The following is a 115,343-nucleotide window of genomic DNA, read 5'->3' on the forward strand; positions in this document are numbered from 1 at the left end:
TTTCGTGCAATTGAAAATAGAATCTTCGAAATGGATATTCACGTAGGGACCGACGGTGAGATTCACATCGGCTTGTGCTGAGGACTGCGCAAACGCATTCGTCATGAGTAAAACGCTCACGACGAGCAGACTCGCTGCAAAAAATTTTCTGGGCATAGTTTTTCTCCTTCTGGGAGATGGAGGCATCGAAATTCACTCGGTTCGGATATTCACAAACACGAAATTTCATCCGACGACCTCCCCTGTAAGAACACCTCGATACATACCGGGCGGCAAATTCAACTCGTAACGCACTTTAACGGCGATGAAAAAAATGTTATTTCCGCGTTTCGGGTTCGCTACCACAGAGGGAATGCCGAAAGACGCATATTCCGCGTTTCGAATCGCTTCTTTCTGCGTAACCCCCACACCGATTCCCAAATGGTTCGTAGAAATAACCGAATTTTTCGAATCGTGAACGAGTTGGGAGATGGAGAAGCGAATTCGTGCATTTGCACGGTTCGTCGTTATCATTACTTTTTGTGGGTTCGGTGAAATGACTTCACCGGGTTGTCCTGAACAAGTGAAGTTAAGCCCATTGCGTTCGAAATTGAAAAATAAATAGGGAAGAACTGTGTAGTTGAAGAGAATTCTGTTTTCGGAAAGAACCATCTTCGAAGTCGGCTCTATAACTGTAAATTGTATTAACCCGCGATAATTGCCTTCTGCAGGAAAAGCCCCTGTGGAAATCGTGAAACGGCAAAGATATTCATTAACGCCTATTCCGCCTTGAAGGAGAAGCGTAGGCTTTCCCGTAGAGAGAACAATGGATGTAGAAGAATTCGTGGAAGGAGTGGAGAAAGTTTGCGAGGCATTTCGAGGAGTAATTTCGATTCGACAAGAAATATCGTTTTGAGGCGATACTCCTTCGAGAGGTAGCAAGGTAGCAACGATTGTCCATTGAGGAATCTGACTCGTGACGATTATTGGTACGGGTTTCGGCATTTCATAGCGAGAGAAGTCACCGCAAACCGCAAGGGTTACTTCGGGTTGAGGCACGACGAGCATCACCGGGGGTGACTGCGTCATGATGGGGACGGCGAGTCCTAACGTCGCCGTAACTCCAACGCAAGTAGTTACCCTCCTCATGTTTCTCCTTTTCGACACATCGGATGGCTCAAGCTATCCGATGTTGATTCATAGTAACGTGAGTTCAGAGGGATTACAAGACGTGATATGTTTTAGGTAGCGAGTGTGGGGTTACCTGTATGTGGTCAAAAGTGACTACTTTTTAGGACGCCATAAAAAAAATGTGATTGAAAAGTGAAGGATTTGAGCCTTTGTGGGGTTTTAATAAATGGAACTCCGAGAGGCGCTACGGATGAAGGGGAATAATCATTCACTGAGCAAGAGAGAGAAGGAAACCGTTTGCCTCGCCATTCAAGGGTATCGAGACAAGGAAATCGCTAAAATGTTGGGCATCTCCCTGACGACAGTAAGACATTACTGGCAAAGGATTTTGGCGAAAACAAAAACAGATACACGGAACCAAGCAATCTATATTCTGTGCTGCAATGGAGAATTGATGCACGAACACTCCTCGGGGGAGTAGATTAACGCTCGTCTTTGACGAGAAAGAGTCTTTTCGTGCTCATCACTCTCCTTTTGCTTGCTGCCTTCGGATACAGCGTTTGGTGGTTACTGAAGATGCGATTGACGGTGTCGCCGGAGGAGGCGCTGGAGAGGGGGAGAGCTATTTTGAATTCGAAAAGGGTTTTGTTCATCGTTGCACACCCCGACGATGCGGATTGGTGGGTTTCCGGAACTGCGCGCCTTTTCGTCTTGCGAGGGGCGGAGGTGGGGCTCGTGGTCGCATCGGATGGGGAAAAGGGGCGGAATCTCATCAACGCGAAAAACTTAGCGGAAACGAGACAAACAGAACAACGCGAAGCGGCGAAAGTTATCGGGATTTCGAAGTTATGGTTTTTGCATTTGCCGGACAGAGAGGTCGCGATGCAGCCGGGGATTTCTCGCTCCCTCGAAGAGATCATCCATGAATTCGAACCGGATTTAATCGTCACTTTCGACCCTTCGCTTCCCGATTTGCCTTATCTCCATCCCGACCACGAAGGCATAGGGCGCGTAGTTTATTCGATATGGAAAGAAAACCCAGGGGGGGCGAAACTAATTTTCTTCCACTCTCGCAGACCGAATATCGCAGTAGACATCACCGAGGTCATCGAGACGAAGGTGGAGGCTTTGCGAAAACATCGGTCACAAGGTCTCGGACGCGGGGGGGAACGGAATAAGGAATTCCATCGTGCATTCGGAAAACGAGTCGGAGTCCCCTACGCAGAACTGTTTCGGGAAATAAAATGAAATTGATATTAGAAAACCACGATAGCAGGAATGCCTTCGACCACTCTGCCGATCTTCGGATACTCCGTAAGGTCTTTTTTAGAAAATATTGCAAGACCTCCGCTCGTTTGCGGGTCTATGATCACTTCCTGCAACCATAGAGGCACTTCCGGCGAAATGACCAATGCTTCACCCAAATACTCACGATTCTTTCTCGATCCCGCAGTAATATTCTTGTTTTCGATGAGCGCTTTCAATCGCGGCAGAAGCGGTATAGATTTCGAATCGAGTTCGATGCGCACGTTCGAGGCTTGCGCGACATGGAATAAATGCCCAGCCAAGCCGAAACCCGTGATATCCGTTGCGCACAATGCCCCTTCGTGGATCGCGAATTCACTCGCTTTTTTATTCAACTGCTCCATCCAAGCAATCGCGACATCCAGCGCAGACACCTTACCCTTCTCATCGATACCGGGGGGGGTCGGAATCAATTCGGAAGCGTCTAAACTCTCGTATACGATAGGGTCGTCGAATTTGTGAGCGGTAGTAACGATACCTGTGCCTATTGGCTTCGATAAGTAAATATAATCTCCGGGTTTCGCCCCGACATTGCGCAACATATGTTTCGGGTTTACCACTCCTGTAACGCTCAGACCAAATTTCGGTTGCGTATCCTCGACGGTATGCCCCCCCACGATGACGACATCGGCTTCATCGCATTTGTCCGCTATTCCTCGAAAGACAGACGCCCACACTTCGGGAGGCGCTTGGGACGGGTCGAAGCAGGCGAGGTTCATCGCGGTTATCGGTTTTCCGCCCATCGCGTAAACGTCGGAAAACGCATTCGCAGCGGCTATCGCACCATAAGCATAGGGGTCGTCCACGATAGGGGTGAAAAAGTCCATCGTTTGTACGAGAGCCAAATCATCAGACACGCGAAAAACCCCTGCATCGTCTTTCGTTTCGAAGCCGACGAGCAGGTCGGGATGAGCGCTTCGGGGCAATTCTCGCAGAACCTCCGCGAGTTGGGTTGGACCCAGTTTGCTTGCTCAACCCGCGCATTCGACGAGTTGTGTGAGACGTATCACGATAGATAGGATACTTGAAAGAAAGCTCGTCGTGTCATCATCGTCTTGGCATGCTTTTTGCTAGACAAGTCTAACCTCGCATGCCATGAATTAGCGATGACGGATTTATTATAAATGCCCGTTGGTATTGGTGGAATAAGAACGTAGGTAAGCCGAACAATCGTTCTGCGTATATAAACGGTTTAGGCTCTTCCGAAAAATGGGCAGGAACGGGAATGGACATGAGTTGGGCGATTACGGAATATCTGGATGGCGTCCCCGAGCCGAGCACACTGACAGTTTTCGGTATTCTCGGTTTTGGCTTTTTAGTGGCTCGAAGAAAACAACGAAGCTAAATGCAAAAAAATTAAATGTAGAAATTAATAGAGTCGAGGAAACAAAACTCGAAAAAATTTCGCAACTATTGCAATTTATTGCGCTCCTTCTATGCGAAGTTTATATAGTGATTTACGATCCATATTACGCGGCTTCACTCGCAGTCGAAGCGAAAGGAACCAACTTTGCCGCGGCAATGAGTTGTTTCGCCGTACGTCCATCTTTCGGATAGCAAGATTCTCCGAAGTGAATCGTAATTCCCGCTCCTAAACGAAGCACATTCGATTGCCAGTTGTGTAAACGAGATTTCAATCTTTGACTGACTACATGAACCGTTTTTTCCAAACCAGGAAGAACGATGCCGAAACCTGTCTCACCGACACGTCCGACCGTATCGAGTCTTCGCACGCCGGAGCGGATGAATTTCGCGGCGTCCTTCAGAAAATGCGTGAGAGCGTCTGGTCCATAAAATCTTCGCAATGTATTGAGCCCATCGAAACGTATAGCGATGTAACCGACGGACAACCCTTCGCTTGCAGCGCGTGTACATTCTTCGTCCAAACGGGCAACGAGGAAATGTTCGGAATACACTCCTGTTGCATCGTCAATGACGTCTGCTGGCAACTGCTCCGCTTGTCGAAGGAGCGCTTTCGCAAGTTTTTCCTCGTTCGCCAAAGTCGCTCGAAGTTTCGTGAGAGATTGTCTCAAAATATGAGAGACATAGTTACAGGAAATTCCCAATTGTGCGGCAATTTCGGTTTGATTCATGGATTCGACGTGAAAAAGCAATAAAACTTGTTGTTCCAAACCTCGCAATTCACTAATTGCTCTTTCCAACAGTAGGCGGTCTTCGAAATTCAGCAACTCCTGGCAATCGCCTGCTAAATCCATATCTTCTGTTTCCTCTTCTTCAGAAGAAGAAGCAGAACTCAGGCTCGTCACTCGAAAAAGGTCATTGGTTGCTAAAACTTCTCTTACCGTTTCGAGCGGGATATCGGTAGATTGCGAAATTTCTTCTGGTATTGGATTTCTGCCGGACTCTTGATGGAGTCGCTCAGCAGTTTTGTTCACACGATGTCGGATTTCTTGTAACCAAGCGGGTTCTCGAATCATCTTCGAACGGTCACGAAGATAATGTTTCATCGCACCTGCAACGAGATGGGTAGCGTATGTACTGAATCGTACGCCTTTATCCGGTTCATAGAGACTCAAAGCATTCAGAAGGCCAATGAATCCGACTTGAATCAAATCTTCTTGTGCTTCGATACCGGAGAATCTTCGAGCGATTCGATGAACCATATCCGAATACAAAGTGACGATTTTGTCTCTTAATTTGGGATTTCGCGTTTGGACATACTCGCATACCACGGCTTCCGAATAATCCAAACGGTGTGTTCCTTCCGACAATTTCTTAATCTCCTTGTTTTTCATCCCTCTGTTTTATCGTAGGCCGGATTTGCCTTATCCATGGATACTCCCACGGTTTCGGCAAACCCTCGCCTATTATCTATGCACCCCGAGCTTTTCGAATTTTTATCGTTTAGGAAACCGAGTTGACCAATTTGAAGATTGGCGTCATCACGGAAATTGCTATAAATCCGACGATCACACCCATGATGATGATGAGCAACGGCTCGATCATCGAAGTAAGACCTTTGACGGTGGATTCGACTTCTTGGTCATAAAAGTCGCCGACCTTCACGAGCATTTCACTGAGACGTCCGCTTTCTTCCCCGATATCCACCATGTGCGTTACCATCGAAGGGAACAAACCACTCGCTGCAAGTGGCGCGCTCAATTTTTGACCTTCTCGAATGGAGTTTCGCGCGCTTTCAATTGCATTAATCAACACGCGGTTGTTCGAGGTTTCGCCCACGATTTCCAGCGAACGCATCATCGGCACTCCTGAAGAAATCAACGTCCCGAAGGTTCTTGCAAAACGTGCAATGGACATCTTAAGGACAATTTCCCCGACGATGGGCATTCGGAGTTTTAAATAATCCAGTTGATACCGACCCTTTTCGGTGCGTTCCCAAATCTTGAATCCGATGAACGCCCCTGCCGCAAAACCGATGATTGCCCACCAATAAGATTGGAAGAAATCTCCGATAGAAAACAAGAATTTCGTAACCGGAGGAATCTCTACATTCATGCCCTCGAAGATTTCTTTGAATTTCGGAAGGATGAACGTGAACAGTGCAAAAAGCATGATGATAGAAAACATGAGTACGAGAACGGGATACATCATCGCGCTTTTTATCTTTCCGCGCACTTCCATCTCGTATTCCAAGAAACCGGCGAGGCGGTCTAAAATCATATCGAGAATTCCGCCCAATTCCGCCGCTCGAATCATGTTCACATACAATTTGCTGAACACATGCGGATGCTTCGCCAAGGATTCGTTCAAGCTCAAACCCCCCCTGACATCGTTCGCTACTTCCGATGCCGCTACTTTGAGCGCAGGGTCTTTTGTTTGACTTGAGAGAATTTCTAAACAGCGGAGCATAGGAATACCCGCATCTACCATCGTAGCGAATTGGCGGCTGAACACCACCAAGTTTTTCAGTTTCGGTTTGCGCGCTTTCAAAAGCGACTTCGAACCGCCGATAGCACCCTTTACAGGCTTTAATTCTGTTACGTGCAGTTGCTGCTCATGAAGTTTTTGCAGAACCAATTGCTCGTTATCAGCCTCGAGCACACCTTTGAGAGTGCGCCCAGCAGAATCTATCGCACTATATGCATATTTGGGCATGAATTTTCCCCCAGAGAAACGAATTTCCTTGTGACCTAATATAAATATTCGGAATCGCAAATGCGCTTTTCCATATCGAAGCGCAAGTTTCTCGCGTTTTTGGGGACGAATGTAAAAAAGCCAGTATTTTTAAGAGCGGCTCACTCTTTGAAAAGGAGTTATTCAGGAACTCTGTCTTTTAAAGTCAGTAGGAATTTAGCAAGGGCTTGTCGTTCTGTCCGAGTCACGGGAGCGAAACGTATTCCTATCGTACAAATCCCACAACCATTTTCTGAAGGTCTGCAGTAACGAACATCGCCCGGAATCATAACCCGACCGCTCGGAGGACCAATTTCCAATATAAGTTCGTCCTCGGGTTTTGTCTCTACACGGGTTTTAATCTGTAATCCGCCTACCCCTGCATTCGTAATCAAACCTGGACCGAGGCATATTTTGCCGAGTCCGTTCGGGCGCCAAATCATCGCCATCTCGAAAAGAGGATAGCGTTCTGTAGCGCGTCGTTCTCTTTGTGGCTGCCCTATGAGTAAACTCCTGATTTGTCCTATCTTATTTACGAATCGGCAGTTTTCTATCCAAACTTTAGAGAATCTCGCAACTTTTCGCACCTCCATTCTTCCGTAGGAGCGCCGTAAGGCGCGACACCCCTTGTTACATTCTACAGGAGCGCTGTAAGGCACGACACATCTCTTACATTCTGTATGTGTGCTATGAGCGCGAGAGAAAAACGCAACATAAACAAAGAAGCACAGAATTAAATCCTCACTATCGTATTTTCAAACATCCTTCGGCCGCAAAAAAAGTTTATGCAAAATGAAAAATACCTCGACTACTAAAAGCAATCGAGGTATTTATTTTTTACTACGAAGCCAGAGGTGTCTATTTTTTAGCAACAGTCGTTGTCGTGATCCAGACGTGACCCGTTTCTACGTCGTACTCTATCTGCCAACCCAAAGTTTCCGCAAAGAACGAGAGGGGGACGAAGGTACGACCGCGCTCGATGAATGGCGAAATTTCGAAGCTGAACATTCTGCCATTCACTTTTGCAATCGGATATCCGATTTTAATGCGCACTTCGTTGCCATTTCCAGAGGCTATAACCGAATGGCTCGATGCCATCCAGTTCACTTTCCCTCCATAGGTTTCGAAAATATGTCTGAAGGGTGCTAACGGAATCCCGTTTTCGACACGGGTATTCACGTCGAAATTCACGTCTTTTTCATTTAGTGAAAGTGAAAAATTGCCCTTCATAGGAACTCGAGACCCTTTTTTCACGATGTTTTTCGATGGGCTACCCGTTTTCGTTTCTGCCGAGGGTTCAGGTTCTCGGGAAATCCGCATTCCAGCAGACTTAGAGAGGGCTGGTGAGATTTCCGGATTGGATGTTGCTCCGATTTCTTTCGGCTTTGCAGGTTGTGTCGAGATACTTCCGGGGTTCGCGATACGTATTCCAGAAGGTTGTGGCGTTAGAAGTTCTGCGCCTTTAACGCCACGCATGCCCCCGAGCGTAGGTGAAACTGCAGGAGTAGACATCGTCGGCATTACAGCTGGGGGGGCGGGATTGCCTAAGGGAGGCGCCGGTTGGTTTGCGTTCGTTCGAATGCCTTTAGCGGCTCCGAGAGTTGCATAAATCACAGGTTCGCTTAAAACTCCGTACGTATTGTTCGTTTTAGCAGGGGGGGGCACCGGAACTCTTTCCGTACGACCGCCTGGATTTTGGACGAATAATCGTATGACGGGAGATTTACGCGTGGTTTGTGTTTCGTCATAACTCCAAACTTCCACTTCGTGCCAGCCGTTTTGTTCGCGTGTCGTATCCCAATAAAAAGTGTAGGGGGGGAAGTTTCGCATATGACGAAATTCTTTATCTACGAAAAATGAAATATAGGTCTCCTTCGTTTGAAGCCCTATTTCCACTTCGATGGGAACCGTTCCCATCACGGTGTCCCCTGTTCGGGGATATCGAATCGAAACGGGAAGTTTCTCCCCTGTTTCTATCGTGATTACGGTTTTTCCCGTTGTGAGGATTTTTCCAGACGCATCGAGCAAAACCGCTTCAATCAAATTGTCTCCTTTCTGGAGCAATGAGATATCTACAGCAAAATTCGCTTCGCCTTCGGTCTTTTTCGAACTGACATTGCGAATGCCAAGAGATGCGCCGTTTAACCGAATTTCGATCTTAGCGACTTTGATTCCGGAATAACGAACAGTGAAGGCTGGGCGATCGGATGCTTTTATGATTTTTACGTCTTGCTCGACGATTCCTAATCGGCTTTTTAGTGACGCTAAATCCGTTCCTGCTGCGAAGGCTGAAGCCCCGATAAGCCACAACGACGCAGCAACGATGCTTTTCAGTTTCATATTCCTCTCCACGTGCACAGATTTCCCAATGTGAAATGGGGCGTTCGTCTTACGACCTATGTTTACGGACGGCAACTCAGCCCCTTTCGTTCGTTTTACCTGATTTCTATGATTCGAAAAAGTTTAAAAAATACAGGGATCCTGGAATCGCTTTTTTCGCTGGATGGCTGATACTGAAGTTTATTTCTAAGTATTTCGTTCTAACTTTTATTTTATGATCTGATTGGCAGGGATCCCACCTTCGGACGAGCGAACCTTCTTCAACTCCAATTCCTTCTTATTGGCGTTCCATTGGAGGAGAGCAGAGCCTAAATCGGTGGTGAAAATTCTGTCTTTTTGGTCATCCCAGAGCTTTTCAGGGGTTTTTCCCGATACGACTTGGTCAACTCGGTAAACCAAATGCCGGATCACGTTAACGTAAGCCTTCCAATGGTCCTGTTTTGCAGGGAAGAAAACGGTTAGACCTTTTCCTTGCTGTCGAACCCAATTCTTCACCTGGGAGGTTTCTATAGGTTCATCGAACCACCCTCTCAAAGGCTTGCTCTCCGCTGTCTCGGCATCGTTTTCGTACACGCGAAGCGCTTCTATTCGCATCCCCTCTTTCCCGACTGCTTTGAATTGCAAACGGATTGTTCCTCGTGAAGTCAATTCCGAGTTTAGCGGGAACTGAAGTCTTGTATTTCCTGAAGAAAGACTAACAACCGCAAGAAGTTTATTTTCTGCCCATATCTCCACGTTTTCGAGTGGTTTTTGTTCCTCGCTCAACTGAATTTCGAGAAAAGACTCGCTGTTCGGATGTAGAGGTAACCGAAGCATCGCCCCATCGTAAGCGATTCTGCCTTCTGGAGTCGCAGCGCTCCACCCCCCCAAAAGAAGTTCATCGTCTAAATCCGTTCCCAATGCGACTTTGTAAGATTTAGGGATTTCACCTATCCATAATTCATTCCACTTCAAGGGGGGGAGGTCTTTCGCGTATCCGAACAATTCGCTATAAACAGAACTGTCACCATTGACATCCCGCATGGCTCCGAAATCATACGCGAGGAGAATCCCACCTTCTAACACCCATGCTCGAATCGAGTCGAGTGTTTTGTAATTCCAAATCGGTCCTTCGAAGAGCACTGCGTAGCGATAACGATTCAGCACCCCTTGTTGGACTGCGGATTCTTCCAAAATATCGAAATCCATATAATCTCGCAATTCGACAGCGCCGCGATAAAGAAGGGGGGGGACGAGTTGAGAAGGACGCAATAAATGCGAAGAGGTCGGTTCCAAGACGGCGACATGACAAATCGGTTTGCGAACGAAGAGATCAGCGGAAAGCCGGCTCAGCATTTCTCGATGAGCCAAATAGGCTTGCGGAAAATCCACATGGGTTTGCGCTCCCAAAGCGAGGGATTCGAAAAGTCTCCTCGGCAAGTCTTCTTTTTGTTCGACGCTGGATGCTTCCGTCCAAACGGGCATCTCCGCGGCGAGAGTAGCACCTCGCAATTTTGCCAACGACAACACCCAATTTTGTGCAAATTCATAAAAACCCACATTTGTGATTTTGATTCCGTTCGCTTTCCCATCTAATGCTCGCACGAGCAAATAAGTGTCTAATCCTAAATAAGGCTGGCTATTAGGAGGACCGACGGGAACGAGAACCGGTGTGTTGACGAATATTTCGGCTGCGATTCCAGCCAGTCTGGAAGCCAAATAAGGAATGGCTTCTCGATACCACTCCATATATTGTAAGCGCGCTGAATATGGATAGTTCGTCGTTATCGGAATGGGTAATCCTTCGCTTTCGATTCCCCATTCTTTCTTTGCATTTTCGACAGAACCGTATAGATTGATCAGTCGTTTTTGCCAACTTTCTTTCGCTTTAGAATCTCCGCTCCATATTCCGGGAGCGGGGGGGTCGTCTCCGAATCGGGATTTCCACTCCATGCGCTGTGCTGAATCTTTGCGCGCGAGACCCGTGAAGAAACTGGCATCGCCGTATTCTCCGAAAACTCCGACGGTAAGCCAATTCGGAGAGCCTACACGGCGAAGCACGGCACCGTAACGATTCGCAGACCAGCGAATCCTTTCCATATCCCAGGGAGACCATGCATAGACGCGTTTTCCATCTTGCACATTCACGGTCCCTTCACCGACGCGTGACAATTCCTCGAAAGATGGAAAAGTCGTAAATACGGACAACGCCCATTCTCCTCCGAGAGAAAGAACTCGATTTCTTTGTTGCGCTAAAAGTTCTAAAGTCTTTTGGTTTTCCTTCGCATCGGGCTGACCCCATTCGTCTGTCTTCGAAGAGAACAAGCGAATACCGAGCGAAAAAAGTTCATCCAAGTTTGCATCTAAAGAGAAATGCGCCCCTAAACGGAACCGCGCCTGGTTACTGGGGGGGGCGGATTGAACCTCACCAATATATTTAGCCTCACCGATATACTGTGTAGTGAAAGCTGCCAATAGGGAAAGCGCGATACTTTGCATCGTTCCTTCGGGAAAACATTAAAAAATACCTTCTCCTGCTCCTGAGCAACCTGGCAAGCGAACATTCCTCAATTTTCAATCTCGGATAAGGCGCGTTCGATGTCTAAATTTCCAGGGGGAAGCGAATCTCGGATAATTTTCGCCAGTTGACGCGCCTCTTCTTTCCGTCCGGTTTTCTTTGCGGTTAATCCCAAGTGCAAAACAACAGGAAGAGAAGTCGGACGCATTTGCACGACGGAGCGAAGAATGCGATAAGCCTCTTCGACTCTGCCTAACTGAGTGAGTGCTACGGATAAATCGCAAAAGGCTGGGTCGCATCCTGGATAAATTTCGATGGTTTTCTTCGCCGCACGCTCGGCGTCGGAAAAACGGTTCGTGCGATTGTAAAGGGAGGCAAGCATCGCCCATGGTTTCCAATAATCATCCATCCATTCGGTGAGAGGTTCTAAATCAGCAATTGCCCCCGCAAAATCTTCGGATTCGATTTTCCCTTGCGCTCGGCGAATCGTTTCTGCACGCTTCGGATGTTCCGCTTCGTATATTCCTGCGAGTGCTTGCGCACGGATGTCGGAAGAAATTTCCATTTCCAAAAGTTTTTTCCAAACGTCTATCGCTTCATGATTCCTGTCACTTCGCTGCAGTGCTTGCGCATACTCCATCAAAGTGAGAACGTCTTCCGGGTTTTCTTCCAACGCATCTTCATAGAAATCGAGTGCGCGATGCACTTCACCTCGTGCAACGAGAAATGGCGCGAACCATCTTTTAATGAAAGGATGACCTGAAGTTTTTTCGAGTCCTTCTTCGAATGCACGCAATGCTTCGTCATTGCGATTGCTCGCCGCATGGGACATTGCATATTTAGTCCATGCATAAGGATTATCCGGAGTTTTATCTAAAATAAGCCTCCAAAGTCCCGGCACTTCGTGCCCTCTTCCCAGCTGGGAAAGCATCGCAGCAAGAATTTCCATTGTGGGTTTTTCCGGTCCTTCCCATTCGATGGCTTTTTTGAAAGAACGTTCCGCGTTCGCCATCATGCCTAAACCCATTTGCGCTTGACCTAAACGTGTATAGAGAGAGGGCTCACGCCGAGCGTCTATTTCAACTGTGTTTTCCAAAGAAGCGAGTTCTTTTTCATGGATTCGAATCGCTTTCTCGAAAGTTTCCACAGAGTCATGAAAACGAGTTCCCGCGAGATAGACTTCTCCGAGCATGTAATATCCGCGCCAGTCTTCGGGATAGACTTCGATGAGTCGTTTTAGATTCGATTCTAAAACATCGAAATCGCATGCATGAGATTCGAGGCAAAGCTTTGCAAGCAGTAAACCAGCCTCGTAGGCACCTAAAAATTCCGGGTCGTATCGCAGTGCATTGAGAAAGTGCTCGAAAGCGTCAGCAAAATCGAATTGCTCCGATCTGCTTTGCCCCACCTGCTGCAAATAATGAATCGCATCGTATCCTAAAAGAAATTCTTTGAAACTTTCTGGATTTTCCGTTCCGAATTCCAGGTTAATATGCGATAAATTTACGGATTGCGTGCTCAAGTAATCCCGTACGGTCGTGAACATCCATTGCACCATTTCTATAAAATAGTCGTTTGGAAATTCTTCTTGAAAGGAAACAGGAACTTCGAGCCTCGGTTCTGTAATTCGAAGAGTTACTTTTATTTTCTCGTTTTCCTCCTCGATTAAACCGTCTATTAAATAATCCGGCTCTAAATGTTCTAAAAGTTGTTGGAGAAAATCTGGCTCGTTGAGACGAGCGCCGAAATGGACGAATGTGCGGCGAGGGTCTTCAGCCGAACCTATGTTAGATAAAGTCGTAATGATTCCAGGTTCGATGTTTTCGGATTGTTTGAACAACTCTACGAGGAAATGAGCGACTTGACGACCTAAAGCGGGCTCTATGGAGTCGGAAACATTAAAGGGGAGAAAGGCAATTTTCGGCATAAATAATAAATATAGTATATCTTATTTGCGCAAAAGTAAGATACAAAGGACCTGCGATATAAACATGTATGTCCCTTCTGCCGAAAAAATGATGGAACTGGGCTCGAGACTCGCGCGAAAGGCTCGAAAAGGAATGATCTATCGAATCTGTGGACCGCTCGGTGTAGGGAAGACGACTTTGGTAAGAGGCTTTTTGCGAGGTTTGGGCTACCAAGGAGAGGTTCGTTCTCCGACTTTCAACATCATTCATGAATATCCGACCGACCCCCCCGTTTGTCATGTGGATTTTTACCGCTTGGAGAAGCCGGAAGAGATATTGAATTTGAGCCTGGAAGATTATTTACAAACGCATGTCGTCCTCATCGAATGGGCAGAAAAAGCACCCGAGGGTTTATTCGAAAACGGAGTAACGATTGAAATAGAATTTCATAATACGGGAAGAGAAGTGAAAATTACACCTGACCAAAATGAAAAACAAAACGAGGCTTTATGATTTAATCGTCTGTAATTTCTGAGACTGCTTCGGAGTATTTCTCTAATAATTCTTTTACTTCCGTTCTTATTGCCGGTTTTAATTCTAAAGGCTTTCCAGTCGGTCGAGCGATCTCTTTTACTGCTTCGATACCGGTTTTTTTTCGTTCTGCTACAGCCATAACCCAATCCTTCGCGGAATGGGGGTCTAAATCTATATCGAAGCCGTTAATCTTAAGAAAAGTCAAAGCGCTGATAAAAGCGGTTGCGCGATTTCCGGTTTCGAATGGTCTAAGGCGAAGAAAACCTTGTAAAAATTGCCCCGCCTGCCCGAGAACGTCCACGCTTTTTCCGTATCCGTACTGATAGTTCACCGCCTCCTCGAGTTGTAAATATTTAAAAGAACACACCTTTTTCGTAATCTCTGTGTTTATCCAAAGAACGTCTTGTACGGTCAGATAGTGAACCACGTTTTAACTCCGCACAACTCCACGAAGAGAGATTGTACCGAATCATGTCACTCGAAGCACCGCCGCTCCACGAATTTCGTCGTTTTTTAATCGCACCAAAGCGTCGTTTGCCGATTCTAAAGGAAATTCTTCTACATGAGTACGGATGGGGATTTCGACAGCAAGCCGAAAAAGTTCGTATCCATCCTGACGCGTGTTCGCGGTTACCGAAGTAAGAGTGCGTTCTTGAAAGAGATGCTCCGTGTAGTCTAAGGGAGGAATTTGCGACATGTAAATCCCCGAACATGCCAATGTTCCACCCTTGTCTAACGCCTCGAGAGCGAGAGGAACTAACTCTCCAGCGGGCGCGAAAAGAATAGCGGAATCGAATTTAACAGGAGGACGTTCGCTTGCATCCCCTACCCAAGAAGCACCCATCTCCTTCGCCAATGCGCGATGTTTTTCTCCGCGAGTTATCACGAACACCTCACACCCGAAATGCAAGGCTATTTGAATGACGATATGTGCTGAAGCGCCAAAACCGTATAAAGCCAATCTCGATCCCTTTTTCGCCCGAGAGCGAACAAACACGCGGTATCCGATGATTCCAGCACAAATTAATGGAGCCGCTTGTAAACTCGGAAGACCTTCAGGAATCGGATAAATGAAATCGGGATGCGCCGCTACCTTTTCCGCATAACCACCATCCACATGGTAACCGGTGAAAAGTGGAGAATCGCATAGGTTTTCATCCCCTCTTTTGCAATAGCGACACTCGCCGCACGATTTGTGAAGCCATGCTACACCGACTCTCTCACCCGTATCTATTCTTCTTCCAATCACTTGATGACCCGGAATCACAGGCTCTTTCACGACAGGCAATTCGCCTTCGATAACATGCAAATCCGTTCTGCAAACTCCGCAAACTTCGACATCGATCAAGATAGAATCTTCGGGGGGGCTCGGCTCGGGAACTTCCATTAATTCCAAAGGATGCTCTTCTACGTAAGCCTTCCGTTTGCAAACCATCGCCTTCATAAATTTAAAACCCTATAGTGAAAGGAAAAACTGGTGAATGCGAAGGTCGTCCGTCAACTCCGGATGAAACGTCGTGCCAAAAAGAGTTCCTTGCTGAACAGCTACAGGATGACCATTGTGAGAAGCGAGAACTTCCACGTCTTTTCCCACCTTCGATATAATCGGCGCGCGAATAAAAACGGCGTGAAATGGCTTTTGAAAGCCGCGAAATTCGATATCGGTTTCGAAAGAGTTGATTTGCGGACCGTAAGCATTTCGAATAACCCTCACATCGAAAAGTTTCAGTCCCCATTGCTCTCTCCCCTCGATCTCCTTCGCTAAAAGAATAAGACCCATGCAAGTACCCCAAATAGGCATATTCTCCTTTGCACGTTCGAGAATTGCCTTATCGAGTCCGCTTTTTTGCAAAAGAATCCCGACCGTGGTGCTTTCTCCACCGGGGATGATGAGACGTTCACAATCACGAAGGTCTTCGGGGGTGCGAACCTCTTTCGCCTCGCGACCGCAGGCACGAACGGCTTCGATATGTTTTTGAAAATCGCCTTGAAGCGCTAAAACACCTATATAAGGCACATCGAGATATTTTATTCTCGCGGACGCTTCAAACGCTTGGCAAATAGCGCGAATGCTCCGAGAAGGATGCAAATCGTGCCAGGTTCAGGGACAACGGGAGCCTTGCCCATTTCGTGTGCGGCATTGATTCCTACGGTGTATTCCGTTTGCTGGATAGTCCTCGGGAAGTTTGCCCAAGGGTCGCTGTCTTTGCTGAGTTCGTGGATTAAGCCTTGATCAGGTGCGACTTGTTCGGGTCTTTCCTTGACGAGTTCATGAGCGTCCATGTCACAGTAAATTCCACAGATGGGGATTTTATGGGCTGGTAAATATTCGGGTTAGACTTTTATTGCGCCTGGCATTTACCGGAAGAAGGAGGTTCTCCGCCACTTTGCGATAACACTATCGCAGCACTTCCCATGCACAACGAGCGGCTAAGCGCGCGGTCATGTCTTGCAAATCATGAGGGGGGGATAGTTCGTAGATTCCGAATGTTCGAACCTTTTCGAAAGATAGAATTTGCCTAAGAAGTGCAAGAATGATCCTCGACGGAACTCCAGACGGTTGCGGGGCGCTCACTCCTGGTGCTTCACTCATGGCAAAGACATCCATGTCTAAACTCAAATCCATACAATCGCAACGTGCCATCGTTATTTGCACGGATTCCAAAAATTTTTCGACTTCGAGCGAAGGAGAATCACCATAAAATATCGTTCCACCTTTCGCTTCTGCATAATCTTTATGCAACTTCGCTGTAGCGCAGGATTGAATCCCGAACCAAATCGCATTTTTTCCTTCTACTCCGTTTTCCAACGCGCGCCAAAAAGAGGTTCCGGAATGGGGAATCGAAGATGCTCGCACATCCAGATGCGCGTCGAAATTGATAAAGCCCGTCCCTCCCGTTTGCAGAAGCGCCGCAATAGGCGCGAAACCCCAATCGTGCCCCCCTCCGAAAAGGAGAACCTTTTTCGAATGCATAAGCGCAAAGGTGATTTCCGAAACGGCTCGTTTATGGTCGGCGGCTAAATCTTCCGAAATGACCAAATCCCCCAAATCCGCTATTTTCGTATCATTGCGGGGGGGCACTAAACGATAAAGCCATTTTCGTATCTCGCGCGGGGCATGAGCAGCGCCTTTCCTTCCCTTGTTCAATGTAATGCCTCGATCGTCTGGAAAACCGATTATCGCAACGTCCCAATCCCGTTTCGCAAAATCTCTCTTAGAAACGATGCGCACGATTTCCCCTAACCGCGGATCTTCGGGTTCGCCACGCGAAAAAAATAATTCACGAGGGGGGGGCTTTAACATTTCAGTCCAAATCCCCTATTTCTTTTTCTACAGCCTCAACCACCCGTTCTAATTCGAAACGCTGAATCTCGTCGCTCAACGAACGGTCCTCTTCGACTTTTTCGACCATTTCTCGAACTGCACGCCACGCTGCTTGCACTCCCAAACCCGGCTTGTCTTTTTGAATTTTGGCTCGACAGTCCAACGCTTGCGCACCTACGATGAGTTCGATTGCAATCACTTTGTATGTATTTTCGAAAACTTTTTGCGCATGAAGCGCCGCATTCATCGCCATGGAGACGTGGTCTTCTTGATTTGCGCCGGTGTTGATCGTGTCCACGCAGGATGGATGGCTCAGAACTTTGTTTTCACTCACCAATGCCGCTGAGGTGTATTGGCACATCATCAATCCACTGCGTAAACCCGCATGCTCTATGAGGAAGGGGGGGAGGCCTCGATTATAGTCCTTATTCAAAGAACGCTCAGTGCGCCTTTCACTTATCGAGGCTAATTCCGAGATTCCGATTTTAAAATAATCGAGAGCCAAACCGACGGGTTCACCGTGAAAATGTCCAGCGGAAACCACTTCGTCTCCTATCACCAAAGGGTTGTCCGTAACACTCGAAATTTCGATTTCGACGACTTCGCGCAGATGGGTGATGGAGTTTCGTGCCGCGCCGTGCACTTGGGGGGCGCAGCGAATGGAATAAGCATCTTGCACTTCGCCGCAATGCGCATGACTCGCAACGAGCTCGCTATTTTCGATTAATCGCTTTATGTTTTTTGCCGAACGCATCTGGTGGGGATGAGGCCGCAAAACGTGAACTTCGTCTCGAAAGGGTTGTGCAGAACAGAGCGTCGCTTCAATGTTCATCGCGCATGCAATATCTGCCGCTTTCGCCAAGGTTTTTGCGCTTGCCGTTAATAATGCTGCAATTGCAGTATGCACGTGAGTGCCGTTGATGAGAGAAAGTCCTAACTTGCTCGTCAACGCGAGAGGAGCGAGACCATGCTCCGCCATCAGCAAATGCGAAGATAAAAGACTTCCATCGTCGCTCCTGCAAGTTCCTTCACCCATCAATGCTAATGCGATATGTGCGAGTGGTGCTAAATCTCCGCTCGCACCCAAAGACCCTTGGCGAGGAACGTTGGGATGAATCGAACGATTGAGAAATTCGCAAATCAACTGCGCCGCTTCAGGACCAACACCGCTATGACCTCGTAAAAGACTCGCCGCCATCAACAACATCGAAGCGCGTACTTCTTTCGTTCCTAAAGGTTCGCCGACCCCTACCGCATGAGAGCGAATTAAATTTTCTTGCAAATGAATTCTTTCTTTAGGTTCGATGATTTCGGATTTCAAGGCACCGAATCCGGTGTTCACTCCATAAATGAGCGTTTCGCTCTTTTCGAGATTTTCTAAAATCGCCCGGGATTTTATAGCTCTTTCGATTGCCTTCTGAGATATTTCGACCGTTGCCCCGTTCGCAACCGCAACGATATCCTCTATGCGTAGCGAGGGCTCTTCGAGAATTACTCTTTCCATGACGTTCGAGAGTTCAGGATACCTCGAACGGTTTCTGTCGCACCCGAGTTCTCCGGGTGCGACAGCGGAAAGATATGCCCCCCCTTGAAAAAGTTACGGTCCGAATGCGTAAAGATTGCCGTCCAGACAACCTATGTAAAGTGTACCGTCGTTTGCTAAAGCGGGAGAGGAAACGTATGCAATTTCGGGCAAGGTGTATTTACCCACTTCTGCGCCATTCGTGCTGCTCAGCACCCAGAGTCGTTTTTCGACCTGGATTGCCCAACGCTTGCCTGTTCCTAAGCCCATAAATAAGTTCCCTGCACCATCCATCAAGATTGCATTCATCGCATCGCCCAAATAAAAGTTGTCCTGAATGATTTGCTTTTTCCAAACCACATTTCCAGAAGAGTTGAACTTCCAAACGTAGGTTTGGCGTGCGTAATAGACATTGCCGTTCGGGTCTACTGTCATCGAGGCATATCCATTCGCCCCATAGAGACTCGAGTTCACCCATTTCAGAGTTCCATTGGGATTGAACGCTTTCGGATAGTTGTCTATGATGTAAATCGTTCCGTCATTTCCTACTACAGGGGGGGCGAGGGGCCAGAAGTACTGATCTAAAAGCACGCTCCATTTCAAAGTGCCGTCCGTATTGAAGGCGTAAAGCTTCGATTGTCCGCCGAGAGCCCCGCTTGCATATATCGTATTTCCGTCCGGAGAAAGCGAAGGTCCTCCGGATTGCCCTGGACCGGTTATTTCTTGCTGCCATTTAACGACTCCACCTGGTGTGAAAGCGGTCAACTTTCCATCCAGAGTGATGTAAACCGTTCCGTCGGGTGCAATCACAGGCGTTTGCATAACCATGTTTTGTGTGTCGTATTTCCATAACAAGTTCCCGTTGCCATTGAGAGCGTAGAAGGCGCGAATCCCCCCTCCATAGACTACACCAGAAGGCGAAACTGCAACCGTGAAATTGGGGGTCTTGTCATGGTCTATCCAGCCGACAGGATATTTCCATTTGAGAGTGCCATCCGGTTTGACAGCCCAAATCGTATAGAAAGACTTCGGGGTCGTTTCGTCCAAAGTTGCCCCCAAATAAATCGTGCCATCAGGACCTATCACGGGCGAAGCAAGAACGGGACCCCCCACATAAAACTTCCATTTCAATTTTGGAGTGGCAGGTCCGACCACTGTCGTATATCCGTTGCGCTGCGCATTTCCGTGATACATGTTCCAATCTGCCTGCGCAACTGTGAACAGTGAGAAAATTGCGATATTCAAAAATAATTTAGAGTGTTTCATTTTTTTCTCCTATCGAATGCAATATACAAAATAGTCGAAACCGACCTTTCCGCATGCATAAAGCGTGCCGTATAGTCCGATTGCTGGCGATGTAACGAATTCGTCGCAAACTTTGACCTTCCAGACGATTTGGCCGTTCGGTTTCAATGCGGCTACTTCGCCATTCGAATTCGTTGCATAAATCCAATCGCGCGAATCGAGTGCAAGACCGTCCAATATCGTTCCGCCGATGTTCGCCGTCCATAGCGTGGCGCCATTTTCGGGATTGAAGGCTCGAATGCTTCCGCCGCTCGGCTTATAAAGTTGTCCGTTTTTTCCGAGAGCAGGTGCTTGCGTCCAACTACCCCAAGTCTGCTGCCATTTAACCGTTCCGTTCGGATTAAACGCATACGTCCCTAACGTATCTACACCGACATACACCGTTCCATCGTTTCCGAAAACCGGTGTGCTTCCCCCCCCGTAAAGCGTATAGTAAATCCAGCGAAGCGTTCCATTCGCATTAGCGTAAATCACCGCAGGAAAAGTGTGGGGTTCGTTGCTTCTCGGAGTTCCTGTGCACATGTCGTAATTCGGAGCGACTGCAGGGGTTCCTGAACCCGGTCCACCATTGAAAATTAGTGTTTTGTCAGGATTCAACCCATAAAGACCTTCAAAAAAATGAAATCCACGAATCGTTTCATCGGGGCAAACTGCAGGAGACGCATCATTCGACACCCCGGAACCACCAGAAAAATAATATTCCCAAATCTTGTTTCCAAACGGGTCGAACTTATGCAAAATTCCGTTCGAGCCCGAAATGTAGACGTTCCCTGCACTATCCAACGCAGCGGTGCTACGAACGCCTTGCCCCGCTCCCCAAGGGAAGGATGGAATTTTTACCCGCCATGCGAGTTCCCCTTCTTTCGTCAAGACGATCACATAATCCTCGCCACTCCAAGGAGCATCGTTCCAACAATCACCGAGAATCACGTTCCCATTTCTCGAAACCGCAATCCCTGGCGCCCAGTTTGCCAATGGAACTTTCCAAGAAACCTTCCCGAGAATTGGCCCTGGATAAAGACTCTGTCCCGTCCTTTGCGCATTCGCATATTTCATTGGCCAGGGATGAGGAAGCGGGCGTACAGGAGGAGCCGGATTGATTTGCGCAAATCCCGGCAAAATGACTAATGATAAGAGTACCGAAATATATGCTTTCATTTTTCTGCTCCTAAATTTGTATGCATCGTTTTTGTTTTTAATACGAATTTTTACGTCTTGCGGGCATAATCGCCCTCGTAATTTGTAAAATCAGAAAATTGTTGTTTAATTAAATCATTGCAACACGAATCTGATACATCTATCCGATGCAAAATAAATACCAATATAGAAAAATTGCCGCATCGGAAGGTGGCATAATCCCATCCGTTTGATCGAATTCCAAAACGTAACTCTTCGTTATGGCAAAGGGATAACCGCGGTATCGGAGGTGAATCTTTCCGTAGGCGGAGGGGAGTTCGTCTTTCTCGTCGGTCCAACCGGCTCGGGTAAGTCCACCCTTTTAAAACTCCTCATCCGAGAACTGAAGGCGACAGAGGGGCGCGTTATGTTGGGTGGAAGAGATTTAGCAGCCTTACCTGAAAACGCAGTTCCGGCTCTACGACGGCAAATCGGGCTCGTTCCACAAGACATCGGGCTTCTCCCGAACAAAAAAGTTTGGGAAAACCTTGCCTACGCAATGAGAGCAACCGGACATACGAGAAGAGAGATTCGCACTCGTGTGCCTGAGATGCTGGAAAGAGTCGGGGTTCTTCACCGTGCTGATGCCTTCCCATCACAACTTTCAGGCGGAGAACAGCAGCGTGTAGCAATTGCTCGCGCGCTGATCCATTCTCCCGCTCTGCTCTTAGCCGACGAACCCACTGGACATCTCGATCCCGATACGAGTTTGGAAATCATCCAGTTGCTCGAGCAAGTAAACACGCGAGGAACGACCATTCTCATGGCGAGTCATGACATGCCTACTATCGGAAGTCTCCCTCGTCGTGTCGTGCGCTTAGAATCCGGTCGGGTGGTGTCGGATTCTTTCGGACTTACAAGAAATGCTTGACCGTTTGGAATTCCTTTTCGAGGAGACGTGGGTTGCATTGCGTCGCAACGGAATGATGACGCTTTCAGCAATCAGCACCTCAGCAATCGCCCTTTTGATATTCGGAGGGTTGGCGTATTCCTACTTTTCGTTAGTGCAGTTTCTCGGTTCGATTCAAAGCGAATTCGAATTGAGAGTGTCCGTCGTTCCAGAAGCGACTTCCAAAGACATCGAACGAATGGAAAACGATTTAGAAAAAATCGATGGCGTTGCGCAAGTGCATTTTCTTTCGAAAGAGGAAGTTTGGCGTAAATTTTTGGCGAAACAAAAAGACGCAGAATTTTTTTCGGATATTCCGAATCCAATGCCGAACGAGTTCGTGATCATTCTGTCCGATTTATCAAAAACAGAATCCGTAAAAGAGCAATTGATGAATTATCCACTCGTGGATAAATCAGAAAATCCTCCGATTCGTGACGCGAAACTCGAGCGCGAGCGAGCACAAGGTTTGATTCGATTCGTGAAAATCTTCGGAGGAATTATTTGCACACTCGCATTCGTCACTGCGGGTACGTTGATTTATAATACGATACGCTTGACGATCAACTCGCGCAGGCAAGAGTTGCGCATTATGCAACTTATGGGGGCGAGCCATGCGACGATTCGACTGCCGCTGATATTCGAGGGGGGGATTCAAGGTGGGATAGGAGGACTCATCGGCGGACTTTTCCTCTGGCTTTTCGGCGGGTCTTTCGTGCATCTAAGCACTTGGACTGCCTTCTCTCGAGCAGGCGAGGAGGGGAGTTTTCCTGGCTTTTTCCTCACAGTAGCATTGACAGGACTGGGTGTGGTTTTGGGTATGATTTGCGCAACCTTATCCGTCAGACGCTACTTGGGTACGGGAACATGAGAGTCTATTTGCTGATCGTCGTCCTGCTGTGCATAGGCTCTGTCGTCCTCGGGCAAAAACCCTCGAAAAAAGACCTCCTTCAAAAGCAAAAACAACTCTCGGCAAAAGTCTCGAGCGTTCGTAAACAGTTGCGGACTATGCGCAGAAGCAGCGCTCAAGTAATGAAAGACATCCGACGCGCAGACGAACTTTTAGAGGACGTAAGAGAGCGTTTGAATGTTACGATAAAAAAATTGAAACAAGCGCGCGCAAATCAAGCGAAAGCCCAAAAAGAACTCGAAGCTGCGACGGAAAGATTAAAGAATAAAAAGCACCTCGTAGCAAAACGCCTTCGTGCCGTTTACTTGCGAGGAGAGCCAAAGCCAATCTTGGTGTTATTGAGGTCGGATTCCTTCAGCGAGATCTCGGAGCGCTCTTACATTTTAAACCGAATCGCAAGCATGGATAAAAAAATGATTACAGATTTAGACAACGCACGCAAAGAAATCGAAAGGCGAAAGCGTGAAATTGACGAAGCAGTAGAGCAAATTAATTATCTTCGCAGGAAACAAGCAATGGAACAAGCCGAGTTGAATCGGCATATGTTGCGCAAACGCACGTATCTGGAAGAACTTCGAGAACAGGCGCAACTCTTAGAGCATCAACTCGACGAACTCGAAAAAGAAAGTTTGCGAATCGAAGCGGCATTGGTTCGCTATTATTCGATGGGGGGCGGAAGAATCATCTGGCGTGGAAAATGGATGCAACCTGTTGCCGGAAGAATCGCCAGTGGCTTCGGAATGCGAAAACATCCCATCTTCGGAGGCACGAGAATGCATACCGGCGTTGACATACCGGCAAGAACGGGGACATCCATCCGCGCTGCTGGCAATGGAGTCGTTATCGGTGCTTCCTACATGGGAGGATACGGGAATACCGTCATACTCGACCATGGCGCAGGGGTCGCCACACTTTACGCTCATTGTTCGAGAATTTACGTACGCCCTGGTCAACGTGTAAGACGAGGGGATACCATTGCCGCCGTCGGCTCGACTGGCTACAGTACTGGACCGCACTTGCATTGGGAAATCCGAGTAAACGGCAAACCTACGAATCCTCTGCGTTAGCCCTTCCGTAGGTCACTTCACCGTAGGAGTGCAGTAAAGCGCGAATTCAAAAAAAACGCCATTGGACACAGGGCGCGACTTCTCAAAATGACTTTAAAAACTTTCAGAAAAGGCTGAAACTTCCCTCTCTCGGGCGGTAGACTCGCCAACAAAGCCGCATGAGCCATAAATCTCAAACGCAACCTTGGCTGTCGGGAGGTGAAGCGAAGCGCGATTACATACGAAACCTCTTCGCTGAAGTATCCCCCGTTTATGACTTCATGAACTCTGCCATGAGTCTCGGCTTGCATGGCAGATGGCGCACTTTCGCTGTAACAAAACTCAACCTACGACCCGGTCAAACCGTACTCGACCTCTGTTCGGGAACGGGCGACTTCGGAAAACCTCTTCGTAAAGTGTTAGGCAATTCCGGAAGAATCATCGCACTCGATTTTTGCGAACCGATGCTGAAACGGGCGCAGAGAAAACCTTATCGTCTCACAGTCACACTGGCGGATGCTTGCCGAATTCCTCTGCGAGAAAACACCGCAGATGGTGTCACAGTCGGGTGGGGATTGAGAAATTTAAGCGATTTAAAACAAGGGCTTTCCGAAATCCACCGCGTTTTGAAACCCGGTGCGAAAATCGTGAGTGTAGACATGGCAAATCCGCGCTCTCGTTTCGTAGGGGGGGCGGCTCGTTTCCTTTTTAGAATCCTCGTGCCTTCCATGGGAGCGGTCATCGGGAAACGAGACGCCTATCTTTATCTTCAACAAAGCACGGAAAAATATAAAACCCGCGAAGAACTCAAACAATTGATGGAGGAGACGGGATTTCGCAATGTGCGTTTTCATGATTTATTTTTCGGCTTGATTTGTGTTCACGAGGGAGAGAAATGAATTTGGTTTATTTAGAAAATGCTCGCGAATCGATAAGTCAAGAATTGATGAATGCCTTGTCGGAAGACATCCGAGCCTGCGAAGAGGAGATGCAAAATCGCCTTCGTTCTCCGATCGAAACTGTGGAAAAAGTCGGACTTCACATTTCTGCTGCGGGGGGGAAACGTCTAAGGCCGGCTTTAGTGAGTCTTTCTGCAAGAGGGGTGGGGAAACCATTCGATAGACGACGTGTGCACCGTTTAGGTGCGTGTATGGAAATGATTCACATGGCGACGCTCATCCACGACGACGTTGTGGACGAAGCCACTCTAAGAAGAGGAAAACCGACCCCCTCTGCCCTATGGGGAAACACGGCATCCGTTCTTTCAGGTGACGTCTTGCTGGCGAAGGCGATGGAAATTCTTGCGGAAGACGGCGACTTGGAAATCATCCGTACAGTGAGTCGCACTGTGGTAGAAATGGCAGAAGGTGAAGTTGCTGAAATAGAAGCAAGAGGCGACTTCGACTTGAGCAAAGAGACACATTATTCGATATTGAAACAAAAAACTGCTTCCTTCATGGGATGCTGCTGTCTTTTGGGGGGGCTAGTCGCGAGTGCAGAAAAAAGAGCCATCGACTCCCTTTCCGAATACGGAGAAAATTTGGGAATGGCATTTCAAATCATGGACGACCTCTTGGATTATCTTGGAGACGATTCGAGAACGGGCAAACCCCGCGCTACGGACTTCCGAGAAGGCTGTGCCACATTGCCTTTAATATTTTTGAGAAAACAATTAGATGCCAATGAAAGCAATAAATTGCGCGCGTTTTTCGGAAACGGAATATCCGAAAACACAATCCATGAGATCACGACGATCATGAAAGAAAACGGCGTCTTTTCTGAATGTTACGAAGAAGCGAAGTCCTTCACGGAAAAAGCGCTTTCCGCGATCCAGGACCTCCCGAAATCGGATGCGAAGGATGCACTCGAGACATTAGCCCAGTTCGTCATTGCGCGAGAAGTGTGAAAGAATATTCTCTTTATCTTTTCGATCTCGATGGTGTTTTGTATCGTGGAAAAGAAGTCATCCCTGGCGCAGTGGAGACGCTCGCGAATTTGCGAAAGAAAGGGAAAACCTTACGATTTCTTACGAATAACTCTTCCTACTCTCGAGAAGACTGCGCCGAAAAATTGCGCAAATTCGGTTTCGATGTAGATGCTCGAGAAATCTATTCTTCTGCCTACGGTACAGCGAAATTTCTCTCCGGACAGTCCGCCTGGATAATCGGCGAGCCCGGCATGAAAAAAGAACTCCTTCAGGGGGGGGTCGAAATCGTAGAGAATCGAAATGAAAAAGCTGACTGGGTCGTCGTTGGAATTTGCTGGACATTCCACTACGACCAACTCGACGAAGCGCAAGCGAGAATCCGAGAAGGCTCACGCTTTTTGGCGACGAATCTCGATGCCACTTATCCCGATGAAGGCGGGAGGATTCGACCCGGAGCAGGGGCGATAGTCGCTGCCGTCGCCACTGCCGCCGGCAAGAAACCAGATGTTGTTATTGGCAAACCTGAAACGATGCTGATCGAGATGATTCTCGAAGAAACAGGCGAAGCAAGAGAGAAGATACTCCTCATCGGAGATCGTTTAGACACAGACGTCGTTTGCGCCAAAAGGGTAGGAATAGATTCCGCTCTCGTCCTCACCGGCGTAACTTCGCAAGAACCTGCAGTCGAAGAGCCAAAGCCGACATACGTTTTACGAAGCGTGGCAGAATTGACTTAAACCATTCGCATTTCCCTTGCGTATACGAAAATAAAGATTCTTCGAAAATCAAGACCATGTCTTCGCGAAATTTGTGGCAGCGGCTTTTGGATGCGGCATTCCCTCGACGCGCATCTGGACATCCGCATCTCGCATCGTTTTTCGCTGCTATTCGCAAAAGAAAGCCGGACCCTAAATCTTTTTTGAATTGGGGAATCCCGTTCACGGTTTTATTATTGGGATTTGCAGCAGCGTATTTGATTTTTCCAAAAAATCTGCTCGGGTACATCGCGATGATTGGTACTGCATTGTTGTCTTCGATTCTCTTATGGCTTGGCCTTCGCTCGACACAAACCGAAGAGGAGCGCAGTCAAAGCGCACTCAGAAAAAAGGCAATGCAATTAGAGGAACGCTTGAATAGCTGGAAGTACTTGTTGGGTTTCGAAACACCTCTTTCGAAAGGAGCGCTACTTCTCCTCGAAGAGGCAGCGCGCTATTGGCACGACGTGGATGAAGTCTTTCATTCTCCGATTTGGCACTCCGAAGAAATTTTGGAATCATGGAGAGCAGCACGAGACCGAGCACGACATGCGATGGATTCTGCAATGTTGAAACTTCTCGAATTAGCAGAAGAACAATCCCCTCGATTAGACGACCCTATTTCTTCGGTCTATCAATCCTCTGCACAAACCGTTTCCGAAATGCGTAATTTGGCATCCGAAGTCGCACGCTTGACGGTGAAATTGAATACGAAAGTCACGCGAAAACCAGAGACTCCAGAACAAAGACTCCGAGAAGTTCTCGCCAGTTTCAAGAAACTCGAATCCGCTGAAGAAGAACTCGACAATTTTCAAGAGACATAAATTAAATCGATTGCCCCTAAACCTCTTGGATAATTAACTTTTGTTATTCTTTCGCCCAGAACATCACTCCGGGTTTTTCGGAAATGATTGCTCCTTTCAAAACTTGAATCGCTTTACGCAATCCTTCCAACGGCGACATGATTCCATCCTCGTGCTCTATTGAGAGAACGTAATCGTAACCGACCATTCGAAGATTCGAGACGAAATCTTTCCACCATTCGATTCCATGACCGTAGCCGACGGAACGAAATACCCATGAACGATGCAAAATATCTCCATAAGATTTCGTATCCAAATTCCCATTCAAAGAAGAGTTATAAGGATCGATTCGCGTGTCTTTCGCATGACAATGGAATAAAGCCCCCTCTTCTCCCAACTGACGAACAGCGGCAATCGGGTCTATTCCCTGCCACCATAAATGAGACGGGTCGAAGTTTGCACCAATCCATTCACCCTGACTCCCCACTCCGTTTCTTAACTTTAGAAGCGTTTCGTTCGAATAACAAACGAAACCGGGATGCATTTCAATCGCGAAACGAACTTTATTTTTCGCTAAAAATTTCGCCTGTTCTTTCCAATAAGGAATCACTCTTTCCTTCCACTGCCATTCCAATACATCTCGATACTCGTCAGGCCATGCGCATGTAATCCAATTAGGATATTTCGCATTGACTCCTTCCCCTGGACAACCAGAAAAACCGTTAACCACCGGAACACCTAATGCGGCTGCTAATTTCACGGTTTTTACGAAAATTTCGTGGTGCTCTTTTGCAATTCGCACCTGCGGATGAAGGGGATTTCCATGACAGGAAAGTGCAGAAAGAACGAACCCTCGACTCGAAATGGCGCGCATGAGTTTATCGCGCTCGCTTTTACTCGAAAGCAATTTATCTACGTTCAAATGCGGAGAGCCTGGATAGTTTCCCGTGCCGATTTCCACAGCCTCCACGCCTTCCTCCAAAGCCATGTCGAGGGCTTCTTCCAACTTCTTGTCCCCGAAAAGCGCGAGAAAAAGTCCGATTTTCATAACTCCTTTCTACCGCAAGAGTAATGACAAATACTCTAGTTCCAGTAGACTTTATAGGATGCTCATCGGCACGTGCGGCTTATTCGCAATCCTTACAACGAACAGCCCTGCCATAGACATTACTCCTACCCAAAGCACCTCGAGCGGCGATGTTCGGATCGTAAAAGAATCTTTGCAGGTTTCTTATTCGGTTACGGACATTACGCCTCCCGTGCCATTACCGCTGGGCGGATATACGCAACGTCAGGATAAAACGATGGAAGGAGTCCAAGACCGTCTTTACGCGCGCTGTTTGATTTTGCGTAAAGGAGCGAAAGAAGTTGCACTCGTATCCATGGAATCCCTTACAGTTCCAGGAGGTTTTGCAAAAGAAGTAGAAAAGGGAATTAAACAAAGAGGGTTCCAAGGCACTTTGTTTCTCACGGCTACGCATACACACTGCGCTCCCGATAGTCAAATGTTGAATGAACGGATGAAGCGAAAACTGCCCGGAATCGCTGCTTACGATCCGACTTGGAGAAAATGGTATGCAGATAAAATCATCGAATGCGTTTCGAATGCGAAAGAATTCACCGACGTTCAATCCGTTACCTTATATTCTGGAAAAGCGAAATTGAATCACCCGCGAGTAATCGAACGCAAAGCGGATTCCACGCTGACACGATTGCGGTTTCGAACGAAAGAAAATCATTATGAGCTTTTGCATTACGCGGCGCATCCCACGATTTATTCGGAAAAAATGAACTTCACGAGCGGAGATTGGTGTGGAATTTGGACAGCGATGTCTTCGAATCGAATTTTTTTCAACGGCGCCATGGGAGACATCGCACCTAGCCCCCCCAATGGAAAGACCGAAGCGGAACGAGTGAAAAACACGGCGGAGGCTTTGGAAAATACTCCTGTCGAAAGCAAAATACGATTGAATTCTGCCGACTTGAACATCTTCGTCGAACCCGTGAATCTTCCCGCTCCTATCCCGCATCCGGAGTTCGCAAAAAGATATAACGTCCCCGATGCGCTTGCAAAAATTCTCGTCAATGAATTTGCTGAAAGAGAGGCGCAAGTCATTATCGTTCGATACGGCGAAATAGCACTCATCGGAATACCTGGTGAACCCACTGCCGAAGTGGGAATTCACATTCAAAAGATTGCGAACAAAAAAGGTATTCGCTATCCCATCGTCGTGAGTTTTTGTAACGCATGGCTCGGATATATTCTCACGGACGAAGAGTATCACAAGGGGGGGTATGAAGCGACGCTCTCGTTTTATGGAGATGGTTTAGCGGAATGTATTTTACAAACAGTAGAAAAAGCGATTTAACCACCCGTCCGAACAGAAAGGCTGAAAAGAGCATTTTTAATCGCATCCGATGCCAATTTCGCGAGACTTTCAGGATTTAAACCCGGCTTCGAATCTTCCGGCAGAAATTCCACGAGGGTTTTCCCTTTTCCTAACACCCTTGTATCTCGGACGGCGACTTCGAATAAATTGGGAGAAGAGTCGAAAAACTCGTTCAATTTTTCTGTGGCTTCCTTCGCGCGCTCTTCTGCTTTCTCTCCGCGAAGGTGGAAAAGTTCTCGCTTTCCGAAGCTCACCACTATGCCATCGTCGCTCGACGAATATTTCGCACGAAAGGTAGTCGTTACTTTACTTCGTGCAATGGGAATGTTCTTCTCTTTCAGCATTTTCCGAATGGCATCGAGGCGCAGGAAACTCGGAGGATGGGTTCTTTCGATTCCGAGTTCTTGTTTAGGACCGAAGCGTTCTCGATATTCCAAACGTTCCAAAACAGTGAGCATGGCTACGGGGTTATACGAACTGTGCGTGAGATAAAAGAAACCTGCACGGTCGGCATCCAACTCTGCTTGCTGACTCCAGCCGCTCGTCAAAGCCTCTTGCACCAATTGTCCTGTGATTGCTGCTGCAGCGGCTTCTCTCGTGCGCGAGAGAAGCGCAGCGATCACCAAGGGTACAGTCCACATGTTCACTTTGCTCCGCTCACGTAAGATGGTAATCATATGGCGGTTTGCTGCGTGAGCAATTTCATGAGCCAATACGGCGGCAAGCTCGTCATCGCTTTCTACAAAATTCAATAGACCCGTATCTACATAAATAAATCCACCGGGAACGGAAAAAGCGTTTACATTTTTATCCTCGATCACCTTGAACGTGTATTCGAATTTGAAATGCCGTTTATCTCCGTAAGTTGCCTCGATGTGATTTTCGTTTGCGACTTTCGCTAAAGATTGACCGATACGTTCGACCCTTTCGATGATCTCTTTGTTTTCTGTGAATTTTAGGGTTTTATCGAGTTCCGCGATGTACTCTTTTCCGAGTTCGATATCTTTCGCTGCCTCTTTCGCTAATGGGTCTGGCTCCTGAGAGGAAGCGACGGTAAGAACCGAGGTCAGTATCCATAACGCGGCGATATTCATGGGCTATCTACTTTAACGTTTCACCCGGGGCTTCGTGTATCCTTAGGTTACCCACTTGCCAACGATTGAACTCACGAAAAGGATTTCGGCGCCTATCGAGCGCGTCATCGAGATCGCGCGCGACCATGCCAGTTACCCTCGATTTATGAAGGATGTCGAATCCGTGGAAGTTATTAAGGAGAGCGCCGATAAGTCAAAAACCCTTACACGCTGGGTTGGCCGTATTCCTCAATTCAATATGAAAGTCCGATGGACGCAGGAGGATTTTTGGGACGAAGACAAGAAGCGAATCGAATTCCGTCAGACTGAAGGAGATTACGACAGTATGAGCGGGTATTGGGAATTTCGAAAAGTCGGGGATGAGTCGGAGATCTACAGCCATTTAGAATACGAATACAACGTGCCGCTTCTGGGAAATCTGCTCCAAAAGGTGGTAAAGCACCTGGTCACGGCGAATTTGGACAGCATGCTCGAGGCGATCAAACAGCGGGCGGAAAGCGCTTAGGCGGCTTCCGTTAATTGCTCTTTTTGCTGAAGTTGGAGATATCTTCGTGCACCGGCAATGCTGTACATTTCGTCCCTCAAAAGTCGCTTCAAGGTGAAAACGACTTGGATATCTTGGGGGCGATAACGGCGTTGCCCTCCGCGCGTTCTTATGGGGCGCAAGAAATCGGAGAATTCGCTCTCCCAATAGCGAAGGGTATGAACCTCTATTCCTGTAATGGCGCTGGCAGTCTTTATGCTTACAGCGTCTGGAAATTGCTTTGTTCGTGAGTTTCTTGGCATTCTGTCATGGCTCCCAGAGAGAGGAGAGTCGTAGTGATTATCGGAAAAAACACCGTCGATTTGAAGGCTTTCCTGGCTAGGCACATCAAGATGCCCCGAGTTGAAACACCCAATGAGTTCTCACGGACAAAGGGCTCTTGCAGAACTGCCTTCATGCTTGCTTGTTTCGGGCGACCAAAAAGAAGTATGATAAGGATTCTCCCCCTCCCGAGCGGAGCAGAAAAAATTATATATGAGCAAAACGATGGAACCTACGTCCAAACTGCCAACCCCGGATTTAAGGAAAGGGATTAAGGCTTACTTTCAGGACGTCATTCGCGAGATGCACAAGGTCGTATGGCCTTCTCGCGCCGACACGATTCGCTTCACGATTATGGTGATTTTGGTTTGCGTGATTTTTATCATGTATTTATGGTTGTTCGGGCTACTTGTCGAATTCGTTTTTAACTTTCTTATTGGAGCATAGTTATGCCAGCGCATTGGTACGCCGTTCACACGATAGCAGGATACGAAAACAAAGTAAGCCAAATTATCAAAAGGGTCGCTGAAAAAGAGGGGCTTTGGAATAAAGAAATTTTCGAAATCTTAATCCCGACGGAGCAGACTTTACGCACCCGAGGCTCGAAACGGGAGGTTGCAGAAAGAAAAGTCTTTCCGGGTTACATTCTCGTTCGGATGAATTTAACAGAGGAGACGGAACGGCTCGTTAAACGAACCTATGGAGTTACCGGCTTCGTAAGCAGCGGAACTCGCCCTGTTCCGATGGACGATAAAGAAATCATGGGAATTTTGAAAAGGATAGACGAAAGCCGGGAGCGACCGACGGTTCCCTGGCAACGCGGTGATACTGTTCGCGTCGTGGAAGGACCTTTTGCAGACTTCCCGGGAAAGGTGGAAGAAGTAATTCCAGAACGAAATAAATTGAAAGTTTTATTGACGATTTTCGGTCGCGATACACCGGTCGAATTAGATTTCACCCAAGTCGAAAAAGTTTGAGGAATCAATCATGGCTAAAAAAGTAGTTGCGAATATCAAACTGAACATTCCCGCTGGGAAGGCGACACCTCAGCCCCCCATTGGACCTGCATTGGGGCAAGCAGGAATCAACATGATGGAGTTCATCAAGAAATTCAACGAAATGACGATGGACAAAATCGGCTTAACACTTCCTGTTGCTATCACGGTTTATGAGGACCGCTCGTATACTTTCGTTATCAAGCAACCGCTGGCGAGCGAATTATTGAAACAAGCCGCAGGAATCGAGAAAGGGAGCGGAAATCCTCTAAAAGAAAAAGTCGGAAAAATCAGCAAAGAGAAACTGCGGAACATTGCAACCCAAAAAATGCAGGACCTCAATACGGACGATGTCGAAAAGGCAATGAAAATCCTCGCAGGAACAGCCCGTTCGATGGGAATCGAAATTACCGATTAATAAGGATATAACGATGAGACAAACGATACGAAAAGAACCACATAGTCGAAGATATGCAGAAGCAAGAAAACTGAGCGACCGACTGACTCTTCATTCACCCGAAGAGGCAATTTCGCTCGTAAAGAAAGCGGCAACCGCCAAATTCGATGAAACCGTGAACCTCGCTGTACGATTAGGGATAGATCCGAAAAAGGGCGACCAAAACGTTCGCGGTATCTGCACCCTTCCGCACGGCACAGGGAAAAGCAGAAAGGTCGCCGTATTAGCCAAAGGCGAACTCGCCGAAATCGCCAAACAGGCAGGCGCGGATGAAGTGGGGGGGGACGAACTCGTAGAAAAAATTGCTGCGGGTTACAAGGATTTCGATATTCTGCTCGCTGCCGAGAACATGGCTCCTTCTCTCGCCAAAATCGGGCGTGTGTTAGGCCCGAAAACGCCGAATAAGAAAAACGGAACACTAACTAACGACCTCGCAAATGCCGTGCGCGAAATCAAGCAGGCAACGAGGGTGGAGTATCGCAACGACAAAGCAGGCATCGTACATATTCCCATTGGGAAATGTTCTTTTTCTGAAGAGCAACTCTTAGAGAACTTTTATGCTGCTATTCAGGCTTTGTATAAAGCAAAACCTCCAAGTGCGAAAGGAAAATATTTCGTTTCGATAACCCTAAGTAGCACGATGGGTCCCGGTTTCCGAGTAGACCCGGCGCTCGCGTTAAAAAACGTGTAATTCATTTTCCCCAGATATCCCAACGCACTGTGTCGATAGAAGTCGTCCATTCGGCTGGAACAGAACCTTTTTTCGTCCAAACCACACGAGCATGGATCGTTCCTTTTTGCGACTCCACGAATCGCGAAGCTCCGTCTTTGATCTCCATATATACTGTCGAGTCTTGAGTCGTGGCTGTTCGTGTATCCACTTCTTCGAATAAACCCGTTTGATAGTTTTTCAAGAACAGTTGTTGCGTAGCGCCACTTTGCGAGGAAGAACCTTCGAAAGTAAAAGCGAGTTCTTCTACGCTCAACAACGAGGAAATGCCTATAAAATCTACTTTAATTTCGACTCCTCCAATCGTTTGGCTCCGCGGACGTCGAACAACGATCGAATTGTCATCGCTGAAAAACAAATCTTCTAGTTCTCCTGTCAATAAATCTCCTCGAAGAACGGCAAAAGAAGAGGGAGAAACATAGATGACCCCCCCTCCGAACGGTGCTTTTGCTAGCCATCCTTCCGATTGCCCAGATGGATTCGTCCCATTCCCTACGACGCTAACAATACTGGATTGCATCCCCACATCATTCGACACTTCGAGAAACCATCCCTGAGGAACATCTATTCCGTTCGCCTTCAGCCAATCCGTCACCGTTCTCACTCCGTAGATTGCATCCCATATCATCGCTTTGCCCCCCCAACTTCCCACGATGACACTACCTTCGTGGGAACACGCGAGGGCAATCGTGTTGCTCGTCCCGAGGCCTTGCATCCCCGAAGTCAAAGTCCAACGAAAACCTTCGGGAACATTATTCGTCGTTAATCCATAACCCACGATGATTGTGCCATCTTCCGAGACGTCATAAGCGACACTCCCAAAAATCCCCCCCGGCAAATCTCCGATGCCTTGCATACCTGTGGCTTGCGTCCAACGAAAAGCCTCTTCGCCATTTCCTGAAGAGCTATAACCAACGACGGCAGAGCCGTTCCCGGATACACCGTAAGCAAAACTGTAATAGAATCCACCAGGCAATTCGCCCAAACCTTGCATCCCGGTACTTTGTGTCCACCGAAAGGCCTGGTCACCTATATCCGAGAAACTAAACCCCACTACGACAGAACCATCAGCAGAGACCCCGTATGCGATGCTATAAAAGAACCCCCCAGGAAGAAAGCCTAAGCCTTTCATCCCCCCCTCCTGTGTCCATCTAAAGGCTTCCCATCCATTAGAAGAATTGCTTATTCCAACTAAGACAGAGCCATCTGAAGAACAATCGTATGCAGAACTCGAAAATCCCCCCCCACTCAAATCGCCGATGCCCTGCATTCCGGTGCTTTCTGTCCATCTAAACGCTTCATCGCCATTGCTCGAATGACTCGTGCCCACGGCAACACTTCCATCCCATGAAACTCCATTTGTGTAACTAACGGTACTCCCCCCCGGTAAATCTCCCAGCCCGTTAAAAGAACCTTGCGCAAAATGACAAGAATGGATTACAGAACACGCAACACTAACGAACAGACGCGCGCACAGTATTAACATTTCGTCTCCGTCCCGAAATAGTAATTTCTAATCTTATATCATACTCTCTCAGGGTAAATTGCGGATATGGAACAAAGCGCGAATTGGAAAAAGTCATACCTCGAGGTGTTTCGAGAAGCATTTCTGGTTCGAGACATTGACGAAGGCGGATGGGTATTAGATCCCGGAGAAAGTTTCCCAGAAACCCTCAACGCTATTAGTGCGGAAGAGGCATCGAAACGCGTGAAAGACTGCAACTCCATTGCAGCGCATGTAGACCATCTACGTTTCGCGCTGAATCGCGCAAACCGTTATGCCAGAGATGAAGAGCCGACGGAGAGTTGGGAAGTTTCTTGGCAAAATCAAACGATAGACGAAGGCAATTGGGAAATTTTGAAAAACGACCTACGTAGAGAATACGAAGAGTTCGGAAAATTCGTCGAAGAAAACGATAATTGGAGCAACGAAGCTCTTCTAACAGGTACGATTGCTCAACTCTCTCATATTTATTATCATCTCGCGTCTATACGGCAACTGATGAAAGTCGTGAAGTAGCCCGAACGATAACGCTCTAAAATCAGGTGATAACTCTGAAATTTTTTCTTCGACCTCACCCCATAAGGAACTTATCGTGTAAATAACATAATGCGTTCCCAAACAGAGTTTGAGAACGAGAGGCGGGGACTCTTAGAACATGAAACTTGTAGGAGCGCCATGAGGCGCGATGAGATGATTCGACCATTTCTATAACCCGCAATAAAACATTCTCTAAAATCTCGATGCCCCTAACAATCTTTCATTTCCTCCATCTCGAGCCAATTCGGTCCGATTTCGACATCCACCTCCACAGGCACTTCGAGGGGAATTGCATTTTCCATAATTTCTTTTATACGCTTTATCAATGAAAGTTCAGAAGGGTCGCATTCGAAAACGAGTTCGTCATGCACTTGGAGAATCATTTTCGTGTTCTTACCTCGCAACAATTCACCGGCTCTAATCATCGCAATTTTTATCATGTCTGCCGATGTCCCCTGTATAGGAGCATTGATTGCCTGCCTCTCCGCATAGGCTCTCGCCACTCGATTACCGGCGTGAATGTCGGGGAAGTACCTTTTGCGCCCTGTAAGTGTCGTCGTATATCCTTTCGTCCGTGCTTGACGAAGCACCTCTTCGGTAAAGGCTTTTACTCTCGGAAATCTTCGAAAATACTGTTCGATCATTTCCTTCGTTTCTGCTACGGAGAACGCCCCCCCGAACTGACTCGCGAGCCCGAAATCCGTAACGCCATATAAAATCGCATAGTTCAAAGTTTTTGCGTATCTGCGATGCTCCGGGCTCACTTTTTCTATCGGCTCGTTCCATATCTTCGACGCAGTCAGAGTATGAACGTCTATCTTGTTTCGAAACGCCTCGACGAGTATCGGGTCCTTGCTCATATGAGCAAGAATGCGCAACTCGATTTGCGAATAATCTAAAGCGGCGAGAACTTTTCCTTCATCCGCAACGAACGCCCTTCGTATTTCTCTCCCCAACTCCGTGCGTATCGGAATGTTTTGCAAATTCGGTTCGATGCTGCTTAGGCGACCTGTCGCTGCGACAGTTTGGCTATAGGTCGTATGGATTCTGCCGTCATCCGCAATCAAACGAGGCAGAACGTCTACATATGTGTTTTTCAGTTTGGAAAGTTCCCTCCATGCCAAAATTTCTCTGACGATTTCGTGTTCGGCAGCCAGTTGGATTAAGACTTCAGCGCTCGTAGAAAAACCCGTCTTCGTTTTTTTTCCCGTCGGGATTTTCATTTCTTCGAAGAGAACTCTACGAAGTTGCTGAGGAGAGGCTATATTGAATTCCGTTCCCGCAATTTCGAAGATTCTTCTTTGGGTGTTTTCCAAAGTTGCAGTTAATGATTTGCCGTATTCCTCCAGCATTTTCACATCTACTTTTACACCGACGTTTTCCATTTCCGCTAAAACAGGCGTTAAAGGTAATTCGATATTTCGATACACATCATATGTTTCCTCTTCATGCAATCTGTCGCTCAGCACCGTGCGCAATCGGTATAGAGCAGCGACCTTTTCTTCCGGTGTCACAGGTGTGGGGATTTCTAAATAACTTTGCGCTAAACCTTCCAATAAATAACTTCCACGACCAGGGAGCAACACATAAGCGGCAAGCAATGCATCGAAACCTACCGGCTCATAAAAACGATATCTTTTCAGAAAAGGTTTGGCATCGAAAAAGATAGAATTCCTGCAATCCGCAAGCAAGCGTTCGATAAATCGCGTGTCGAAAGTTTTTATTTCCTCCCCGATGCAAGCATATCCCTTGCCATTTTCTTCCCATATCGCATAAAAGTTTTCGCCTATCCATTTCCTCAACGCTTCGTGGCCCGTCACGTGGACTGCCTTAGGTGCTTCGTAAGGCTCGACCGCTAAAGATAACTGACTCGGTTTACTATCCACTAAATAAGGCGCAAGCACTTGCGGCAAACGTTTGAGATGAAGACGAAATTCCAAACTCTGAAGAATTTTTTGAATCTCGAACAACTGCTTTTGCGTAACTCTATACGGGGTGAACTTTACCGAAATTTCTAAATCGCAAACGAGCGTAGATAAACGTTTGTATTCTTTCAAATAAGGAAGTTCCGGTTCTAGTTTTGCGCGATATTTCGGTTCTACTTCGTCAATTTTTTTCGCGAGAGTTTCGATGTTTTTATATTTCTGCAATAAATACGACGCCGCCTTTTCCCCGATTCCCCGCACACCCGGAATGTTATCGCTTGGGTCCCCCACCAATGCTTTGTAATCGGTCATTTGCGACGGTTCGATGCCGTATCTTTTTTTGACCGCCTCTTTGTCGTAAATTACGACGTCGCTCATCCCCGTACGAGGTGTCATCACACGAATATGCGAATCGACTAACTGCAATCCATCCAAATCTCCACTGACGATGAGAACTTCGTATCCTTCTGTTTCTGCTTGCTTCGCCAATGTTCCAATGACGTCATCCGCTTCGTAACCGACCACTTCGATGCCAGGAATTCCGAATGCGTTCACTAAATCGCGAAATTGCGAAAGTTGTTCCTTCAAATCATCAGGTGCTTCTGCCCGTTTTGCTTTGTACTCCGCATATTCGGCATGGCGAAATGTTTTTCCAGGCGCATCGAATGCAACGATTATAGAGTAAGGCTTTTCCCGCTCCAATAGTAAAAAAAGCATGCTAACAAATCCGAACAATGCATTCGTAGGTCTCCCGTCGCTCGTGCTGAGGTAGCGAGTTCCGTAAAAGGCTCGAAATAAAAGGCTGTACCCGTCAATTAGAACTACTTTTTTTCGAGCCACGAGAAAAATAGTACCTTTCCCTCGGGTAATTTCCCTGCGGAAATGGGAGGACTATAACGACTTCCGCTTCTCGGCTTGCATCTATATCGTCCTTTGATTTAGAGCGGTTTGTATTCACGGAGGAATCCTTCGTCTCGTGTCAATAGCATTAACAAAAGCGTCAGCCAGCGTCGAGGAAGCGCATGCCGCAGTTTCGGTAGAAAGAAACGTCGCCTTCGACATTTTTAAAGGCTTGGCAATTCTCGAGGTGATTTTACACCATACACTCGGCTTTTCCGCTTCCGAATTCGCAATCAAGGGAACTGCTCAATGGTGGACGTATTTCATTTTGCAAAGGATTTTCCATTTCGCGGTTCCTGCATTCCTTTTGCTTTCTGCGCTTTTGATGACGAAAAGCCTTCTTGAGAAAGGGCAAACGGATTGGAAACATTTTTACACGAGAAAAGCAAAAACTATTCTTTATCCTTACATCCTATGGACTTTTCTTTATATCACCATGCGCTCTTTCACGCCAGATTTTCAGATGGAATTGACATCGGTTCAATTCGCTTTTCTTACATTTCCTTTCCCGACACTTCTTTCGAATGCATCGGATGTCGTTCGGATTTTTTTAGCCGGCAAAGCCTTCTATCATCTTTACTTCTTAGCAATTCTTTTACAACTCATCCTCATCTTTCCCGTTTTGTTTTATTGCGTGAGGAAAACTTCCTGGAAATTGGGGCATTGGTTGATGCTCGCATTATCCTTGCAAGTAGGCATTTATGCAATCCTTTGGTTTTTCAGAAACTGGATATGGCAATGGTTCCCCTATCCGGCATCGACGGTTTTTTGGTACATCCCCCCCATACTGTTAGGACTTTATTTAGGAATGCATTGGCAGAGATGGAGAGAGATCTGGCAAAAATCTCGCGTCCCGTTCGGCATTTTTGCAACCGCTGCTTTATCGTTATATTTGTTTTGCGAATGGTTATTCGTAATGAAAGGGTCGGTCAATAGTAGGGTACTCAATTGTGCCTTCATCGTCTATTGCACCAGTATTTCGTTCCTTTTGCTCGGACTATCGAATTCGTTGAGCAAAAATGGGAGATTGCGTTCTTTTCTTTCAAAAGTCGGAGAGAAATCTCTGGGGCTCTATTTGATTCATCCTGCAGTCCTCGCCATTTTGAAGAGAAGCTCGATAAGCGATGCTTTGAGCATTTTGCCCTTTTCGTTTTTCATAACTTTTTTCCTGACTTTAGGAGGAACTTGGATTATCGTTGAGGGTATCTACCGCTTGAAATTTAATAAACTTCTATTTGGATGATAATATAAGATGCCAGAATCATACAGGAAAAAACTTTAAAAGAATGAGTCAAACGATACGAATAGGAATTATCGGATGCGGTGGGTTTGCCGGAGTACATGCTCGCAGACTGCGAACAATCCCTGATGTGGAAGTCGTCGGACTCGCAGACAGCAATCTCGATGCCATAAAAAACTTTCAAGAAAAATGGTTCGCAGATGTACCGAGCAAACCTCAATCCTTCGATAACGATGCAGCCATGCTCGAAGCGACGAGACCCGACGCGGTCATCATCGTCACCCCTCATTCTCTTCATTTCGAGCAAGCCCGAAAGGCGCTGAATTTCGGATGCCATGTTCTCGTGGAAAAGCCGATGGTAACGAATTCTCGAGATGCAAAAGAATTATCCGAATTAGTTGGAACTACGAAAAAAGTGCTCGTAGTTGGATACAACACTCCGTGCACTCATCCCGTTAGAAAAATCCGTGAACTCGTGCGCAGCGGCGAACTGGGAGAACTTCAACTCGTAAGCGCATATATTTCTCAAGATTGGTTGCGATACACGAAAGACACTTGGAGACTCGAGCCCAACATCTCCGGTGGGGGCTTCATCATGGACAGCGGTGCGCACCTCTTAGCGACACTGCTGTTTTGCGTGGAACAACCCATAAAAAATGTTTATGCTGAAACAGAGAACCTCGGGCAAAACGTGGAAATCAACGGCACTTTTGTTGCGTGCTTCGAAAAAAATGTTTATGCGAATTTTTCTTTTGCCGGCAATTGCAGTTCCGATGGAGGGCATATCGCTTTTTTCTTCGAAAACGGAAAAATCGAAAGCGATGGTTGGTCGGGTTCTTTCGCGAAAATATTTAGACGAAGTCAAGTAGAAGTGGAAGAAATCACGAACACACCCGATGCGACTCCGACTCATAATTTCATTTATTCGATCCTCGGGAAAGAAGAACCTTTCAGCACAGTGGCGTTAGGGAATCGGCTCGCAAACTTCATGACCGCACTTTATGAATCTGCTCGTTCCAAGAAAAGCATCGACTTAGTTACCATTTGATAAAATCCCATACGAGGTAATCTTGGAAAAAGGAGAAACGAAATGAATTTGGCAGAAAAAATCGCCGATTACTGTGCAAAGTTCCGTTACGAAGATTTGCCATCCGATACAGTGCATGAAGCGAAGCGCAGAATGATTGACTCTTTGGGATGTGCAATGGGTGCGTTTCTCGAAGAACCTCCGAAAATAGCGCGGGAAATCGCACGCTCGTCAACGAGTGAATTCGCTGCTACGGTTTTCGGCACTCCCCATCGCACAACCCCGGAACTCGCCGCTTTCGCCAACGGAGTGATGGTTCGATATCTCGATTTCAATGACACATATCTGAGCAAAGAGCCCGCGCATCCGAGTGATAACATTCCCGGACTTTTAGCGATAGCAGAAGCATTCGATTGCGACGGCAGAGACTTGATTGCGGCTATCGTTTTGAGTTATGAAATTCAATGTCGTTTGTGCGATGCCTATTCCATTCGCGCTAAAGGTTGGGATCATGTAATTTATGGCAATTTCTCCGTCCCTGCTGGGTGCGGTTATCTTTTAGGATTTTCTCCGGAACATTACGTTCACGCATTCGGGCTTGCAGCGACACCGAACAATGCTATGCGGATCACACGAGCAGGAGAATTAAGCATGTGGAAAGGCTGTGCATTCGCAAACGCGAGCCGAAATGGAGTTTTTGCAACGCTCCTTGCCCATCTGGGAATGACAGGTCCTGCTCCTATCTTCGAGGGGGAAATGGGATTTTTCGACCAAATCTGTCGTGGAGAAAAGTTTTCTATCGAAAAATGGGGGGGCAGAAACGGCGAACCCTTTATGATTTCGAAGACATACATAAAAAAATATCCAGCGGAATATCATAGTCAAAGCGCGATTGACGCAGCATTGGAAATCGTCCGAGAAAAAGGAGGAACTTTCTCTTCAGACGAAGTAGAAAGCATCGAGATATCGACTTTCACAGCAGGATGGGAAATCATAGCGAAGGACCCCGAAAAAAACCGCCCGAAAAGTAGGGAAACCGCGGACCACAGTCTTCAATACATAACCTGCGCCGCTTTGGCGGATGGAACGATTTGGCACGATACCTTCGAAGAAAAACATTTCACCGACGAACGGATTTTGAGTCTCGTGGATAAAACTCGCGTCATCCCTGATTCAGCATTCGACAAAGTTTATCCTCAGGGGGGGATTCCGAATCGTGTAAGAGTGAAATTGAAAAACGGAAAAGTTTTCGAAAAAGAGGTTGCCGCCCCCAAAGGACACGCGCTCAATCCGATGAGCGATGAGGAAGTGCTTGCAAAATTCTATCGAATGGCAGAACCCGTATTGAGAAAATCGCAAATAGAGGAAGCCTTGGAAAGGCTATGGGCTCTCGAAGAAGAAGCAGACCTTACATCGCTTCTCATGAATTTCGTCATATAAAAAGCCTTAGAACATGTCACATATCGAAGTTCGCAGATTCGGGGTAATCATGGAGCCCGAATCTGGAAATCCCCTCGAAGAAGGAGGAGTCCTTAATCCCGCTTGTGCTCGAAATAAAAATGGTGAACTCTTTCTTTTTCCCCGTCTTGTAGCAAAAGGAAACTATTCGCGAATTGGAATTTGCAAAATACTTTTCGATGACGATGGCAATCCGATGGGAGTGGAAAGGCTCGGCATCGCTCTCGAACCGAAAAAAGAATACGAAAAAAGGGGTTGTGAAGACCCGCGAATTACTTATATTTCCCGCCTCGAACACTACGTAATGACATACACCGCGCTCTCTGCGCACGGTCCGCGCATTGCCATCGCAATTTCAGAAGACCTTTTTCATTGGGAGCCGATGGGTCTTGCAAGGTTCCATCCCTTCAGAAAAATAAATTTTGCCGAAATTGACAACAAAGACGGAGTCCTTTTCCCTGAACCCGTTCCGGGAGTAACAGGGAAACCATCGTTTGCGATGATTCATCGCCCTCACTTTCCAGAAACACAACTCGCGAAAGTCGCGCAACTTCCACGACCTCGTGTGATCGACCTCGAAAAAGAAAGTCTGTGGATTTCCTATTCCATTTGCCCCCCCGAACATCTTGACAAGGCTCGACAATGTAAAGGACTTTGCCAATTTCATGAACATCACCGCATAGCAGCCCCTGTAGAACCATGGGAACGCTTGAAAATAGGGGCAGGTACTCCACCGGTACAATGCAAATTCGGATGGTTAGTTTTATATCACGGTGTTTGTCACGCAGACACTGATGAGAACAGATTTCGTTATTCTGCTGGCATGCTCGTTCTCGATGCCCACGACCCTCGGATCATCCTCTACCGAAGTCGAGAGCCCGTCTTCGAACCCGAACTCGAGGAAGAAAAAGACGGCTTCGTGCCCAACGTGGTCTTTCCGACTGCTATAGACCAACGGATAGACTTAGGCCAACCGAACCGCTACGACGTTTACTACGGAATGGCAGATACGCGAATAGGAGCACTTTCGCTTACCCTTCCTGACTCCCTTCCACCCGAGGCGAAGAAAGACCCGCATCTCGGAAAAGTCTAACCTCAAAAAGGATATAATTCTAAACGGCAGGTGTTGTTTAAAACACACTATAGAGGTGAATTTTATGCAAATCATTCTGAAATGCGAAGACCTTCATTGTTCGTCATGCGCTGAGAGTGTCAAAAAGGCATTAAATGCACTCGAAGGAATCGAAAGGATCGAAGTGGACCTCGATGAACAAACCGTAATTGTCGACTTCGAGCCCCCCCTCGACGAAGAACGTATTAAAATCACTTTGGAAGAAGCTGGATTCCCACCGGTTCCTGCATAAAATACAATCTGGATTTTTTGAATTAATCTCTAAATAAACCCATGACGAGCACGCAAATCATTACACTTATTTCAGGAAGCGGGCTCATCGCGCTCATCTATTGGTTCTTCTTCGGTCCGAGAAAAGCCGAAAAAGCGAAAGTTACTTCCGGTGTACAAGAAGTTCGCATCGTCGTAAGCGGTGCATATTCTCCATCGAGGATTAGCGTGGAAGTCGGCAAACCCGTTCGCTTAATTTTCGACCGACAAGAAGACGACCCATGTTCGGAACAAGTGCTGATTCCGGAATTTCGAATCCAAAAAGATTTACCTGCGTTTCGACAAACTTCAGTCGAATTCACACCCGACAAAGTGGGTGAATTCCGTTTCACATGCGGCATGGGGATGTATCAGGGAACGCTCATCGTCCAAGAATCTCCGGAAAGTCGAGTAGCCCCCCCTAAAGAAACCCATGCAGCCCAACCGCAAAACACTCGTCGTATAGAACTCGCGATTAAAGGAATGACATGCGCCGCGTGTGTGAATCGCGTGGAAAATGCATTGAAAAAAGTCCCCGGAGTTTCCTCGTGCCACGTAAACCTCGCAACGGAAACTGCGATCGTCGAATGCTCCCCGGAAGTAAGCCCTCAACAACTCATCGCCGCGGTAGATAAAACGGGATATTCGGCAGAACTTTACAAACACGACGAACAAGAAGAAACGCAGGAAAGAAATCGCGCCGTTCGTCTTTTAGGAATTAAATTTTGGGTCGGAATTCTATTGACCGCACCGCTTATCATCGGCACGAATGTCCCAGGAATTCCTCATCCACCCATGTGGCTACAACTTTTGTTGACAACTCCGGTTATGGCTTGGGTGGGGGGGACAATATTCGTTCAAGCCGCGAAAGCATTGCGATATCGTGCCGCGGATATGAATACCCTCATAGCAATCGGAACAGGGGCTGCCTATACGTACAGCATATTCGCAACATTTTTCGCTGATACTCTAAAGAATGCGGGACTCGAACCAGCAGGTTATTACGAAGTCGCCGCCGCGATTATCTCTCTCACGATTTTAGGCAAATGGCTCGAAGCGCGAGCAAAAAGCGGCACTAGCGAAGCCATTCGCAAACTTTTACAATTACAGCCCAAAACTGCAAGAGTAATACGAGAGGGAAAAGAAGTCGAAATCCCCTTAAATAAAGTGCAGAAGAATGACATCGTAATCGTTCGCCCCGGAGAAAAAATTCCTGTGGATGGAGTTGTTATCGAGGGGGAAAGTGCGGTGGATGAAAGCATGCTCACCGGTGAGAGCATTCCTGTGGATAAAGGTGTCAACTCGAAAGTTTATGGAGGCACTCTCAACCAACAAGGCGCATTGAAAATCAAAGCGACGGGCGTGGGGGAAGAAACAGCGCTCGCGCGAATCGTACAACTCGTAAGACAAGCGCAAGGCTCACGTGCACCGATTCAAAAATTGGCAGACAAGGTAACAGGCATTTTCGTGCCCGTCGTTTTGATGATAGCGGTAGCGACCTTTACGATATGGTTCGGTGTTGTCAATACGACATTCACGCATGCCATGGTGTATTTCGTAGCCGTTTTGATTATCGCTTGCCCATGTGCGCTCGGATTGGCAACACCCACAGCAGTCACTGTCGGAGTCGGTCGCGCTGCCCAATTCGGAGTTTTGATTCGTGATGCAGAAGCGCTCGAAAAACTGACACATGTCCAAATCGTCGTTTTGGACAAAACCGGCACGATAACGAGAGGCAAACCGGAAGTTACCGAAATAGTCGCACAAGGAATCTCGGAAGACGAGGCATTATCCCTCGCTGCTGCAGTCGAATCGCAAAGCGAACATCCTTTGGCACTCGCTGTCGTCAACGCGGCAAAAGCGAAAAAACTGACAATTCCTAAGGTATCGAATTTCCATGCGATTACCGGAAAAGGAATCGAAGGACAAATCAACGGCAAAAAAATCGTCGTAGGTACACACCGACTCTTCGATGAGCTGGGTATTTCCCTCGACGGTTTGGCAGAAAAAGCCAATGAATTAGCAGCGGAAGGTCGCACTTCGGTCTTTCTCTCGATTGACGGAAAAACACAGGCGGTGCTTGCGATTCGAGATACACCGAAAGAAGAAGCAAAAGATGCGATTGCGAGATTGAAAACCCTCGTCGAACAAATTTGGATGATAACAGGTGACAACGAACAAACTGCGAAAGCGATTGCGAAAGAAGTGGGTATCGAACTTGTTATGTCTCAAGTGCTTCCCGAACACAAAGCGGCGAAAATTCAAGAACTCCAAGCAGAGGCATCTTCTGAAAATCGCACCCGCAAACTCGTTGCGATGGTGGGGGATGGAATCAACGATGCGCCCGCCTTAGCGCAAGCAGATGTCGGAATCGCGATGGGCTCGGGGACAGACATCGCAGTCGAAACAGCGGATGTAACTTTGATGCGCAGCAACCTTCACGGCGTGCCCGATGCGATACTCCTCAGCCGAAGAGTGATGAAGACGATTAAACAAAATCTCTTTTTTGCATTCGTTTACAACACGCTCGGAATTCCTCTTGCTGCCATAGGTTTTTTGAATCCTATCATCGCTTCGGCGGCAATGGCGCTTTCCAGTGTTTCTGTCGTAAGCAACGCTTTGCGCTTGCGCAAATATAAAATCAAAACCAATCCTTAAGCCTCTTAACCTTCCTCGTGCGACGGTGTCGGAGTATAGGCGTATCTAATAATACTAAAAACGAGGCATTCCAACTCGAAAGAATCTCCCTTACTTCTCGAGGCTTCCCTTCTGTGATTCGAAAGCGGTATTCCATCCAACCGGGAGCCGATGACACGAAATTCGTATGCCAATAGTTATTGAAAAGATTTACCGCTATAACTCCATTTTGTCCCTCTATATTTTTCCCCCATTTTCCTGTGTTCGGACCGCCGAAATGAACGAGCGGTGCATCGGGAGTCCAAAACCCTATGGATGTATTTTCCTCGCAAACTATTTCGACCCCCCCTTGAACCACATGCCAGTCTTTGCAGGCATTCGGAAGTTCGTCTATTCCTGGACGGTGCCAAAAACCTCCCGTTTCTGCCCATACCTCCTTCGCTTTTGTCCATTCGAACCTCACGAAATCCGCGTGAGGTTTTCGAACCTCCGAACGCTTTCCGTGAAGAATGCATTCCATCACCTCGAATTCCTTCCACTTTCTAACCTCCGCCGAGAGTGTTTCCCAATTCGGCGTGCGAATACTCCATATCGAGGTAAGCCAAAGAGGCGTCTCGAACGAATTAATGAATTCGCATTCCCCATCGACTCGCTTGATCTCCGGATTTTCTTGGTCGCGCAAATCGTAGCGAGAACCGAGCGGTTCTTCGTAAATAAATTCGAACGGCATTTCCATTCGCAAATCGGATGGCTTTCTAAATTCTTTCGGAATAAACTCATGTTGTTTCAGAGTTATTAACTTCTCTTGTCTTTCTCTCGTGCCCTCCTCGAGCGGGAAGGGGGGGACGAATAGGATGCATCGCGCTTGCTTCCAAGGTTCATCCGGAAAATGCACGAATGCTCGAACGTTTATAGGGTTATCTTCGAATACAATCTCCCCCTCTTGAGAAAATTCCCACCGCGGAATCTCGATTTCGATACAATCCTGAACATGGTTTCCGTTCGGAAAGAAAATCGCACTCCCTTCTTTTCGTGCCCTTTCCAACGCCTCGTCCGCAAGGTTGCTCGACTCTTCGTATGCAAAATGTGCGCAAAGTCCTTTCTCGAACCATTGCCTTTTCGAATCCGGCGCTTCCGGTTCGCTAATCGAACGCCAACTTCCGAAAGTGTGTTCGAAATAAAGCCAACTATTTCGTTGAACCTCGTCGAAAACGCTTCCCGTTCGTTTCTCTTTTTCTTGTAAAAGTGTTTCAACCGCTCGCAGTTTTCTTCTCGCTTCGTATGCGCGCTGAGTTTCCAATGGAGCAGAAAGATGCCCATCCGACCACCAATCGGGAAGCGTCCCACGATATTCCGGCAAATTCTGCGCTTTCGATTCCAAATCGTCGAAAAACTCGTCAATCGTAGAGCATACGAATTCTATGCCCGTTTCTTTTTTGTGATTTTCGTTCCACCATCGAGACATTTCGCTCATCCATAAACCCGGTGTTGCGTTGTCATCAAGACTTCCACCACCTTGTAATAAGCAGACAGGCAGCGAATAATTGACCTTTTCGAGTTCTTCTCGAAACTTCTTCACGCCCTCGATAAATTTATCCTTTCCTTCGTGCATCCGCAGTTCGTTCGCGCGCAAATAAATGAATCCATTGAAAACGAGAATCTTCCCCCCCGATTCTCCGCGCCAATAAAATGCATTCGGGCGCTCGAAAGGATAGCCCCCTCTATCCGTATTAATTGCCAAAACGAATCGTGTAACTCCGATTTCGTTCAGCAAATCCGGAAGAAGGGCTGTAATGCCGTTAACATCGCATTGCATGCCGCTGCGCAAAGGAAGTCTGTGTTCATCGCAGAATTTTTTCGATTTCGAAAGAAGTCTCCGCCAATCCGTTGCATCTAAATGGTCGGAACCATGAAAATAAGTAGCGGCAATCGAGATTCGCCCCCGTTTTACGTATTCGAAAAATTTGTCGGGAAAAGGATACGAATGGCGAAGAGCCTCGTCCAAGGGCCAAAAGCATTCCACAGTCCAGCGAAAATCGCTGTCCTTTTCGCAGTATTCGATCGCTTGCGCCAAATTTCGCATTTGAAGTCGCCAGACTTCGTCTCGGGGATGGGTGTATCCCAAATCGGTATGAGAATGCTGGACGAAATGCACTTTCATAACTCGCAATTCTAACCCTTTAGAGTCGCGATAATTCTCTCGAGATTCTATCTTGCTAACGATTGCTCCTTGAAAAATCCATCACCTTAATTGCGTATTACAGTTCACGCGCCTGACGGTGCTCCTACGAGATTTCCTCTGTTTCGCAAGAGAAGTGTTTATTCCGGACAGGCGGTAAACTTTCTTCGGTGCGCGTCCTTTTTATACTCGCCATCTCGTGCCTATCCTGCATCGTCTTTTCCCAGGCGCCTTATGTTACGTTTTCTGCCGATTTGAACCCCCAACTCCGATTCGATAGTAGAGGACACGGAAAACTATATTGGTATGACGATACGGGCAACTATTCCCGTGCTCGATTGAATGTTTTTTTGGAAAACGACTGGGTCCTTCGCATCCGTCAAAAACTCGCGCGCATCAACAATGACCCTGACAACTCGGGAATAGACGAACTCTTCTTGGAGAGAGCCTCCGAATGGCGATTCGGGAAACAGTATCTTCCATATGGTTCGAATCGAATTCTAAAAGAAAACGGATGGAGTGTGCGCTTAGATACAGAACTCGCATTCGCCGATTTACCCTTGGTTATCTCTTTCACTACGAATGGAAAAGGACGTCAGCAAGGAGTCGTACTGCGAATCGGAGATTGGTTCGGAATATCCGCAGCAATCGGAAGTCATTTCGGAATCAACGCAACTTCGTTCACACAACTGCAACTCCCCGAGGAAGCGCTCGGTACAGGAAGAGGTTATCGCTTTATTTATGGCCTCGATGTCACGCGAAAGTTTCGAGCATTGCAAATCAGCGGAGAATATCTTCAAATGCGAAGACCGCATATCTTTTTAGATAGAGAAGACGACATTGTAAATTTGTTAGTGCGCTATGAGTTTCCGTTCGGTCCTGCGCTCGAAGCAGAAGGGACAGTCGCAACCCAAAGCAAGCGAGAAAACTTAAAAATCTCATCGCAAATTCCTTTATCGAGAGAATTGTTTCTCGTACCTATGGCGATCTTTCGAAAACGAACCGGCACGATTTACGGTATCTCTGCTCAAGTGCGTTTATAAATCTATGAAGCCTCTCGCGTGGATTGTTGCTGGAGTTCTGATCGGCATCGGGTTCGGGGTGTCGTTAGGCAGTATCCTCGCTACGATTCTGCTCGGGGTCGTAGGATTCGTTTTCGGAGCGCTCATCGGTTTTGCGCGTTCGCAAACTCTCGAAGCAAGTTCCTCTTCCATAGAAGTTTTAGACACGAACAGCCGTATGCGATTAAGACCGATCGAAAAATTGCACGACGAAATACTTCGCTCGTTACGAGAAAACTCTTCGAATCCGATTCTCTCCGCTTTGGAATTCGATGTGCGCACGGATGTCGAAGAAATTTTCAATCGCTCTATCGAAATCTTGCGCGCAAGGCGCGCACTTCTCAAAATGATGGCGGGGCTCCCTTCAGCCCGCAACGCAATTAAACAACTCGAAGAAAAAATGCGAATGTCAAATAATGAAGAAGAACGTAAAGTTATAGAAAACTCCTTGAAACATCGGCAAGAAGAACTGCAAAATTACGAAAAAATGGAGGAGGAAAGAAAACGACTCGAGGCAGAACTCGATGAAGTGGAATCCGCCCTCGCAGAACTCCGCTCCCGAATCCTTTTGACTTCTGCGCCGACACGAAAAGAAGGGCTTTCGACTTTCGAACAGCAGGAACTCTCCGAAACAATTCAACGCTTGCAACGCGTGAGTTCGGTTATGCAACAATCTTTGGAATCCTTATCCCTCGAAAACTGGTAGCGATGGGAACGTTCGACCGCGCAGCACGAATTCTGAAAAGTTACATCAACCGTGAATGGGAACGGATTGAAAGCCTTTTCCAGGAGGAGGCTCGAAAAGAATTAGACGAATTTTTGACGCAGCAGGATTTTTCGAAAGAACTTCCACCCTCGGAGAGCACCGATAAATTAGCCCCCCCTTTTTCTAAAACGGAAACGCGTTCCCTGTACGATCTGACTTGGAAAATGGATATTCCTACAGCGTATAGAATCTTGAATTTGACGCCTCGTTCGACATTGAGGGAACTCAAAACGTCTTATAAGCGACTGAGTGAAAGGAGTCAACCGGATAAGTTTCCCGAAGGGAGCGAAGAGCGGAAGAAAGCCGCCGTCCTGCATTTGCGTGTACAGGAAGCCTATGAACTTTTGCTCCCGGTTTTAGACCCGCGCTCGAAGCGTTTTCAGTCCTTAGATGTGGAGTGAGATTAGATAAAGACAGCGCGTATATCTTTTTCACCATCTCGTCTTGCAGTTCTCTAATCGTTTCTGCTTCCGCCGCATGGTGATTCACGAAAATCACGAAAACGATTCTTCGCTTCGCGGGTTTTTCGATTTCCAAAATGCCTGCCAAATTCGACGCTCCTCGCAAAGTGCCCGTCTTTCCCCACAATTTCATACCTTCTAATCTCTTTTCGAGCGTTCCCACACCCGGAGTCGCTAAACAAGACAAAAAGCGCTCTCCTCGATAAGACGAGCACATTTTTTCGAGCAGTTTCGCTATCGCGCGAGGAGTGATTTCATTCAAACGCGAGATCCCGCTTCCATCCGCTAAGCGGAATTCCTCTTTGGAAACCTCGCACTCCTGCAATTTTAGGGATGCTAACTCCAAAGAATCTTGCCACGAACCGGATTTGCCCGTCAAAGCCCCGGTCAAACGCAAAAGAGTCTCCGCATAGAAATTATCGCTTTCTTGCAAAGCCTTTTCCAAAAGGTTCGCTACAGAACGCTTGCGAATGACGACATGAGGAAATTTCGATAAATCTTTCGGTGCACGCAACCCTTTAGCGCGAAGAGGTTTCGAATGCAAAACCATTGCTGCAGCCATTCCTGAATCGAAGAGCGGAATCTCTGCTATTCGTTTTTCTTCGAGGTCTTTTAGCCCTGAAACAACGATATTGCGCCCCGATTCGCTGAATTCGATACTCTCGGTTTTGGAATCGAATGACAATGTGACTTTTATGCCGAAATTCCGCGGCAGTAGAAATGCTTTTCCGTCTTTCGCCCAAAGTTCCAACTTGCCATCGTTTATCGAAAGAGCACTTACATAAGGGCAATAGGATTGCGGTAAATCGCTGAGCATCCATCCGGGAGCATATCGCTCCGGACCGAATAAGTAATCATCGAACAACACTGTATCCTTAGAAGATATTTTCAAAACCTTTGCGGCGCTTCGCAATTCTTCTATGGTCAATCCAGGATCCCCCCCTCCGAGGATCTTGACGGTTTTCCCTTCACGCCATATTATCGTTTGTGGAGTGAATTCTGGTCCTAATCGTTCCCAAGCGGTCGCTGCTGTTACCAATTTGACGATGCTCGCAGGAGTGAAACGCTTTTCCGCATTGTGCTCGAAAAGAATATCCCCCCCTATTTCTTTTACGAATACTCCCACATGAGCGCGAAACAAAGCCGGATGAGAAAGAACTTCCTGTAAATCCGACTGTAAGTTGCCTTGAAGGAAAAGATAAGTATAAAATGCGAAAACGAGCATTTCCTATTTTTACCTCTCCTGCCGCCTCTGCCACGATAAGACATCTCGAATATCACTCTACGCAATAAAGTAATAAGAATCGATAATAATCTGGTTCCCCTTCGAGCGAAGAGCGGGAACTTTTGAGGAGGGGGTGAAAGATTTTTTCCCATGTGAAATATAAATTTTTATTTTTTATAACCCCCTCCGTAAAGTTCCCCCTGCTCGTGCAAGGGGAACCGGTTTTCATTGAAAACGCCTTACCAGCAACAAAACACCCCGATACTTACACCAAGAGAAAGGTTAGGTTTTCATGTCTTTTACTTATGCCTCGACAGTTTCTACAGTTGAGGCTTTCTTCCTAAGGATGCTTGCCTTTGTCCACTTTATCCCCGGATGGCAATAGGAGATTTTCGACTTTCGCCTTCTCGTTGATTTCGCGATAGAGTTGCATCAAGCGGCGTGATATAAACCTGTTTTTCGCTACTTCCAGTTCGCTTTCCGTAGGAGGACCTATCGCATCCACACGAAATATCACAAACCCATACTGCGTATCGAAAGGTCCACAGATTTCGCCTTGTTTCAGTTGTCTCACTTGCTCGCGCGTTTCCTCCGGAAGTTCGACAAGGCTCACCCACCCTAAACGACCGGCATTCGCCTTCGTCGTCGGGTCGTCGGTGAAAGTCATTACTGCGTTTTGCCAACTCTCACCGCCTTTAATTTGATTGTATGCTTGTTGCGCGCGCAATTTCGCTTCCTCTTTGTCCTTGTCTTCTTTTCCTTTCGGTCGAATAATAATCTGCGACAATTGCCGCAAGTCTTCAGGGTTGAAACTTTTCAGTACGATTTTTCTTCCGAGAAGTTCTGCACGAGCCTGTATGTAATATCGCGTATAAGAAGTTCCTTGCAAACGGAGTTGCTCTTCGAGAGTTTTTCCCGGTGGCACACGCGCGCGCAGATGACCAATTTGCTGTTCGACTTGTGCAACGACTTCCTCGTGCTCTACAGTAATTCCTGCCTCCTTTGCAGCGTCTTCAATCATTGCCGCACCAATCAGAACTTGAAGAGTTTGATTCCCGAACCAATCCCAAAGAAATTTCTCTACTTCTTTTGCCTTGATATCCTTGCCGTTCAATTTGGCAATGATTTTGTCCGGCTCCGGAACGGGGAGCATCTTTTCTTGGGGAACAGAAAACGTGATTTGCGTTACTTGAATCGCGGCAGAAAGGAAGAAAATTGTCGAAAACATAAAGGACTCCTTGAGTAAGGTGATTTAAACATTTTCTATCTTATCACAACCACCCGGTCCAAAAGCAGTAACCCCTTAGCATTTATGTCATCCCAGTTCAAGATTCGCAAATTTCCAAACTTTCTCCAAGTTTCTAGTGGCCTAGGGAGAGTTAATAAACCCATCCCTCTTCTCGCATTAGTCCAAGAAGGTCAATAGACCTGACACCAATCTTTTGACACACAAAGGGTATGCTAGACTTTCTTGGTGACTCCTCATTTATTAAAATTAGATTATTTAACTTTGCCTGTGCGACGAGCCAAGGATCAGCGTGTGTAGGTTTTTGTTTACCTTGTTGAAGAAACTTAACAAAGTCGGGCCCCATTGCTCCGATCTTTCGAATGATATCGCTCTCATCTGGCAAATCATAATCCTGGAAAATACTTTTATACCTCCTCGCCCATAAAACCTGTTCCTTAGTTCCCTTTTCTTCTATTTCCTTCTTCACTTCAATGTGAGAAATAATTTTTCCTACCTTGCACAAATTGCAAACATCCTGCCAAAGTATTTTAAAAATTTCTTTATCGTATTTTTCTCCAGGATTCATCAGCGTCAGAATTGCACTCGTATCAATGGTATATTTAGGTTGTTCGAAAAGATTGCGGCGCATATTATTAGTAGTTCAGCAACAGGGCTTCAACTTCTGGTAATGACTTAATACTTATGCCTAAGTAATCCGCTGCTTTATCAAGGGTAATCTTTCCTAGCCTCTTCGCATAAAGGACTAGTTCTGCAAATCTTCTGCTATTATTATTTAACGCCCGTCTAGCTGTGGTCATAATTGGAAGAAATTTATCTACATCATTTTGCTCTCTCTGCTCATATCTTTCTCTCCATTCGCTAATCTTCTTCTTGTAAAAAGCATCATCAATAAAACCTAGGGTTAGATATTTCCTTAACAAGACCTCCTTACTAACCTTGAATATTTTCTGTAGTTTCTCTATGTACTCTTCAACCTTTTTCTTATCGAAATTACTAATCGAAACAGGCGAAACCTCAATAAATTCTGTATCTGGAACCAAAAATGAAGCGGCGAATTCGTTACAGTACTTTTCCACCTCCTGGTGGGGCTGGACAAAATTATTACAAAGTGCCCCTTCTCTCAGAAGAATATGTGCAAACTCGTGTACTAGCGAAAATGACTTTGGTGCGTACCCAAAGTAACCGCCATCTTTATTGTTAATCACAATTAAATGAGGCAATTTGTCAGCCAAAGAGAAAGCTCTTGCATCTTCGATTGGAAAAGATGCTTTAATTGTGTAAACGTTAACTTCTTCTAATTTTGCGCGAATTGTACTAAATAATTCACGGTAATTCCTAATCTTATCTTTTTGTATTTCAAACGAAAAATCGAATTTCCTTCTAAAATAACCAGCCAACTCCTTAGGATTGTCTGATAGAGACATTCTCTTAAATGGTAGTGATAAATTCCAATTTAGCTCCTCCGATAGTTCAATAAAAGCTTCTTGAACAAATCTAGCCCTCCTTAAAACCAATACGGCTTCCGAGGACATTCTTCTGTGTACCCCAGATTCCATTGTTCTCCTATCTTTTGGAGGAGGTAACTCAACTGGAGGTTTCGTTAAAAAGAAAACTGACAATGGCCTTTTATAAAGCCTAGCCAATTCCTGTAAAAGTGTAAAACGAATTTCGCGCTCGTTACTCTCAATGTCTTTTAAAAACGCCAAATCGACACCAAACTTCTGTTTGGACTTTCGTAAAAAATGATTGACAACATCTCTTTCGGTTAAATGAAGAGATGTTCTTGCCCATTTAAGAATTATAGGAGATACTTTTACCTTTGTTGAAGCCACGTCCTCATTTTATACCAATAACAATTTATTTCCACCTCTTCTTCTGCTGATTGGTTTTTAGGAATAAGGCTGTAGTCACGATATTTTCAGTCTTCTGACACCTCTTTATCCGCTCTTTTCGATTCTCCGCGGTTCGCGGACTTCTTGCCCACTGGTTCCGTATTCTCTCTTGAGAGGTCCTTCCCCTTTTACGAACCAAAAGGCGAGACGACGCTGTGCGGGGCGAGGAGAGCCATCGTCGAGTTCGAGCGCAACCTCCACATGCACGGCTTCCGTTACCCCCGTTTCGAAGGTAATGGTTTCCGCGCTGGTATGAATCTTGGCGCGAGAAGGAATTTCTCTCGTTCCGATGACCAATTTGCCTTCCCAAGACAAATCCTCTCCCACACGCATAGGAAAACGCAGAAGAGGCAATTCCGGAGCGAAGGTCTCTCCGGTTTCCCCGTCTCGAAGTCTCACCAACCAAATCCCCTCCGTCGTAACACGATATGTCTCTTTCTCCATGACGACGCCTTCGTTGATCAATTGCAATTCTCGTTCCGTACCTTTCGCTTCCAATTTCAATTCTATGGGGATTTCCAAATTCGCCAAACGGAGAGTTGCATAGGGTTGTTTCCATTCGCTGGGGAAATAATTGTCGCTATATCGCAGTTCTTTATCTCCGCCTTGCGGAGTGCATCCCAATAATAGCAACGTGAAAACGGATAACACCAAAAAACTTCTCACTTTTCGTTTTCCGAATATCGCACCAATTCCATTATGGTCGTTTGTTTCGGTTTGCCTTTCACTTCCAATTTGCGATAGGTTAGCCCGACACCGGAAAGATAATGTTCCGTAGAATGAACATGAACTTTTTCTCGTCCGACTTGATATTCCGTGTCACTATCTACTCGAAGAACTCTTTGTTTTTTATTGAGCACAAACGCTTCCTCGAATCCGATAATCTTCGTTTTCGTCGTAGACATGGAATAAAAACCCGCAAGAGGCATTTCTCCTTGATACTCCCATGTCAATCCGGCAGTCGGCTTCAAAGGCAACACGGGAATGCTTTTCGGTAAAAGTTTTTTCTCTTCTACTGCTGCGACTGTGATGAAATCTCCCTCTATAGCGTAATAAACGACATTATCCACTTGTCCATTGACGATAACATCCATAGGGAAGACTTTTTTGCCTTGAATTTCTAAGGGGGGGCGAACTACATGTTTCTGAATGCCGAATTCTTTATCGCCTACAATGACGTGGTATTCCCATGTTGTTCCCGGTTTAAGAGGAAAATAAACAGGCTCTTGAAAGGAAATAGACAAAAAAACTAAAGCGTGCAATAAAACCATTTTTAACCTTCGGAAATTGCCTCGAACTCCAGGCGAATTTCTCGCGGTTGGTCGGCTACTTTTCCTTTCTGGGTAGAAACGAGCTTGATCACACCGATTCCCTCAGCGAAATAAGAGCGCGACGTAACATTCAAACTAATGTTGCCCCCTCTCAATGTTCCCGTTTCAGAGACGACGATAGCATCGTAGGCTCCGAGAGAAACCTTTACCTTCTCTTTCCCTATGACTTTATATTTCGACTCGACGGAGAGTGTTCCCATTTGAGGCGATGTGAAAGAATATTTCGTCGTCCAAGTTTTTCCTTTGGTCAATTCTGCAGGAAGATAAATGGATTTTGGTTGGATAGATGCCCCCCCTATAGACACGGCATAAACTCCGTCTTTATTGATTTCGTAACTTTCGGTACCGACTCGCTCCGCCATTTTGCCTTTCCATACAGCCTCGATTTTCGCGACGCCATTTTCAACGCTCACGACACGCACTGTGCGAGTATCGGTTAGGGCTTCCCCTCCGCCTTTGATTCTATACCGTACCGGTTTTTCGAAGGGTGCTCCGAAATAACGAGCCCCTTCGTGTAAAAGTTCCGATGGAAAAGCATGAGTTCGGTCTTCGGAAGCGAGTTCTTTTACTTGCGGTGTTTTAGTTTTCTCTGTCTCCGAAACGTTCGATGACGCCGTTGCACCTTCACTGAGAGGTTGTGGCTCCGGTTTCGGTTGACAACTCGCTATCGAACTAACGATGAGTACCGAAATCAAGAGCCATCTCGTTTTCATTACCGCTTTTCCCTTGTCATTGTTATTTTATCGTATGACTTTTGAGACTCATCATGAAAACATTCACCCCTTTGGGAGAAACTATTCTTTCTTGCGTCTTCACTAAGCCTACCTTCGGAGTAAACCACATCACTTGGTTAGTTTGGTAATCCGTCCCCTGATAGCGATATTTTTGGGTTACATCTACGCGGTAGGCTCTGAATCTTCCCGCCGGTGTGTCCGTTTCGTATTCTCCCTTCATTTCGACAGTCATTACGATGGCTCCTATGGCTGGTGTCCCCGGCATCAAAGCTTTGCCCTTCCAAGTAACCGTTCGTCCGGTTTTCAAGGGCCACAAACAAATAGGTTGCGGGGAATCGGGTGAAAGGCTCCTATTTCCTCCTTTCACCCCCAACTGATACAAACCTTTGTCGGTTACTCGTATTGTCATCACTCCTATCGGTTCGTTTTTAGCGTTGAGCATTTGAATGTCTGCTTCTTTTCCTCCTTGGACTTGACGAATCTTTACAACCTTATTCGTTTGTTCTCCCGTGCCCCTTCTCACTCCCGATTGCGAATATTGTTCCACCTCCACAGAATACGTCCAAGCATTTCCTTCAGAAACCGGAAAAATATCCGCCACCGATTTCGCTTCGTAGAAAATGACCGGTTGTTGTTTCGCTTGGCTTACCGGGGTAGTCGTCGGTCCGCAACTATACAAAACAACAGCGAGCAACGGAGATAAAAGCCAAAAGCGCATATTTACTTCCTCTGTATTTTCCCGTTTATGTTCTTCATTGCTGCTCGGTAAGAACGAACTGTTTCCACAGCGAGTTCTGCAAGTTCCCGCTCGGTGATGTTCGTAAACGCCGCTGTAGAATACTTCATTTCCCCTTTCACGGTCGGGGCAGCGATCGCCATATCGCCTACGACGAGCAAAAGTTGACTGCGAGGATATTGGGCAGTGTATTGCCAAAGTCGAAGACGACCTTCGTCTGTAAGACCAAAGGAAACCGTATAAACATTACCTTCTCCATCCGGATCGAGTGTTTCTTCGGAATGGGCTTCCGTTATTTCCCGTTCTGTCACTAAAACTGTCGAGCGCCGTATCAAATCTTCCGCCGGCTTCGATAGACGTTCGCTGTTTTCTTCTGAAATGATTTCCTTCAAAGAATGAGCCACATTTTCGACCTCTCCGTTCTTTTTCATCTCCTCCCAAATCCTTTCGTACACCTTTAAATATGTAGTGAGAGGAACGTCATATTTCGTTGCGATTTCTTTGCTCGTTATTACACGCGCAACCAAACGTGTTTTGTAAGGCACGAGAACTTTTCCCGTTACGGTTTTCGATCCTTTTTTTGTCGGCACAGTGACGCGTACGGGAACTTCGATGTGGATTCCTTCGTGAAACGCCGATTTCGATAAGACGTCGGCAGGCGCTCCGTCCAAACGCGTATTGAGGTCTTTTTCTAACTCTTCCTTGAATTTTTTATCACCTTCGAGTGCTTTTCGAATGTCTTTTGCTTTCCAAATCGTTTCTTCACGAGGAATGATTTCTTCTTCCATATTATTGAGAATCGTAACCAATTCGCTCAGAGACTCCGAATCACCCCTAAGCGTGCCAATCAAAGCCCCGATGGGGATTCGAGTTTCGGAACTCGTGGAAGTTTCGATAACCTCATCTTTAGACTCTTCGGGAGTCGGGGCAGAAAATTCATCGGAGCCCCCTTTGACGAGTTGGGCAATTCCGTTCGCTACGATAATTCTTTCGTTCCGCAAATGAACCCCGAGGATGTTCAACTTTCCCGGTTCGAGCGGCTCGATTTTCCGAGGAAGTATCACCCAATGAACGTAAGCCCATTGCCCCCCGTAATATGCAGCGAGGGCGAACGCCACGAACAACACGAATAATATGCTTCCGGGGATTCTCATTTTCGAAACTTCATATAACTTGGAATATCGTTTTGAAATCGCATATCATCGAGAGATTCTCGCAAATCACCCCCCTCGCAATATCAAAGGTAAAGTAGAAACCCAATAGGGAATCCCGTCTACTTCGAATTCTGCTTCTCCAATCACGGCTCGATATCCGTTGCTGTTATCGGGACCGGGAACGGCGAACTCCGAACCATTCTCTTGTTCATATACCTTCACCCATTTTGCATGGGAAAAATTCGCAGAACCAGAACGCGCGAGCCACAGCCTCTGTTTTTTGGAATAGGGAGTATCGAGTTTCAGAATTGCCGTCGAGGGGAATTTCCCTGCCCCCCCTGTAACTATCCATGTCCATTGAATGATGGGAAGCGCTCTTCGGGATGCCACGATTCTCGAAAATGCCGCTAATGTATTCAGCACACGTTTCCTATCTTCGAGACCGTGACCCGAATTCGGAACATAAAATACGTATTTCGCAAGTTCGAACCGATCCCAATAAAGACTCAAAGCATCGAGTGTCCAAAACGTATCGTTCGCTCCTAAAATCAAAAATTTCGGCATGAGCATTTTTCTCATATAGAAATATGGATCTACCAACGCGATGAGTTTTTTCCCTTGAGGCTTATCCACCCAATCCATCAACCCCGCTTCCACGTACGGTTTTAATTCCGGACTGTAATCCCCCCATAACTCTTTTTGATGTTTCAACTGTTCCTCTATATGCAGCATATCGAATACCATCGGAGCCAAACCGATGATGCGCTTGTCAAGAGACGCAACGAGATACGCTGTCCACCCGCGTTTACTTGCACCGGTTAAAACGAATTTATCCACTTTCGCCTGTGTCTTTTCTTTCGTATATTCCGAAACCGCATCCATTGCGCGAACCACACTGCGCGTCATGGGGAAAAGAAGCACCCAATCGGGTTGCTGTGTTTCGAGATATTTCACGAAGGTATAAGCCATCAAATCGTCTTCGCTTAAATTGTCGAACAAAGGTTGATTAGGAATATCGTAAAGCACGACGACCGCCATTCTGGCAATGTCGCCCAGTTTGTACGCATTCTCCAAATCATCATCATGCTTGCCCCGATTTCCCGTAACGATAAAAATCGCTTTTCCTGGATAATCTTGCTGTTTAGGTTCGTAAATCTCTAATTCGTGCTTCCATTGTCTTCCCTGCCATATTTGGGAGATTAGGAAAAGCGTGTGGAGCTTCCCCCCCTTATATTCTCTGGTTTCGACATGCTTCCAAGAGAATTCGTTTTTCGACCCGTTCGTGAATTCTTCGAGTGGATTATTTTGAATGGCGAGACATAACCCCAAAAACAGAAGCATTCTTTCTATCCTTTTGAATAAACCACGCGTGTGTGTTTAACCGTTCCTAATTCGAACAAAAATATTCTTCGAACTCGTCCAGAGGTTCTGTCGTAAGATACCCCATGAATTTCTCTGCCTGAGCCTCCAAGCGAGGGATAATCCAACGGATTCTCTCCGCCGTGTCCGTGAGTTCCAAAAGATGTTGCTTTTCTAAAACGGCGAGTTGCACGCATCCTGCCATTGCGAAAGATAGTGCAACCGGGTCATCCGTAAATTGAACCTTCAAGCGAACATCTTGCCGGCCGAAAAGGTAAGAAAGATGCTTTAGAAAGGTCTCTTTTGCGACTTCGATTAGAGTTCTCGAAGCGGGGTCTTCTTCCAATTCCATTTCAATGATGGGTTCTACATAACCAACTAAATAGGGCCTCGAATAATCGAAATGCCGTATGCGGAAGCGTCTTTCCCCGACTGCGAGGACATGGAGTTTCCCATCTTCCATTTCGTGATAAGTGATGATCCTTGCCGATGTACCCACCAAGTAAGGCTCTGGAACACCTCCTACCTCTTCCCCTTCCCGAATAAGCACGACTCCGAAAGCACGGTCCTCTCGAAGACACAGGCTAATCATCTCCACATAACGTTCATCCAGCACGAATAACGGGATCGCCTGATAGGGCAAAAGAACCGCATTTAGCGGAAAAAGAGGCATTTCCTCAAGCGGAGGAGTCATAATATCTACTTGGGAGTTAGTTTAACCAATAATAGCATTTAAACGTATGGTAAGGTTACGAGACTTTTTCCGAACACGAAAAGTACTTTCATCGTCGGTATAATCGAACCCCACGCTCCCCCTTAGCGTCAAGAAGAAGCATGCATAGTCACGCGAATAAATTGGAACAGGTAGAAGACATACAAACGCTACAAAATGAAATTCGAGAACTTCGTCGGAAGTTAGCCGAAGCGGAGGCTCGCATAAAGGAACTCCAGGCGAAACTGGAGGCAAAACCCTCTGCTGCGCCAATCGCTCGAGAAGTCACCGAAGAGATCGCACCGCTCACAGAATTAGACACCACCCTTCGTCGCCTCGTTCAAAGAATCGCTATGATTCTACAGGCGGAAAAGGTCCTTATGATGTTTTTCGACCGCGAGAGTGGTGAACTCGTCGCTATTCCTCCCGCTTATGGAATAGATGAAAGCCTCCTTTCCATGGTGAGGATGCGTGCCACGCAGGGAATTTCAGGGCAAGTCTTTAGAGAGGGTCACCCTGCAATCTTCCACGATGCCGTCTCGGATCCCAGAACCCAAGGCGACCCATTTTCGATTCTCCATGTGCAGAACGGGCTCACTGTGCCTTTGGTTATCGAAAAACGAGACGAGGAAAACAGAGTCATTGACCGGCAAACGATAGGAATCCTTCACGTGTTCAACAAACGACACGGTGAGGATTTCAACGACGAAGATGTGCGGCTCCTCGAACGCATGGCGAAGAACGCCGCTTCGGTGATTTCTAATTTGAAACTCTATCAAGAAATCATCGAGGAAAAGGAAGAACTTCTCCAAACCATCGAAAGCCTGAACGCTGGTTTAGTTCTAACTACAGCGAACGGAACCATTGCACAAATGAACGCAAGCGCTCGAAACATTTTCGGCGTGAACTCGGAAGCAATCGGAAAAAGTTATAAAGACATCGTTCATGAACCGCGCGTATGTGCCCAAATTCAATCTTCTTTGGAAGGACGCGAGACCGAACAATTGGAAATCACGATTCATCGTGACGGTCGAAGTGAGAGAACATATCAAGTGCAATCCGCTCTCGTAAAAAACGAAGACGGAAAAACCATCGGCGTCGTGACGGTCTTCAACGATGTAACAGAACTTAAAAATATCGAGAGGATGAAGAGCGCTTTCGTCGCAACGGTTTCTCATGAATTGAGAACTCCTCTTACGGCGATAAAAGGATTTATAAGCACTCTGATCGCCGATGACCATTTCCCCGAACAAGAACGAAAAGAGTTCTATACGATTATTGACCACGAATGCGATAGGCTTACACGGCTTATCAACGACCTTCTGAACATCGCACGCATCGAAGCAGGAGAAAGCCTAAAACCGCATTACCAAAAAGTAGACATCGTACAACTTGCGAAAAAGGTTCTTCTCATTCAAAAACAAAGCACGAATCGCCATGAACTCCTTCTCGATGCAGAAGAAGATATTCCAGAAATTATCGGCGACCAAGATAAATTAGACCAAATTCTGACGAATTTAGTCAGCAATGCTATCAAGTACTCACCCAATGGCGGAAAAGTTACCGTCTCTATTAAGAAAGAAGAGCCGAATATCCACATCATCGTCTCCGATGAAGGTATCGGAATACCAAAAGAACATCTCCCGAAAATCTTCGACCGCTTCCATCGAGTTCATACGGAAGACAATCGCAGAATATACGGCACGGGACTCGGTCTTTATTTGGTGAAGCACCTCGTCGAACAAATCCATCTCGGCAAAGTGTGGGCGGAATCCGAAGTAGGAAAAGGCTCGAAATTCCACGTGCTCATTCCTATCGAACTCGACGTAGAAAAAGCAGAACAAATGAATCAATAGATTCGCTTCGGGTAACGTTCACACGAAGTGCTCGACCGTCATCTTATACGTTCCCAGCCAGAACGCGTTCGCGAGGGGGCAAAGCGAAAAGGTATCGAAATCCCTCTCGATGAATTCCTTGCTGTGGACGCTGAATGGCGAAATGTTCGCACGAAACTCAATGAACTCGAGGCGCAACAAAACAAAATCTCAAAATCTATAGGCGCACTGATTGCGCAAGGAAAGCGAGAAGAGGCAGAGGCCGCAAAACGACAAGCGGCACAACTCAAAGAGGAAATTGCAACCCTTTCCGCAAAAGAAAAAGAACTCGAAGAACGCCTTTCGAGACTCGAACTCGAATTTCCGAATTTGCCTCATGAAAGCGTGCCCCCTGGCGAAAGCGCCGAAGACAATATAGAAGTATTCTCATGGGGCGAGAAAAAATCTTTTTCATTCCCCCCCCGCATACACTGGGATCTCGGCGAAGAACTCGGACTGATCGATTTCGCGCGTGGTTCGAAAATATCCGGAAGCGGGTTTATCGTTTATAAGGGTCTCGGCGCAAAGCTACAGCGCGCCTTAATAAACTTCATGCTCGATTTACACACGCAAAATCATAAATACACCGAAGTGTATACGCCTTTCCTCGTAACCCGAGAAACAATGACGGGAACAGGGCAACTCCCCAAATTCGAAGAGGACCTTTACCTAATCGAACGGGACGACCTATTCCTAATTCCTACTGCAGAAGTTCCCGTAACTAATCTTCATCGCGATGAAATTTTAGAGCCAGAGATGCTTCCCATTTATTACGTCGCTTACTCTGCATGCTTTCGCAGAGAAGCAGGAGCCGCAGGAAAAGAAACAAGAGGACTTTTGCGCGTGCACGAATTCGATAAGGTAGAACTCGTGAAATTCTGCAAGCCAGAGACGAGTTACGACGAATTGGAAACTCTGCGTAAAGATGCGGAAGCAGTTTTGCAAGCACTCGGCCTGCATTATCGCGTCATGTTGCTCTGCGCGGGCGAACTCAGTTTCGCTAATGCGAAATGTTATGACCTCGAAGTTTGGTCCCCGGGTTTACAAAGTTATTTGGAAGTAAGTAGTGCAAGCAACTTCGAATCTTTTCAAGCACGCCGCGCAAATATCCGTTATCGCCCTTCGAAAGGAGCGAAACCCGAATTCGTGCATACCTTGAATGCGAGCGGTGTAGCATTGCCGAGACTCACCGCAGCGCTATTAGAAACTTATCAAAACGAAGACAATTCTATAACCGTTCCGCAGGCATTGCGTCCGTACTTAGGCGTCGAAAAGATTACTTGCTCCTAAAGAAAACGCAACAGCATTGACCCCTTGCTAAAAATGTTCGACTACAAATGAAATGTAAATGCACGTCTAATGGTATGCTTTTTTGGCTATGAACGCCGCGCAACAACATCTGTTGCTGAACCATTTGCCTGTTATCGGCTCGCTGTTTTGCTTACTGTTGCTTGCTTACGGGCTGGCTCGGCGGAGCGAGGACATACAAAAAGTGACGCTCGGCATATTGGTGCTGATTGGTCTGCTCGCTATTCCAACTTACCTTACAGGCGAGCCAGCGGAAGAGGTCATAGAGCATTTGCCCGGTTTTTCGAATGCCCATGTGGAAGCACACGAATCAATGGCGAAAATCACTCTGTTCGCTTCACTGGCACTGGGCGTATTCTCTTTAGGCGTGCTCATCTTCTCGCGAGGTCGTAAAGTTCCTACAGTACTTGCGTTCGTAGTGTTGTTAGGAAATTTGACGACCTTCGCGGTAACGGCATACACTGCACACTTAGGCGGGCAAATTCGTCACACCGAGATACGCGCAATACCACAGCCTCCGCCTATCGAGGAAGAGACGGGTGAACACTTGGAGTTGTAATGGATGTGCTGAAAGATATACACGAACCATTTAGACATCCATTGTAATGATTTTTTCCTCGTTTTCCTCGTTCTCAAACTCTGTTTGGGAACGCCGTCTCGATATGTAAACGCAAACTAACGATAAATTTTGTATATCGATAAAAATCTTTCAATTGCGAATTTTTTCGTCTAATTCTTCATCGCTGAGACTGTGAATTTGTTGAATGAGATTCTCCAATTCTAAACGCTGTATTTCCCGCAATTCTCTTCGGAGTTTTCCTTCTAAATATCGCACCTTGTCTTCGCGAGTTTCCACTTTCAAGCGAGGAACAGGTGTGGGTTTTCCCCTTTCGTCAATAGCCACCAATGTCGCACTGCACGTGTTCGTGTGCCTTATGATTCCGGTCTGTACATTCTCCGCATAAACTTGAATCCATACTTGGATGCTCGTCCTTCCCACGTAAGCGACGCTTCCTATCATGTGCACTAATTCGCCCACCTCGATGGGCGAATGAAAGTCCACTCTATCGAAAGAGGCTGTGACGCATACTTTTCCAGCAAAACGGCTTGCCGTCACGTACGCGCATTTATCGAGAAGGGCGAGAATCGTTCCTCCGAAGACGTTCCCTAAAAAATTCGCATGCTCTGGAGTCATCAACTCCGACATACGAACTTCTGTTTCACGAACCGTTTTGGCAGTCTTTTCTTCTTTCATCCTGTCCCTCCGAACTATCTTTTTTTCATGCTCAAAGTTATTTCTCGTTCCCAAACAAAGTTTGGGAACGCCATTTCGATATATGAACGTGAGTCTAAAACCCGCTCGTACTAAAGATGATTTTATCTCTTTTGACAAAAGTCTCTCTCGGTTTGAAGCGCATTCTCTCCTGACCTTTTATGCCGCTCGAATTATCCTCGAAAACTCCTCTGCGTTCAAACTCGCCCCCCCAACTAATGCGCCGTCTATTTCTTTTTGAGAAAAGAATTCCTGGCAATTGCTCCCCGTTACGCTTCCCCCGTATAAAACTCGAATACTCTCCGAAGCTTCTCGGGAAAGTATCTTCGACAAAAATGAACGAATCAAAGAACAAACGCGGGCTGCTTCGTTTCCATCACACACGTTCCCCGTTCCAATAGCCCAAACTGGTTCGTATGCAATAGCCATATCGAGAAGTTCAATCGCATCGATCCCCTTCAATCCTCTCGATAATTGTTTTTTTATCACTTTTTCGGTCATCCCTTTTTCTCGCTCTTCAAAAGTTTCCCCAACGCAAAGAATCGGCTTCAAATTCGAATAAAGCAATCTCCTTAGTTTCAAGTTAACCGTCGCGTCGCTTTCCGAAAAATAATGCAACACTTCTTTAGGATACGAGCAGGAATCGAACCTGCCTCTCCGCTCGCTATGCCCGACGATACAATACGTGCATCCGGCATCGCATAACATCGCTGCAGAAACCTGTCCCGTAAAAGCCCCTTTTTCTTCCCAAAAGACATCTTGCGCCCCGAGTTTCAGCGGTGATTTTTTCAATGCCATATATACATGGCATAACAAAGGAAAACTCGGGCAAACGACGACATCTATGTCAGTGCGTTTTTCTACTGCGGGCAAAATACTCTCCACCAAACTCAATCCTTCGGGAACGGTCAAATGCATCTTCCAATTGCCTGCTACCAATCTTCGTCGTGCCATATCGCCCTCGTGATGATTGTAGCCCGAGCGTAGGTAAACTGTTTATCTCTACGGAGGTTCTCTTGCCTAAAATCGCTGAAATTTTCGCCCGCGAAATTCTCGATAGCCGAGGCAACCCCACTTTAGAAGCGGATGTAAGACTCGAAGATGGAAGTTTCGGGCGTGCCGCCGTTCCTTCGGGCGCAAGCACCGGAGCGTATGAGGCTGTAGAACTTAGAGACGGCGATCCAAAACGTTATGGCGGTAAGGGTGTTCTTCGCGCAGTAAGTAATGTCAATACTGAAATCGCTCGAGCGCTCCGTGGAATGGAGGCTATCGAGCAAAGCGCAATTGACAACCGACTTTGCGAGCTGGATGGAACACCAGACAAATCGAGATTGGGTGCTAATGCGATTTTAAGCGTTTCCCTCGCCGTAGCGAAGGCAGCAGCCGATAGCGCGCGAGTCCCTTTGTATCGTTACATAGGGGGGGAAGATGCGAATGTTCTTCCCGTACCCTTTATGAACATCCTGAACGGCGGGAAACACGCAGAAAGCAACGTAGATTTTCAAGAGTTCATGATTGTCCCAGCAGGAGCACCTTCTTTTTCTACAGCGCTCCGAATGGGCGCAGAAGTTTATCACGCGCTGAAAAAAATTTTGCACTCACGCAGACTCGCTACCGGTGTCGGTGACGAGGGGGGGTTCGCCCCGAATTTAGAAACCCAAGAACTCGCTTTCGATTTGCTCATCGAGGCGATAGAAAAAGCGGGATATCAGCCCGGTACACAAATCTTTCTCGCAATTGATCCGGCAAGCACCGAATTCTTTTCTCAAGGAAAATATCGTTTCAAAGCAGGCCAAACGAGGGAACGTGATTCGAAAGACATGGTGGACTACTATCGTTCACTTCTCGAAAAATATCCTTTAATCAGTATCGAAGATGGTCTTGCGGAAGACGATTGGGACGGATGGAAACTTCTCACTTCCTCTTTGAATGAGCATTGCCAACTCGTAGGAGATGATATCTTCGTGACGAATCCCAAGCGTTTACAACGTGGAATAGCAGAAAAGGTCGCAAACAGCATTTTGATTAAACCGAACCAAATCGGAACGCTCACCGAAACGATACACACTATAAAACTCGCGAAAGAAAACTCTTACACGACGATGATAAGCCATCGCAGCGGCGAGACGGAAGACACGACGATTGCTGACCTCGCCGTCGCTTTGCGAACCGAACAAATCAAAACAGGCGCGCCTTGCCGAACGGACCGAGTAGCGAAATACAATCAACTCCTTCGCATCGAAGAATCTTTAGGTTCGTCGGCTCACTACGCAGGAAAAGAAGCCTTGAAAGGTTGGATAAAGGCTGCTTTATGATAAGGAGACAACTAACCCCGAAAGGCTCAGAGATAACTTATGGTATGTTGAAAACTCCCTAACAAACCACTCTAACGACCAAGGAAGGTCAAAAAAAGAACACGATGTTCCGAAGAACGAAAATCATCTGCACCTTAGGACCCGCCGTAGACTCTTACGAAAAAATTCTCGACTTGGTGAGGGCGGGAATGAACGTCGCAAGAGTCAACTGCAGTCACAGCACCAGCGAACAAAGAAAACGTTGGGTTGAATGGACGCGCAAAGCCTCGGAAGAGGAAAACACCTATGTAGGGATACTTTTCGATTTATCTGGACCGAAATTTCGTCTGGGTGAAATTCCCGGAAATGGACTCGAAGTGTCTCGAGGACAAGAGATAGAAATCGGTACGTCTCCAGGTCAACTTCCGATTTTGGAAAAGAAAGTTTTGGAGAGACTTCGCAAAGGCTCGCAAATACTGATTGGCGATGGAGAAGTCTCTTTCCGAGTGAAAACGATTCGGAATGATAAAATTATTTTATCATGCCAAACGGGGGGGCTCGTTCGTTCTCGACAGGGTATCACCCTCGTAGGTCAGAGTTTCGACGTTCCAGCACTGACAGACCAAGACAAGCGCGACCTTAAAGAGGGACTCGAACTCGGAGTGGATTTCGTTGCACAGAGTTATGTCCGCAGTGAAAAAGACGTTTTGGAACTTGCAGAACTGATACGCGCTCACGATTCACCCGTTCAAATCGTTTCGAAAATCGAAACGAAACAAGCCGTGGATTCCATCGAGAAAATTCTTTCGGTTTCGGATTGCGTTATGGTCGCTCGTGGGGATTTGGGATTGCAAATGTCCATCGAAGATGTTCCTATCGTTCAAAAGAAGATTATCGCGCTTGCGAGAAACTTGGGAAAACCCGTTATCACCGCCACACAAATGCTCGAAAGCATGATCGAATTCCCTCGCCCGACGCGCGCAGAAGCAACCGACGTGGCGAATGCGATTTTAGACGGCACCGATGCGACGATGCTCAGTGCAGAAACCGCGGTGGGGAAATATCCTATCGAAGCTACCCGTCAAATGCACCGATTAGCCATAAAAACCGAAAAAAGCGCTACGTTTCAAAAAGCAACCGAGTCGCAACGATTCACGAGAAATATAACTGCAACGGAGTCCGTTGCCAAAGCGGCATGCGAGATGGCGCAAGCCCTCGATGTGAAAGCGATCCTGAGTTTTTCCATTACGGGATTTACGGCAAGAATGGTGTCTAAATGTCGCCCTCGAGTCCCGATTCTTTGCGCGACGTACCGCGTTCGAACAGCAAGACAAGTCTCTTTGCTTTGGGGAGTCCGTCCTTTAATTACGGAAGAGTTTTACAGCACCGAAGAGATGATTTCGCACGGTTTTGCTGCTTCTATTCGAGAAAAAATTCTTTCCCCTCACGACACCGTCATAATTACTGCGGGGATTCCCGTCGGCAAACCTGGTGCAACGAACATGGTAACGCTCATGAAAGTTTTCGTTCCGGAGGATAAAAGATGAAACGGTTTTGGTTATGGTTTTTTGCAATTCTCGTCATGTTCGGAATCGCTTTGTATTGGAATCGTAACGATATTATGCTCTTTTGGGAGCAATGGCAATGGAAAGAAAAAAACGAAGCACGCGCGCTCGCTGCAGAAAAAGAACGAGCCGAACTCCTCGAGCAGAAATCGAAAATCGAAGACATCTCCGGGAAAGAAGAACTCGCAAGGATAAAAGGCTACGAAAAATCGAACGAAAAACCGCTCATGATTTCGCCCAAATCCGGAAACTCGAAGTCGAAGAAAAATAAATGAAGATTTCGTGATTTCAAACTTTTCGCGGCAAGATAAACCTGAAGGAAGGATTTTTAGACAAGCATTTACCGTTATAATCTATACAGATGCCCGACTCTAACAACATTCGAATCGGCACCTCCGGTTTTAGTTACGACGACTGGATTGGGGTCTTCTATCCACCTAATCTCCCTAAAGGAAAATGGTTGGAGTATTATTCCGCTCGATTCGATTGTTTGGAAATCAACTCGACATATTACGAATGGCTTTCCGCGAAAGTTATGGAGAATTTCGTAAAGCGAGTTCCTGTTTCGTTTCGTTTTTCCGTAAAACTCCATCACAGCCTCACACACGAAAGAACCGAACTGCAAAAAGGCGTTCTTGCAACCATAGAACAAAACAAACCTTTGACGCAATCCGGAATGCTTGCTACGCAGCTCGCGCAATTCCCCCCCTCTTTCCAAAACACCAAGACATCTTGGGAATGGTTGAAGCGCCTATCTGAAACAATCGAACCTCTAACAGTGGAGTTTCGACATGCGAGCTGGCAAACTCCGGAGACGGTCGAGAATCTACGTGAAATGCGAGTTTCGCTTTGTTGTGTAGATCAGCCGAAACTTCCCGGTTTGCTCAAATGGCAGCCCGTCGTAACTATAAGCCCAGCATACATACGCTTCCATGGTCGCAATGCCGACAAATGGCATATACACGAGCATGCATGGCAAAGATATGACTACTTATATAGTGAAGAGGAACTTTCGGAACGTGCTCCCGATGTGTTAGAAATGTCACGACAAGCCAACGAGACTTTGATTTTATTCAACAACCACTACGCGGCTCAAGCGATCGCCAATGCCAAACAATTCGGGAAAATTTTAGGTCTCATTAAAGAAGAACACATAAACAATCCGCGCGAAAAAGAAGAACAGAAAAGTTTATTTTAGATGCCATATCGCGAAAAAATGCCTCTTGCGAAGCAGGAGGAATTTTCACCAGCATGATGAGAAAAAGCCTCAACAGCAGGAGCTGTTGAGGTATAAAAAATCCTTGCTCCCTAACTCTGTTTTGTAATTCTCATTCACCTTCGTTAGTTTAACCCTCGTTTACGTATATAAGTTACTTCTCAGTTTCTCTAAGTTTTGCCTTTGAAGTCTTTCAATTTCTCGATCATCTTGGGAACGGCGACATATAAGTCTTCCACCAATCCGTAATCCGCAACCTGAAAAATCGGTGCATCCGGGTCTATGTTAATCGCCACGATAACTTTGCTGTCTTTCATCCCCGCTAAATGCTGGGTGCTTCCGCTGATTCCAACCGCAATATAAAGTTCCGGGGCGACGATTTTTCCCGTTTGACCTACTTGCAGTTCGTTCGGAGCGATACCGCTGTCCACTGCTGCGCGCGTCGCTCCAGCAGCCCCCCCGAGAGCATCTGCCAAGCCGCCGATGAGCAATTCGAAAGTCGCAGCATCTTTCAAAGGGCGCCCCCCCGAAACGACGACGCGTGCCTGCGTCAAATCAGGGCGCCCCGATTTTGGCGCACTCTTAGAAATCCGTTTCGTCACACCTTCGCAATTCAAAGAAATGCGCTCTTTCCGAACACTCTCCGTTCGCTCGGGATTTCGGAATGCCGTGGAACGCACGCTCACTACAAATTCATCGGAATCCACGTGCACCCTCGCTAAAATATTTCCTGCAAACATCGGGCGAGTGAATTCACGACTTTCATGAATCTCCATCACGTCGCTCACCATCGGACGGACTAATGCGCCGCTTAAACGCGGTAGAAAGTCCTTTCCGAACATAGTCGAGAGACCTGCGATTACGGGATACTTCCTCGCTAATTCCGTCAATCCGCGAACGAGGACCTCGGAGGGGGGAACATCCTCGAGTTCTGCACAGAAGCACGTTTCTTCTTGGTAGCCTTCTTTCGGCTCGCCCATCAACAAAAGCAAATCGAAAGGTTGACCGTAGCGTTGCGCAAACGCAGCCAGAGGGGCCGCTTCGCTTGGATTTTCTGCGATAAGCAATAGTTTCGCCATTTCGAAATCTAAATCACTCCTGCTTCTTCGCGTAAAAGCCTGAGGAGTTCGTCTACGTTCTCCACTTTACGACCCGCCTTACGGGGGGGTGCTTCACGCATTTCTATAACTCTTACGCTACATCTCATTTCTACTCCGAGTTCTGAAAGCGGAATTTTTTCTATCGGCTTGGAACGCGCTTTAATAATTCCAGGCAGCGGCACGTAACGAGGCTCGTTCAACCGCAAATCGGCAGTAATCACCGCCGGCAAAGGAAATTCGAGAACTTCTTGTCCGGTATCCGTCTCGCGTGTTGCTTTCGCTGTTCCGTTTTCTAAAACGACCTCGCTCGCAAATGTCGCCTGCGGATAATCGAGCATCGCCGCCAACATCTGCCCCACCTGATTGCTGTCGTCATCGATTGCCTGTTTTCCCATAAGAACCAAATCCGGTTTCTCTCGTTGTACAACTTGAAACAGTGTCCTGGCGATGTCAAAAGAATCGTATTTCGCCTCCGTTTCGATTAAAATCCCCCTGTCCGCCCCCATCGCCAATGCCTTTCGTAACTGTTCTTCGCAAATCGAAGCACCGATAGAAACCGCGATGATTTCGCAACCTCTTTTTTCTTTTATTCGAACCGCTTCCTCCATCGCGATTTCGTCGAAAGGATTGATGTCGAATTTCAAACCCGTTTCTTCGATTCCCGAGCCATCGGCTTTCAATCGCACTTTCGCAAAAGCGTCGGGAACGCGTTTGATAGGCACGAGAATCTTCATCTTGCTGTTAATTATGCAACGGCTTACCGGTTTCCAACATGTGCTTGATTCGCATTATGGTAAGAGGTTTTCCCAACAAACGCAAAAAGGTTTCTCTTTCTCGCTCCAAGCAATCCTCGCGCGATTTGGATTTCACGAAAATATATTTCACTTCGTCCGCCAGCATCGCACCGTAGTCCCCCAATTCTCCGTTTTGTCTCGCCTTCTCACTTTCTCCATCGATCATCGCCGAAAGCATTGGGGGGGTTGGCACCCATTCCTTTTTAGGTTCTTCCACTCGGGGACTGTGAATGGAGCGATAAATCAATTCATCCGGATTCGCGATAACTACATCTCTTTCACGAAGAAAGAAACTTTTCAAACCTTCGTATCCATGGAAGCGTTTCGATAAGGCTACGGATAATGCTGCTCGGCACATCGCTTTCGCATCTCCTTGCGTCCGTTCCCTCAACAAAGTGCATCCCCCCCCTGCTGGAACTAATCCTACGGAAACTTCCGGCAAGGAAAGAATGGCTTCCGGTGTCGAAACGACCATACGGCAATGCATCGCCATCTCGAGTCCTCCACCGAAGGAGTAATCGTGCAAACCTGCTGCCGAGGGACATTTTCGTAGCAAATCCCCCGCTCTCTGCAAATCGCGCAGTGCCTGCTCGACTTCGGAAAAACGCTTCTCCTCTGCAGCGCGCAAGAAAAACCTCAAATCGTAACCGGCGGAGAACGCTCTTCCTTCGTTCACCAAAGTCAAGTGAGAATCCGGATGCGTTTCAATCCACTCGATAATCGCTCGCACGATTTCCGGAGTGATAACGTTCATCTTCGTAGCGAATTCGAACAAGAACCCCCCCGTGCCATCCTCACGAATTATCCATCCGTCTCCCGCGCGAATCACCGGAAAGTCGCTCATGCTCGCGAATTTGGGATTTCTATCGCGTTCTGTATGGATCGCTAATTGAAAATTGTAACATTTGCCATCGGTATAAAAAGGAGTCTTTTCGCGCAAAACAGGTTTCTCCCAAAATTTTTCCAAAGAATCCAAGCCGATCTCATCAATCAACTCGAAAGGACCTAACTCCCAACCCCATCCCCATTTCATCACCCGGTCGAAATCCTCTACATTGCGGCTGATTTCCCCCCCAATCTCGACTGCGTATTCCAAAGCGGGTACTAAATGCAATCGCAAAAAATCACCAACTTCGTCTCGTAGTTCCAACCCTTTCCGCAATCGTTCTCCTATCGGAAGTTTCGCTAATTCTTCTAAACTTGGAATTTCAGGAGGAAGCTGCGCCCGGTAGGCTTTCGTATTGAAATCGAGTACGAAAAATTCCGAACCTTCACGTTGATAATAACCTCTGCCCACTTTCGTGCCTAAACGCCCCGACTCGATGAGATATGCCAAAGAAGAAGGCATCTGCAATATCGAAATCTTCGGATCTGTTTTACAACGCTCGAGAAGGTGGTTTGCGATGTTTTGCATCACATCTAAACCGATTAGATCGCACAATCGAAACACCGCCGTTTTGGGCCTTCCCATGAAAGGACCCGCAATCGCTTCGACGACTTCGATAGGAAATCCCAACTTCTCCGTTACATGAATCGCTTGAAATAAAACCCACATTCCGAAACGATTCGAAATAAATCCAGGTGTATCTTTCGCCCGCACCACGCGTTTCCCGAATCTATCTTCTAAAAATTCCGTGAAAAGTTCGACGATTTCAGGATCGGTCTCTTCTGTAGGAATCAATTCGACTAATTTCAAATAGCGGGGGGGATTGAAAAAATGTGTTCCGAGAAAACGTCTTCGAACGGGTTCACTCCATCCCTGCGCCAACTCACGAATCTCCAATCCACTCGTGTTCGTGGACACCATGGCATTTTCTCGCAAAACCCTCTCGATGTTGTTATAGAGTTCTCGTTTCGCTCGCATATCCTCCACGATCGCTTCGCACACCCAATCCGCCTCACGAAGACGAGCCAAATCCGAATCCATCCCACACACGGTGACCCTTTCCAAACTCTCATGATCATAAAAATGAGGAGGTCTTGCCCCTTGCGTTCGTTCTAATCCTTGCCTTGCAACATCCTGCGTGATGTCATACAGAAGAACTTCGAATCCCAGATTTGCAGCATGTGCTGCAATGCCACCCCCCATTGTTCCGGCTCCGATTACGGCGATTTTTTCGACTTTCATTAACCTTTCTTGAGACAAGGAAAAACCTCCATTTTGTCAAGAGAACTTGTGAAGCATACCCAAGATAATTATTCGAATCTGAGGGTTGCTTCGTTCCTACAAACAGTTCAACCGATTGCGGTGAATATGACAAATCGCAACCGCCATCGCATCCGTGATGTCATCGGAAAGAGATTTTTCCCGTAAAGCGAGAATGCGCTCGACCATAAAAGCCACTTGTTTTTTCGGTGCGTTTCCATTGCCCGTTACGCTCGTTTTCACTTCGGCTGGGGAATACTCGAACCACTCCAAACCCGCCTCCGCGCAACAAGCCAAAATCACCCCCTGTGCCTTCGCAACATCCAGCGCTGTCTTTCGATTCGCGCCGAAGAATAGTTTCTCAGTCGCTACCGCATCGGGATGAAACTTTTCGATGATTGCACGGATTTCTCCTTGGATTCGGATCAATCTCTCCGGCAACCGGCATTTGGAGTCGGTTTCGATAACTCCGTAACTGATAACACTGAGATTCGCGCTGTTTTCACTAACGAGCGCATAACCCACTCTTCCGTATCCTAAGTCTATTCCTAAAATCTTCACTGTCTAATGTCGAGTTATTATTTTCTACTTACGTTCGAAATTCTATGCTCTCCCGAATCTTCGCATTAATTCATCGAGCGTCAAGGTTAGGGTAATCGGTCTTCCATGCGGGCAAAGATATGGATTCTCGGTCTCCGCAAGGTCGCGAATCAATTGCTCCATCTCCGCGAGTTGCAACAGATCTCCCGCTTTCACCGCCATACGGCAAGCACTCGTTATCCAAATTTTATGGCGCGCGTCTTTCACTTTCGCATGTCCGTTCGATGCAATTTCCTCCACCACTTCCTGCAAAATCCTGCGATAATCTTTATTCGCCACGACTGCAGGCACGCTGCGAATCAAAAAATTCGTTTTCCCGAAAGGTTCTAAACGAAACCCGACACTCGCCAACTCTTCCAAACGTTCGGTGAGCGTCAAGGAAACACTTCTATCGAATTCGACGCTCTCGGGGGTAACCAAGGACTGTGTCTCTATCGCTCCCCCCCCTTTCAACCCGCAAAGCACCTCGTACAAAACGCGCTCGTGGGCTACGTGTTGATCAATCACTACTAATCCTTTCCGAGTCGAAGCGACGATGAACGTTGCTGCAATTTGACCCAAAACCCGCAAATCATCCAGCAATTCGATAAAGGGAAACCTTTGCGACATCTCTGGGCTATACGTAGTCGTCGCAAATAAATCCTTCGGCAAAGAGTCATTATCCCCCCCCGAAGACTGAAATTCACCGGCATGAACAAAAGAAGGAACACTCACTACCGGGGCTGCGGAAGGCATGAGCCCGTGGCTTTCCAATCCCGTCTTAATCGCCAACCGTATCGCATCGAAAACCATACCTTCGTTTTGAAATTTGATTTCACTTTTCGTCGGACTCACGTTGACATCTATCCCCGCAGGGTCGACATCCATAGACAAAACGCATATGGCATATCTTTTTTCCGGTGTCAAACTCCGGTATGCCGCATCGATCGCTGCATAAAGCACCTTCGAACGAACAGGACGGCCATTTACGAACACCCATTGTTGCGCGCGAGTCGGACGATTGACATGGGGGGGGCTAACGAACCCTCGTATGCGCATGCCGGAAAACACCGTGTCCACTTCCGCTAAAGTCTTCGTAAGTTCTAATCCCAAAACTTCTATAAGAACGTTGAGTAAATCACCCGATCCATCGGTTCGTAATACCACTTGGTTGTCTACACAAAAACGAAACGCGACATAGGGGTGCGCCATCATATAGCGTATGACCACGTCGTGACTCGCCTGCATCTCCGCCAAATCGGATTTCAAAAATTTCAAACGGGCAGGGGTGTTTTGGAAAAGACCTTCGACACAGATTTCCGTACCCCTCGGTCCGGAAATAAATTCCGATAGTTTCTTTTCACCGTATTCCACGACCAAGCGGAATCGGCTGCCATCACCCTCGCCTGTGCTCAACGTCATCTTCGAAACCGAAGCGATGCTCGGAAGGGCTTCCCCTCGAAAGCCCAAAGTGCTGACTCGCTGAAGGTCTGAGGAAGATCGAATCTTGCTGGTTGCGTGTCTTTCTAACGCTTGCTCAGCGTCCTCGGAACACATTCCCTCTCCGTTGTCCGATACGATAATGCTTTTCTTTCCGGATTCGGAGATTTGAATTTCGATGCGTGTCGCCTGAGCATCTAAGGAGTTTTCGATAAGTTCTTTGATTACGCTCGCCGGTCGTTCGACGACTTCCCCAGCAGCGATTTGGTTCACCATCTTGGGGTCCAAGAGCACGACCCTTCGAGGCATATGAGGAATCTTACCTTGCAGATTCCCCACTCCTTTGGGTAAAGTCACTTATCTTAGGCTAATGGCAAAAATCTGTCAGGTTAGCGGCAAAAAAGGCAACAGCGCCAAACATATTCGGCACCGCCACTCGGGGCAGTGGAAGTATCGCGCGCCGAAGAAAAATCGCACGCAACTGCCGAACCTCCAGATGGTTTCCATCCAAACTCCCAACGGTCGTATACGATTAAAGGTGAGTACAAAAGCCCTCAAAAGCCCCGACTTCGCTGCAGTAGTGGCAGGACGAAAACCGATCCCCAAAGATTGGCTCAAAAAGCCACGCTACGAGGTTTAACGAGTTTTAGTTTCCACAATTGCAAACAGGAAACTAAATAGTTCGTCGAACTACAAACGATGAAATGCAGAAGACAACGAGAACTGCATGAGCACTCGAAATAAAATTTTCATATGGATATTCCCTTTAGGGTTGTTGCTCGCTTCGGGTTGCAATCCTAATAAAACAGTCCTGCCGGATGGCGCGTCGGCTCAACCGCCTGAGCCCCCCCATAAAATCACACATACGGCGAACGAACTAGTTAATGAAGCCCTGCAAAGTCTTCAAGTTTCAGGAATCCCCGAACCCCCCCTTAACGCAAAGTCTACTCGTGAAGACAGAACGACATTTTTGCTCGCAACGAAAAAATGCCTCCAGGCTCTTCTTATGCTTCCACAGGCAGAAACAAGCACTTTCGTTCCCCCCCCTAATCTCGTTCCCCCGAACCGCACAGAAGAAATCCTCGTTCTCAGTCGAGTTCTTGCAGTAGAACTCGCAGATGCAATTGACCGCAATGACGCAAAAAGAGCCGCTGCAGCTCTTCGAGCGGCTTTTCATTACGCTGACTATGTCGCATCGGAATCTATCGCAAGCGCACTCGCTGCTTCTGCAATAACAGATGTGCTTATCTCCGGTGTTAAAACCGTTTCTTCGCAACTGGATGCAAGTATGACCGAGCACCTATTGAACACAATCGAAGAAGTAGCGAATTCTCCCGCGCCTATCGAAAGCACTTTCCAAAATGAAAAAGCCCGCCTTCGAAAATGGAAAGACACCCTCGCCCACTCGAAACAACCCGTGAGCGTCGCGCAATTTCTTTCGAAAATTAAAGAGTTCCTATCCGCAGAAAATCGTCTCAATCCAGACACAGAAAAAATGCTTCGTGCATTTGCAAAGAAAACCAGCAAGAAATCCGAGAGTCTCCCCCCCGCACTTCTTGCGCAAGGCGCATCTCTCGCCTATAGAAGAGTCGAAGAAACGCTTGCAGCAGCACTGAAAGGAAAACCCACTCCCAACCTCGATTTAGATCCGAAATCCCATCTCATCGCATCGCTTTATTTATGGCGCCTTAAACCATGGCTGATTAATGCAAAAGACCTCGATGCAATCCGTCAAGAAAATTTCCGACTCTTAGCCCTTTCGATTCGTCTATTGAGCATGGAATTGCCGGATTCCTTGCAAACTTTCGGAGAAAATGCAATAAGTCCGGTCAACGGTTTGCCATTCGAATATAAACGTCTGGAAAACGATTTCGAACTCGTGCGCCCGAGAAAAACCAAATCATGATTGCGCGATTGACAGGAGAAATAGCAGAAAAAGGACAAGGGTATGTCGTCATCTTCGCGGGGGGGGTCGGCTATCAGGTCTTCGTAACCGAACGCTGTCAATCCTCTCTTCCTGATGTCGGAATGCCCGTGGATCTTTTCACGAAGCAGATTGTACGTGAAAACGAAATCGCACTATATGGTTTCGAAACCGCCAGCGAAAGACGACTCTTCGAGTTGCTTCTTTTGGTCAACGGAATGGGGCCGAAATTAGCCCTCTCGCTTCTCGGAAACTTGGGCGAAGAGGGCATCATCTCTGCGATATTGCAAGACGATTGGAAAACGCTCACGCGCGCTCCGGGTCTCGGCGCAAAACTCGCAGAAAGAATCAAACTCGAACTTGCCGACAAAATCCGCGAGGAGTCCCTTCTCGGCAAAATCGGAAAACCTCGAACTCCTGTTTCCGATGATGTCGTAGAAGCGCTCGTGGCTTTGGGACACAAACGTGCGGAAGCGGAGCGAGCCGCTCGTGCCGCTCGACAAGAAACGAAAGAAACCGATGCGAAAATTCTCCTGCCCATCGCATTGCGACACGCAGCAACGAAAAAATAATGCCATTCTAAGAAGTAGGAGATAACGCTATTACGAACATGAATCCTCCAACCGAAGAAAGAACTTTGTCTCCGGAAATCCAAGAATCGGACCTCGAGTGGGATTTGACCCTCCGTCCGAAAAAACTGAACCAATTCATCGGTCAGGAAAAAATCAAATCGAATTTGCGCGTCTTCATCGAAGCAGCGAAATCACGCAAAGAGCCTCTCGACCACGTTCTCTTAAAAGGTGCACCGGGGTTAGGAAAAACTACGCTTGCGCACATCATCGCATACGAGATGAATGCGCCAATACGGGTTACATCTGGACCTGCTATCGAAAGACCTGGTGACCTCGCGGCGATTCTCACGAATTTAGAAGAAGGCACCGTGCTCTTCATTGACGAAATTCACCGCTTGAGTCGTCCCGTCGAAGAAATCCTTTATCCTGCGATGGAGGATTTCAAATTGGATATCGTTATCGGAAAAGGTCCAGGCGCACGCAGCATCCGATTAGACCTCACTCGATTCACATTGGTGGGGGCGACAACACGCGCAGGATTGCTCACCGGTCCTTTGCGCGATAGATTCGGAATCGTGCACGATTTCGAGTTTTACGATATTGCGTCGCTCGAAACGATCGTAAATCGCTCTGCAAAGATTTTAGGTTACTCGATTTCTAAAGAGGCATCCCGAGAAATTGCGACGCGCAGTAGAGGCACCCCACGTGTTGCCAATCGTTTATTGAAAAGGATTCGCGATTTCGCACATCACAGGAACGTTTCCTCTATCGATGTCGAAACCGCGCGTTATGGTCTCGAACAACTCGAAATTGACGAAAACGGGCTCGATAGAATGGACCGACAGATTCTCACCTGCATCATCGAGCAATTCGGAGGTGGACCGGTTGGCGTCGAATCTATCGCCGCCGCAGTCTCTGAAGATTCAGGAACTATCGAGGAGATGTACGAGCCTTATCTTTTGCAACAAGGTTTTCTGCAACGGACTTCTCGCGGTCGTGTGGCTGGCGAAGCGGCGTATCGAATCTTGGGAAAGACCGCGCCAAAAAGACAGGTCGAATTGTTCTGAAAAGTGAAACGCAATGCGCGTTTCATTAAACACGCAATACTAACGCAATCTATTCCTTTTCTGCTACGAGGTTTCGCAAAGCTCTGGCTAAGCGTTTATATCCAGCAGTGAGATACCAATCATCGAACCATTTGGAGACGTATTTTATGCCGGGTAAGAGCTCAGCGTGCTCAAGTGCTTGTCGTAGTTCTTCTGCTGCCTTCGATGCGGCTTGGTCCATCTTTTCTTGGTCGAATTTTTCGGGACTCATTGTTTCTCTTCCCTCATGTTTCAATCCGTACTAGTTTACAGGTTGTTCTCTTTGCGAAGCAGGGAGAACCTCTAAGGAGACGGAACTAAAAAGTGTCTGTTATTTTATTCTCGCATTCTGAAGCGCATTCATCCTAAAGTTACTACTTTAGCCCCCCCAGTAAATTTTATCATCTCCGAGGAGGCAATGGATGTAGTTGAATTGACCGTCGTGATACCAAATATGGCTGACCGCGATTTGGGCAATCATGAAAAGCGGAGCCTCTTGACCCCACGGTGCTCTCACGACTTTGCTCAAAGTCTCATCGCTTGCTTCGTTGATCGCTGTTACGAGTTCTTCGCTAGCGCTTTCCAACGTAGAAATTGCATCTTCGCGATTTGCGATTCGCTCTGCCAATACTTTCAGGGAATCGTCATCGCTAGGCGGTGGAGAATTCCCTTTCAGCGTTTCCGCAGTCCAATACATGAGTTCGAGTGCGTCGGCTGCGAGCAAATTCGCCGGTCGCGTGCGACCACCGAAAGTCGACGTCCATTTGTCTTCAGGAATCGCCCGGATGTCGGCGGTTGCCATAGAAGTCACGATTTTCAACCATTCTGTAAGATACTTGCGAGCATTTATGCCCTTCGCCGTAGTTTCCATGCCAGACATGATAACATAAAAATTACCGGGTCTTTAGTTGTAGTCGCCATTCGAAAAAACTATTTTCATTCCAAGGATGATGGGAGTCATGTTCCTTAGGAATTCATATCTTATGTCTTATATTCAGTATGTCTCCGTCCTGAACGATATAATCTTTTCCTTCCAACTTCACTGCATGCTCTTCGTGGCATTTTCTAAGGCTGCCGAGACGTTCGAAGTCGCTGAAATGAATCACTTCGGCGCGGATGAAACCCTTAGCGATATCGGTATGTATCGTCGCAGCGGCTTTTAGGGCATTCGAACCTTTCTTCAAAAGCCAAGCCCTCGCCTCGTTCCCCACCGTCGTATAAAAAGTAATCAAACCTAAAGAATCGCAAGTCTTTCGAACGAGAACTTCGGAACCTAATTCCCTCAATCCATACGTTTCCATAAACGATTTTCTTTCATCGGGTTCCATTTCCATGAGTTCCTTTTCCAATTTTGCGCACAAACGAACGATGGGAAACGAACCCGAATACCTTTTTTCTTTAAAGATTTCATCCTCCGCGCAGTTCATTGCGATGATCACCGGCTTTGCAGTTATGAATTGGTAATGCTCTAAAAATTCCTCCTCTTTCATCAATTCCGTCGAGCGAAGCGCGGTTCCACTTTCCAAATATTTTTTTACTTTTTCGAGCAAAGCATGATGAGATTGTTCCGCGTCGGTTTTCGAAATTTTCGCTAACCGTTCTAAACGATTCTCGATCATCTGCAAGTCTGCTACGATCATCTCCGTTTCGATGGCATCGACGTCCCTTTCAGGGTTAGGCGGAGCGTGGAATGGAATGGACGGATCGTCGAATTCGCGAACGACATGTACGAAGGCATCGAAACGTCTTGCGGCCTCTGCAAAATCGCTGCTTTTCACCCTACCAGCTTCGGGAACCTTCACGGCGTTGTCCCAAAACTCCAAAGTCGCATAGGTACGCTTCTTGGGTTGAACATCTTCGCATAACGCATCGAATCTCGAGTCAGGAACCTTTACTGCAGAAACATCCCCGTGAAAGTGTCCCCCAGAAATGGCATGGAAAAGTGTAGTTTTTCCAGAAAAAGCATAACCGATTATTGCGACTTTCACCGTGATTCAACGCTCCTCGGGAACGAATTCGATATGCATTTCACGATGCCCCAACTGACGAGGAAGCACCCAGAACGCATAGACAGCAGCCAGGGTGACGATTGCCAAAATCCAAAGCACCCACGGGAAGTGTTTGCGTTTCTTATGCTTTTTTTGCAAGCACCAGGATTATGCGCAACCTATCGCGTCCGTAAACGCAAACCTCCTTCCAAAACGAAAGAACAGGAGAACAGAGTTCCTACCTAAAAAAGCAAAGTTTGTCGGAATTCGTATAAATTCTCCAGGTTTTTCGAGCATCGGTGAGAACACCCGTGCTACTATTTGTGACAATGGTTCAACGACTTCCGGAGTGGCTAAAAATTCGCATCCCTCGGCCAGATGTGATTAAAGAGGTCGAGCAAATGATGCGCAAGGCGCGTTTGCATACCGTTTGCGAGAGCGCGCGATGCCCGAACCTTCCGGAGTGTTGGTCGCAAAAAATAGCGACCTTCATGATTTTGGGTGACACATGTACTCGCGCATGCGGCTTTTGCGCGATTAAAGTAGGCAGACCACTTTCCATAGATCCAGAAGAACCGGACAACGTCGCAAAGGTTGCAGAAGAATTGGGATTGAAACACATTGTCGTTACGAGTGTCGCACGTGATGATCTTCCCGACGAAGGAAGTGCTCAATTCGCGAAAACCGTTAGCGCATTGCATGAACGTTTGCCCTATGCCATCGTAGAAGTTTTGACACCCGATTTCAAAGGAAAAAGAGAATGCATCCAAACGGTTTGCGATTCCAAACCGGAAATCTACAATCACAATGTCGAAACCGTCAAGCGATTACACGTAATTGTTCGTCCGCAAGCGAAATACGAACGTTCTTTGCGAGTGCTCGAAACAGTGAAAGAAATCGCACCGAAGATCTATACCAAATCCGGCATCATGTTGGGTTTAGGAGAAACCCGAGAAGAAGTCATAGAAACACTTCGCGATCTTAGAAACGTAGGAGTAGATGCTGTAACGATAGGACAATATCTGAGACCGACGATGCGCCATCTCCCCGTGAACACGTTCGTTCATCCGAGCGTATTCGAAGAATATAAGAAAATCGGCGAAGACATGGGCTTTTTATTCGTAGCCAGCGGACCCTTCATACGTAGTTCTTACAACGCAATCGAATTCAGCAAAAAGGTAATGGCAGAACGCTTTGCATCCTTGGAGGCATAAGCGATTGATTACAAAAAGCTTCTAGGTTATTTACTAACAGCGCTTCCTACGGTTGCGTTGCTCATTTGGGCGGTGCCTTATCTCTTTCGTTCTCTCGAAGTGTTGAAAGGTCCCTTTTATTCGATTCGGATGTCCTACGAAGCAGAAGCGGGAACCGTCACTTTGCTCGCAGAAAAGGTGGATTTAAACCTTTATACAGGATTCATAAAGGCGGTCGACCTGAAATTATTCGACGAGACGGGAAACGAGGTTGCGCGTGCGAGCACACTGGATTTGTATGCCGCATTTCCATGGGTTGCACCGAGGAGATGGCACGGCACTGTGAACGATGTCGCTCTCGTCGTCGAAAGAGTAGGCAAGGCGAAGTGGAACCTTCAGACGCTTTTTCCAAAACCTCCCAAAGTGAAGCCCCCCCCTACCCCGTTTGTCTTTCAGATAACGAATTGCAAAGCGATTTATCGAGATAAAACGCTATCGAAACCGTATGCATGGAACGTAACCATCTCCGAATGTGCAATCAACGGTTTCGGGGATACATGGGACACGAGCTTCGATGCTTCGATTCGAGGCACCGGAAATCTCGCAGGTGACATTACTGCAGACGAAGAAGGGCTTCTTTCTTTCCAAGCATACACGGAGGGATTAGATGTCGGTACATTGCGAGAATATCTCGCTTCGCTTCCTGAATTAGCCGAATACGGGGCATGGGATAAATGGTCGGTAAGCGATGCCTTCGTAAGCGGAACGATACGATGGCAGAGGGGGGGGGAGAACAACATCTTACGCGGAAGTACGAAACTCGTTGCGAAAGATTTGCGTATCGGCGATTTCTTTTTCGATAACGCAGAATTCGAAGGAGATGTTTCGGAGCGCTCGCTGTTAGGCGATTTCAATGTGTACGGTGATAAATTTTCCGCCGATGCCTACGGGGCGCTCTTCTTTTCTCCGCGCATTGCATTTCGATTCGAAGGAAGCACACGCGTAGATTCTCCTACTGTTTTGAAAAAGTTATTCAAAGCTTTGCGCTATCCGCCCGATTTGCAGTTTCAAAACGCGCATTTCACGGGCTTTTTGCAGTGGGACGAAACTCTTATAGGGAATGGACATGCCGAAGCGGAGGCACTGAGATGGAAAGAGTATCGAACAAAGCAACTCCGAGCGAATGTATCCAGCGACGGAAAAATTCTTAGGCTCTCTAAACTCGTAGCACATGGCTACGGTTCGCCTATCGAAGGCGAATTATCTTTCACTATCGAGGACAACCCGACTGTTTTCGGTTTTTTGGAAGCAACCACACTCAACGCCGCTCAATTGCCTTGGTTCCCGAAAGAATATTTTTCTAACGGAAACTTAAATGTTTCTGCGATTCTTACCGGAAGTTTGAACTCACCGAGAGCTGTCATAAATGGACAAGGAAATATCACAGTCGCGCTCGAGGAGAACGGAAGCAAGAAAAAAGAAAAATTCGATGCCCAAGGGAGAGCCTTATTCGACGGCTCCACTATAGAAATTCAAGCATTCCACGCTGAAGCACCCTCTGGGATAATTCAAGCCAAGGGGAAGATACCGCTCACCACAGAAGGACTCGACCTCCGTATACGTGCGAATTCTCTCGACCTCGCTATGCTTCCGAAGCTCGATCTGCAAGGCACCAGTTATGTGGATTTGCGTTTATTGGGCTCTTTCAAAGAGCCGCTCGTAACCGGCCTAATGGAAGTCTATGAAATGAATCTAACGGATTATTCGATTCCTTTCGCTTCTGCTCGAATCGAATACTCGAACAAGCGTCTGCTTTTGGAAAATCTCGTCGCTCGCAGCGGAGTAACGATGGTGCGGGGAAATGCGCAATTGCAGTTAGACGAAACTCAAACGATATCAGGGGGGGGAGAAATCGTAGACTTTGGACTCTCTGCCGTAACAGACGAGCGTATTCACGGCTTACTCAAAGGAACATGGACTTTGGGAGGAAAGTTAGAACAACCCGTTGTGATTGCGAACGTTTCCGGTGAGAAGATCTTCGCCGATAAAGTCCCCATCGAGTCCGTTAAATTCATCGCGCGTTACGAAGGGCGAAGAATTCACTTGGATGAATTTCTCGCAAAACTCGACGACGGTACATTGACGATGACAGGAGAATTTCCATTAGAAGGAACCGGTGCCCTCACTGCGAAGTTAGAAAACCTTTCTCCGAGTGTGTTCTTGAACTACCTCACTGCTGAGGCGATCCCCGAGGGACGCATATCCGCGACTTTTACCGGTTCTTTCGCAGATGGCGAATTGAAAACGGCTTCGTTCGAATCTCGCCTTTCGGATATCACGGTAAATGAAGAGCCAGTAGGTTCTGGGTTCATAAACGCGCAATTTGCCAACGGAGAATGGACGGCAAATGCGGAATTCGGAAACATTCAAGGATTTTACGTTTTAGAAAACGGACTTTTCCGCCCGAATACGGAAGAAATCAGCGGCACAATTAGCGCTTTGAACGCAGATGTGGCGACTTTAATTCGCGTCGCTTCCGAGGATTTAAAGAAAAACGTTTCGCCCGATGTCTATCTCGAACTAAAAAAACTTCGAGGAAAACTCACATCGCAAACCGTTGTTGCCGGAACACTCGACAATCCCAATTTGATGGTCTCCCTTATAGGAAACGAACTCGGTTATCAATTGGCGACAGGCGAGGAGAAGCCGAAGGATTTGGGGGAATTCGAACTACAACTCGCGCGTAACGGAGGAAGATGGGATGTTCACAAAGCGGAGTGGAGAGAAGGTCCTATAGTCATGCGCATGTCGGGCGAGGAAAATTATTTCGTCGAGGACGGAGACATCAGCATGAACGGGGAAATCGAAAAACTCGATTTGAGTTGGCTTGCCCTTTGGATTCCCGAACTTTCTGATTTAAGCGGCAATTTATATATCCCGTTTCGCGTGAGTGGAAAAACTCGAACTCCAGAAATCCTCGCTTCCATAAGCGGTCGAGAAGTGAAATGGGCAGATTTGGGGGCAGATGGGTTGAATATTGACGCCCTTTACATACGCGAAGGTGCGATTCAAACCGAACAAGGGACGATAGAAAAGAAAGGAGCACTTTACGTGCGTGGTTTCGCCGCGGAATTGATCGACCTTTCCATTCCTTTTAGATATCCATTCGAGTTTCCTAAAGATGAGCCGATGCACGTTATGATTCACGCACCGCAAAGAGACCTCAACGATTTGAGCGCATTTTTCGGAGGTTTGGACACGCGCGTAACGAAAGGGACATTTTTAGGGGGGGCTTTAGAAGTGACCGGAACTTTGGAACAACCCGACATCCGAGGTAATCTCGCAGCGGTTGCGGAACGATTGAAATTTATGGAATCCGAAACCGTGCTTCGGCTCGATAAAGCGGAATTGAACTTCGGAGAAAAATCCATCGCACGATTAATTCTCGAAGGGGGGGGAGAAACTCAAGGTTCGTTTGTTTTCCGAGGTGGATACGATATCGAAACCGCCACATTGCTTTCTGATACGTATTTCGAAGCACAAAATTTACCTTTCCGACAAAGTTTCGACGACGGAACCGTAGTAAGCGGAATTCTCGACGCGAAAAACATTTATTTGCGTGGTTCTTTAGAAGAGATGACGGTGCAAGACATGAATCCGCAAGGAGAACTCGGTCATCTGCGCTTCTCCCAGGGAAGTCTTTTACTGGGAACTGGGCTAATAACACCTGGTGTGCCGATTCAATTTCCTGTGGAAGTGAATTTAAACTTAGAACACATCACCATTGAGCCATCGGTCTTGAGAAGCGGACCTTTGGATGCAACCTTTTCCGGATTCGGAACTTTGCGTGGTTCACTACAAGCGCCACACGCAGAAGCGACATTCATCGTGCACGATGGAGAGATCTCTTTGCCGACAGGGCCTGTTAACCTCGAAAGAGGAGGGAGCGCAAGTTTCACCTATGCACGAACTTGGCAAGGAGAAACCGGAGCCTCTCTTCGTGTTACCCTCCCCGCTACCACACAAATCCTTGCCTTCGATGGATTGAGCGTTCAAAGATATCGCATAAACCTGCTCATAACAGGTGACCTTTTTGAACAAAGAGAACTGCAAATTGATGCCTCTTCAGACCCGCCGGGTTTGACACGTGAACAAATCATGGCGGCTTTAGGGCAAGAACAACTATTCACTGCTCTCGGAAGTGCAGTCACAGGTGGAATCGAACGCGAAATTTCGGGTGTTCTCTATGCCGCCGCTCCCGGAATTCTCTCACCGATAACCCGCGCCATAGAAAAGGGACTTGCACTCGACTTCCTACTTTTTCAAATAAGTCCCACTGGCAAACCCGTCATGGTTGTGGGCAAAGAAATCGGAAAAGGTTTTACTTTAGAGTTCTTGGGGCATTTGCCTCTCACCCGTGAAACGAGCACAGGGCTCCAGGAACCCGACCAAATTCAACTCGTTTTTCGTCCACCTACAAGAAACCTGCTGTGGAATCGTCTATCCTTATCTTTAGGTTATGACACGAATCGGGACTGGCGAGCGTCTGCCACATACTCGATGCGATTCTGAAGAATCATCGAGAAACGATTCGCCTCGTGAACGGTCTAATGCAAAAAGACAGGGCTTTTTCGGAAGAGTCATGAGCACTGGGAATGATTTCGAAAAACTGGTGCTCGTCTTCGAAAGGCGTCTATACGCGCTTGCGATGAGACTGACCGGTAACCCTGAGGAATCTGCGGAAATGGTACAAGAAACATTCGTCAGAGCATACAAAGGTTGGAAAAAATTCAGGAAAGAATCACAAACCTATACTTGGCTGTATCGTATCATGATAAATCTCAATAAAGACAGGTTAGCAAGAATCGCACGACAAAAAGAACGGGAGGTTCCTATCGAAGCCATAAAGGAAATCGAAAAGAAAAGTGAATCGTTTACAACAACTGAAATCGAACCTTTGAAAAGTGTCGAATCGGAGGAATTACAAAGCCAGATTCAACAGGCAATAGACGCTTTGCCGACGGGGTATAAGGAATGCCTTGTTCTGAGAGAAGTGGAAGGGTTAACATATCAGGAAATCGCTGAAGTGATGGAAATTACGGAAGAGGCCGTGCGCAGTCGTTTGGCACGCGCTCGTCAACAAGTGCGACAGCGTTTGGCTCCGTATTTGAAGATTTGAATTTGAAGGTTTGAAATAGAACGATGCACAAGGAGGGTGCGATGCTGATAAAGAAAATTGTGTGGACGCTTTGTGTGGTGTTCTTAATATCACCGTCGTTCGCACAAGAAGAAGTCGTTGGTGATATCGTTATCCGAGGACTAACGAACATTAGCGAAACCGTCGTTCGCAATGTCATTCGTACGAAAGAGGGGCAAGTTTTTCAACAGAGTCAACTTGCACGCGACCGCCAAGCGCTGGAATCCTTGGGTGTTTTTCAAGACGTGAAGGTTTACGGAGTCTTTCTCAATGAAACACGAACGTGGCGTGTAATCGTAGAGGTCGTGGAATGGCCCCTTGTTCGCGAGGTGCGAATTTCTGGAAACACCCTCATTCCCGAAGAAAAAATCCGAAGCGTTTTAAAGATAAAAACCGGAGAAATCTTCAAACCGATTTACTTAGAAGAAGACGCATACGCAATTACGAAACTTTATCGAGATTCAGGATACATAGGACGCGTCGTCAAATACGAACCGGATGAGAGCAATCCTTCTGTTTTCGTTATCGAAATCGTAGAGACACGAGTGCGAGAAATCGAGTTTCAAGGTTTGACGAGAACGAAGCCATCCGTCATTCGTAAACTCATGGACACGAAAGAAGGAGACTTTTTCGACCAAAACAAATACGATGAAGACGTTTTGCGGATTTGGGAGACCCGTTGGTTCGACGATTTACAACCCGATACCCGAGAACCCAGTTTAGGACAAATTGATTTGATTTTCAATTTCAAAGAAGCGCGCACAGGTCTTTTCAACGTGGGTGCATCGGTGGACCCGAAAAATCGCGTCATAGGTTTTGTCAGTTATTCCGATTCGAATTTTAAAGGCACCGGAAAAGCGGTGAGCGTAAATCTTTCCCAATCTACACAAGGTCTGGGAACCGGAGTAACTCTAAATTACGCAGACAAATTCATCGATAACAAGCGTTCTTCTCTCGATATTAGCCTTTATTCTCGACCGACATTCGTATTCGGTGCTTCGCTTCTCGGGGGGGGAGATACGGAGTTGGAAGAGAATCAATTCTCGCAAAGAAAGACAGGCGGAAGCGTAACATTTTCGAGACCCCTACAGCGCAGGTTGCGCGGATTCATCGGGATAAAAGCAGAAAATACCGAAACGATTAATTTCGAATCGGAACCTGGAGAGGAATTCCTCAATCAAGAAGGCACGGTCGCAGCGCTTTCCATGGGATTCATAAGGAATCGCCGTGACAATCCCACTGACCCCGCATTAGGAGACTGGGCGAAAATTCTTATCGAGCCGAGTTTTTCGAACATCACCAGCGTAGGCGGCTCTACGACGGGTGACCCCATCATCGGAGAAAATTTCTTCACGCGAGTAAGCCTTGATTACCGAATGTATTTCAGCAAAGGCGCGAAAAGGACTTCTCGACAACTGACAGAACCACGAAAAGTATTGGCGGTTCGCTTTTATGGTGGAATCGTCTTCGGAGATACTCCGTTTTTCGAGCAGTTCTTCGCGGGGGGGGCATATGGCGTAAGAGGCTACCCCGAAGATAGGTTTTGGGGAAAGAAGATGCTGATGACCCAAATCGAGTACCGTTATCCTGTGCAGCAAACCATTAGTATAATTCCTTTCGTAGATTACGGGGGGGCATGGGACGGTTATCCAGGCGTCAACGACTTCACGCAATCCAAAGATATCGATTTACATCTCGGCTATGGCGTCGGAGTAGCAGTTAAAACCCCTCTCGGACCGATTCGCTTAGACCTCGGATTCGATACGAAAGGAAAAGGGCGAGTATATTTCCAATTTGGTTCGGTATTCTAAAGTCACACCAAAGGAGGCATCCATGAAAAAAGCTTATTACATTCTCGGTACAGCAATCGTTTTAGGGATATTTTTTCTCTCGAGTGCGCTCAACCAAGCACAACCTAAATTCGGAGTAGTAGACCTGTCTCGCATCGCAAACGATTCCAAATACGGGAAAAAGAAACAAGAAGAACTCAAAGCACAAAACAGGAAATACGAGGACGTACTTAATTTCATAAGGCAATACCCGTTCCTGTCAAAAACAGAAGTGACGAAATTGCGCGATCTGATGCTTGCAGATAAACTCACTCCTGAGCAACAAACAGAATTAGATGCCCTCAAGGCTTCTGGTCAGCGATTGCGAGAGGAATTCGACAAACTCGTAACTCTCCAAAACCCTAGCGAAGCAGAGCAAAAGCGACTGCAACAATTAGTGATTGCCAGAGAAGAAAATGCACGGCTTGGTAGCCAGTGGGAAAATACTTTTCGGATGAATTGGAATGAAATGTTCGAAAATGTTCGTAACGACGTTTATGCTAAAATACGTCAAGCGGTCAATAAACTCGGCAAGAGAGACGGTTATACGATTATTTTCGAAAGCAACACTGCCCCTTATGCGGCGAACGATGTTACAGATGCAACTCTCAAGATTATGGACCAAGACAATCCATAGCGACTGTAACGATGAATCGCCCCGAGGTTTAGAACGCCTGTCTTGCCTATCCATCTCGCGAAAACGAGAATGTTGCAACACTTGGAATATTCAAAATGGATATCTTATAAATATCGCATTCTTCCTTTTTCCATCCTTTGCATCGTTCTTTTATCGTTGTACAGTTGCACCACAGAGCAAAAAGCGGTGTGGATCGATTGGGAAAAAGTGCAACATGCCTACACCGTTCCGAAATCCGAATTTCATTTGCCTGCACCCGAGATCTACGCCCCCCCTGTTCGAAGACGAGTTCCTTCTCTCGTGATCCAACCTCGCCCATTCTCGGGAACGGAAGCGCGAAGAAAAAGTGCATTAGAACTCATGGAATCGGAACGCATGCGTATTGTGCGCGATTTGGAAACCGCTTATTTAGACCGCTTCATGATGGAAGTCGAGGCGACGAAAAATAAACTCCTCGACCAATTACACACCGAAGCAACTCAGCGCATCGAAGCCCTTATCGAAGAAGTGAGCCAATGGATACGAAATGAAGCACAGGAAGTAGGCGAAATCAAACTTCGCTTAGCATTAATCGAAGGTTATCCTAAACCTCGACCGAGAAACCCAGAGGTTTTGCGAAAATCGGCTGTCGAAAGGATGTGGGCGGAGGAAGCAGCCAATTTAAAACGCAGACTCAACGCACTCGACGAATCTTTCTCCACGAAACTCCAGGCTCGTTTAGAAAAAGAAAACATTTTTTGGGCATCCGAAATCACTCGAATCGAAGAACTCGTGAAAAAGACGAGATTGGAAGCCCAAACTGCAGCGAAAGCATTAGCACAGCAACGAATCGAAGAAACAGGAAGACTCCAACTCCCCGTGCTTTTGGATGAGGCAGAGCTGCAAAGAGAATCCCACCCAGAAATTCACGTCGAATTGCAAGGACTCTCCGTAAAACCTCGTTGGCGAGAGACACCTCTCACTCCGCCTCCCATAGATAAAATTTTGAAAACGAAACTCGACATTTGGCTCTCCGTTCACGGGTACAAACTGGCTAAGTCTCCTGAAGATGGAGAAGATAGAACTCTGGAGTTTATTGCGTGGCTGAACCAAAACAAGGTTGGACATTAGAAGAACTCGCCGAAATCTTAGGCGGAGAACTTTCGGGACCCTCAAACGTAATCATTCGCCGTCCTGTACCTGCTGGGCATAACGATGCCGAAGGTATCACTTTTGCAGAAAACGCGAAATATTTAGAACTGGTCGAAAAGTCCGATGTTGCAGCCGTGATTCTTCCTGAAAAAGGCTTGGAATCGAAAAAGCCCTCCATCCGATGTCGCGCTCCACGAGAAGCATTCGGGCGTATTCTCGCTTTGGTTGCGAAAGAACTACCGCTTGCAGAAGGTGTTCATCCGACTTGTGTCATCTCACCAGAAGCGCAAATAGACGAAGGGGCAGCCATCGGCGCGTATTGCGTTGTCGAATCAGGCACGAAAATTGCGCCCGGAGCCAAGATCTATCCTTTCTGCTACATAGGAGAGAATTGCCAAATAGAGGCAGGAGCGAAACTCTATCCTCATGTAGTGCTCTATAAAAACGTTCGAATCGGAGAACGCACGATAGTGCATTCTGGGGCGGTGCTCGGTGCGGATGGATTCGGTTTTTTTTGGGATGGCGAAAAGCGAAGAAAAATCCCGCAGGTTGGCTCGGTTGTCATCGGTGATGATTGCGAGATTGGAGCCCTCACAGCGATCGACCGCGCCACCGCAGGCGAAACTCTCATTCAGCGTGGAACGAAAATCGACAATCTCGTTCAAATTGCGCACAACGTAGAAATCGGAGAGCACTCTATCATCGCCGGACAAACCGGAATCAGTGGTTCTGCAAAAATCGGAGCACGAGTAACTATGGGTGGAAAAGTAGGAGTTCGCGACCACGTCAATATCTGTGATGATGTAAACTTAGGAGGAAGAACGGACGTCGTTAGCGACATTACGGAACCAGGAGATTATTGGGGAAGCCCGGCGAAAAATGCTCAAAAGCAAATTCGCCTTTTCATGCTTATCGAAAAACTCCCCGAACTAATGCAGCAACTCCGTAGATTAGAACAAGAAATCAAAGAACTTCAAAAGAAAATAAAATGACTTATCATTTTGCTTGCAAAACGTTGCGTAAAGAAGTCTTTTTCGAAGGAGAAGGCATTCACACGGGTTCGTTCTCTAAAATCGTAGTTTCACCAGGAAATAACGGAATCGGATTTTGGGTAGAAGGGAAACGCTATCCCGCGTCTCCTAACGAAGTTACGGACACGATGCGATGCATCACTCTCGGTCCTCTCCGAACGGTGGAACACCTGCTGAGCGCATTGGCAATCACAGAAATCACAGATGCAGAAATCGAAGTCGAGGGGGAAGAACTTCCGATTTTGGATGGCGGCTCTCTGGAATATACGCAAAAGTTGCTAGGATCTGGAATAGAAAACACAGGTAAGAAAAAATCGTTTTCTCTATTTAGCCGGGTTCATGTTAGAAACGGAGAAGAGAGCATCGATATTTCACTCGGAGAAGGCAAATGGCGATACGAATATGATGCAGGGGAACGCTTTCCCGGAAAATTGATTTTTACGATAGAACTCGATTTAAAGAACTATATCGAAGAAATCGCCCCGGCAAAAACATTCATCAACGAAGAAGAAATCGAAAAATTGCAAGCGAATGCAATGGGTTCGGGAGGAAGCGCGAAAAATACTTTAGTATTAGGTAAAGACAAATACATCACTTCGCATAGATTCCAAGACGAGCCTGCACGCCATAAGATGCTCGACTTGATCGGAGACCTCTATCTCACAGGAATTCCCCCCCGATTTCTCAACGTTTCTGCATCGAAAAGTGGACATCGACTGAACATCATTGCGGCGAAACGGCTGCAAGAACTATGCACATGGGAGCTGATGTAAATGGATATCAAAGACATCTTGAAAATTCTTCCTCATCGTTATCCGATGCTTTTAGTAGACCGCATCGAAGAATTGGAACTCAGGAAAAGAGTTCGTGGATACAAAAATGTCAGCGCAAATGAAGCGTTTTTCGAAGGGCATTACCCTGGGACGCCGATTATGCCCGGAGTATTGATTTTGGAATCTATGGCTCAAGTGGGATGCGTGATCATGCTCTCGGACCCTACCTTCGAAGGCTATTTACCCGTAGTCGTAGGTATGGACAACGTGAAATTCAAAAAACCTGTGCATCCGGGCGACCGTCTGACAACAGAAGCAGAAGTTTTATGGTTTCGAAGAAACCTCGGAGCAATTAAAACAGTAGCCACAGTAGATGGAGAAATAGTGGCAGAAGCAGAAATTAGTTTTAAAATTCTCAAAAACGGGGAAAACCTTTGACGGAAATTCATCCAACAGCTATCGTAGACCCTAAGGCGGAACTCGGAGAAGGCGTAAGAATAGGGCCCTTCGCCGTCGTCGAAAAAAATTGTGTAATCGGGAATCAGTGCGTTATCGAAGCCCATGCCGTCATCAAATCTTTCGTCTTTATGGGCGAAAGGAATTTTATCGGACATGGCGCTGTGATCGGAGGCGAACCGCAAGACAGAAAATACAAAGGAGAAGAAACCTACCTGCGCATCGGGAACGGAAATATTTTTCGCGAATTCGTAACGATACATCGCGCAAGCGGTGAAGGAAATGCGACTATCGTCGGAGACAACAACTTTTTGATGGCGTTTTGCCATTTCGGACACAACGTAAGAGCACACAATGATATAACGATTGCGAACGGTGTTGGCGTCAGTGGATATGTTACTATCGAAGACGGAGTAAATATCGGAGGAATGACGGGAATTCACCAGTTCGTCCGGATTGGAAAGTACGCAATGGTGGGGGGGATGTCGAAAGTCGTGCGCGACGTTCCGCCTTTCATGCTCACTGAAGGAACACCGTTAAGAGTATATGACATCAATACCATCGGTTTGAGGAGATTAGGAATTTCTCCCGAAGCACGATTAGCCCTGCACAAAGCCTGCAAATTGCTCTTCCGTTCCGCGATGGGGATGAGCCGTGCAATCGAAACCGTTAGACAGGAAGTTCCAATGACTCCTGAGGTGGAATATCTTTTGAACTTCTTAGAGAACATCGGACAAGGTCGTTACGGTCGCCAAGAGCAAAAGTGAATGACAAAAGCATTCTTATTTCCGCGGGAGAAGCGAGCGGAGACATTTTAGGGGGGGCACTCGTTGAAGAACTCCGATGCCGTGGATTCAGCGAGAGAATTTTCGCTCTGGGAGGAAAGAGCCTACGTGCGGCAGGAGCGGAAATCCTCGCAGATACGAGCGATTGGGGAGCGCTCGGTATCCTTCAATCTTTGAAAGTATCCCCACGAGTTTTTCGAGGTTATTCGCTCGCGAAAAAATGGATTGCATGCAACAAACCTGCCTTGGTCGTCGGAATCGATTTCGGGGCGATGAACGTGCGACTTTTACGTTACGCTAAAGAACAGGGAAGCAAAACTTTGTACTTTATGCCGCCCGGCTCATGGCGTAGAGATATACAAGGGGAAGATTTACCGAAAATAGCGGATAAAATCGCCACACCCTTCGAATGGTCGGCGAAAATCTTACGGGAAATGGGGGGGGATGCCGAATGGGTAGGACATCCTATCTTGCAACTCGTCGGTGAAGTGTCGCCCGTTGAACGAAAACATCTTGCACTGCTTCCAGGCAGCCGCAAACACGAAATCCTTTCGAATATATCGACAATTGCGCAGGTAATCAAGATTCTCGAAAGGGAAAACTTCATCGGACATCTCGAGACAACATCTGCTCCAAAGGTAAAGCCAGTTATCGTGTGCGCGCCGAATACCGATGAAAAATTTCTTCGAGATATTTGGAAACACCACTCCGATATGGATGTCGAAATTACGACCAGTCCGTCCATAGAAATCTTCAAGCGTTCTAGCGCAGCAATCGTTTGTTCAGGAACTGCGACTTTGGAGGCTGCTGTTTGCTTTACACCGATGGTGGTTTTATATAAAGGGAGTTTTCTAATGGAATTAGAATATCGCATTCGAAAACCGAAATTCGAATTCATCGCACTTCCTTCTATACTTTTACAAAAAAGAGTAGTTCCCGAATTTATCCAACGAGATGCAACTCCCGAGCGCATCGCTGCCGAAGCGAAATCTCTCATTCTCGAATCCGAAAAACGAAAAGAACAACTCGCTTCCTTCGAAGAACTTAGAAAATTATTAGGACCTGAAGATGCACTTTCACGGACGGCTCGTATCGCACTCGAACTGATAAATGCTCCTGAAGGGGTATCTTAAAAGAAACATGCTGTTGCGTCGGCTCGACTTCCGCTTCATCAAGCAGGTTAAAAAGCACTGGAAAGCTCTTCTTACAGGCTTATCTTGCACCGCAGCAGTCGGAGGATTAGAACTGCTTTCGATCGCTTTTATTTATTGGACGACGGACGCAATTGCGAAAGGGAATATCACTTTATTAGGGTGGCTCTGTATCGGCGTAGTCGGTTTATATATCGTGAAATACGGATTTACTTACGGGCAAACTTATTTTTTGAGTTTGGCTGCGCAAAACGTTACGGCAGATTTGCGACGTCAACTTTTTTCCAAATTGCATGATTTGCCGATGTCTTTTTTTAATCGCCAACGAGTCGGTGCGATTCAAAGCATTCTCACGAACGACGTCGCAGTATTGCAAAACGGAGTAAGTGCTATTCGCGATGTCGTGAGTTCACCGATACAAGTCATCGGAGGAATTGCGGCTTTATTTCTTCTGAGTTGGAAACTGGCACTCGTAGCTCTCTTAGGACTCCCCCCCATAGCAATCGCTATTCGATTAACCGCGAAGCGAGTGCGCCGCGCACAAGACGATGTACAGCAGAAACTTGCAGACATGACAGCGGTAACTCAAGAGTCTCTTTCCTCTGTGCGTGTCGTAAAGGCATTCGCAGCAGAGGAGAGAGAAAAAGAGCGATTCGGAAAAGAAGTTTTCGGGGCATTGAATTCCAGTATGCGCCTCGTGCGAAGAATTGCTACGCTAAAGCCATTAATCGAACTCATCGGGGCAGTCGCCCTCGCCGCAACGATGTGGTACGGCGGATACTTAGTCGCTTCGGGTGAAATGGTTTTGCCGGCGCTATTCGCTTTCGGCTTCACGTTGGATAAAATCGTGAGGGGGGCGACCGCAGTCGGGAACATTTTCAATACTTATAGTTCCGTAGCAGCCGCAACGGACCGTTTATATCGAGAGGTCATCGATGTCGAAACCGACATTCGCGAAATCGAAAGCGCGATCGTAATCCCCAACCCCAAAGGACGAATCGAATTCCACGATGTTTCCTTTACTTATCCCGATGGCACAGAGGCACTCAAAAACATCAGTTTTTGCATCGAACCAGGCACGAGTACCGCTCTCGTAGGACGCTCCGGAGCCGGGAAAAGCACGATCGCCGACTTGATTTTGCGATTTTATGACCCATCGAGCGGCTCCGTTTCTTTCGACGGAATCGATTTACGAAAACTCAAAATCACCTGGCTAAGACAACAAATCGGTGTAGTTCCGCAACAGACTCTGCTTTTTGCGGGCACGATACGTGAAAATATCGCTTATGGCAATCCGAATACTACCGAAGAAGAAATTCGACAAGCAGCATGCGCGGCACATGCTCATGATTTTATCGAGAAAATGCCAGAGGGCTACGACACACGACTCGGCGAACGAGGGGTTCGACTTTCGGGGGGGGAAATGCAGCGCATCGCCATTGCGCGAGCTCTTCTCATGAATCCGAAACTTCTTATTCTCGATGAGGCAACTTCCTCTCTCGATCCCATCAGCGAGCAACTCGTGCAAGAGGCGATTGACGAAATCATGCACGAACGCACCACGCTGCTGATTGCACATCGTCTCAATACTGCGGCGCGCGCGGACCAAATTATCGTGTTGAGTCGCGGGCGCATCGTCGAAATCGGCTCTCACCAACAACTCCTCGCCGCAAACGGCACATACGCTGGAATGTTCAGAGCCTTTAGCACGGGAGTTTTCGATGGAAGTCTCGATTGACCATGCTTCTCGAAGCGAAAAGCGTTTCTGCGAAATACGACGATACCCTCGTTCTAATAGATTTCGATTTCGAAGCGCGAGATGGTGAAATCGTTGCGCTTTTAGGACCGAACGGCTCCGGCAAAACGACATTATTGCGTTGCCTATCTCGCGTGCTTCAGCCGAGTGCGGGAAAAATTTTTATTGACGGCAACGATTTGTTTTCTCTCTCAGCACAAGAAGCATCCCGCCTCATTGCAGTTGTCCCTCAACAAGAGAACCCGGTCTTCGATTTCACGGTGTACGAAGTCGTCAAAATGGGTCGTTATCCGTGGAACGATTCGAATGAAGCACCTGATGCAGAAAGACTCCCCCCCGTAGAGGAAGCCCTCGAAGAAACAGGACTCACCGAGTTAGCACATCGTCCCATCAGTACGCTCAGCGGAGGGGAGAGGCAGCGAGTTTTGATTGCCCGTGCTCTCGCTCAAACGCCGAAAATCCTTTTATTAGATGAACCTACGGCGCATTTAGACTTCGGACACCAAATTTTATTTCTCGACATCATGCGAAAATATTCTCATAAAGGAAAAATTGTCGTAGCCGCGTTACATGACTTGAACTTCGCTTCTGCTCTCGCAAATCGCGCTGTTTTGATTTTCAACGGAAGAAAAGTTTGTGAAGGAAAAACCGAAGAAGTCCTTGCCAGTGAAGAACTCGAGCGGGTTTATGGAGCAAGCTTCACGAGAACGAGAGATCCTCTGACGGGGAAACTGAACATCGCACCGGAGTTGATTCCAGAACGTGCACAAACCGCACACCCCCTTCGCATTCATCTTATAGGTGGTGGGGGGAGTGCTGCAGCATTGCTCACAGAACTCTGGCAATTAGGCCATAAAATTTCTTTAGGCATAACCCACGAGTCGGATTCGGATTTCGTCGCCGCGAAACGGTTCGAGTGCCCCTGTGTAACAGCCCCCCCTTTCAGTCCATTCGACGAAAACCTACGTGCAGAGGCTCTCGCCTTGGCAAATGATGCCGATATCGTTATCCTTTGTGCTTCTCCTTACGGCAAAGGAAACATCGAAAACCTTCGATTGGCGGAAGACCTTCTGGAAAAAGGGAAAACCCTCTGGGTTTTGAAGCGCGAAGAAAAACCTTGGGATTTTACAGGGGGGGAAGCAACGAAAATAATCGAAAGGCTGTTGCAGCGTGGAGCGAAGAGCATAGAAAGCACAGACGTAGCGAAAAATCTCGAAACTTTCCGGCCTGGATAAAAATGCAATTTTTAATTATAGATTGACCAATTCTTGCTGTGCATTCTCTAAATGCACATTCTCATAATTTGGTTTTTGATCTTCTTGCGACGCTTATTCTCAAGGAGAGATGCGCACTTCTCCGGGTTCGCCCTCCTCTCCTAATATCGTAATCCTCGCCGGCATCATCTGCTTGATGACCCAAGCCGTCGTCAATAAGGTGCTCGTGATTCGAGAAGTCGTATACGCACACGGACTTCCTGAAAAAACCGCGGGAAGCAATATCTGGTCCGCCAAAAACTCGTCTGTGCCTTGCTCACCATTCAACCAATGCACGAAAGCATAATATGCCTCTTCTACGACTTCCTCGATGGGCTTACCGCGTTCCCCCAGAGACTGAGCCCCCCCGAATCCCTTTTCGCATTCTGCTGCAAAAGTCACTGCCGCTCCGGGCGTGGAAGAGCGCAGTTTTACGAATTCCGTTCGTATATTCAATCCGTCCTTGCGCGACAATTCATTGCAGCGAGCTACACCTCGCAACCCGACCGTCTCCTGTAATTCGCTCGTAACGATTACAGCGTGCAGTCCTATTTCCGAACCACGACGTGTAAAATCGAATCCATTGAGTGCACTCGGCTCGATTTCGAGCATGATTTCTCCTGCGCTTCGTGAATTGTAACCAGCAGATTCAATCGAAGACACAGCATAAATGCCGATTTTTTCCATTGCACGCAAAGTAACAAGGCGAAAATATTCGTAAGTCGGCGAGAACGGCACATGAGTCCCCCCCCTGCATTCCACGCGGCTCATCGCCCCTGCACGCGCTAACGGCGTCAAAAGACTCTGCAATACAATAACCGCACTCCCCGACTGCGAACCTTTCCCGATACGCGTTACATCTATCCGCTCGCGAACAGGTGCTATACGCTGTTTCGGCGCAAAATGTAAAACATCTCCTCCCAATTTCGCCACGACATCCGCCTTTGTCGCTTGCGCTAAGATATAAGAGATTGCCAAATCCACGCTATTCGTTCCCGGCTTCCTTAGCCCTCCCCTCGCATTGTGAATACTTACTGCTTGCCCCGTAAGAGCTGCCACACATAAAGCGGTGCGTATAATCGAGCCCCCCCCTTCACCGTGAGCGCCGTCTATTTCGATTGCCGTGGCTCTATGCACTCTCGCCCTCTTGAGCGCTTAACCGTCGGATTCGAACTTTTTTAATCCGACGGCCATCCGTCTCCAAAACCTCGAATTCCCAAACACCGTTTCTCATCGATTCGCCCACCTTCGGCTGACGTCCGAACATCCCGAAAACATATCCGCCAATCGTGTCGAATTCTTCGCTTTCTAAATTCGCTTTGATTTCATCGTTCACGTCTTCCAAATGCATTCTTCCGTCGCATATCCATTCGTTTTCGCCCGTTTTTTGAATGCCGCTTTCTTCGACGTCGTATTCATCCATGATGTCACCGACGATTTCTTCCACGACGTCTTCGAGGGTTACGATTCCCGCTGTTCCACCGAATTCGTCTTGCACGATTGCCATCTGCGTTTTTCCACTACGAAACTCACGCAATAGTTGATGTAAATCTTTACTTTCAGGAATAAAGTAAGCAGGCCTGATAATTTTGCGCAAGTCCGTTCCATTTCCTTCCATCAACGCTTTCAACACATCCTTTGCATGCACGATGCCCACGATGTGGTCTATGCTTTCTTCGTAGACGGGAATGCGCGTATGCCCCGTCGATTCGATGAGGCGAGCGACTTCTTTCGGCGTCGCAGTTACTTCTACTGCGTCTATATCCGTGCGAGGCGTCATGACCTCGCGTGCTACCGTGTCTCCGAACTCGATAACGGAATGCAACATTTCCCGTTCATCCTCGATGAGTTCCCCCGATTCCTCCGTCGCTTCTACGAATTCCCAAAGATCTTCTTCCGTAAGTACTGGGGGGGAAAACAATGGTCCCACACCGAGTCTCCTTGCAATCGGCGACTCCAAGCGATAGACCAACCATGTGAAAGGATAAAAAAGCACATAGAAAAACCGCAAAAAACGATATAAAGAAATTCCCCAACGCTCGGGATTCTTACGAGCAATCCCTCTGAATAACAACTCAATAAACAATAAATTTACTAAAGCGACTATAAAAAGCACGAAAAAGATACTCGCAAGAAGCCATCCCAAAGAAATTTCTTCTAAACCGGTAAACCAAGCCACTATACGAGGCGATGCCAAAACCGCCGCTGTGATAATGCCGACACGCGCAACTTGGAAACCTATCGTGCATGTCGCAAAATAAGATTGACGGTTGTCATAGAGATGTTGTAATTTTTCTCTTTCCTCGGTTGCTTCGATTTCCGCGATTTTCGCCCGTTTCAATCCCGACAAAGCCGCTTCAGAAGCATGAAAAAGCGCATTCAATATCATTAGAACGAGAATGACGAACAATGCGCCAGCCGCCTCTGCTGAAGAAACACTCCAACCTGCAGAGAGGAGAAAACTTCGTTCCGAACCATCGAATGCCGAAGCCGATGAAGCACTTATGAGAAACAAACCACTACTTAAATACGTTTGTTTTTTACCAATTGCTTTAAACAACCTTCTCATCGTTTTCATTTCAGCGTGCTCCGAATCCGAAAAGTACGATCGCAAGACCGGTTCCTAAAATAGCCCCTAGACCCAATTCCACCAAAGAATGCACCTTCGTTTCCCAACGACTCTGCGCAACCATCACGGCGAGCACAATCGCAATGGAAGAGACAACCATATTCCCGGAAAGAAAAACGATATAGAAAGCGAAGAAAAAAGCGAAAGCGGCATGTCCGCTCACGAGCCCCCCCTTGAAAACTTGTCCGCGTTTTCCTAACCCTTTAAAAATTACGATAAGCGCGAAAAGCATCAACAAACCTAAAAGAAATGTGCGCGTCAACGCCGTTTGACGTATCGGCGAGGTGAGGTGAAGGGCGATTTCTTCCCAACGCGCATCTCCTAATAAAAGAAGCAATGCCACGGAGACTGCTGTTACCGAGGTAATCAAAACGCCTCCTGCCGCCATATCCTTCGCCAATTTCGCCTGAGGATGATATCGAGGCTGCGCTAAATCAACGACCGCTTCGATCGCAGAGTTGAACATCTCCGCTACGACAACGAAACTAACCATAAACAAAATCACGATCATCTCTCGAAGACGCAAGTCCATGTAAATCCCGAGAAGAATAATCAAAACGACCGCATAAAGATGAAAGCGCATATGGCGCTGGGTCTTGAAAGCGTAAACCACACCGCTCATCGCCGTGGCGAAAGGCTTGATTAAATTCCTATGCATTTTTCAACCCTATCATTCGCATGACTTTCATCGTTTTTCGCATCATCTTCCGATATCCATTCTCCGTTTCATCTTCGTAACCCAATAAATGCAGCCCCCCATGTACGGCGAGGAAAGCGAGTTCGTATTCGAGGCTATGTTTTTTAGTTTTCGCCTGCATTGCTGCAATCGGCACACAAATAGAAATATCGCCTAAATAATTTTCCCGCGGAAACCCCCCCGATGGAAAACTCAACACATCCGTAGGTCGGTTCTTCCCGAGGAACTTTCTATTAAGTTCGCGTATTTCTTCTTCGTTCGTCAGAAGGACTGTGATTTCCGAAGGAGGTTGACTTTCAGATTCGAGCATCGTCGTAAGCGCTTTTTTAAGGATTCGGGTTCGCAGGCGTTTTCCCGACCGATTCACGATGGATATCCGATGTTTCGTCTTCAATACTTTCCCAAGTCGTTGTCGTATAGTCGATTCTCTCATGCCATACTGCGCTCAGTGTCGCCACGAATGAGTCTACAATCGTATGCAAATCACGAAACGTCAATTCTGAATCATCTAACTGCCCATCCTCGCGCGCATCTTGGACGATTTCTTGAATATAGGTTCTTAGTCTTCCAGGATTAAAATTCGGAAGGGTTCTCGTCGCCGCTTCCACTCTATCTGCCAACATCAATATCGCAGTCTCTTTGCTTCTCGGCTTCGGACCGGGATATCGAAAATGCTGTTCTAAAATCGGATCTTCTGCGCCTGTATCTTTCGTGTATCGCGAATAAAAGTAACTGATTAAACTCGTTCCGTGGTGCTCTGCAATCGCATCGCGTATCGGCTGAGGAAGTCGGTATTTCTCCGCTAATTGAAGGCCGTCCTTTACATGTGTGCTGATAATGCGCGCACTTAGAGCCGGCATTAATTTTTCGTGAGGGTTTTCTCCCACTTTATTCTCGATGAAAAAAGAAGGACGCTTCATTTTCCCGACATCGTGATAATACGCCATCGCCCTGCATCGCAACGGATGCGCTCCGATTGCCCGCGCCGCATGCTCCGCTAAATTCCCCACCATAACGCTATGCGCATAAGTTCCGGGTGCATGAGTCATCAGTTCCAAAAGAAGAGGATGGTCTGGGCTGCAAAGTTCCAATAAGGTCGTGTCGGAAACGACGTTGAACGCTTTCTCGAATGCAACGAGACCGAACCAATACAACGCGAGCGCGAACACGCTTGCAATAACTCCCCAGCCAGCGGATAAAAGCGCAGTTTGAAAAGAAAACGAATTGAGCATTGCAAACGCATAAGAAACGACAAAAAAGGCGGCAGCTAAATAGTATGTCGTGCGTAGCAAATGACTCCGTTGCCGCATCGGATTGATCCAATGCGCCCCGAACATCGTTGCCAGCCATGTCCCTATAAGAAGTTTCGGATCGAGGATTTGGGTCGCTATCGCTCCTAAAGTAGCGAGTGTCACGATTAATATGCTTTGCCGTAATCCGATGAGACTACTCGCTAAAAGACCTAAAGCGAGCATGGGAGCGGATGCAAGAGGAGCGACTTCGGGCGTCTTCCCCCCCTCGAACGGTAGCGCATAACGTGCAATTTGCATTCCCGCTATCCCCAAAAAACCATGCTCCATGATAAACGACACGCTGTCGGGACATCAATTTCATCTTTGCTGTCAGAGCGGATATAAATGCGAACGAGCACCATTCCCGCTAAACATCCGACAAAAAGCGATATCGCCCATACCGAATCGAATGGAGGAACATGATGCGCAAGAAAAGCCAGCGTTAAGATGAGCGCACCCGAGAAATACCAAAAACCAGACAAGGAAATTTTAATGATGCGGCTTTGTAAAAGACCGGTCTTAGATAAAAGTTTTAGAGAAAGGCGTGTCGTGCTCATCGGTGCCTCCTTTAGGAGGCGGTTACGAAAACGAGAACGGAATTGCGCTTCATGCTGGCTTACTTTATGCGACGTGGACGCCGGTTGCTCGTACGGCGTTTCCTTTCACTCGGTTTCTCGTAGTGCATGTGCTCCTTGAGTTTCTTGAGAAGACCACTCTGCTGGAGTTTGGTGTTGAAGCGCTTGAGAGCGCTGTCTATGCTTTCGTTAGGTTGTACGATGACTTCAATCAATTCTCGTTCTTCTCCTGGAAGACTGCAATTAGTATACCTCTTCGGTGCTCTTGGCAGGAAACTGGAGCATGGGTAAACTTTCCTTAGTATGCCTATATCTATCCGCCTGCCTTCCGCGCTCATATCCCTTACAGAGGGTAGGCAGACTATCGAGGTTTCCGCTGAGTCGGTTGGTGAAGCCTTCATGGCTTTAGAAGCCGCGTGTCCAGGTTTAGCTGGCCGTCTCCTCGATGATTCTGGAGCGCTTCGACGATACGTGAACGTATTCGTAGGCCGGGAAAACATCCGTAACCTTCGAGGTCTCGAAACCCCCTTGAAGAATGGAGATGAACTCGTAATCCTGCCGGCTATCGCAGGAGGGGCGAAGAATGATGTCGAGAAAGTCGTTCTGAACCTTGTCGCCCGATACGATCAAGTGAAAGAGCCCTGGATTTGGCGAATCTGTACAGACTTCAACGTCAAGGTCAACATCCTAAAAGCCAATATAGACGAGGATTTCGGATGGGCGCAAATCGAATTGGAAGGACCCATCGAGGAAGTGCAGCGCTGTATCGCTTGGCTGCACACCACCGGATTACATGTCGAGCCTCACCAACGTTCGGTAGGAGCAGATGCCGCTTACTCCTAACTACTCGCAAGCATCCACTTCCCCTAAAGATGACCTTTTTCGACCCTATCAACCCGACAACTTCGACGACTTCTGGCGAGAAACACTCGAAGAAGTGAATGGCGCTCAATTGGATTTCACCCGAGGCGACAAAAACATTTATCGTTTGCAAGGGTTTTTCGTAAATAGCCTCGATTTTCGAGGAATTAAGGGAAACAAACTTTACGGATGGATTGCCATTCCCGAGGAAGGTGGAGAACCCATTCCTGCATTTCTTTGGATCCCCCCGTACGGACGCGAAGGAAGCATTCCTAATCCATACACCACTCGCCCTGGTTTCGTAAGCCTATCCTTCAACTTGCATGGTTTCCCTGCTTTTTATCGAGAAAGTTACGAGCCGAGTAGAGGGTATTTCGCGCAAGGAATCTCTGATCCTCACACATGGGTCTTTCGTGAAATTGCACAAAACTGTATGTTAGCGATACGCGCACTAGCCGCACAACCAGAAGCGGACGAAACTCGAATCGGTGCGATGGGAATCAGTCAAGGGGGGGGAATCGCACTATGGTTATCTTGGCTCTCTTCTTATATTCGCGTCGTCGCCGCAGATTTGCCTTTTTTAGCAGCCATGCGCGAAGTATTCAATAAAAAAATTTATCGATATCCTCTAAAAGAAGTGACAGATTACATGGATTCGCATTCTTTAGATAAAGAAATCGTATTGCGCACGATTTCCTATTTCGATACCGTCAATCATGCTTCGAAAATCGAAATCCCTGTGCAAATCAGTTACGGGAAAAAAGACCCCGCATGCAAACCGGAAAACGTTCGCGCTATTTACGACGCCTTGCAATGCGAAAAAAGGCTGATTGTTTACGAGGGTGGCCATGACTACGATTCTTCAATGATTACGAATAACCTCGAATGGTTTAAGGCTCATCTCTAAACATGTCGAATTCTAAAGATTGGGAGTTCGAAACTATTTGTCAGCGCTTCGCGGAAGAAAAGCATTTCGCGCAAGCAGTCGTCCCCCCCATTTTTCAAAATTCCCTTTTCGTTTACGAAGATGCAGAAAAATTTTCCGGAAGAACGACCGACCCGGATGTTTGGGATTATACGCGCGTAAGCAATCCCACGATTCGCATTGCCGAACGAAAAATCGCCGCCTTGGAAAAAGCGGACGACTGTCGGTTATTTTCCAGCGGGATGGCAGCGATTAGCGCCGCTATCCTCTCCTGCACTCGAATAAATACACATGTGATTTGCACCAATTCTGCTTACGGACCTACTCGACAATTTCTTTCCCAATATCTCTCGAGGTTCGGGATCGAAACGACATTCGTAGATGGAAAATCTCTCGATGCGATAAGAGAAGCGATTCGCCCGAACACTTCTTTGATATACCTCGAGACGCCCGGCTCCATGTTTTTCGATATACAAGACATCGAAGGAATCGTGGCAATCGCTAAAACCAAAAATATTGCGACCATTTTAGATAATAGCAACGCTTCACCGTATTTCCAAAACCCCATAGAGTTCGGTGTGGATTTAGTGGTTCATTCAGCTACGAAATACTTGGGGGGGCACAGCGATTTGATCGCCGGCGCAGTTTGCGGTTCGCTGGAACGAATGTCCGTCTTGCGAAATGAAGAAGGCTTGCTCCTGGGAGCTATCCTCGACCCTTTCGCAGCATGGCTTTTGATTCGTTCGCTGAGAACTCTTGCATTGAGGATGGAAAGACACCAAGCGAACGCTCTACGAGTTGCGCAATTTCTCGAGTCTCATCCGAAGGTTCGAAAAGTTTTCTATCCCGGCCTCGATTCTCACGAAGGACGTGAACTCGTGAAAAAGCAAATGAGAGGAACGAGCGGGCTTTTATCATTCCAGTTGAAAGATGCTTCCCGAGATAAAGCCTTCGCGCTTTGCAATAACCTGAAACTTTTCCGCATCGGCTGTTCATGGGGGGGACATGAATCCCTTGTCATCCCCTTTTCGCCTCCTTCGGAGGAAAACGCCCCCGAAGAATGGTTCTTGCGTTCTTCCATCGGTCTGGAAAACGCAGAGGATTTGATCAAAGATTTGAGCCAGGCTCTGAAAAAGATTTAGTTGATGTATGAAAAGTTCCATTCGCGTTGAAAAAAAATTCAAACGTTCACCCCCCCAATCTCAAAAATATACAATGCCTGGTTCCCCTTGCGAAGCAGGAAATCGTTAAGGATGTTTTTCTAATAAATAATAAAAAGCCTCGACAACGGGTGCCGAGGCATAATTTATAATTCACGAATCACCCTCGTCTTTTCGTTCTTGCGCTTTTCTCCTCGACCGATTCACGCTGCTCCTTTCGAAACTCGTCCAATTTCTGAGCCAGTTCAGAATCGGAGGTCGCTAAAATCTCGATTGCAAAAAGTGCGGCGTTCTTGCCTCCATTTATCGTAACCGTTCCGACAGGTACTCCCGGAGGCATCTGGACGGTGGAAAGCAGCGAATCCAAACCGTTCATCGCTCCTGAAGAAATCGGAATGCCGATAACAGGAAGGGTCGTATAGGAAGCAGCCACTCCAGCCAAATGCGCCGCCATTCCCGCCCCTGCGATAATCACCTTCAAGCCACGCTCCTTCGCCGATTGCACATACTTCGACACACGCTCGGGTGAACGATGCGCGCTCATCACATCCAATTCGTAAGGTACTCCGAATGCTTTCAAAACCTCCTCCGCCTGTTCGAATACTGGCAAATCGGAATCGCTTCCCATAAGAAGTGCAACAACCGGTTCCATGCGCTTATCATAGCGCAATTGCCTTTTGCAATGAAATAATCTCGCTCGACCGGAGATCCCTCTATGCAAATTACGTTTGGAAGTTATAAATAAATATCTCCTTGTGTATTCCCTCATTCCCTCGTTCCCTCATTCCTGGTTCCCAAATTCCGCTTGGGAATGCACTCCACTGAAAACATAGTCGTCGCCGCCATTGGGTAATCTCGAAATCATGATAGACCCTCGGATTCGAGAACTGGCATCGAAAATCGTTTCCTATTCTATAGAACTCACCCCGAACGATTGTGTCCTTTTTCACGCATTCGATATCCCGGACGAAATCACCGCTGAATTCTTAAGAGTGATCCAAAACACAGGAGCCAAAGCTGTTACGCGATTAGAATCCGAAAAGGTCAATCGTCAAAAACTTCTTGGAATGAACGAAGCGAATGCACAATTAATTGCCGATATCGAAAAATACGAAATGGAAAAAATGACCGCATACATCGCCTTGCGAGGAAGCAACAACGTGGCGGAATTTAGCGATGTCCCCCCCGATGTTATGGCGATGTGGCAAAAGATATACGCCGTTCCTGTTGTCTTCGAAACGCGCGTGGCGAAAACGAAATGGGTCGTTTTGCGATGGCCCACTCCGAGCATGGCACAGCAAGCAGGAATGAGTACGCAAGCCTTCGAGGATTTCTATTTCAAAGTTTGCAATCTCGATTATTCCAAAATGGAAAAAGCCTGCGAACCTTTGAAAGAACTTATGGATAAAACGGACATCGTTCGCTTAGTCGGTCCCGGAACTGACCTCACCTTTTCCATTCGAGATATCGGAAGCGTGCCTTGCGTTGGTAAACGAAACATTCCCGATGGAGAATGCTTCTCATGCCCGACTAAAGACTCCGCGAACGGCGTGATTCAATTCAACACAGTTTCTTTGTATCGCGGAATAGAATTCAAAAATATACGATACGTCGTTAAAAACGGCAAAATCATCGAAGCATCGGCGGATGGCTTAACGAAAGAAATCAACGAAATTCTCGATACCGATGAAGGCGCGCGATATTTCGGAGAATGGTCTCTCGGTTTCAACCCCTACATTCTTCATCCGATGAAAGACACGCTTTTCGACGAAAAAATCGCTGGGTCGTTTCATTTGACGCCCGGAAATGCCTACGAAGGCAAGGGGGGGAATGGAAATAAATCCGCGATCCACTGGGATACGGTCATGATTCAGCGTCCGGAATACGGCGGGGGGGAAGTTTGGTTCGATGGGGTGCTCATCCGCAAAAACGGGCTTTTCGTGCTTCCCCATCTCGAAGGACTAAACCCGGAAAATCTTGTCGAACAAACTCCTGTCCCCGTATCAGCATAAAACGATTCTTCATGGATTGGTTACGACAGTTTTTCGACATCCTCATCCATCTCGATCGCCACCTCGGCGAGTTGATTCAACGATACGATACGTGGATTTATCTCATAATCTTTATCGTTATCTTTTGCGAAACGGGATTAGTCATAACTCCGTTTCTTCCCGGAGATTCTCTTTTGTTCGCTTTGGGTCTTTTCGCGCATCCCGATAGAGGAAACCTCAATTTAGCATTGCTTTTGATTCTTCTTCCCCTCGCCGCTTTCTCTGGCGATAACGTGAATTATCAAGTCGGAAAATTCGTGGGTCCTCGAGTCTTTCATTATGAAAAATCGCGTCTTTTCAAGCGCAAACACCTCGAGAAAACCCATTCCTTTTTCGAAAAATATGGCGGAAAAACAATCGTGATTGCGCGTTTCGTTCCCATCGTTCGAACCTTCGCACCGTTCGTTGCAGGGATCGGGCAAATGAGTTACCCGAAATTTGCCGCTTACTGCGTTTTCGGCGCTTTCTTTTGGGTGAGTTTTTTTGTTTTGGGAGGATATTTCTTCGGAGGTTTGGAAATCGTTCGCAAAAACTTCGCTATAGCAGTATTGGTGATTATCACACTCTCTTTGCTTCCCGCAATTATCGAATTCGTGAAACATCGAAAAAGAGCCAAACAAAAAGAAGAGTCCTAAGAATGATCTTATCCAATTCAATAGTGATCATCTTCTTAGAAAATGACGTTTCCAAAGAAACAATAACCCCCCCGTAAAATAAATGAGCGTTGAAAACTCTGGGATGCCACAAGATATTTTGAGTGACATATCGAAGGATTCCCCTGCCCATTCTTCCGAATAACCTAAGCCATCTATGTAAGCACTCGAAGTATTCGGATTTCCCACATTGGAGTTGTACCAAAAATATCCAGAAGGTGATGAACTACTCGCCCAAAATCGTAGCCAATAAACACCTGGGCCGAGCATGATTCCTTCGCCGTCATTACAACCTTCATACCCCCCCTCGAGCGTATCATCTATTTGAAATCCAACCGAATAAGATGCATAACCATATCCACCTATCGGACCGATTCCGACATCAGTGTGACTGTATGGTCCTGTGACTATAGCGCCACCGAAGTCCTGCGGAGCATTCCAAATTTCTACGTAATAGGTATCCCCATAAACATCTGCATTTCCATACAATTCATAAACATCTATTCTATCAATCTCCCACCCTGGACCACCAACAACGAAATCATCATAAATATTTAAAGAAGAAACCGAACCCCACGCAGAATCGCCGAAACCAGGATCTTGATGGAGCAATATCCACGCTCGAGCGCTTGCTCCAGTAAGAAGTGTACATATTAGTATAAAAATTTTCATCGTTTTTATCCAACGAATCTCGTTTTTCTATAAAAATTCCTTTGTAACAACGTTATCTTCAAGACCAACTATATGAAAAATAGGGCTGCTGAAAAGCAGCCCTAAACCAATCGCTTAGCGATTTACTGAACGGTGAAGTCAAGACAGTCCACGTCCACTGTCCACACGCCTGGCACGAAGCCCGTCTTCGTTAGGTCGTACCTTAGCGATACCTCGCCATCCGAATCTTTGATATACACATTCGGATCTGGTGGTGCGTCTACCGTAATCTCGAGCTCTGAGGTACCGACACTTCCCGTGCTTAGCACCGTTGAACCTGACGTGTCTTTCTTCATCAAGATTAATGAATAAGTCGCGCCAGCAAGGCTCGATTTGAACTGAGTGTGAATTGTCAACTTCGTAGCGCCAGTCTTTATCGGCGAGAATCCGGTGTATTGCACGAGGATCTTTACGCCGGTTACAGATTGCGTGCGTTCACGGTTTGTTTTATCGTACACGTTGTCACAAACATGCGTGTCCGTGTACTCACCCGATGCGTCTTGCCCGCGGATAATCACTTTCGATGCAGCAACGAACGTTTTAGCCGGGGGGGCGATCGAAAGGTTATCCCATGCCATGTGGTTCCCTAACGAACCACCCGTGAAGAAACGAAATGCACTCGGGTCAGTGAAAGAACCACCCGTCGAACCACCCTGCAAGTACCAACCAGTGGGTTGGAATGTAGTGGTTACGTTGGTCGTAAGGTCGGTAATGGCTATTTCGAGGATTCGATTCTCCGAGCGGCTGAACGTAGTGCTTTGCCTATACCATTTGTTATAGGTCAAATTTTCCCATTCCGGTCCGCCACCCATACCAGGTTGCGAAAATTGCACCCCTGCGGCGTCATACGCGAGATACAGCGCTTTCCAACCCATTGATGGATCCGCATCCACCATCCAGTTGTTCAAAGCGATGTAGATTTTCGCGGTCGTAGATGGCTGCAAGGATGCACTGCTCAGGTTCGGCGCTGCAGCACCTGTCTCGGAAAAGATGGGACAGAAATCATAAGACACTGTCCAAACATCGGAAGTGGTGTAATCATGACCATGCTCCGCACGTGCAAGTGAACTGCCGCCTTGACTCATTCCGGCAATGAATTGAGCGCCACCGTTCGGATTCGAAGAAAAACCAGGGGCGTTGCCAGAATACGTGTAGCATAGGTAGTCTACGCTTCCGGAAACTCCTGGCAAATACCAACCACCTTGCCCAGAAAGAACTACACCAGACGCACTGGCGCTGTAACCCTCTGATGCTTCGAACCCTGTGGAATAGTCTGCAAATGCTGCTGTTGTTCCCAACAGCAAGCCCAATAACACTGTGAGGCGTTTCATGCCTGCTTCCTCCTTTTCTATCTAGATTTTTTTACTTGGCATTCAATGCGTTCCACCCAAAACTCACGCACCAGAACATTTGAGAGAACTTCTCATCGTCCTCTACATGCGAGCCTGCGGTTTCCCGCACGTCACAGCCAATTGTTTAAAAGATACTCCAATTTTCGCTCATTTCCATGCTTTGCGGGAACTTTTCATGGAACAAAGGTAAATTTCTCGGCTTTTCAAATAAAAACTGGTAAAAATACGAGATAGATTCACCGAACTTATTCTTTTTATGCTTGTGAACTCTTAGCGAATTCTACAAACTAAAGCCCGCGTTCTTTTAAGAACTTCATGAGGTCAGCACAGCGGCATGCATAACCCCACTCGTTATCGTACCAGCCCACTACTTTCGCCATCTTCTCTCCCAGCATCATCGTTAATTGCGAATCAATAATGCAAGAGTGCGTATTCCCGATGAAATCGCTGCTCACGAGCGGCTCATCCTTCACGTCGAGGATCCCTTTCATTCGGTTTTTCGAAGCCTCTCGCATCGCTTCGTTAATTTCCTCCTCCGTCGCATTTCGCTCCAATGTAACGACCAAATCCACGACGCTTACCGTACTTACCGGAACACGCAACGAAAATCCATTCATTTTCCCTTTTAGTTCCGGAATCACTGATCCAATTGCTTTCGCAGCACCCGTAGTGGTAGGAATGATGTTTTGCCCCGCCGCTCGCGCACGTCGTAAATCTTTATGCGCCTGGTCTTGAACACGCTGGTCGTTCGTATAAGCATGCACCGTCGTCATAAATCCTTTTTCGATTCCGAAAGAATCTAATAAAACTTTCGCCATAGGCGCTAAACAATTCGTCGTGCAACTCGCATTACTGATGACAGAATGCTTTGCAGGGTCGTACATATCTTCATTCACACCTAATACGACCGTCAAATCCTCGCCTTTTGCCGGTGCACTGATGATCACTTTCTTCACGCTTCCTCGCAAATGTTTTTGCGCATTTTCTCTGTCGGTAAATTTCCCACTCGCCTCTAAAACGATTTCGACACCCTCGCTCGACCAATCGATTTCCGCAGGGTCTTTAAAAGCAAAAGAACGAATGCATTTCCCATTGATGTAAATGTCGTTTTCGCCGGCTTTCGTTTCTCCGCAAAAAGGACCATAAGTGCTATCCCATTGAAAGAGATGCGCATTCGTTTTCGGGTCTGTAATATCATTGATGGCTACGACCTCGATATCGTTAGGATATTTTTCTAAAATCGCACGCAAAGTCAACCTGCCGATGCGCCCAAAGCCGTTGATACCTACTTTTACTGCCATAAAAACCTCCTAATGCTCTTAGTATATCTTTCTCTTTGTGAGAAGACAATCCTTAATACGCTCTTTAACGCGCCGAAAATTTTCCCTTTTAGGTCATACTCGTTTCCATGCGAAGGCTTTGGGCTCCCTGGCGGTTTCGCTACGTTAAAGAAACACGAGAAGGCGGAGGGGAGTGTATTTTCGTAAAACTTCCGCGCGAAAGTGACGACCGTAAGAACCTAATTTTGTATCGCGGGAAACATGCGTTCGTGATTCTTAACGCTTATCCCTACACGAACGGTCACCTCATGGTTGCTCCTTACAAACACACCGCCAATTTAGAGGATTTAACCGACGAAGAAATTTTGGAAACACAAAAACTCATTACTGCATGCGTTCGCTGGCTCAAGGAAGCGTATCGTCCGGAGGGCTTCAATATCGGAATGAATTTAGGCAGAGCCTCAGGAGCAGGTATCGAGGACCATTTGCATTGGCATGTCGTACCCAGATGGATTGGAGACACGAACTTCATGCCTGTAATTGGCGAAGTGCGCGTACTGCCTGAAAGTTTGGAAGAATCCTACGATAGATTAAAGGCATGTGTCGAGAAAGATAAAGCTGAGCATAAATTGCCATCGTAAAATAAAGTAAACAAATACGAAAACAGATCTCTACATGCCCCCCCCATTCCCATAATCTTTTTATCTAAAGGAAAACTTCAACAGCGTAAAGTGAAGCGGTGTCTATCCTTACCGATGTTCTCCCCGAAAACGCCCCTTCGATTTGCCAATATGCTCTCAGGTATAATCCCAACAACCCTCGAGACAGGAAGGTTAATGCGAATGACGGATTCGAACTTGTCTACACGCTACGATCCCAAACAGGTCGAAGAAAAATGGTACGCCGTTTGGGAGTCTGCCGGGCTCTTTCGCCCGGAATATTGCCAAAAAATTAACCCGAACGCAGAACCCTTCTGCATAACCATCCCCCCTCCAAACGTAACCGGCAGTCTCCACATGGGACATGCCCTTTGCTATAGCATCCAGGATGTCATCGGGCGTTGGATGCGAATGAAAGGCAAAGAAGTCCTTATTCTTCCAGGTACCGACCACGCCGGCATAGCAACGCAAAAAGTCGTCGAAGCCCAACTCAAAGCGGAAGGACTTTCTCGCCACGATTTGGGTCGCGAGGCATTCCTCGAACGAGTCTGGAAATGGAAAGAAGAATCCGGAGGAATGATTCTCAAGCAATTCAAAAGATTGGGCTTCGCATTCGATTGGTCGCGCGAACGATTCACCATGGACGACGCCTACTATCGCGCCGTTTTGCACGTTTTTATCTCATGGTTCGAACGCGGATTAATCTATCGAGGCAAACGAATCGTCAATTGGGATCCCGGGCTATTAACGAGTGTAAGCGACA

At 47.1% G+C, this 115,343-nt stretch carries 112 protein-coding genes (2 of these 112 only partly in view); 56 read left to right on the forward strand and 56 right to left on the reverse strand.

The features are described 5' to 3' along the window. Together VNK96_02775 and VNK96_02780 are read right to left on the reverse strand one after the other, a co-directional pair. Window positions 1–156: the start of a hypothetical protein gene (locus tag VNK96_02775; GenBank protein ID HWP30635.1), read on the reverse strand. 282 nt of this gene lie to the left of the window's left edge; the window shows 156 of its 438 coding nt (coding positions 1–156); its start codon is at window positions 154–156; its stop codon lies off the left edge, out of view. A 69-nt stretch (window positions 157–225) separates the two neighbouring features. Then, the gene (locus VNK96_02780) at window positions 226–1,128 is read right to left on the reverse strand and encodes a hypothetical protein (GenBank protein ID HWP30636.1); all 903 of its coding nucleotides are present in this window, start codon (window positions 1,126–1,128) and stop codon (window positions 226–228) included. Between the two features lie 498 nt (window positions 1,129–1,626). Here VNK96_02780 and VNK96_02785 point away from each other — a divergent pair, with 498 nt between their 5' ends. After that, window positions 1,627–2,358: a PIG-L deacetylase family protein gene (locus VNK96_02785; GenBank protein HWP30637.1), complete on the forward strand. Its 732-nt coding sequence runs from the start codon at window positions 1,627–1,629 to the stop codon at window positions 2,356–2,358. An 8-nt stretch (window positions 2,359–2,366) separates the two neighbouring features. On the opposite strand, the gene selD is transcribed toward VNK96_02785, so the two are convergent. Further along, on the reverse strand, window positions 2,367–3,377 hold the full coding sequence (selD, locus tag VNK96_02790; protein ID HWP30638.1) for a selenide, water dikinase SelD: 1,011 nt from the start codon (window positions 3,375–3,377) through the stop codon (window positions 2,367–2,369). A gap of 263 nt (window positions 3,378–3,640) precedes the next feature. On the opposite strand from selD, the gene VNK96_02795 reads away from it, so the two are divergent. Further along, window positions 3,641–3,760, forward strand: a complete 120-nt coding sequence (locus tag VNK96_02795) for a PEP-CTERM sorting domain-containing protein (protein ID HWP30639.1) — start codon at window positions 3,641–3,643, stop codon at window positions 3,758–3,760. 124 nt (window positions 3,761–3,884) lie between these two features. Here the strand turns inward: VNK96_02795 and VNK96_02800 are convergent, their stop codons facing one another. The 6 genes from VNK96_02800 to VNK96_02825 form a co-directional block, all read right to left on the reverse strand. After that, window positions 3,885–5,171, reverse strand: coding sequence for a sigma-70 family RNA polymerase sigma factor (locus tag VNK96_02800; GenBank protein HWP30640.1), 1,287 nt, complete (start codon window positions 5,169–5,171; stop codon window positions 3,885–3,887). A gap of 109 nt (window positions 5,172–5,280) precedes the next feature. Continuing rightward, entirely contained in the window at window positions 5,281–6,492 is a 1,212-nt protein-coding gene (locus VNK96_02805; protein ID HWP30641.1) for a type II secretion system F family protein, read from the reverse strand. Window positions 6,493–6,650: 158 nt separating this feature from the next. Further along, window positions 6,651–7,103, reverse strand: a complete 453-nt coding sequence (locus VNK96_02810) for a PilZ domain-containing protein (GenBank protein ID HWP30642.1) — start codon at window positions 7,101–7,103, stop codon at window positions 6,651–6,653. 265 nt (window positions 7,104–7,368) lie between these two features. Continuing rightward, complete coding sequence (locus VNK96_02815) at window positions 7,369–8,850, reverse strand: stalk domain-containing protein (protein ID HWP30643.1); 1,482 nt, start codon at window positions 8,848–8,850, stop codon at window positions 7,369–7,371. A gap of 207 nt (window positions 8,851–9,057) precedes the next feature. Next, window positions 9,058–11,328, reverse strand: coding sequence for a hypothetical protein (locus VNK96_02820; GenBank protein HWP30644.1), 2,271 nt, complete (start codon window positions 11,326–11,328; stop codon window positions 9,058–9,060). 68 nt (window positions 11,329–11,396) lie between these two features. Beyond that, a complete protein-coding gene (locus VNK96_02825; GenBank protein ID HWP30645.1) occupies window positions 11,397–13,274 on the reverse strand; it encodes a tetratricopeptide repeat protein in 1,878 nt (625 codons plus the stop codon). 64 nt (window positions 13,275–13,338) lie between these two features. On the opposite strand from VNK96_02825, the gene tsaE reads away from it, so the two are divergent. Then, window positions 13,339–13,767: a tRNA (adenosine(37)-N6)-threonylcarbamoyltransferase complex ATPase subunit type 1 TsaE gene (gene tsaE, locus VNK96_02830; protein HWP30646.1), complete on the forward strand. Its 429-nt coding sequence runs from the start codon at window positions 13,339–13,341 to the stop codon at window positions 13,765–13,767. Window position 13,768: 1 nt separating this feature from the next. On the opposite strand, the gene VNK96_02835 is transcribed toward tsaE, so the two are convergent. The 8 genes from VNK96_02835 to VNK96_02870 form a co-directional block, all read right to left on the reverse strand. Beyond that, window positions 13,769–14,215, reverse strand: coding sequence for a hypothetical protein (locus VNK96_02835; protein HWP30647.1), 447 nt, complete (start codon window positions 14,213–14,215; stop codon window positions 13,769–13,771). Between the two features lie 42 nt (window positions 14,216–14,257). Continuing rightward, window positions 14,258–15,232 carry a zinc-dependent alcohol dehydrogenase family protein gene (locus tag VNK96_02840; GenBank protein HWP30648.1) on the reverse strand — a complete coding sequence of 325 codons (975 nt, stop codon included), beginning with the start codon at window positions 15,230–15,232 and terminating at the stop codon, window positions 14,258–14,260. Window positions 15,233–15,244: 12 nt separating this feature from the next. Next, window positions 15,245–15,805 carry a pyridoxal 5'-phosphate synthase glutaminase subunit PdxT gene (gene pdxT / locus VNK96_02845; protein HWP30649.1) on the reverse strand — a complete coding sequence of 187 codons (561 nt, stop codon included), beginning with the start codon at window positions 15,803–15,805 and terminating at the stop codon, window positions 15,245–15,247. A gap of 11 nt (window positions 15,806–15,816) precedes the next feature. After that, window positions 15,817–16,071 (reverse strand): hypothetical protein, encoded by a 255-nt coding sequence (locus VNK96_02850; protein ID HWP30650.1) that lies wholly within the window; start codon window positions 16,069–16,071, stop codon window positions 15,817–15,819. A gap of 115 nt (window positions 16,072–16,186) precedes the next feature. Then, entirely contained in the window at window positions 16,187–17,092 is a 906-nt protein-coding gene (locus VNK96_02855; protein HWP30651.1) for a formimidoylglutamase, read from the reverse strand. Window position 17,093: 1 nt separating this feature from the next. Next, a complete protein-coding gene (hutH, locus tag VNK96_02860; protein HWP30652.1) occupies window positions 17,094–18,617 on the reverse strand; it encodes a histidine ammonia-lyase in 1,524 nt (507 codons plus the stop codon). 93 nt (window positions 18,618–18,710) lie between these two features. Next, entirely contained in the window at window positions 18,711–19,901 is a 1,191-nt protein-coding gene (locus VNK96_02865) for a PQQ-binding-like beta-propeller repeat protein (protein HWP30653.1), read from the reverse strand. Between the two features lie 9 nt (window positions 19,902–19,910). Next, window positions 19,911–21,098, reverse strand: a complete 1,188-nt coding sequence (locus VNK96_02870) for a PQQ-binding-like beta-propeller repeat protein (GenBank protein ID HWP30654.1) — start codon at window positions 21,096–21,098, stop codon at window positions 19,911–19,913. A gap of 208 nt (window positions 21,099–21,306) precedes the next feature. On the opposite strand from VNK96_02870, the gene VNK96_02875 reads away from it, so the two are divergent. The 7 genes from VNK96_02875 to VNK96_02905 all read left to right on the forward strand — a co-directional run bounded on the left by VNK96_02875 (window position 21,307) and on the right by VNK96_02905 (window position 27,467). Further along, a complete protein-coding gene (locus VNK96_02875; protein ID HWP30655.1) occupies window positions 21,307–21,987 on the forward strand; it encodes an ATP-binding cassette domain-containing protein in 681 nt (226 codons plus the stop codon). Further along, on the forward strand, window positions 21,980–22,876 hold the full coding sequence (locus VNK96_02880) for a permease-like cell division protein FtsX (protein HWP30656.1): 897 nt from the start codon (window positions 21,980–21,982) through the stop codon (window positions 22,874–22,876). Before VNK96_02875 ends, VNK96_02880 begins: the two co-directional genes overlap by 8 nt. Next, the gene (locus tag VNK96_02885) at window positions 22,873–23,982 is read left to right on the forward strand and encodes a peptidoglycan DD-metalloendopeptidase family protein (protein ID HWP30657.1); all 1,110 of its coding nucleotides are present in this window, start codon (window positions 22,873–22,875) and stop codon (window positions 23,980–23,982) included. Before VNK96_02880 ends, VNK96_02885 begins: the two co-directional genes overlap by 4 nt. A gap of 158 nt (window positions 23,983–24,140) precedes the next feature. Continuing rightward, a complete protein-coding gene (locus tag VNK96_02890; GenBank protein HWP30658.1) occupies window positions 24,141–24,860 on the forward strand; it encodes a ubiquinone/menaquinone biosynthesis methyltransferase in 720 nt (239 codons plus the stop codon). Next, window positions 24,857–25,867, forward strand: coding sequence for a polyprenyl synthetase family protein (locus VNK96_02895; GenBank protein ID HWP30659.1), 1,011 nt, complete (start codon window positions 24,857–24,859; stop codon window positions 25,865–25,867). Before VNK96_02890 ends, VNK96_02895 begins: the two co-directional genes overlap by 4 nt. Next, window positions 25,864–26,625, forward strand: coding sequence for an HAD-IIA family hydrolase (locus VNK96_02900; protein ID HWP30660.1), 762 nt, complete (start codon window positions 25,864–25,866; stop codon window positions 26,623–26,625). Before VNK96_02895 ends, VNK96_02900 begins: the two co-directional genes overlap by 4 nt. Window positions 26,626–26,681: 56 nt before the next feature. Further along, window positions 26,682–27,467 carry a hypothetical protein gene (locus VNK96_02905; GenBank protein HWP30661.1) on the forward strand — a complete coding sequence of 262 codons (786 nt, stop codon included), beginning with the start codon at window positions 26,682–26,684 and terminating at the stop codon, window positions 27,465–27,467. A gap of 43 nt (window positions 27,468–27,510) precedes the next feature. Here VNK96_02905 and VNK96_02910 read toward each other — a convergent pair whose 3' ends face one another. Then, a complete protein-coding gene (locus tag VNK96_02910; GenBank protein ID HWP30662.1) occupies window positions 27,511–28,494 on the reverse strand; it encodes a sugar phosphate isomerase/epimerase in 984 nt (327 codons plus the stop codon). A 58-nt stretch (window positions 28,495–28,552) separates the two neighbouring features. On the opposite strand from VNK96_02910, the gene VNK96_02915 reads away from it, so the two are divergent. Next, on the forward strand, window positions 28,553–29,815 hold the full coding sequence (locus tag VNK96_02915) for a neutral/alkaline non-lysosomal ceramidase N-terminal domain-containing protein (protein HWP30663.1): 1,263 nt from the start codon (window positions 28,553–28,555) through the stop codon (window positions 29,813–29,815). Here the strand turns inward: VNK96_02915 and VNK96_02920 are convergent. Beyond that, window positions 29,812–30,930, reverse strand: coding sequence for a M48 family metalloprotease (locus VNK96_02920; protein ID HWP30664.1), 1,119 nt, complete (start codon window positions 30,928–30,930; stop codon window positions 29,812–29,814). The genes VNK96_02915 and VNK96_02920 overlap by 4 nt on opposite strands. Window positions 30,931–30,985: 55 nt before the next feature. Here VNK96_02920 and VNK96_02925 point away from each other — a divergent pair, with 55 nt between their 5' ends. Continuing rightward, window positions 30,986–31,435 carry an SRPBCC family protein gene (locus VNK96_02925; GenBank protein HWP30665.1) on the forward strand — a complete coding sequence of 150 codons (450 nt, stop codon included), beginning with the start codon at window positions 30,986–30,988 and terminating at the stop codon, window positions 31,433–31,435. Here VNK96_02925 and VNK96_02930 read toward each other — a convergent pair. Next, window positions 31,432–31,716: a MerR family transcriptional regulator gene (locus tag VNK96_02930; protein ID HWP30666.1), complete on the reverse strand. Its 285-nt coding sequence runs from the start codon at window positions 31,714–31,716 to the stop codon at window positions 31,432–31,434. The two genes, VNK96_02925 and VNK96_02930, sit on opposite strands and share 4 nt — an antisense overlap. A 244-nt stretch (window positions 31,717–31,960) precedes the next feature. Between VNK96_02930 and secE the strand changes: the two genes are divergently transcribed. Genes secE through rplA form a run of 4 tightly spaced genes read left to right on the forward strand, consistent with a single transcriptional unit; the run spans window position 31,961 to window position 33,878 of the window. Then, complete coding sequence (gene secE / locus VNK96_02935; GenBank protein ID HWP30667.1) at window positions 31,961–32,182, forward strand: preprotein translocase subunit SecE; 222 nt, start codon at window positions 31,961–31,963, stop codon at window positions 32,180–32,182. A gap of 2 nt (window positions 32,183–32,184) precedes the next feature. Then, window positions 32,185–32,712, forward strand: a complete 528-nt coding sequence (gene nusG, locus VNK96_02940) for a transcription termination/antitermination protein NusG (GenBank protein HWP30668.1) — start codon at window positions 32,185–32,187, stop codon at window positions 32,710–32,712. 10 nt (window positions 32,713–32,722) lie between these two features. Next, complete coding sequence (gene rplK / locus VNK96_02945) at window positions 32,723–33,148, forward strand: 50S ribosomal protein L11 (protein HWP30669.1); 426 nt, start codon at window positions 32,723–32,725, stop codon at window positions 33,146–33,148. Between the two features lie 13 nt (window positions 33,149–33,161). Beyond that, window positions 33,162–33,878: a 50S ribosomal protein L1 gene (gene rplA / locus VNK96_02950; protein HWP30670.1), complete on the forward strand. Its 717-nt coding sequence runs from the start codon at window positions 33,162–33,164 to the stop codon at window positions 33,876–33,878. A 1-nt stretch (window position 33,879) separates the two neighbouring features. Here the strand turns inward: rplA and VNK96_02955 are convergent, their stop codons facing one another. Next, window positions 33,880–35,403 carry a hypothetical protein gene (locus VNK96_02955; protein HWP30671.1) on the reverse strand — a complete coding sequence of 508 codons (1,524 nt, stop codon included), beginning with the start codon at window positions 35,401–35,403 and terminating at the stop codon, window positions 33,880–33,882. Between the two features lie 66 nt (window positions 35,404–35,469). On the opposite strand from VNK96_02955, the gene VNK96_02960 reads away from it, so the two are divergent. Continuing rightward, on the forward strand, window positions 35,470–35,937 hold the full coding sequence (locus tag VNK96_02960) for a hypothetical protein (protein ID HWP30672.1): 468 nt from the start codon (window positions 35,470–35,472) through the stop codon (window positions 35,935–35,937). 230 nt (window positions 35,938–36,167) lie between these two features. Here VNK96_02960 and polA read toward each other — a convergent pair whose 3' ends face one another. Further along, window positions 36,168–38,723, reverse strand: coding sequence for a DNA polymerase I (gene polA / locus VNK96_02965; protein ID HWP30673.1), 2,556 nt, complete (start codon window positions 38,721–38,723; stop codon window positions 36,168–36,170). Window positions 38,724–38,859: 136 nt separating this feature from the next. Between polA and VNK96_02970 the strand changes: the two genes are divergently transcribed. From VNK96_02970 to VNK96_02995, 6 genes are all read left to right on the forward strand, one after another. Beyond that, on the forward strand, window positions 38,860–40,026 hold the full coding sequence (locus tag VNK96_02970; GenBank protein HWP30674.1) for an acyltransferase: 1,167 nt from the start codon (window positions 38,860–38,862) through the stop codon (window positions 40,024–40,026). Between the two features lie 43 nt (window positions 40,027–40,069). Continuing rightward, the gene (locus VNK96_02975; GenBank protein HWP30675.1) at window positions 40,070–41,071 is read left to right on the forward strand and encodes a Gfo/Idh/MocA family oxidoreductase; all 1,002 of its coding nucleotides are present in this window, start codon (window positions 40,070–40,072) and stop codon (window positions 41,069–41,071) included. A 42-nt stretch (window positions 41,072–41,113) separates the two neighbouring features. Then, complete coding sequence (locus tag VNK96_02980; GenBank protein ID HWP30676.1) at window positions 41,114–42,490, forward strand: MmgE/PrpD family protein; 1,377 nt, start codon at window positions 41,114–41,116, stop codon at window positions 42,488–42,490. 13 nt (window positions 42,491–42,503) lie between these two features. Continuing rightward, window positions 42,504–43,601 (forward strand): hypothetical protein, encoded by a 1,098-nt coding sequence (locus VNK96_02985; protein HWP30677.1) that lies wholly within the window; start codon window positions 42,504–42,506, stop codon window positions 43,599–43,601. Window positions 43,602–43,665: 64 nt separating this feature from the next. Continuing rightward, window positions 43,666–43,872: a heavy metal-associated domain-containing protein gene (locus VNK96_02990; GenBank protein ID HWP30678.1), complete on the forward strand. Its 207-nt coding sequence runs from the start codon at window positions 43,666–43,668 to the stop codon at window positions 43,870–43,872. 41 nt (window positions 43,873–43,913) lie between these two features. Further along, complete coding sequence (locus VNK96_02995; protein ID HWP30679.1) at window positions 43,914–46,547, forward strand: heavy metal translocating P-type ATPase; 2,634 nt, start codon at window positions 43,914–43,916, stop codon at window positions 46,545–46,547. On the opposite strand, the gene VNK96_03000 is transcribed toward VNK96_02995, so the two are convergent. Next, window positions 46,531–48,687 carry a hypothetical protein gene (locus tag VNK96_03000; protein HWP30680.1) on the reverse strand — a complete coding sequence of 719 codons (2,157 nt, stop codon included), beginning with the start codon at window positions 48,685–48,687 and terminating at the stop codon, window positions 46,531–46,533. The two genes, VNK96_02995 and VNK96_03000, sit on opposite strands and share 17 nt — an antisense overlap. A 188-nt stretch (window positions 48,688–48,875) precedes the next feature. On the opposite strand from VNK96_03000, the gene VNK96_03005 reads away from it, so the two are divergent. Next, window positions 48,876–49,748: a hypothetical protein gene (locus VNK96_03005; GenBank protein HWP30681.1), complete on the forward strand. Its 873-nt coding sequence runs from the start codon at window positions 48,876–48,878 to the stop codon at window positions 49,746–49,748. Between the two features lie 4 nt (window positions 49,749–49,752). Continuing rightward, entirely contained in the window at window positions 49,753–50,472 is a 720-nt protein-coding gene (locus VNK96_03010; protein ID HWP30682.1) for a hypothetical protein, read from the forward strand. Between the two features lie 285 nt (window positions 50,473–50,757). Here the strand turns inward: VNK96_03010 and dacB are convergent, their stop codons facing one another. The 11 genes from dacB to VNK96_03065 form a co-directional block, all read right to left on the reverse strand. Next, window positions 50,758–52,218 carry a D-alanyl-D-alanine carboxypeptidase/D-alanyl-D-alanine-endopeptidase gene (gene dacB, locus VNK96_03015; GenBank protein ID HWP30683.1) on the reverse strand — a complete coding sequence of 487 codons (1,461 nt, stop codon included), beginning with the start codon at window positions 52,216–52,218 and terminating at the stop codon, window positions 50,758–50,760. 340 nt (window positions 52,219–52,558) lie between these two features. Further along, entirely contained in the window at window positions 52,559–53,446 is an 888-nt protein-coding gene (locus VNK96_03020) for a peptidylprolyl isomerase (protein HWP30684.1), read from the reverse strand. A 151-nt stretch (window positions 53,447–53,597) separates the two neighbouring features. Next, the gene (locus VNK96_03025; protein HWP30685.1) at window positions 53,598–54,095 is read right to left on the reverse strand and encodes a DUF4411 family protein; all 498 of its coding nucleotides are present in this window, start codon (window positions 54,093–54,095) and stop codon (window positions 53,598–53,600) included. Between the two features lie 4 nt (window positions 54,096–54,099). Continuing rightward, complete coding sequence (locus tag VNK96_03030; protein ID HWP30686.1) at window positions 54,100–55,299, reverse strand: ImmA/IrrE family metallo-endopeptidase; 1,200 nt, start codon at window positions 55,297–55,299, stop codon at window positions 54,100–54,102. A gap of 105 nt (window positions 55,300–55,404) precedes the next feature. Beyond that, complete coding sequence (locus VNK96_03035; protein HWP30687.1) at window positions 55,405–56,025, reverse strand: hypothetical protein; 621 nt, start codon at window positions 56,023–56,025, stop codon at window positions 55,405–55,407. After that, window positions 56,022–56,630: a hypothetical protein gene (locus VNK96_03040; GenBank protein ID HWP30688.1), complete on the reverse strand. Its 609-nt coding sequence runs from the start codon at window positions 56,628–56,630 to the stop codon at window positions 56,022–56,024. The genes VNK96_03035 and VNK96_03040 overlap by 4 nt, the downstream gene beginning before the upstream one ends. Window positions 56,631–56,632: 2 nt before the next feature. Then, entirely contained in the window at window positions 56,633–57,403 is a 771-nt protein-coding gene (locus VNK96_03045; protein ID HWP30689.1) for a hypothetical protein, read from the reverse strand. A gap of 22 nt (window positions 57,404–57,425) precedes the next feature. After that, entirely contained in the window at window positions 57,426–58,142 is a 717-nt protein-coding gene (locus tag VNK96_03050) for a hypothetical protein (GenBank protein HWP30690.1), read from the reverse strand. A gap of 2 nt (window positions 58,143–58,144) precedes the next feature. Then, complete coding sequence (locus tag VNK96_03055; protein HWP30691.1) at window positions 58,145–59,314, reverse strand: hypothetical protein; 1,170 nt, start codon at window positions 59,312–59,314, stop codon at window positions 58,145–58,147. 66 nt (window positions 59,315–59,380) lie between these two features. Further along, complete coding sequence (locus VNK96_03060) at window positions 59,381–60,655, reverse strand: PhoPQ-activated protein PqaA family protein (protein ID HWP30692.1); 1,275 nt, start codon at window positions 60,653–60,655, stop codon at window positions 59,381–59,383. Between the two features lie 46 nt (window positions 60,656–60,701). Continuing rightward, window positions 60,702–61,367, reverse strand: a complete 666-nt coding sequence (locus VNK96_03065) for an LON peptidase substrate-binding domain-containing protein (GenBank protein HWP30693.1) — start codon at window positions 61,365–61,367, stop codon at window positions 60,702–60,704. 140 nt (window positions 61,368–61,507) lie between these two features. Here VNK96_03065 and VNK96_03070 point away from each other — a divergent pair, with 140 nt between their 5' ends. The 3 genes from VNK96_03070 to VNK96_03080 all read left to right on the forward strand — a co-directional run bounded on the left by VNK96_03070 (window position 61,508) and on the right by VNK96_03080 (window position 65,126). Further along, the gene (locus VNK96_03070; protein HWP30694.1) at window positions 61,508–63,241 is read left to right on the forward strand and encodes an ATP-binding protein; all 1,734 of its coding nucleotides are present in this window, start codon (window positions 61,508–61,510) and stop codon (window positions 63,239–63,241) included. A gap of 27 nt (window positions 63,242–63,268) precedes the next feature. Then, the gene (gene serS / locus VNK96_03075) at window positions 63,269–64,549 is read left to right on the forward strand and encodes a serine--tRNA ligase (protein ID HWP30695.1); all 1,281 of its coding nucleotides are present in this window, start codon (window positions 63,269–63,271) and stop codon (window positions 64,547–64,549) included. Window positions 64,550–64,637: 88 nt separating this feature from the next. Beyond that, window positions 64,638–65,126, forward strand: coding sequence for a hypothetical protein (locus VNK96_03080; GenBank protein HWP30696.1), 489 nt, complete (start codon window positions 64,638–64,640; stop codon window positions 65,124–65,126). Window positions 65,127–65,276: 150 nt separating this feature from the next. On the opposite strand, the gene VNK96_03085 is transcribed toward VNK96_03080, so the two are convergent. Both VNK96_03085 and tpiA read right to left on the reverse strand, forming a co-directional pair. After that, window positions 65,277–65,822, reverse strand: coding sequence for an acyl-CoA thioesterase (locus tag VNK96_03085; GenBank protein HWP30697.1), 546 nt, complete (start codon window positions 65,820–65,822; stop codon window positions 65,277–65,279). Window positions 65,823–65,999: 177 nt separating this feature from the next. After that, window positions 66,000–66,794: a triose-phosphate isomerase gene (gene tpiA / locus VNK96_03090; protein ID HWP30698.1), complete on the reverse strand. Its 795-nt coding sequence runs from the start codon at window positions 66,792–66,794 to the stop codon at window positions 66,000–66,002. 62 nt (window positions 66,795–66,856) lie between these two features. On the opposite strand from tpiA, the gene eno reads away from it, so the two are divergent. The 4 genes from eno to VNK96_03110 all read left to right on the forward strand — a co-directional run bounded on the left by eno (window position 66,857) and on the right by VNK96_03110 (window position 70,897). After that, window positions 66,857–68,155 (forward strand): phosphopyruvate hydratase, encoded by a 1,299-nt coding sequence (gene eno, locus VNK96_03095; GenBank protein ID HWP30699.1) that lies wholly within the window; start codon window positions 66,857–66,859, stop codon window positions 68,153–68,155. 104 nt (window positions 68,156–68,259) lie between these two features. Continuing rightward, on the forward strand, window positions 68,260–69,681 hold the full coding sequence (gene pyk, locus VNK96_03100; GenBank protein HWP30700.1) for a pyruvate kinase: 1,422 nt from the start codon (window positions 68,260–68,262) through the stop codon (window positions 69,679–69,681). Next, window positions 69,678–69,974, forward strand: coding sequence for a hypothetical protein (locus tag VNK96_03105; protein ID HWP30701.1), 297 nt, complete (start codon window positions 69,678–69,680; stop codon window positions 69,972–69,974). The genes pyk and VNK96_03105 overlap by 4 nt, the downstream gene beginning before the upstream one ends. Window positions 69,975–70,060: 86 nt before the next feature. After that, window positions 70,061–70,897, forward strand: coding sequence for a DUF72 domain-containing protein (locus VNK96_03110; GenBank protein HWP30702.1), 837 nt, complete (start codon window positions 70,061–70,063; stop codon window positions 70,895–70,897). Window positions 70,898–71,085: 188 nt separating this feature from the next. Here the strand turns inward: VNK96_03110 and VNK96_03115 are convergent, their stop codons facing one another. The 5 genes from VNK96_03115 to mutL form a co-directional block, all read right to left on the reverse strand. Continuing rightward, a complete protein-coding gene (locus VNK96_03115) occupies window positions 71,086–71,994 on the reverse strand; it encodes an FAD-binding protein (protein HWP30703.1) in 909 nt (302 codons plus the stop codon). A gap of 8 nt (window positions 71,995–72,002) precedes the next feature. Continuing rightward, window positions 72,003–72,749, reverse strand: coding sequence for an electron transfer flavoprotein subunit beta/FixA family protein (locus VNK96_03120; protein HWP30704.1), 747 nt, complete (start codon window positions 72,747–72,749; stop codon window positions 72,003–72,005). Window positions 72,750–72,756: 7 nt separating this feature from the next. After that, window positions 72,757–74,937: a 3-hydroxyacyl-CoA dehydrogenase NAD-binding domain-containing protein gene (locus VNK96_03125; GenBank protein ID HWP30705.1), complete on the reverse strand. Its 2,181-nt coding sequence runs from the start codon at window positions 74,935–74,937 to the stop codon at window positions 72,757–72,759. Between the two features lie 96 nt (window positions 74,938–75,033). Beyond that, window positions 75,034–75,516, reverse strand: coding sequence for a crossover junction endodeoxyribonuclease RuvC (ruvC, locus tag VNK96_03130; GenBank protein HWP30706.1), 483 nt, complete (start codon window positions 75,514–75,516; stop codon window positions 75,034–75,036). A gap of 42 nt (window positions 75,517–75,558) precedes the next feature. Beyond that, a complete protein-coding gene (gene mutL / locus VNK96_03135; GenBank protein ID HWP30707.1) occupies window positions 75,559–77,331 on the reverse strand; it encodes a DNA mismatch repair endonuclease MutL in 1,773 nt (590 codons plus the stop codon). Between the two features lie 13 nt (window positions 77,332–77,344). On the opposite strand from mutL, the gene VNK96_03140 reads away from it, so the two are divergent. The 4 genes from VNK96_03140 to ruvB all read left to right on the forward strand — a co-directional run bounded on the left by VNK96_03140 (window position 77,345) and on the right by ruvB (window position 80,537). Beyond that, complete coding sequence (locus VNK96_03140; GenBank protein HWP30708.1) at window positions 77,345–77,614, forward strand: L28 family ribosomal protein; 270 nt, start codon at window positions 77,345–77,347, stop codon at window positions 77,612–77,614. An 87-nt stretch (window positions 77,615–77,701) separates the two neighbouring features. Then, window positions 77,702–78,880, forward strand: coding sequence for a hypothetical protein (locus tag VNK96_03145; protein ID HWP30709.1), 1,179 nt, complete (start codon window positions 77,702–77,704; stop codon window positions 78,878–78,880). Then, on the forward strand, window positions 78,877–79,470 hold the full coding sequence (gene ruvA, locus VNK96_03150; protein HWP30710.1) for a Holliday junction branch migration protein RuvA: 594 nt from the start codon (window positions 78,877–78,879) through the stop codon (window positions 79,468–79,470). The genes VNK96_03145 and ruvA overlap by 4 nt, the downstream gene beginning before the upstream one ends. A gap of 38 nt (window positions 79,471–79,508) precedes the next feature. Then, window positions 79,509–80,537, forward strand: coding sequence for a Holliday junction branch migration DNA helicase RuvB (gene ruvB, locus VNK96_03155; protein HWP30711.1), 1,029 nt, complete (start codon window positions 79,509–79,511; stop codon window positions 80,535–80,537). 49 nt (window positions 80,538–80,586) lie between these two features. Here the strand turns inward: ruvB and VNK96_03160 are convergent, their stop codons facing one another. The 4 genes from VNK96_03160 to VNK96_03175 all read right to left on the reverse strand — a co-directional run bounded on the left by VNK96_03160 (window position 80,587) and on the right by VNK96_03175 (window position 82,702). Next, complete coding sequence (locus VNK96_03160) at window positions 80,587–80,787, reverse strand: hypothetical protein (protein HWP30712.1); 201 nt, start codon at window positions 80,785–80,787, stop codon at window positions 80,587–80,589. Window positions 80,788–80,934: 147 nt separating this feature from the next. Next, a complete protein-coding gene (locus VNK96_03165) occupies window positions 80,935–81,435 on the reverse strand; it encodes a hypothetical protein (GenBank protein ID HWP30713.1) in 501 nt (166 codons plus the stop codon). A 94-nt stretch (window positions 81,436–81,529) separates the two neighbouring features. Beyond that, complete coding sequence (locus tag VNK96_03170) at window positions 81,530–82,543, reverse strand: DUF933 domain-containing protein (protein ID HWP30714.1); 1,014 nt, start codon at window positions 82,541–82,543, stop codon at window positions 81,530–81,532. A gap of 6 nt (window positions 82,544–82,549) precedes the next feature. Further along, complete coding sequence (locus VNK96_03175) at window positions 82,550–82,702, reverse strand: hypothetical protein (GenBank protein ID HWP30715.1); 153 nt, start codon at window positions 82,700–82,702, stop codon at window positions 82,550–82,552. Between the two features lie 170 nt (window positions 82,703–82,872). On the opposite strand from VNK96_03175, the gene lipA reads away from it, so the two are divergent. From lipA to VNK96_03240, 13 genes are all read left to right on the forward strand, one after another. Beyond that, entirely contained in the window at window positions 82,873–83,757 is an 885-nt protein-coding gene (gene lipA, locus VNK96_03180; protein HWP30716.1) for a lipoyl synthase, read from the forward strand. Between the two features lie 57 nt (window positions 83,758–83,814). Further along, the gene (locus VNK96_03185; GenBank protein ID HWP30717.1) at window positions 83,815–88,308 is read left to right on the forward strand and encodes a hypothetical protein; all 4,494 of its coding nucleotides are present in this window, start codon (window positions 83,815–83,817) and stop codon (window positions 88,306–88,308) included. A 70-nt stretch (window positions 88,309–88,378) separates the two neighbouring features. Next, on the forward strand, window positions 88,379–88,915 hold the full coding sequence (locus tag VNK96_03190; GenBank protein HWP30718.1) for a sigma-70 family RNA polymerase sigma factor: 537 nt from the start codon (window positions 88,379–88,381) through the stop codon (window positions 88,913–88,915). A 41-nt stretch (window positions 88,916–88,956) separates the two neighbouring features. Next, entirely contained in the window at window positions 88,957–90,744 is a 1,788-nt protein-coding gene (locus VNK96_03195) for a POTRA domain-containing protein (GenBank protein HWP30719.1), read from the forward strand. Window positions 90,745–90,766: 22 nt separating this feature from the next. Next, window positions 90,767–91,399, forward strand: coding sequence for an OmpH family outer membrane protein (locus VNK96_03200; GenBank protein HWP30720.1), 633 nt, complete (start codon window positions 90,767–90,769; stop codon window positions 91,397–91,399). A gap of 69 nt (window positions 91,400–91,468) precedes the next feature. Continuing rightward, window positions 91,469–92,509: a hypothetical protein gene (locus tag VNK96_03205; GenBank protein HWP30721.1), complete on the forward strand. Its 1,041-nt coding sequence runs from the start codon at window positions 91,469–91,471 to the stop codon at window positions 92,507–92,509. Next, a complete protein-coding gene (lpxD, locus tag VNK96_03210) occupies window positions 92,479–93,522 on the forward strand; it encodes a UDP-3-O-(3-hydroxymyristoyl)glucosamine N-acyltransferase (GenBank protein HWP30722.1) in 1,044 nt (347 codons plus the stop codon). Before VNK96_03205 ends, lpxD begins: the two co-directional genes overlap by 31 nt. Then, window positions 93,519–94,334, forward strand: coding sequence for a UDP-3-O-acyl-N-acetylglucosamine deacetylase (locus VNK96_03215; protein ID HWP30723.1), 816 nt, complete (start codon window positions 93,519–93,521; stop codon window positions 94,332–94,334). Before lpxD ends, VNK96_03215 begins: the two co-directional genes overlap by 4 nt. Continuing rightward, window positions 94,335–94,772 (forward strand): 3-hydroxyacyl-ACP dehydratase FabZ, encoded by a 438-nt coding sequence (gene fabZ / locus VNK96_03220; protein ID HWP30724.1) that lies wholly within the window; start codon window positions 94,335–94,337, stop codon window positions 94,770–94,772. Beyond that, window positions 94,769–95,557 (forward strand): acyl-ACP--UDP-N-acetylglucosamine O-acyltransferase, encoded by a 789-nt coding sequence (gene lpxA / locus VNK96_03225; protein HWP30725.1) that lies wholly within the window; start codon window positions 94,769–94,771, stop codon window positions 95,555–95,557. Before fabZ ends, lpxA begins: the two co-directional genes overlap by 4 nt. Next, a complete protein-coding gene (locus VNK96_03230) occupies window positions 95,554–96,708 on the forward strand; it encodes a hypothetical protein (protein ID HWP30726.1) in 1,155 nt (384 codons plus the stop codon). The genes lpxA and VNK96_03230 overlap by 4 nt, the downstream gene beginning before the upstream one ends. 7 nt (window positions 96,709–96,715) lie before the next feature. Further along, on the forward strand, window positions 96,716–98,464 hold the full coding sequence (locus VNK96_03235; protein ID HWP30727.1) for an ABC transporter ATP-binding protein: 1,749 nt from the start codon (window positions 96,716–96,718) through the stop codon (window positions 98,462–98,464). A gap of 2 nt (window positions 98,465–98,466) precedes the next feature. Continuing rightward, window positions 98,467–99,717 (forward strand): ATP-binding cassette domain-containing protein, encoded by a 1,251-nt coding sequence (locus VNK96_03240; protein HWP30728.1) that lies wholly within the window; start codon window positions 98,467–98,469, stop codon window positions 99,715–99,717. 99 nt (window positions 99,718–99,816) lie between these two features. Here VNK96_03240 and VNK96_03245 read toward each other — a convergent pair whose 3' ends face one another. The 7 genes from VNK96_03245 to rpsU are packed head-to-tail and all read right to left on the reverse strand — an operon-like array spanning window position 99,817 to window position 105,143. Next, a complete protein-coding gene (locus tag VNK96_03245; protein ID HWP30729.1) occupies window positions 99,817–100,872 on the reverse strand; it encodes an RNA 3'-terminal phosphate cyclase in 1,056 nt (351 codons plus the stop codon). Then, a complete protein-coding gene (locus tag VNK96_03250; protein HWP30730.1) occupies window positions 100,865–102,304 on the reverse strand; it encodes a hemolysin family protein in 1,440 nt (479 codons plus the stop codon). Before VNK96_03250 ends, VNK96_03245 begins: the two co-directional genes overlap by 8 nt. Before the next feature lie 10 nt (window positions 102,305–102,314). Further along, window positions 102,315–103,022 (reverse strand): diacylglycerol kinase, encoded by a 708-nt coding sequence (locus VNK96_03255; protein HWP30731.1) that lies wholly within the window; start codon window positions 103,020–103,022, stop codon window positions 102,315–102,317. Then, window positions 103,015–103,371, reverse strand: coding sequence for an rRNA maturation RNase YbeY (ybeY, locus tag VNK96_03260; protein HWP30732.1), 357 nt, complete (start codon window positions 103,369–103,371; stop codon window positions 103,015–103,017). The genes VNK96_03255 and ybeY overlap by 8 nt, the downstream gene beginning before the upstream one ends. 16 nt (window positions 103,372–103,387) lie before the next feature. After that, window positions 103,388–104,641 carry an HDIG domain-containing protein gene (locus VNK96_03265; protein ID HWP30733.1) on the reverse strand — a complete coding sequence of 418 codons (1,254 nt, stop codon included), beginning with the start codon at window positions 104,639–104,641 and terminating at the stop codon, window positions 103,388–103,390. After that, on the reverse strand, window positions 104,617–104,910 hold the full coding sequence (locus VNK96_03270) for a hypothetical protein (GenBank protein ID HWP30734.1): 294 nt from the start codon (window positions 104,908–104,910) through the stop codon (window positions 104,617–104,619). Before VNK96_03270 ends, VNK96_03265 begins: the two co-directional genes overlap by 25 nt. A gap of 59 nt (window positions 104,911–104,969) precedes the next feature. Further along, window positions 104,970–105,143, reverse strand: coding sequence for a 30S ribosomal protein S21 (gene rpsU / locus VNK96_03275; GenBank protein HWP30735.1), 174 nt, complete (start codon window positions 105,141–105,143; stop codon window positions 104,970–104,972). An 88-nt stretch (window positions 105,144–105,231) separates the two neighbouring features. On the opposite strand from rpsU, the gene VNK96_03280 reads away from it, so the two are divergent. From VNK96_03280 to VNK96_03290, 3 genes are read left to right on the forward strand one after another with little or no spacing between them, the layout of a single operon-like run. Further along, window positions 105,232–105,771, forward strand: a complete 540-nt coding sequence (locus tag VNK96_03280; GenBank protein HWP30736.1) for an NIL domain-containing protein — start codon at window positions 105,232–105,234, stop codon at window positions 105,769–105,771. Then, window positions 105,755–106,696: an acetylxylan esterase gene (locus VNK96_03285; protein ID HWP30737.1), complete on the forward strand. Its 942-nt coding sequence runs from the start codon at window positions 105,755–105,757 to the stop codon at window positions 106,694–106,696. Before VNK96_03280 ends, VNK96_03285 begins: the two co-directional genes overlap by 17 nt. Window positions 106,697–106,698: 2 nt before the next feature. Next, window positions 106,699–107,856 (forward strand): PLP-dependent aspartate aminotransferase family protein, encoded by a 1,158-nt coding sequence (locus VNK96_03290; GenBank protein HWP30738.1) that lies wholly within the window; start codon window positions 106,699–106,701, stop codon window positions 107,854–107,856. Between the two features lie 178 nt (window positions 107,857–108,034). Here VNK96_03290 and purE read toward each other — a convergent pair whose 3' ends face one another. Beyond that, complete coding sequence (gene purE, locus VNK96_03295; GenBank protein ID HWP30739.1) at window positions 108,035–108,526, reverse strand: 5-(carboxyamino)imidazole ribonucleotide mutase; 492 nt, start codon at window positions 108,524–108,526, stop codon at window positions 108,035–108,037. A gap of 211 nt (window positions 108,527–108,737) precedes the next feature. Here purE and VNK96_03300 point away from each other — a divergent pair, with 211 nt between their 5' ends. Both VNK96_03300 and VNK96_03305 read left to right on the forward strand, forming a co-directional pair. After that, the gene (locus VNK96_03300; protein HWP30740.1) at window positions 108,738–109,886 is read left to right on the forward strand and encodes an aminopeptidase; all 1,149 of its coding nucleotides are present in this window, start codon (window positions 108,738–108,740) and stop codon (window positions 109,884–109,886) included. A gap of 11 nt (window positions 109,887–109,897) precedes the next feature. Next, window positions 109,898–110,560 (forward strand): DedA family protein, encoded by a 663-nt coding sequence (locus VNK96_03305; GenBank protein ID HWP30741.1) that lies wholly within the window; start codon window positions 109,898–109,900, stop codon window positions 110,558–110,560. A 27-nt stretch (window positions 110,561–110,587) separates the two neighbouring features. On the opposite strand, the gene VNK96_03310 is transcribed toward VNK96_03305, so the two are convergent. The 3 genes from VNK96_03310 to gap all read right to left on the reverse strand — a co-directional run bounded on the left by VNK96_03310 (window position 110,588) and on the right by gap (window position 113,942). Beyond that, window positions 110,588–111,250 (reverse strand): hypothetical protein, encoded by a 663-nt coding sequence (locus VNK96_03310; GenBank protein HWP30742.1) that lies wholly within the window; start codon window positions 111,248–111,250, stop codon window positions 110,588–110,590. 122 nt (window positions 111,251–111,372) lie between these two features. Then, window positions 111,373–112,620 carry a hypothetical protein gene (locus tag VNK96_03315; protein HWP30743.1) on the reverse strand — a complete coding sequence of 416 codons (1,248 nt, stop codon included), beginning with the start codon at window positions 112,618–112,620 and terminating at the stop codon, window positions 111,373–111,375. Between the two features lie 308 nt (window positions 112,621–112,928). Beyond that, entirely contained in the window at window positions 112,929–113,942 is a 1,014-nt protein-coding gene (gene gap / locus VNK96_03320) for a type I glyceraldehyde-3-phosphate dehydrogenase (GenBank protein HWP30744.1), read from the reverse strand. A 107-nt stretch (window positions 113,943–114,049) separates the two neighbouring features. On the opposite strand from gap, the gene VNK96_03325 reads away from it, so the two are divergent. Both VNK96_03325 and VNK96_03330 read left to right on the forward strand, forming a co-directional pair. Beyond that, window positions 114,050–114,562, forward strand: a complete 513-nt coding sequence (locus VNK96_03325) for an HIT domain-containing protein (protein ID HWP30745.1) — start codon at window positions 114,050–114,052, stop codon at window positions 114,560–114,562. A gap of 201 nt (window positions 114,563–114,763) precedes the next feature. Next, on the forward strand, window positions 114,764–115,343 hold the beginning of the coding sequence (locus VNK96_03330; protein HWP30746.1) for a valine--tRNA ligase. 2,123 nt of this gene lie beyond the right edge of the window; 580 of the gene's 2,703 nt are visible here — the first part of the coding sequence; its start codon is at window positions 114,764–114,766; its stop codon lies off the right edge, out of view.

This window comes from Fimbriimonadales bacterium (assembly GCA_035559795.1).
Taxonomy (GTDB): Bacteria; Armatimonadota; Fimbriimonadia; order Fimbriimonadales; family ATM1; genus DATMAR01.

Excerpts from the sequence above, each read along its gene's own strand:
- VNK96_03325 (HWP30745.1), top strand. The coding sequence starts at position 114,050 with ATGCGAAGGCTTTGGGCTCCCTGGCGGTTTCGCTACGTTAAAGAAACA.
- pyk (HWP30700.1), top strand. The coding sequence starts at position 68,260 with ATGTTCCGAAGAACGAAAATCATCTGCACCTTAGGACCCGCCGTAGAC.
- VNK96_02930 (HWP30666.1), bottom strand. The coding sequence starts at position 31,716 with ATGCCAAGAAACTCACGAACAAAGCAATTTCCAGACGCTGTAAGCATA.
- VNK96_03055 (HWP30691.1), bottom strand. The coding sequence starts at position 59,314 with ATGAGAATCCCCGGAAGCATATTATTCGTGTTGTTCGTGGCGTTCGCC.
- VNK96_02820 (HWP30644.1), bottom strand. The coding sequence starts at position 11,328 with ATGCAAAGTATCGCGCTTTCCCTATTGGCAGCTTTCACTACACAGTAT.
- rplK (HWP30669.1), top strand. The coding sequence starts at position 32,723 with ATGGCTAAAAAAGTAGTTGCGAATATCAAACTGAACATTCCCGCTGGG.
- VNK96_02870 (HWP30654.1), bottom strand. The coding sequence starts at position 21,098 with ATGAAAGCATATATTTCGGTACTCTTATCATTAGTCATTTTGCCGGGA.
- VNK96_03070 (HWP30694.1), top strand. The coding sequence starts at position 61,508 with ATGCATAGTCACGCGAATAAATTGGAACAGGTAGAAGACATACAAACG.
- VNK96_03085 (HWP30697.1), bottom strand. The coding sequence starts at position 65,822 with ATGAAAGAAGAAAAGACTGCCAAAACGGTTCGTGAAACAGAAGTTCGT.
- VNK96_03280 (HWP30736.1), top strand. The coding sequence starts at position 105,232 with ATGCCTATATCTATCCGCCTGCCTTCCGCGCTCATATCCCTTACAGAG.
- tpiA (HWP30698.1), bottom strand. The coding sequence starts at position 66,794 with ATGGCACGACGAAGATTGGTAGCAGGCAATTGGAAGATGCATTTGACC.
- VNK96_02840 (HWP30648.1), bottom strand. The coding sequence starts at position 15,232 with ATGAAGGCGATGGTTTGCAAACGGAAGGCTTACGTAGAAGAGCATCCT.
- VNK96_02815 (HWP30643.1), bottom strand. The coding sequence starts at position 8,850 with ATGAAACTGAAAAGCATCGTTGCTGCGTCGTTGTGGCTTATCGGGGCT.
- VNK96_03125 (HWP30705.1), bottom strand. The coding sequence starts at position 74,937 with ATGAAAGTCGAAAAAATCGCCGTAATCGGAGCCGGAACAATGGGGGGT.
- VNK96_03250 (HWP30730.1), bottom strand. The coding sequence starts at position 102,304 with ATGAGAAGGTTGTTTAAAGCAATTGGTAAAAAACAAACGTATTTAAGT.
- VNK96_03115 (HWP30703.1), bottom strand. The coding sequence starts at position 71,994 with ATGGCGAAACTATTGCTTATCGCAGAAAATCCAAGCGAAGCGGCCCCT.
- VNK96_03310 (HWP30742.1), bottom strand. The coding sequence starts at position 111,250 with ATGAAAATTTTTATACTAATATGTACACTTCTTACTGGAGCAAGCGCT.
- VNK96_03120 (HWP30704.1), bottom strand. The coding sequence starts at position 72,749 with ATGAAGATTCTCGTGCCTATCAAACGCGTTCCCGACGCTTTTGCGAAA.
- VNK96_02855 (HWP30651.1), bottom strand. The coding sequence starts at position 17,092 with ATGTTAAAGCCCCCCCCTCGTGAATTATTTTTTTCGCGTGGCGAACCC.
- VNK96_02905 (HWP30661.1), top strand. The coding sequence starts at position 26,682 with ATGTCTTCGCGAAATTTGTGGCAGCGGCTTTTGGATGCGGCATTCCCT.
- VNK96_03050 (HWP30690.1), bottom strand. The coding sequence starts at position 58,142 with ATGCGCTTTTGGCTTTTATCTCCGTTGCTCGCTGTTGTTTTGTATAGT.
- VNK96_03000 (HWP30680.1), bottom strand. The coding sequence starts at position 48,687 with ATGAAAGTGCATTTCGTCCAGCATTCTCATACCGATTTGGGATACACC.
- ruvA (HWP30710.1), top strand. The coding sequence starts at position 78,877 with ATGATTGCGCGATTGACAGGAGAAATAGCAGAAAAAGGACAAGGGTAT.
- VNK96_03205 (HWP30721.1), top strand. The coding sequence starts at position 91,469 with ATGTTGCAACACTTGGAATATTCAAAATGGATATCTTATAAATATCGC.
- hutH (HWP30652.1), bottom strand. The coding sequence starts at position 18,617 with ATGGAAAGAGTAATTCTCGAAGAGCCCTCGCTACGCATAGAGGATATC.
- VNK96_03290 (HWP30738.1), top strand. The coding sequence starts at position 106,699 with ATGTCGAATTCTAAAGATTGGGAGTTCGAAACTATTTGTCAGCGCTTC.
- VNK96_02850 (HWP30650.1), bottom strand. The coding sequence starts at position 16,071 with ATGGACGCTCATGAACTCGTCAAGGAAAGACCCGAACAAGTCGCACCT.
- VNK96_03215 (HWP30723.1), top strand. The coding sequence starts at position 93,519 with ATGACTTATCATTTTGCTTGCAAAACGTTGCGTAAAGAAGTCTTTTTC.
- VNK96_03065 (HWP30693.1), bottom strand. The coding sequence starts at position 61,367 with ATGACTCCTCCGCTTGAGGAAATGCCTCTTTTTCCGCTAAATGCGGTT.
- VNK96_03140 (HWP30708.1), top strand. The coding sequence starts at position 77,345 with ATGGCAAAAATCTGTCAGGTTAGCGGCAAAAAAGGCAACAGCGCCAAA.
- VNK96_02880 (HWP30656.1), top strand. The coding sequence starts at position 21,980 with ATGCTTGACCGTTTGGAATTCCTTTTCGAGGAGACGTGGGTTGCATTG.
- VNK96_03285 (HWP30737.1), top strand. The coding sequence starts at position 105,755 with ATGCCGCTTACTCCTAACTACTCGCAAGCATCCACTTCCCCTAAAGAT.
- VNK96_02915 (HWP30663.1), top strand. The coding sequence starts at position 28,553 with ATGCTCATCGGCACGTGCGGCTTATTCGCAATCCTTACAACGAACAGC.
- VNK96_02975 (HWP30675.1), top strand. The coding sequence starts at position 40,070 with ATGAGTCAAACGATACGAATAGGAATTATCGGATGCGGTGGGTTTGCC.
- VNK96_03195 (HWP30719.1), top strand. The coding sequence starts at position 88,957 with ATGCTGATAAAGAAAATTGTGTGGACGCTTTGTGTGGTGTTCTTAATA.
- VNK96_03165 (HWP30713.1), bottom strand. The coding sequence starts at position 81,435 with ATGTCTGGCATGGAAACTACGGCGAAGGGCATAAATGCTCGCAAGTAT.
- VNK96_02995 (HWP30679.1), top strand. The coding sequence starts at position 43,914 with ATGACGAGCACGCAAATCATTACACTTATTTCAGGAAGCGGGCTCATC.
- VNK96_02910 (HWP30662.1), bottom strand. The coding sequence starts at position 28,494 with ATGAAAATCGGACTTTTTCTCGCGCTTTTCGGGGACAAGAAGTTGGAA.
- VNK96_03200 (HWP30720.1), top strand. The coding sequence starts at position 90,767 with ATGAAAAAAGCTTATTACATTCTCGGTACAGCAATCGTTTTAGGGATA.
- VNK96_03255 (HWP30731.1), bottom strand. The coding sequence starts at position 103,022 with ATGCATAGGAATTTAATCAAGCCTTTCGCCACGGCGATGAGCGGTGTG.
- VNK96_03305 (HWP30741.1), top strand. The coding sequence starts at position 109,898 with ATGGATTGGTTACGACAGTTTTTCGACATCCTCATCCATCTCGATCGC.
- VNK96_03240 (HWP30728.1), top strand. The coding sequence starts at position 98,467 with ATGCTTCTCGAAGCGAAAAGCGTTTCTGCGAAATACGACGATACCCTC.
- VNK96_02795 (HWP30639.1), top strand. The coding sequence starts at position 3,641 with ATGGACATGAGTTGGGCGATTACGGAATATCTGGATGGCGTCCCCGAG.
- VNK96_03145 (HWP30709.1), top strand. The coding sequence starts at position 77,702 with ATGAGCACTCGAAATAAAATTTTCATATGGATATTCCCTTTAGGGTTG.
- VNK96_03025 (HWP30685.1), bottom strand. The coding sequence starts at position 54,095 with ATGCGCCGCAATCTTTTCGAACAACCTAAATATACCATTGATACGAGT.
- purE (HWP30739.1), bottom strand. The coding sequence starts at position 108,526 with ATGGAACCGGTTGTTGCACTTCTTATGGGAAGCGATTCCGATTTGCCA.
- secE (HWP30667.1), top strand. The coding sequence starts at position 31,961 with ATGGAACCTACGTCCAAACTGCCAACCCCGGATTTAAGGAAAGGGATT.
- VNK96_02955 (HWP30671.1), bottom strand. The coding sequence starts at position 35,403 with ATGTTAATACTGTGCGCGCGTCTGTTCGTTAGTGTTGCGTGTTCTGTA.
- VNK96_03265 (HWP30733.1), bottom strand. The coding sequence starts at position 104,641 with ATGGAGCATGGTTTTTTGGGGATAGCGGGAATGCAAATTGCACGTTAT.
- VNK96_03300 (HWP30740.1), top strand. The coding sequence starts at position 108,738 with ATGATAGACCCTCGGATTCGAGAACTGGCATCGAAAATCGTTTCCTAT.
- ybeY (HWP30732.1), bottom strand. The coding sequence starts at position 103,371 with ATGCTCGAATCTGAAAGTCAACCTCCTTCGGAAATCACAGTCCTTCTG.
- VNK96_02980 (HWP30676.1), top strand. The coding sequence starts at position 41,114 with ATGAATTTGGCAGAAAAAATCGCCGATTACTGTGCAAAGTTCCGTTAC.
- lipA (HWP30716.1), top strand. The coding sequence starts at position 82,873 with ATGGTTCAACGACTTCCGGAGTGGCTAAAAATTCGCATCCCTCGGCCA.
- VNK96_03105 (HWP30701.1), top strand. The coding sequence starts at position 69,678 with ATGAAACGGTTTTGGTTATGGTTTTTTGCAATTCTCGTCATGTTCGGA.
- VNK96_03080 (HWP30696.1), top strand. The coding sequence starts at position 64,638 with ATGAACGCCGCGCAACAACATCTGTTGCTGAACCATTTGCCTGTTATC.
- VNK96_02895 (HWP30659.1), top strand. The coding sequence starts at position 24,857 with ATGAATTTGGTTTATTTAGAAAATGCTCGCGAATCGATAAGTCAAGAA.
- VNK96_02780 (HWP30636.1), bottom strand. The coding sequence starts at position 1,128 with ATGAGGAGGGTAACTACTTGCGTTGGAGTTACGGCGACGTTAGGACTC.
- VNK96_03045 (HWP30689.1), bottom strand. The coding sequence starts at position 57,403 with ATGAAAACGAGATGGCTCTTGATTTCGGTACTCATCGTTAGTTCGATA.
- VNK96_02810 (HWP30642.1), bottom strand. The coding sequence starts at position 7,103 with ATGGAGGTGCGAAAAGTTGCGAGATTCTCTAAAGTTTGGATAGAAAAC.
- fabZ (HWP30724.1), top strand. The coding sequence starts at position 94,335 with ATGGATATCAAAGACATCTTGAAAATTCTTCCTCATCGTTATCCGATG.
- VNK96_03235 (HWP30727.1), top strand. The coding sequence starts at position 96,716 with ATGCTGTTGCGTCGGCTCGACTTCCGCTTCATCAAGCAGGTTAAAAAG.
- VNK96_03110 (HWP30702.1), top strand. The coding sequence starts at position 70,061 with ATGCCCGACTCTAACAACATTCGAATCGGCACCTCCGGTTTTAGTTAC.
- VNK96_03190 (HWP30718.1), top strand. The coding sequence starts at position 88,379 with ATGAGCACTGGGAATGATTTCGAAAAACTGGTGCTCGTCTTCGAAAGG.
- VNK96_02825 (HWP30645.1), bottom strand. The coding sequence starts at position 13,274 with ATGCCGAAAATTGCCTTTCTCCCCTTTAATGTTTCCGACTCCATAGAG.
- VNK96_03010 (HWP30682.1), top strand. The coding sequence starts at position 49,753 with ATGAAGCCTCTCGCGTGGATTGTTGCTGGAGTTCTGATCGGCATCGGG.
- VNK96_03160 (HWP30712.1), bottom strand. The coding sequence starts at position 80,787 with ATGAGTCCCGAAAAATTCGACCAAGAAAAGATGGACCAAGCCGCATCG.
- VNK96_03315 (HWP30743.1), bottom strand. The coding sequence starts at position 112,620 with ATGAAACGCCTCACAGTGTTATTGGGCTTGCTGTTGGGAACAACAGCA.
- VNK96_03040 (HWP30688.1), bottom strand. The coding sequence starts at position 56,630 with ATGGTTTTATTGCACGCTTTAGTTTTTTTGTCTATTTCCTTTCAAGAG.
- VNK96_03060 (HWP30692.1), bottom strand. The coding sequence starts at position 60,655 with ATGCTTCTGTTTTTGGGGTTATGTCTCGCCATTCAAAATAATCCACTC.
- tsaE (HWP30646.1), top strand. The coding sequence starts at position 13,339 with ATGTATGTCCCTTCTGCCGAAAAAATGATGGAACTGGGCTCGAGACTC.
- dacB (HWP30683.1), bottom strand. The coding sequence starts at position 52,218 with ATGCTCGTTTTCGCATTTTATACTTATCTTTTCCTTCAAGGCAACTTA.
- nusG (HWP30668.1), top strand. The coding sequence starts at position 32,185 with ATGCCAGCGCATTGGTACGCCGTTCACACGATAGCAGGATACGAAAAC.
- VNK96_02890 (HWP30658.1), top strand. The coding sequence starts at position 24,141 with ATGAGCCATAAATCTCAAACGCAACCTTGGCTGTCGGGAGGTGAAGCG.
- VNK96_02805 (HWP30641.1), bottom strand. The coding sequence starts at position 6,492 with ATGCCCAAATATGCATATAGTGCGATAGATTCTGCTGGGCGCACTCTC.
- gap (HWP30744.1), bottom strand. The coding sequence starts at position 113,942 with ATGGCAGTAAAAGTAGGTATCAACGGCTTTGGGCGCATCGGCAGGTTG.
- VNK96_02800 (HWP30640.1), bottom strand. The coding sequence starts at position 5,171 with ATGAAAAACAAGGAGATTAAGAAATTGTCGGAAGGAACACACCGTTTG.
- rplA (HWP30670.1), top strand. The coding sequence starts at position 33,162 with ATGAGACAAACGATACGAAAAGAACCACATAGTCGAAGATATGCAGAA.
- VNK96_02985 (HWP30677.1), top strand. The coding sequence starts at position 42,504 with ATGTCACATATCGAAGTTCGCAGATTCGGGGTAATCATGGAGCCCGAA.
- VNK96_02865 (HWP30653.1), bottom strand. The coding sequence starts at position 19,901 with ATGAAACACTCTAAATTATTTTTGAATATCGCAATTTTCTCACTGTTC.
- VNK96_02960 (HWP30672.1), top strand. The coding sequence starts at position 35,470 with ATGGAACAAAGCGCGAATTGGAAAAAGTCATACCTCGAGGTGTTTCGA.
- VNK96_02990 (HWP30678.1), top strand. The coding sequence starts at position 43,666 with ATGCAAATCATTCTGAAATGCGAAGACCTTCATTGTTCGTCATGCGCT.
- VNK96_02885 (HWP30657.1), top strand. The coding sequence starts at position 22,873 with ATGAGAGTCTATTTGCTGATCGTCGTCCTGCTGTGCATAGGCTCTGTC.
- VNK96_02920 (HWP30664.1), bottom strand. The coding sequence starts at position 30,930 with ATGAATATCGCCGCGTTATGGATACTGACCTCGGTTCTTACCGTCGCT.
- ruvB (HWP30711.1), top strand. The coding sequence starts at position 79,509 with ATGAATCCTCCAACCGAAGAAAGAACTTTGTCTCCGGAAATCCAAGAA.
- VNK96_03020 (HWP30684.1), bottom strand. The coding sequence starts at position 53,446 with ATGTTTTCGACAATTTTCTTCCTTTCTGCCGCGATTCAAGTAACGCAA.
- VNK96_03270 (HWP30734.1), bottom strand. The coding sequence starts at position 104,910 with ATGAGCACGACACGCCTTTCTCTAAAACTTTTATCTAAGACCGGTCTT.